The sequence below is a fragment of the Algibacillus agarilyticus genome (genome assembly GCF_003286125.1).
Lineage (GTDB): Bacteria > Pseudomonadota > Gammaproteobacteria > Enterobacterales > Alteromonadaceae > Algibacillus > Algibacillus agarilyticus.
The window spans coordinates 115,343-230,685 of the sequence record NZ_QMED01000004.1 but is presented as its reverse complement, the minus strand read 5'-3'; the positions used below and the strand labels follow the sequence as shown (position 1 = coordinate 230,685).

The window sequence follows — 115,343 nt, the reverse complement described above, 5'->3', positions numbered from 1 at the left end:
ACTAGACGAACGTTTCTTACCTAACTCACATCTTCAGTCTGCACCTGAACAATGGCAAACCACTTCTTCTACCTTTGTAGCCACTAACAACACCATTCATCATGATGATGATTACTGGGGCATAAAATTAAACCAGACTACCAAAACGATGTTAGAGCAGGGGTTAAACGGTAATCAACAATTAAAAATTGCCATGCACAGAATGACTCAAGCTAAAGCTGAACATCGAGCGACTCATGCTAATGCTTTACCCAGCTTAAGATTAAAAGCCAGTCAGCGTGTTAATCAAACAATCGATAGTGCGACCAATAAGCATACTCAGAACTTATCAACGGTTGGTTTGTTAGCATCGTGGGAACCCGATATTTGGTCAAAATTAGCGGATGAAACGCGAGCAGATTGGTTTTCTTATCAAGCACAACACTATAATTTGGCCGCGGCTGAATTATCGGTTGAGGCGCAAATATTGACGGCTTGGTTAAATTGGCTTGAGCAGTCGTTATTACTCACGCTTAATAATCAACATGAGACAAATTTAAAACATCGTTTAGAGATGTCTTTAATCCGATTAGATAATGGATTGGCGAGTAGTTTAGATATTCGAAATGCGCAAACCAGTTTGTATCGCTTGCATGCATCATCAGAAGCGTTAAGGCTAAAGCGTGATATGGCAGAACGAGACTTAAAAGTATTAATGGGTGAATACCCTAAAATTAACGACTTATTGTCTACCGAATTGCCGATACTCGATACATTACCGGCTATTAACACACCCCATTCAATCTTGTTACATCGACCTGATATATTAGCCGCTGAAGCAAATTTGATTGCGAGTGGTTACAGTTGGCAAGCAACTGAAAAACGTAAACTGCCAAGTTTGAGTATCGATTATACTTTTGATGTAAAAAGCAGTTATGCACCCAAATTATTTGATTTAGATTATTGGTTACATGCGATCACAGCGTCTTTAGTTCAGCCTCTATTCTATCAAGGGCAACTCACGGCGGTTGCAGATAAAGCTCAGGCGCAGCATCATATTGCACTACAGCAATATAAAACGGCTTTGCTTAAAGCGTGGCAAGAGGTTGAAAATAATTTGCAGAAAGAATTGAGTTATCAATTGCAATATAACTCACTTGATCAAGCGTTAGTTCAAGCTAAATCGGCTGAAACCCAAACTGAATTACATTATTCACAAGGCCTTGTTAGTAGTTTTGAATTATTAGCCGCGCAGCGCACTCGCTATAATATTGAAGCGGATCAGATAAAAATGCAGGTATCGCGGATTAAAAACAGGATCCAGTTGTCGATGTCTTTAGGCTTGCCCAAGAATGACTTACCACAGGTTAAATAAACATGTTTAAAACTAAATTGATTAATGCGCTCCCGTTCTTAAGTGCTGTTGTCTGTATTGTTATCGCATTGCAATTACTTGACTTTTTTAAGCCAGAAGCTGAAAAAAAACAATATAAAGCCAAAAAAGTAAAAGTGTTTGTTGAGCAATCGAAGCAAAAAACAACTCAGTTGTTTGCTTTTAGCCAAGGTGAAGTTGTTCCAAAAGCTGAAATCGATTTGAAAAGCCGAGTTGAGGGGCGTTTAATTTATATTGCACCTAATTTTGTCGCGGGTGGCTCATTTAAAACCGGCGATGTTTTAATGCGTATTGATCCTGATGATTATTTACTGGTGGTGACTCAACGTGAGGCAAAAGTGGCACAAGCTAATCAGGCTTTTGCCAAAGTAAAAGCTCAAGCCGAGATTGCTCAACATGAGTTATTGGTATTAGGGCGAGAAAATGCGAATGATTTGGCCAGATGGTTACCCCAATTGGAGCATGCAAAAGCAGAGGTTAAAGCAGCTCAAGCTTTATTAGCGCAAGCAAAATTAGATTTATCGCGTACTGAAATTAAAGCGCCTTTTAATGGTGCTGTTCGCAATGAAAAAGTTAGCGTGGGTCATTATGTGGCGCGAAACAATACATTGGCGACTCTCTATGCAAATGAAGTGATGGAAGTCAGTTTAGGGTTGAATGGGGAGCAGTTGAATATTATTGATTTGCCACTTAATTTTTATAGTCCTGATTATACCTCGGGCATACCTGTTGAATTGTCGGCCGATATTGGTTCGGTTCATTATAATTGGCAAGCCCGTATTGTGCGAACAGAAGGAGCAATAGACCGGCGGACTCGAACGCTTAATGTTGTGGCAGAGGTTCGTCAGTCTGAACAGGCATCGAATCAACCAATTATTCCGGGGTTATATGTTAATGCCAAAATTTCGGGGCGTGTGATTAAAAATGCGACTACGCTCACTCGAACCGCATTACGTAAAAATAATCAAATTTGGTGGGTTGATGATAATGATCGGTTGCAAATTCAAACGGTTAATGTGATTGCTCGCGATAGCGAAAAAGTGATAGTTAAAGATTTAGCCAATAAAACACTCATTGTTACCTCTTCTTTAACAACGCCGACACCTGGTATCCAGGTTAAAAAATTAAAACAAACGAGCAAAAGTATAATCAGTGCAACGCCGGCAGATGAGCAGCATAAAGCGGAATTTAAAAAACGCAACATAAAACCGGAAGTTAAAAATTCAGGTGAGGGTGCATAACGATGGGTAACCTTTTTGCATGGTGGGTTAAAAACCCGATAGCGGCAAATTTGTCTATGATCACCTTGGTTGTCGCTGGTATTTTAAGTTATTTTTTTGCAATAGAAAAAGAACCCTTTCCTACCGTTAAGTTACCCATTATGGAAGTTTCAATGCGTTGGCCTGGCGCCGGCCCACGTGATATTGAAGACCAAATTATTTTACGTTTTGAAGACGCAATCAAAAATGTAGAGGGTATTAAAAAAGTATTATCACGGGCGACAGAAGGGCGCGCTCGCATTACGATCACAGGCAAAGAACGTGTTGATCGACGGAAGTTCGCTGATGATATTCGCGAAAAAATAAACTCGGTTAATGGCTTACCCACTGATGCCGACAGGCCTGTCGTAACAGAAAAAATCAGACGAGATGAAATGATCCGTATTGCATTATATGGAGATGTTTCTCGTGAGCAATTAGCTGAGCTCGCGCAAAAAATACGCAAAGAAGTTTCAGCTTTACCTTTAATTTCTACGGTTTGGTTACGAGGTGAAGGTCGACAAGAAGTTGCGATTGAGATCACTGAGCAAGCGATGGGGCTATATGGCATTTCGATTGATGAAGTCAGCCAAGCTATTCGGAATAGTTCGGTTAACGGCTCAACGGGTACGGTACGAGATGAAGCCGGTACATTAATGTTAAGTGTGCGTAATCGCGCCGAATATCAACAAGAATTTGAAGATATATTAATACGACAAAGTGCGAATGGTGCTCGATTATATTTGGGTGATGTCGCTGTTGTTAAGGATGGATTAGCCGACAGCCACTATTTGTCAACGTTTGATGGTGAAACAGCGATTTTAATCGATATTATGAATACCGATTATATGGATATACCTAAAATGTCGGACTACGTAAAAGAATATGTTGAACAAAAACAAAAGCAATTACCCGATAATATTAAACTCACTGTCTGGTCTGATTGGAATGATGCCTATCAAGGCCGTTTAAATACCATATTTGACAGTGCGATCAGTGGTTTGATTTTAGTCTTCATCATGTTGTTATTATTTTTACAGCCGAAAATAGCCATCTGGGTGACGGCGGGTATTGCAACCTCATTTGCCGCGAGTTTTGCTTTACTGCCCACAATGGATGTTTCGCTCAATATGTTGTCGTTATTTGCCTTTATGATGGTAATTGGCATTGTCGTAGACGATGCCATTGTCATTGGTGAAAGTGTGCATTTGGCTAATGAGAGTGGTTTACACGGTGAAAGTGCTGCGATAGCTGGGGTTAACCAAGTCGGAAAACCGGTTATTTTTGGGGTGTTAACCACGATGGTTGTATTTGCCCCGATGGCTTTTTTGCCCGGGAGTACTGCTGAGTTTACTCGGGCTATTGCCGTTGTTGTGGTACTCGCATTAGCTTTTTCATTATTTGAAGCTTTGCTTATTTTACCTTCACATTTGAGTCATTTGTCGATTGACGATGAGAAAAATACCAAACCGAATCGGCTTAAACGAATTCAAACTAAAATAGCCCATAGCTTAGAGCATTGTAATGAACGATATTATGTACCTTTAATACGTACTTGCTATAAACATAAGCTCACCGTGATTGCCTTGTTTTTTGGTGCACTATGGGTCGGTGTTAATTTATTAAGTAATAACTATATAAAACAATCTTTTGTACCCCAGATCGCAGATGACAAAATAAAACTAGAAGTTAATTTACCGACCGCGGCCACACAAGAACGCATGATGCAGGTTTTAACGCAAATAAGGCAAGGTCAGCAAAAATTAATAGATTATGTGGCGTCGCTTGATGGCAGTGTTTTAATTGAACATGATTATACACGTATGTGGCAACCCACCATTGTCAGTGAAATGAAGTTAGTTCAGTTTGATAAACGGGTTATTGATATTCAAACCGCGGCTGATAAATTGCAAATGTTTATTGGTGAGATCCCAGATGCAGAAGAAATAGAATTAAAAGCCACGTTAAATACAACGGAACCTAAAATCGGCTTTCATATTAATTCATCAAATATTGAAGCCCTTAAAGCCGCTTTAATTGATTTTAAAGCGCACCTTTCGACATACGAGGGTATTCATTTATTAAGGGATAACCTTGACAAAGGCAGCCAAGAAATGGTGATAAGCCTAAAGCCAGGTGCTGAAATATTAGGTATCAACCTACGTGATATTACAAAACAAGTTAAACAAGCTTATTTTGGTCAAGAAGTTCAACGTTTACCGCGTACTGGGGGGGATGTAAGAGTTAAAGTCATGTATTCCAGGGCAGAGCGTGAATCGATCGATACATTACAAAACTTAAAAATACGGACAAAAGACGGACGTGAAATTCCGTTAATGTCGATTGTTGATGTCACTATAACGCCGGGGATTCAGCGCATTGTGCGTAGAAACGGTGCATTAGTTGGTTATATATATGGTGAATATCAAGGAACAGATAAACAGACGATTGTTAAAGATATTCGTGAAAATTTTGTACCCGATTGGAAAAAACGTCACCCAGAAGTTCTATATGGCCGCGGTGATAGTGGTAAAGATGAAGATGATTTTAAACAGACGGTCATTTTATTAGAAGGGTTAGCGCTAATGGTTGCTTATATGCTGATGGCTATTGCGTTTCGATCATACAGCCAGCCCTTATTAATTATGATCGCGATCCCTTTTGGATTTTTAGGGGCGTTAATTGGGCATCTAATTCACGATATTAGTTATGGTATGTTTTCAATGTTAGGCATATTGGCTGCATCAGGTGTGGTGATAAACGATAATCTTGTGCTGGTGGATGCCATAAACCGTTTTAGGCAACAAGGCGCAACTTATAAAGATGCGGTGATGAAAGCGTGTAAACTTCGATTTAGACCGATTGTTTTAACGTCTGCCACGACCTTTATTGGTTTAATGCCGATGCTTTCGGCGCAAAGTGTGCAAGCTAAATTTCTTATTCCGATGGTGGTTTCTCTTGCTTATGGGGTGATTGCGGCGACGATTGTTACGTTAATTTTTGTGCCTTGTGTATATTGGACAATCACCGAATGGAATCAAAAATGGCAAGACAAAAAATTAAAAATGTTGCAAGCATCTTCATAATACCGCATCACATTTTTATTTAATGGCTAAAGAGATCGGTTTTTTGAGGTGAATTGCGTTAATAGTTGAAGTTATCCGGTATTGCATATATTAAATTGTTAACAATTTGATTAATTTGCGTTATAGTTTAAAGTAAGAAGAGCAAAGCACGCTTTTAGTGTTTTGTGAGTGCTTTAAGGTGAGGTAAATTAGCATGCAGGGTAACTTTTCAAACAAAGCTGTTGTTTTCTATTCGATAGTCGTGGCGTTTGGTGGCTTCATATTTGGTTTAGATGCCGCTTTAATATCGGGAACCGTTCGATATATAACGGCTGAGTTTAACTTATCCGATTTAGAGATCGGCACTGTCGTTAGTGCACCAGGTTTTGGTGTTATATTTGCGTTATTAGCAACAGGTTATATTAGTAATGCAATTGGTCGTCAAAAAACCTTATTGATTATTGCAGCTCTTTATCTCGTCAGTGCAATCTGTTCCGTCATTGCACCTAATTATACGTCTTTGGTTGTTGCGCGCTTTGTTGGCGGTTTGGCTTTTACTTCACTTTCTTTAGCTTCAATGTATATCGGTGAAATAGCAAAACCGACTATTCGAGGCAAATTAGCTTCTCTTATTCAAATAAACATCGTGATCGGTTTATTAGCCGCCTATAGTGCAAATTATTTTATTTTTAATGCTGCCGAATCAGGTGCTAATTGGGTTGTCGCAGTGGGTATTCAAGAATACACATGGCGTTGGATGTTAGGCGTTGAAATTATACCGGCGTTAATTTGGTTTGGTTTGTTATTTAAAGTGCCTGAAAGCCCACGTTGGTTAGTGCTTAAAGGGCGCGATGCTGAAGCTAAAAATGTATTGGATCGTTTGGTTTCAGTAAATGAATCGACACAAATGTTGCAAAGTATTAAACAAAGTACCAGTGCGGCGGCTTCGGCTAATAAGCCATTAAAAGAACAAGTTTCTGAATTGTTTGATATGCGTGTGCGCATGGCGTTAGTTATTGGTTTTACTGTAGCAGTCGTACAGCAAGTTTCTGGTATTAACGCGATCATGTTTTATTCTACAACCGTTTTTGAGCAAATAGGCTTAGGTACGGATTCTGCTTATACGCAATCGGTTATTATCGGTTTAGTGAGTGTTGTGGCTACCTTTTTAGCCTTGATGTTAATCGATAAACTGGGTCGTCGTCCGTTAATGTTGTTTGGATTGTTTGCCGCGATTGTGAGTTTATTAAGCGCTGCTTGGGGGTTTGCAGATGCAACGTATGTATTAACCGAAACAAACCTAGCGCAGTTACCCGCTGCTATTGATACCCAATTATTACAGTCTCTTATTGGTCAAACCTTTAATAGCGATATCGATTATCGTGAAGCACTTAAAGTTGTATTAGGTGATGTTATTGTTCGTGATAATGAAGGCGCTTTATTACAAGCCGCTATTCAAATTAACGGTATGTTAGTGTTATTTGGCATTATGGGCTTTATCGCCGCCTTTCAATTCTCAATTGGTCCTGTTATGTGGGTTTTATTTTCAGAAATATTTCCGACTCATGTTCGTGGTATTGCGATCCCGGCTGTTGCGCTTATCACGAGTATTGTTAGTTATTTAGTACAGCAATTTTTCCCATGGCAGCTTAAAAATATGGGCGCAGCCGAAATCTTTAGTTTTTACGCATTCTGCTTAGTCATTGGTTTAGTGTTTTTAATTAAGTTGATGCCAGAAACAAAAAACAAAACGATTGAAGAAATTGAACTAGCTTTAAATAAGGCAAACGCTTAAGGCTTGTATTCCGATGAGTTGGGAATACAACTTAAGACAACTAATAATGACTAATGCTTAGTTTGATTAACTAAGCTTTATATTTGGAGTTTTTATTGTGGTAGAAAAAAAATTAAGTTCAGCGAGTAAACGGGCCATCGAACGCGGTTATGACCAAAAAGATTCGCAATGGTTAATCGAATTTGAAGAACAAGAGCTTAAAGGCGATTTCGTTTATGAAGAAGGCGTGATCCGCCGTGATCCAACTGCGGTTATTGAAGTTGATGGTGTTTATCATTGTTGGTATACCAAAGGTGAAGGCGAAACGGTTGGTTTTGGTTCTGATAATTTAAAAGATAAAGTTTTTCCATGGGATTTAACCGAAGTTTGGCATGCATCATCTACCGATGGTATCACTTGGAAAGAAGAAGGCTGTGCAATTGCCGCGGGCGAAGCTGGTTCATATGATGACCGAGCCGTATTTACACCCGAAGTATTAGCGCATGAAGGTCAATATTATTTAGTTTATCAAACGGTTAAAACGCCTTATACCAATAGGCAATACGAAGAAATAGCGATGGCTAAAGCTGATTCACCTTATGGTCCTTGGACTAAATCGCCAGAACCTATTTTAAGCCCCGCTAAAGATGGTGAGTGGTTAGGTGATGTTGATAGCCGCTTTGAAGTTAAAAGCAAAGGTAGCTTTGACAGCCACAAAGTGCACGATCCTTGCTTGATGTTTTTCAATAATAAATTTTACCTTTACTATAAAGGTGAAACCATGGGGGAGGGGATGAACTTTGGTGGTCGTGAAATTAAACACGGGGTTGCGATCGCCGATAACATTGAAGGTCCGTATGTTAAATCTGAATATAACCCGATCACCAACAGTGGCCATGAAGTGGCTGTTTGGCATTGTAATGGTGGCATTGCCTCGTTGATTACAACAGATGGCCCTGAAAAAAATACAATTCAATTTGCCCAAGATGGTGTAAATTTTGAAATTATGGCTCACATAAAAGGTGCGCCAGAGGCTTTAGGCATTTATCGTGATCCAAATGATAAGCAAGTTCAGTTACCTGGCTTAGAGTGGGGCTTGTGCCATCGCTATGATGAAAGCTGGAACTGGAATTATATTTGTCGATACCGCGTTACACGTCAAATACTCGATACGGGTACATTCCAAAATTCAAACTAATTGTATACTGAGGTATAAATTAGTATAGTCAAAGCGATCGGGTTTTAGGGGCAGGTTTCTAGTTCCAGACGAAACCGAAGTACTTACATCCATGTAAGCAAAGCAGTCAAGCTTCGAGACGCCATGAGCATATGCTCTACTATGTGATTGGGGCGAGTAAGCGCTGACAATGAACCATAAAACCTGAGCGAGAATACTATATATACAAAAAAGCCAATGTATTAACATTGGCTTTTTTATTGGATCAAATAAACTAACACTGTCAATGTGTGTTTAAATTGCAGGTGCTATTTGATGTTTTTTCTGATCGCATTGATAGCGGCTTTAGTGTCGTTGTTGCGCAAAGCTAAAACGATATCTTTATGCTCATCAACTAATGCTTGAGACGTTTTGATACGTTGGTAATTCATTCGCATACGCAGAACAATTGGATACCACATATTTAACAAATCTTCGCCACCGGCCTTCTCAACGTAGTATTTATGAAAATCGATATCAGTTTTAGTTAATTCGGTAAACTCTTCACGATCAAAGTGCTCTTGCATTTTGGCTATAATTTCGTCAAGTGCGTCATAATCAGCTTCAGTAAACAATGATGCTAAATGTTTAACTGCGTATTCTTCAATTTTACGACGTATTTCGATATTTAGCTTTTGCATGTCGGCACTAAGCGGACTGCTTACTGAAGAACCGATATTGTTTTTGCTAACGAGTAAACCTTCTTTTGTTAACTTAAGTAGCACATCTCGAATTGGGCCTCGCGAAACGCCAAATCGCTCTGCTAGCTGTTGCTCATTTAATTTAGTTGTCGGTTCTAACTCACCTGAAATAATATCAGATCGTAGAACATCAGCGATTTGTTCCCTAACAGGGATAATTTTATTTGCTTTCATTTATCCATCCAAGACTGTGTTCAATATATATTTCCAATTGTAAACGATTTACACCCAAGAGTGTATATGGTCATACCCATTAAATTGCACAAAATACTGTTTAAATACAAGACTTAAGCTAACAGCGCTCTAATTTTACGTAATTAATTAATTTAAATACAAAATATAACAATTATAAATAAACTAGCAAAGATACCTTGGTTAACATTATTATAAGAATTGTTAACTAAATATAGCGTTATAAATGGATAAAGCGACTAAAGTATATTAAAATTTTAATATTAATGTTTGAAATAAATTGTTAACAATGTACAATGATTTCAAATGATTCATAACTAGTAGGTAAATTGCTGTGAGTATTGTGACCAATATAAAACCCAGTATGTTAGACGTAAATCAAATTAGCTCAGTAAAAGTAGAGTATTACCAGATCCCACTCGAAGAAGTATTAACTGATGCTAAACACGGCGACCATACTCATTTTGAAGTGTTAGTTTGTAAAATCCGTTGTAAAGATGGTATGGAAGGTATGGGTTATACCTATACGGGCGGTAAAGGTGGTCGTGCAATTTACTCTTTATTAGAAGACGAATTAAAACCTTTTTTAATGGGTAAAGATGCATCACGTATCACTCAAATTTGGGAAGAAATGGGCTGGCACTTGCATTATGTTGGCCGAGGCGGTTTATTAAGTTTTGCTATTTCAGCTGTTGATATTGCGTTATGGGATATTCATTGCAAACGCTTGAACTTACCTTTATGGAAAGTAGCAGGTGGTGCCAATAATACAACTAAGTGTTATGCCGGCGGTATTGACTTAAATTTCTCAGAAGAAAAATTATTAAACAATATTCAAGGTTACCTAGACCGTGGCTTTAATGCCGTTAAAATTAAAGTCGGTAAAGAAGATTATAGTGAAGATGTTGCGCGTGTAGCCGCCGTGCGTGAATTAATCGGTAAAGAAACAACCTTTATGGTTGATGCCAATTACTCACTTACGGTTGAACAAGCCATCCGTTTTGGCCAAGCCATTGATCAATACGATATTACCTGGTTTGAAGAGCCGACTATTCCGGACGATTACCAGGGCTTTGCTCGAATCGCTGACAAGATCAATATTCCTTTAGCGATGGGCGAAAACTTACATACGGTTTTTGAATTTAACTATGCCATTCAGCAAGCTAAATTAGGCTTTATTCAACCTGATGCCTCTAACATTGGTGGTATCACGGGTTGGTTACGTGTAGCTAACTTAGCTTACGTTAATAATTTGCCTGTTTGTACTCATGGTATGCATGAATTACACGTTTCACTTATGGCTTCTCAACCACACGCTGGTTATTTAGAAGTTCATTCATTTCCAATTGATGAATACACCACATCCCCCTTGAAATTAGATGAAAATGGCCGTGCCATTGCCCCTGATATTGCAGGTACAGGTGTTGTATTCGATGACGCATTAGTTCGTCCGCACTTAATTAAACATTCTTAGAGGATAATCACATGATTGCAGCTCAATATATTGGTAACAAAGGTTTTGAAATCATCGCGGGTACAGAAAACGCACCTGCTGCGGACGAAGTTAAGTTAGCGGTTGGCTATGTTGGTATTTGTGGTACCGATATGCATATCTATCACGGTGTGATGGATCAACGTGTTAAGCCACCACAAACGATTGGTCATGAAATGTCAGGTACGGTAACAGAGCTTGGTAGTGATGTTTCAGGTTTCGCCATTGGCGACCGTGTTGTTGTGCGTCCTCTTGATTGGTGTGGTGAGTGTCCTACTTGTAAAGCGGGTTTAACACATATTTGTCAAAATCTTAAATTTATGGGTATTGATACGCCTGGTGCATTTCAATCTAACTGGACGGTTAAAGCACGTACTTTACACAAGTTACCCGCTTCAGTTGATCTTAAGCAAGGCGCATTAATTGAGCCATTATCAGTTGCTTGTCATGATATTCGTCGTTCACGCTTAAAAGCCGGTGAAAAAGCAGTTGTTTTAGGTGGTGGTCCAATTGGTCAATTAGTCGCTGCTGTTGCTAAAAGTGTTGGCGCTGAAGTCTTAGTTTCAGAACCTAATGAATCACGCCGTGCATTCGCTGATGAGCTAGGTGTTAAATCAGTTAACCCACTTGAAACGGACTTAGCTGCATATGTAGATGATTGGACTGAAACGAAAGGCGCGGATGTTGTATTTGAAGTTTCAGGTGTTAAACCGGCAATTGATGCAATGACACAAGTAGCAGGTCGTCGCGGTCGTATCGTTATGGTTGCGATTCATTCACAAAAACCTGAAATTGATTTATTCCAATTTTTCTGGAAAGAACTAGAGTTGTTAGGTGCACGTGTTTACGAAGGTGAAGATTTTGATTGGGCTATTGATTTAATTGCTTCAGGCGAAGTTGATATTAAGCCATTCATCAGTTCAGTTAACACACTTAAAGATATCGGTTCTGCATTCGCCAGTATGGATAATAATCCACAAGGTATGAAAGCACTTGTTGAATGTAACGCAGAATAATTAGCCAATTTTAGGAATCAAAAACATGTTAGAAAAATTTAGTTTAGAAGGTAAAGTTGCACTTGTTACTGGTTGCAAACGTGGTATCGGTAAAGGTATTGCTTTAGGTTTAGCTGCTGCAGGTGCTGATATTATTGGTGTTTCAGCAAGTTTAGAGCTTGAAGGTTCTGAAGTTGAAAAAGAAGTTAAAGCGTTAGGCCGTAACTTTAAAGGTTACCAATGTGATTTTGCTAATCGTGAAAACTTGTACGAATTTATTAAAGATGTAAAAGGTGATTTTCCTAAAATTGATATTTTAGTTAATAATGCAGGTACTATTTTACGTGCACCTGCTGCAGAGCATGGCGATGATCTATGGGATAACGTGATTGACGTTAACTTAAATTCACAATTCATTTTAAGCCGTGAAATTGGTAAAGAAATGGTTGCACGTGGCGAAGGTAAAATCATTTTTACAGCTTCATTATTAACATTCCAAGGCGGTATTACTGTTCCAGGTTATGCAGCAAGTAAAGGCGCAATTGGTCAACTTGTTATGGCATTATCAAACGAATGGGCAGGTAAAGGCGTTAATGTAAACGCAATTGCGCCGGGTTATATTGATACTGATAATACAGAAGCATTACGTAACGACCCTGAGCGTTCAGCTTCTATTTTAGGTCGTATTCCACAAGGTCGTTGGGGTAACCCAGAAGACTTCAAAGGTCCTGCTGTTTTCTTAGCTTCTGAAGCAGCAAGTTATGTTAATGGCGCTATCTTATTGGTAGACGGCGGCTGGATGGGAAGATAATCTTATGAATTTTCAAAACAATGTTAACTTTATTGGTGGCGAATATATTAGTTCAGCTGCTGAAGGCACTATTGATATTTTAAGCCCATCGACGGGTAAGTCGATAGGTGTTATCCCTAAAGGTTGTGCACAAGATGCACAGACTGCGTTAGAAAACTCGCAAGCGGCACAAAAGTCTTGGGCTAAGTTAACAGCTCGTACTCGTCAAAACATTTTACGGGTATTTGCGGACAAAATTCGTGAAAACAAGCATATTCTTGCGCCAATGTTGGTTGCCGAGCAAGGGAAGTTACTTTCTGTTGCTGAAATGGAAGTCGATGTTACTGCGACGTTTATTGATTATGCATGCGATAACGCGTTAACAATTGAAGGTGATATTTTACCTTCAGATAACGCAGACGAAAAAATTTATATTCACAAAGTACCACGTGGTGTTGTTGTGGGTATTACGGCTTGGAATTTTCCACTTGCTTTAGCGGGTCGTAAAATTGGTCCTGCATTAATTACCGGTAATACCATTGTATTAAAGCCAACTCAAGAAACGCCATTAGCGACTACCGAACTAGGTCGTATCGCTAACGAAGCGGGCATTCCACCGGGTGTTTTAAATGTGATAAATGGATCAGGTTCTGTTGTTGGTCAAGCTTTATGCGAAAGCCCAATAACTAAGATGATCACGATGACAGGTTCAACGGTTGCCGGTAAGAAAATTTATCAAACTAGTGCAGAATACATGACACCGGTCATGCTTGAGTTAGGTGGTAAAGCACCTATGGTTGTTATGGCTGATGCTGATATTGATGAAGCGGTTGATGCGGCTCTTTGGGGACGCTTTGCCAACTGTGGTCAAGTATGTACTTGTGTTGAACGTTTATACGTTCATGAAGGTATTTACGACGAATTTATGGCTAAATTTGTACCACAAGTACAAGGCCTTAAAGTGGGTGACCCAATGAATGCTGAGACGCAAATGGGACCTAAATGTAATCAACGTGAAATTGATAACATAGACCACATCGTTCAAGAAAGTATTAAGCAAGGTGCAACGCTGGCAACGGGCGGAAAGTTAGCTTCAGTTGAAGGTTTTGAAGGCGGTTGTTGGTATGAGCCAACACTACTTGTTGATGTAAAACAAGATAACATTGCGGTACATGAAGAAACTTTTGGCCCTGTACTACCTATCGTTAAAGTAAAAGATATGGACCAAGCAATAGAATTCTGTAATGACAGTATCTATGGTTTAAGTGCTTACATTTTTACTAAAAACTTTAATGATATTAATAAAGCTATTAGCGAATTAGAAGTGGGTGAAGTTTATCTTAACCGTGGTATGGGCGAGCAACATCAGGGCTTCCATAACGGCTGGAAACAAAGCGGTTTTGGTGGTGAAGATGGTAAATTTGGTCTTGAGCAATACCTAGAAAAGAAAACTGTTTACTTCAACGAGAAGTAAGTAATAGCAATCACTGTTAATTGGTGATTGGCTTAAAATGTAACGGCTCGATAAAAGCGGTGTTGTATAAAGGCAACACCGCTTTTTTATTGCTTTAAATTTAAATTAGACTGACACAGATTTTTGGACACCCTCGAGTAAAAGTTAATTAATTGAGTATGTTTTTCAAGTTTATCTGCTTTGTTTGTTCCATTATTTGCAGTTGTTCAGTGATCGCAGGCACTAAGCTGGCATGTTTGTTATGAAGATAATGGTATAGGTAAACATCTCTATTTAATGAAGCGATTATTTTGTATTTTCCTGCATTATCATTAACTATTTTTTGAGCTTCTTTTATGGTTAAAAATATAGCATCGACTCTGTTCTTGAATAAAGCTTTGACTAAAATTTCATTTTGATGAACCTTAGTCACATTTAAACTGTATTGTTTAGCGAGTCTTTCTTGGTCGACAAAACCAGACGTGATGCCAATTTGATAATGAAATAATTGATCAAATGTTGTGGCTTTTACGTTCGCTTTTGCAAGCACCACAGACTCAACTGCGCACAATGCGACAGGCACTCTAATCAAGTCAGGAAACTGAAAGTCTAACCCTTCAACTCGGAGCATTTCACCGTCAGTATTACCATTGCTTGCTTCTTTTAACGCTCGTTTATTCGGCAGTGTTTGAAATTTTACATTGTAATTTAATTGGCGATAGGCTTTTGTTAATGCTTCATGCGCACACCTAAATTTATGCCCCAGCGTTGTTTGCGTAAAAACTAAGGATGGACGTTTGATGTTCAGCGCTTCTGCTGTAAAAGCAGAGTCATGCCAAAGTATGAGTATCAGCGTTAAAGTTGATAATGCAGCGCGATGCATAATGTTCCTATTTTAGCTTTATACTCAAGTGACTTCAATATGCTCGTTCAGAGTCCTTGAGCGATTTTAATTCTAGGCGTATTAATGCAGGAATGTAGTCCCCTTTCAAGTTAATACAACAACGAAGTAACATCGCTCAAGGGCTCCTTTCCGGTGGGTTTTAAATTGATTTATGCTGTGTTAAACAGGTTTAATTTAACCCGTTAAACTTGCACCTGTTTGCCGTGCCTAAATCAATTTAAATTCCCACTGAATCCTGCATCTTGAAGTCATTTGAGTATATATGTCAGCTTTTTAGCTTACGTATTTTAAATTTAGTTGCTGTTGATCGGTATATCAACTAATCAATTACATTGGTAATAAAAGGCGGACGGATTAACGCTGTCATGCTAGGGCGTGTTTATCTTTTGTGTATGCTTTTGCAGCCGTATTTGCACGATTTATACAAGGCAGAGCGATTGCGGTGTCGTTATTCTACATAAAAGAGCGATAAAGACTTTATGCTCCTGCAAAGTCACCTTACCCCACATCCATGTGGGGCAACATAGTAGAAAAAGTGCAAATGCGCTGCCCTTTGGGTTCAATCCAAAACGTTTTGCTCTTTGTTATTGGCTTTTGACGTAGAACCACTATGCCATCAAGCCAATGCCGCGATCAAAACGCTTTGGAATTGAACAAAACCGATACGACAAAGGTAAACACGCCCTAGTCGTTTATTAGTCAGAGAATTTATTTCATAAACTATATAATCCAACTGTGTATAATTAACCGATTATCTGTAAATCGTTAGAGAGCTATCTATGAGTGAAATCATAAGCGAAGAAAATCCATACTTAAATAACCCACTACACGGGTTAAAATTAGAAACGCTATTAGAAGAACTCGTTAAGCATTATGGTTTTGAAATCTTAGCGGAATATACGCGTATTAAGTGTTTCGAAAAAAAACCAACGATGGAATCGAGTATTAAGTTTTTAAAAAAAACAGAATGGGCACGTGAAAAACTAGAAGCTTTTTATTTATATAAATTTAAAAGTTTACCAAAGCCAGATGATAAAAATTATGAGTTACCCCCGAGAGCTCGTATTATTCCAGCCCATATCGAACCGCGTGAACCGACTGTTTTAGTGTTAGGGCAAGCTCCCGATCCAAAAGAAAGAGCCTCATTTAATCAGCCCGAACATCGACATAATAATAGACGCGACGCTACTCGTCGACCGAGCAGAAGAGAGAATAATCGCAGTGGTTATACAAATCGCGTTAATAACCGCAACAATACGAATGATAATAAATCATCAGCGGATTCGAATAACAACGAACCTTGGGATCCTTGGGGTTTAAATAAAAAATAGACAGGCTAAAAGAGTTGAAGTTAAACGATTACAACTCCTTTTATTCGTCTTATATAGTCTTCTCGCTCAGGTTTTATGGTTCATTGTCAGCGCTTACTCTCGACTTTGGCTCCTGCGTCGTTCTAACACCTAAATCCATTTAGGCGGCCCCAATCACATAGTAGAGCATATGCTCATGGCGTCTCGAAGCTTGACTGCTTTGCTTACATGGATGTAAGTACTTCGGTTTCGTCTGGAACTAGAAACCTGCCCCTAAAACCCGATCGCTTTGACTATAGTCTCAATTTAAACGTCACCAAAAATAATAACGTCTTGAGTATCTAGCCAAAATGGATATTTTGTCATGACTTTACTAAACATTCTGCTTTGTAAGTAATGGTTGAGCCACCTTTTTAAATTGGGGTAAGGTGATTGCAAATACCACTGACGTTCAACTTTGGCAAATTGCCTGATAAAAGGCAATAACGCTAAATCGGCAAGACTTTCATGTTCTGACATGAGATAGGCATGCTGATCCAGTTTTACTTCTAATTTATCTAAATAATGCGTACAAGCGGCACGTTGTTGTTCTAAGTTACTCTCGTGATAGCGTTTTGCACATTTATATTGTTCTAAACAGGTTTTGAATTCATTATCAAAAATATTAATCAGATCAAGCATTTCGTTAAGTGCATTGGGTGTTTCACGATGTGATAAATTATTTGGATCACTTTGCTTAATGGCCCACATCATAATATCGAGACTCTCTTCCAGCACAAAAGGTGAAGGTGCTTTTGCTGTATTATCTGTTTGTATTTGAGGACTTACTTCGGGTGAGGTGACTAAAATGGGAACGGTGCCTTTCGGTGAAGCGATCAACATATCAGCGGGTTTATTTCTTAAATCTACATCACGTAATATGATTTTTTGCTTGGTTTTAAATATCACTATTCGGGCTCTCATTGCATAAGGGCAATGACGCAGTGAGTATAAAATAGGAAGATTAACGCTGTTATTCATGCATAGTTACAATAGTTTACTGTGGTTGTTCTACTTTAACGGTATTCAACGGCAAATTATACGGGTAAAATACCGCGTTTTACGTGAACTAACTAAAAGTTGAGCAAATGAATAAAGATATTGAGTTATTAGCCCCCGGTGGTGATGTTGATGCAATTAAGGCCTCTATTATTTCTGGTGCTAATGCGGTTTATTGCGGATTAGACTTTTTTAATGCCCGTAACCGAGCTTCGAACCTTTCATTTGACGAATTAGTTGGCGTGATCAACCTGGCTCATGAATACGATTGTGAAATATTTTTAACGCTTAATATCGTTATTTTGCAAAGAGAGTTTAAATCACTGGCAAAACTACTCAGCAAGTTGGTTAATACCACGCTTGATGGCGTTATTGTGCAAGATATGGGCTTGTTCTATTTTATTAAAAAGCATTTTCCGACATTAGATATACATGCTTCAACCCAATTGACGACACATAATATTGGGCAAGTGCCATTTCTTAAAAAATTAGGGGCTTCACGGGTTAATTTATCGCGCGAGTTAAATTTACGTGAAATTACTAAAATGACAGCCGTCGGGCACGACAATAATATTTTAACTGAAGTTTTTGTTCACGGTTCATTATGTGTTGCTTTTTCGGGTTTATGTTATTCAACATCTGCCAGTGTGGGTAATTCAGGTAACCGAGGTCGTTGCAGCCAAGCGTGCCGAGAAGAATATAAACCGACAGAATCGGGTAATAAATTTCCATTAAATTTAAAAGACAATACCGCCTTTTTTGATTTACCGGCGTTAATTGATGCGGGCGTGCATTCATTTAAAGTTGAAGGGCGAATTAAAGGCGCAAGTTATGTTCATACCGTTATTGACAGTTTTAGAAAACAAATTGATGGTTATGTAAAAACGGGCGAGTTACTTGAAGACGGCGAGCGCTTATATAAAGTGTTTAATCGTGATTTTTCTAATGCTTTTTTACGTGGTGATTTAAACCAGTCTATGTTTACTGAGAATCCACGGGATAACTCTAAAAATTACGCGATAGATAAAAGCAATGCCATTTCAGTGGTGCAAATTCAAGAAGTTGAAACACATTTACAACAAGAAAAGCATGAAATGCATAATACCGTGCATGACAAAATTAAGCATTTAAGTGTTGAAAAAGTCCCGGTAGAATTGTACTTCTCAGGCGAAGTCGGTCAGCCATTAACGCTCAAGTTAGTATTAACGATTCAGTCGGCTGCACACTCGCTAAATCAAGAAAGTGAAACAACTAGACAAGAAATTATCGTGCAATCTGATTGTCTGCTCGGTAGCACAAATAAAAATAGCTTTGATCAAGCGGTACTTGAACGTCGTTTTAAAAATTTGAATAATTTAGGTTATACCATTGAATCAGTCAATCTAGATGCGTTAGCTGAAGGGTTATATATTCCGTTTAAATCGTTAACAAAAATGAAGTCGGCAGCCGAAGAGATAATCAACAATGGCAAGCCTTTATTACCGGCTGTTGAAGCGCCTGAACTTATTAATCACCCTAAAATCATTAATGAAGGCGAACCCAAAGCTAAGATGTCTATTTTAATTAGCAGTGTAGATGATTTTGCATTGGCTGATTTAACCGATGCCGATATCTATTTTAAATTACCAGATGCTTATAAACGGGGTTGTACACGTTATATTGATTTATTAAAAGCTAATCCGCGTTTGATCCCTTGGTTTCCAGCTGTTCTAATTGGCAAAGATTATGATGTGGCTTTGGCCATTTTAGAGCAAGTTAATCCACCTATGATTGTCACTAATAATACGGGGATCGCCCACCGTGCCTATGAGTTAGGTATTAAATGGATTGCTGGCCCGTTTTTAAACACGACCAATTCTTATGTCTTGTCGGCCTTGCAAGAAGGCTTTAATTGTAGTGGCGCATTTATTTCAAATGAAATTAACAAACAACAAATAAAAAGCATACCGCGTCCGGCTAATTTTGAAATGCATTACAGTATTTATCACCCGATCTTATTGATGACAAGCCGACAATGTTTTTTCCAGCAAAGTGTGGGTTGTGAAAAACCTCGTATTGATAATGGCTGTATGTTGTCTTGTGATAAATCGACCAGTATTACGAATTTAAAAGGGGACTCTTTTGCTATTGATAAGCAAAAAGCAGGTTACCCGAGCATTTATAATCAAGACCAATTCTTAAACACTGAAATTATCGATGACCTTGCTTTTATGTTTGATAACTTCATGATTGACTTAACCAATATAGGTATGGGTGATAAAGAAACGCCGGATAAACCAAGCTTGATTCGTTATTTTGAGCAATTGCTTAAAGGCGAGCAGAGCGCACAAACTGAATTATATCAGTTAGTGCCTGATAGAACAGATAGCCAATATCATACAGGTTTGTAACTCGCGTTAGTGCCTAACATACTATTAAGCCAGAAACTGATTCTGGCTTTTTTATGTGTCATTCATCATTTAATAAGAGGGTTTAAGTGTTTACGTTAAAAAAAATAATCGCTTTATGGTTTGCTCCTTTACCCATTAGTATATTGCTGCTGATTATCGCATTTTGTCTATTTACGTTTACGGCTAAGAAGCGTTTAGCATTTACGTTTAATTTATTGGGTTTAAGCATACTTATGTTAAGTGCAACACCTTGGGTTGCAAATTCGGTTATTGAATCAATAGAAGTTAAACATGTGTATCGCACTCATCAAGAGGTTTTTGCTCAACAGCCCAACATCGCTGCTATTGTTGTACTCGGTTGTGGTCACAAAAATACTGAACCCATGCCAATTACGTCACAGTTGGCACATTGTTCACTTGCCAGAGCGGTTGAAGGAATACGGATCGCTCAATACGCCGCCCAAACAAAATTGATATTTACCGGTTGGGGCGGCAATAACTTAGTTAGCAATGCCGAGATGAATACTCAATTAGCGCTTGATTTAGGTATTAAAAAAGATCGCATCTTAACTTTTTCGCAGCCTAAAGATACCGCTGAAGAAGCTATAGCCGTAAAAAATGCGATAAAAAATAAACCCATTATGTTGGTAACCGAAGCTTCACATATGCCTAGAGCGATCAAATATTTTGAGCGAGTTGGATTAGAGGTTTACGCAATGCCTACTCGGCATTTGACTGCTGATTTATCGACGCTTGATAGTTATCAATATGCGCCAAACTCAAAATGGATAGAAAAATCAGAGCGGGCGATATATGAGCGATTAGCCTTAGTAAAACAATTATTTGATGAATAATTGGGTTATCAATTTAAATTAGTTAAAATGCACTTATAAATAATAAGGTACTGTATTGATGTCAGATTTTGAAAACGCAGAAAGTTGTTTGCAAGGTAAAGTTATTTTAGTTACAGGGGCGGGTGCCGGTATCGGTAAAGCCGTTGCTATTGATTATGCAAAACACGGTGCTGAAGTGATTTTATTAGGTAAAACGACTAATAAATTAGAAAGCACTTATGATGAAATTGTCAATTTAGGCTATCCAACGCCTGCCATTATACCTTTAGATATGAAAGGCGCCACTGAACAACACTATATTGATATGACTGATACCATTATAAGCCAATTTGGCCGATTAGATGGTTTGTTACACAATGCGAGTTACCTAGGGGGCATTATGCAGCTTGACCAATATCCGGCGGATATGTGGAATGAAGTGATGCAAGTTAATGTAACAGCACAGTTTTTAATGACTAAGGCCTTGGTGCCTGCTTTGAAAAAGTCAGAAGCGGGGTCTGTTATTTTTACATCCTCAAGTGTGGGTCGAAAAGCAAGAGCTTATTGGGGCGCCTATGCTATCTCTAAATTTGCAACAGAAGGTATGATGCAGGTTTTAGCTGACGAATTTGAATACAGCGCAATTCGATTTAATTGTATTAATCCTGGTGCGACTGCGACTCGAATGCGTTCTAAAGCTTATCCGGCCGAAAACCCAGAAACGTTAAAACAGCCACGCGATATTACGCCTATTTATGTTCATTTAATGTCGGATAATGCGGCTAAAATAAACGGCCAATCATTGGATGCTCAGCCTAAATAGTCATAAATTGTTAAAACATCCATATAAAAATTAAAGATGTTAAACGCATATTAATCATATTAAGTGCGTTTAATATTTGAATTCGATCAATTGTAAATCAAGCTTCTTCAATATTTAGCCCCCTAATATTTCCTCCTTAATATTTATCCCTCATTCATTTTAAACCATACGTTTAGCTTAATTAGCCCCCGTTATCTATATATGTTCGTTTTTCATCATTAAATTAATTAATAATTTTGAAGTAGTGACGAAAAAAATAAGAAAAAAGACCCAAGCGGAAAGGGAAGGGATAAAACTTTGTGCTTGGGCCCGTTGTAAACTGATAAATATAGCGAATTAAATTAAAGATTTAAGTGAAAACCTTAACCAACTGTATAAATTTTAGACAGATTGGGTTTTGAGAAGTTCAATAAATTTTTAATTACACAAAAATTGACAAGTATAAGATTTAAACATACATTTAAAACAGTTGTTTGAAATTGGTAGTTATATGAGTCAAGTTAGTACAAAACAAAAAATACTTAATGCGGCTGAAATCTTGTTTGCAAAACACGGTTTTGATAATACGTCTTTAAGAATGATCACAACTGACGCTGATGTAAATGTGGCTGCGGTTAATTATCATTTTGGTTCTAAAAAAGAATTAATCCAAGCCGTATTAGATCGCTACTTTACGCTTTTTGTACCTAAATTGATGTTGAGTCTAAAGGCTTCATTAGCGGATAAAGAGGATGCTTTTACGCTGACCGATTTTTATTCTGCATTTATACAACCTTTATTAAGTTTAAGCGGCATTCATTCAAAAGCAACTGCAACCTTTATGATTTTGGTTGGCCGTGGCTATAGCGAAACTCAGGGGCATTTAAGACGCTACTTTACAACTCATTATGGTGAGCTTCTTTCTTTATTGTTGGACTCGGTACTCAAAGCAAAACCCGAACTGACACGTGCTACGGTGTTTTGGCGGTTACATTTTGCCTTAGGCTCAGTCGTTTTTACGATGACATCTAATACCGCATTAAGAGAAATTGCGTTGGCAGATTTTGATAAATCAACGTCTATCGAAGATTTAATTTATGAACTGGTTCCTTATTTAGCGGCGGGCATGAACGCAGAATAAAATTAAACAGGGTATATACCCAAATCACGTTAAGAGACTTGAACGAGTCTGTTGACGAGATTTGGTGATATTAATAACGATATTTATGCTTGTCTGTGATAAACATGATGAGTGACTTTCAAAGGTGAAAACATGATTATTTTAGCGCTAACACTGTGTGTCATTATAACGATATTTGCAGTGCCGAATATTCGGCAACAATTCATAACTCGACCGGTATTTAGTATTTTCAAACGAATTTTGCCGCCTCTTTCTACCACTGAAAAAGAAGCCATGGAAGCCGGAGATATTTGGTGGGATGGTGAATTATTTCGTGGTAAACCAGATTGGAAAAAACTGCATGAATATCAAGATGCGACATTAAGTGCTGAAGAACAACAATTTATGGATAATCAACTCGAAACGCTTTTGGCGATGCTTGATGATTATAAGATTTGTCATGAAACTAAAAACTTACCAGAAAATGTTTGGGATTATCTAAAATCTAATGGTTTTTTTGCCATGATTATTCCGAAACAATATGGCGGCTTAGAATTTTCTGCTGCCGCAAACTCACATGTTGTCACGCGAATAGCGACTCGAAGTATAAGCACAGCGGTAACCGTTATGGTTCCCAATTCATTAGGCCCTGGTGAGTTATTAATGCACTATGGCACCGAAGAGCAGAAAAATTTCTGGTTACCGAGTTTATCAAATGGCAAAGATATACCTTGTTTTGCCCTGACAGGACCTGAAGCGGGTTCAGATGCGGGCGCTATTCCTGATAAAGGCATTATTTGTAAAGGTACTTATCAAGGGGAAGAAGTTTTAGGCATAAACTTAACATGGAATAAACGTTACATCACTTTAGCGCCGGTGGCGACTGTTTTAGGCCTTGCCTTTAAACTGTACGATCCAGATGGCTTAATGGGTGACACTAAAGATATTGGTATTACTTGTGCCTTAATTCCGACTGATCATGATGGCGTTAATATTGGTGATAGACATAATCCGATGGGGATGGCTTTCATGAATGGGACGACGAGTGGCGACAATGTGTTTATTCCACTTGATTGGATTATTGGTGGACCAGATTATGCCGGTAAAGGCTGGCGAATGCTGGTGGAGTGTTTATCAGCAGGGCGAGGCATTTCATTGCCAGCACTGGCAACGGCTATTGCCCATGTGAGTACCCGAATGACAAGCGCTTATTCATATGTAAGAAAACAATTTGGTTTATCGATTGGTCGCTTTGAAGGCGTGCAAGAATCATTAGCCCGCATTGGTGGTTTAAGTTACACATTAGAAGCATCACGTAAGTTTACGTTAAGTGCTTTAGATATGGGGTATAGCCCATCTGTTGTAACCGCTATTTCAAAATACCATATGACCGAGATGGGACGCCAAGTTTTAAGCGATGCGATGGATATACATTCGGGCAAAGCGATACAAATGGGCCCTAATAATTACCTTGGTAACTTATATTTAGGTGTGCCTATTGCTATTACGGTTGAAGGCGCCAATATTTTAACGCGTAATTTAATGATTTTTGGCCAAGGGGCAACTCGCTGTCATCCTTATGTTTTTGCTGAAATGGAAGCGGCAGCTAACCCTGATCATAATGAAGGCTTAAAACAATTTGATTCGTTGCTGATTAAACATATCACGTTTGCAGCCAGTAATTTTGTTATGAGTTGTGGTTATGGTTTAACAGGTGGGCGTTTCATTGCTTCACCTGTTGCTGGCGAAACCGCGAAATATTATAAACAAATGACACGTTTGAGTCGTGCGCTCGCATTATGTACTGATATTTCATTGCTCATTTTAGGGGGTACACTTAAGCGTAAAGAAATGATTTCGGCTCGTTTAGGTGATGTATTAAGCCAGCTATATTTAGCATCGGCTATATTAAAACGTTATGAGACCGATGGGCGTCAAGTTTCTGATTTACCCTATGTGCATTACGCAATGCAGCTTGCATTACATAAAGCCGGTGTTGCTTTAGAAGGGTATTTTCAAAACTTTAGACCACGTTGGTTGACTAAAATCATCCAAAAAGTAGTTTTTCCGTTTGGTAATCCGTATAAAATGCCAAATGACCGCTTAGCGCGTAGTTTATGTAAAAATATGCTCAAGCCTGGCCCAAGCCGAGACCGCATATCTAACCTATGTTATTTAGGGACCTCTGAAGATGATGCAACCGGGGTGGTTGAAGCCGCATTTACCTCTATGGTCGACTGCCGTGAAATCGAAATTAAATTAACGGCCGCTCAAAAATCGGGGGCATTACCGCGTCGAATTCCACTTGAAGAAGCCATTGATTTAGCACAAGAGCAGGGCATAATTACAGATAAAGAAGCTGAACAAATTAGGCATGCTGATAAGTTACGTCAAAAAGCCATTGCGGTTGATAGCTTTAAATTTGATGAATTAGGGCAATAGCTGATCGCAATATAAAATTAATAAGCATGAACTGATGCTTAAACCGCCTTTTTATTGGAGATATATAAATCTAGATAAATGGCGGTTTTTTTAATTAAAACACACACACAGACATACACATGAGCATTAAAAACTTACAAAGTAATCGCTTAATTTATCGTGACGTTAAGCGGTCTGACCTTGAACTCTATATACGGCTGCATACCGATCATAACGTGATGCAATATGTAGGGCCCGTGTGGAACAAAGAACGCGCTATCGAAGAGTTCGAAAAATATTTTGAGCCTTGGCTTGATTTAGAAGATCAATGGCTCTCTTATATTATTTGTGACCAGCAAAATATGGCGGTCGGATTAATTGGTTTAAAATTGCAAAGCAGTGATGATAATCGTCGTGAACTCGGTTTTATGATTTTACCTGAAGGCCAAGGATTCGGTTATGCAACAGAGGCGGCAAGTGTCATGCTAGATGTTGCTTTTAATATTTTGGGATCGCACAAAGTCGTCGCGGTTTGTGATAATCAAAATCAAGCATCTAAGAACGTTTTGCTTAAGAATATGTTTGTACAGGAAGGGCTTTTACGTGAGCAGTTTAACTATAACGGTCGTTGGGTTGACGATGCAATTTTTTCGATTTTGCAGCATGAGTATGAAGCGTAAACACTGAGCGCTTAGTGAGTTTATGCGTTAAGTTTTAGTATGGGATTTAGCGCGTTTGACTGAGTCGTTTAATGGTTATTTATGAAGGTCAGATTTAAAAATGAAAAGGCGTCTAATCAATGATTAGACGCCTTTTTCTTAAATAATTTTGATGTTAAGCGTTAATCTGGTCAATAACAAATTGCGCAACATCTTCAATTGAGATTTTTTGTTTATCACCCGTAATACGTGATTTATATTCAACCACACCTTCATCAAGGTTACGCTCACCAATAACAATAGTGTGCGGCACGCCAACTAATTCCCAATCAGCAAACATAACGCCTGGACGCTCTTTACGATCATCAAATATCACTTCAATACCGGCTTGCGATAATGTGTTATATAAATTTTCAGCAATTTCAGGTATACGATGTGACTTGTGCATATTCATCGGCAATACGACAACTTGGAATGGAGCGATAGACGCAGGCCATTTTATACCATATTTATCATTATTCTGCTCTATAGCCGCCGCGACAATACGTGATACACCAATACCATAACAACCCATGGTTAAATTTTCGTGTTTACCTGATTCAGTTAAAACACCCACACTCATTGCTTCAGAATATTTTTTACCTAATTGGAAAATGTGACCGACTTCGATACCACGCTTAATGAGTACGTTGCCGTTGCCACATGGGCTCGGATCACCTTCAACAATGTTACGAATATCAGCAACGTGGTAGTCACTGCAATCACGGTCCCAGTTAGCACCTTGATAATGGAAGCCATCTTCGTTTGCACCACAAACAAAATCAGCCAATACACTGGCACTTCTATCAACAATAACAGGGATGGAGATGTTAATAGGTCCAATAGAGCCAGGTTTACAATTAACAGCTTGCTGAATTTCTTCATCATTCGCTAAAGTCAGCGGTGAGAATACATTGGCAATTTTTTCTGCTTTAACATCATTTAATTCATGGTCGCCACGTAAAACAAGAGCCACAACCCCTTGTACGTTGCCTTCATCGTCACAACCTTGAACAATTAATGTTTTAATGGTTTGAGTTGGTTGAACAGATAAAAGAGCTGACACTTCAGCTATGCTATGGGCATTCGGTGTTGCTATTTTGGTTAAATCAGCGGTGGGTTCTGCTTTAGTTTCAGTCGGTAATAAACATTCTGCTTTTTCTATATTGGCAGCATAGTCACTGCCATCACTGAATACAATCGCATCTTCACCTGATTCCGCTAAAACATGAAATTCATGTGAAACGCTGCCACCAATTGAGCCGGTATCGGCTAGTACCGGTCGGTATTCTAAACCTAAACGGTCGAATACATTGCAGTAGGCTTTAAACATTAAATCATACGTTTTTTGCAAACATTCATCCGATAAATGAAATGAATAAGCATCCTTCATTGTGAATTCACGAGCACGCATAACACCAAAACGGGGTCGAACTTCATCTCTAAATTTAGTTTGAATTTGATACAAGTTTAACGGGAGTTGTTTGTAACTATTGACTTCTTTGCGCACTAATTCAGAGATAACTTCTTCGTGAGTCGGGCCAAGTGCGAAAGGGCGATCATGGCGATCTTTAATACGTAATAACTCAGGACCAAATTGCTCCCAACGTCCCGACTCTTCCCAAAGATCAGCGGGCTGTACAACCGGCATTAACACTTCTAACGCACCTGATTTGTCCATTTCTTCACGAACGATACGCTCTACTTTTCTTAAAACTCGTAAACCACTTGGTAACCAAGTATATAAACCAGAAGCCAGTTTTCTGATCATGCCGGCTCTTAACATAAGTTGGTGGCTGATGACTTCTGCGTCTGATGGTGTTTCTTTGAGGGTTGATAAAATATACTGGCTGGTGCGCATTGTTAGTTTCCGTATCGTTACATAAATAATAAATATGGCGCCGATTGTAACAGCGCTTCTGTTTTTTGGCTAAATTATTGTTGGCAAATTTGTTTAATTTTCTGTGTGATGGCCAGTAAGCCGGCTCCACGTGAAGGACTTAAATGCTTAATGAGATTGAGTTGCTCAAAGTAGGTATCAAAATCAAATTGAGCTATTTCAGCGTTATCCATGTGATTAATGGGGGTTAAGATGATCCACAAAAGGCCTTTTACAATACGCGAGTCACTGGTCGCAAAAAACGTCAATTGATTATCGTGTTTGGTATGGGTTAACCATACTTTACTCTCGCAGCCTGAAACCTCATTTGATTCGTTTTGTGTATTAACAGGCATTGCTTGCAAATTTTTGCCTATTTTCATGATAAATCGATATCGGTCTTCCCATTGTCTAAATTGGTTAAAGTGTTCAATGATATTGTCTGTCGATTGTATTTCGCTAATTAAGTGATTATCTGTCATTAAATAAAGTCTTCCAATGAATCGATCGCACGTAAAAATAATTGCGCATCTTCATATGTGTTATAAGCACAGAGTGATAAACGGATGGTTCCATTCGTTAATTGTAATTGTTGCATCACCGGTTGCGCACAATGAGTACCCACGCGAACGGCTATATTCATATTATTAAGTAACTCTGATACATCATGTGGGTGCCAATCAGCGAGCGTAAATGAAATAATATTTTGGCTATCAATAGGGCTATAGAGTGAAATAAAAGAACGTTGCTTTAAAGCTTGATACAAATAACGCGTGAGTTCGGATTCGTATTGCTGCAATAGGGTTAAATTTTGCTGTTGTAAAAACTGAATGACAGCGCCAAAAGCAATCACAGCCTCAATGTTTGGCGTTCCGGCTTCATATTTGTGTGGTAAATCATTAAATACCGTATTGTTGTAATTTACCGTTTTTACCATTTCACCTCCAAATTGATAAGGAGGAAAACGTGATTGTTGTTCTGGTTTAATATAAAGACAACCTAAGCCGGTTGGTCCATACATTTTATGAGCCGAAAAAACATAAAAATCACAGTCTAGCGCATTTACATCCACGTTAAGGTGACATACGGCTTGAGCGCCATCAATCAAACTTAAAGCGTTATACTTTTTGGCTAGTTTAATCACATCTTTGATTGGCTGCGTAATGCCGAGTGCATTTGATACGTGCGAGCAGGCCACTATATACGTATCTTGATCAACGGCTTCTATAAATGCATCAATTTTATGTTGAAATTGCTGCGTGTTGGCGACTCTTAATTCAATATTTAATTTTTGACAAAGTTGTTGCCAAGGAACGAGATTAGCATGATGTTCCAAATCACTGATCACTATATTACTGGATGAACTAATTGTTGAGTCTTGTAAGATCGTTGCCACTAAATTGATACTTTCAGTTGTCCCTTTTGTCCATATAAGTGAACTAGGCTGGTCACAACCAATATACTGAGCTACGTTTTTTCGGCTTTCTTCATATTGGTGAGTAACGTCACTAGAAAGCGTATGAGTTGATCGATGGACTGTTGCATAGTCATATTGATAAAAATGTTGGATAGCATCCAACATAACCTGAGGTTTTTGGGTGGTGGCTGCATTGTCAAAATAAACTAAATCAGGTTTATTTATGAGTAACGGAAAATGCGCTTTAAAATCGAGAATGTGAGCAGGTGTTTTCATAGCGACGATTATATACTGAAGCTAATAAATAGTTAACTAGGGCGTGTTTATCTTTTGTGTATGCTTTTGCAGCCGTATTTGCACGATTTATACAAGGCAGAGCGATTGCGGTGCAGTTATAGTCTTCTCGCTTAGGTTTTATGGTTCATTGTCAGCGCTTTCTCGATCCAATCATATAATAGAGCAGGACGCGGTAGCTTTGACGGCTTTGCTTACATGGATGTAAGTACTTATGTTTTGTCTGGAACTAGAAACCTGCCTCTAAACCCCGAGCGATTTGACTATACTATTTGTAAAACGCATTCAGTTTTAACTAAAAATTTAAAGCGGTGAGTATTTATAACGTTTATATTTTGTTCGTTTTGACCGTAAGGTATTTCGAAATAAAAAAATTGTAGAACAATTGGATAAATATTAATCGTATATACTTTAAATAACTTAAAAATCATCATATTTACGTATATACTCGCGGCTCTAAAAAACCGAGGCTATTAGAATTATGAAAAAAGTAGGGCGCCCTTCTAAAAGTGAGCTAGAAAAGAAAAAGGGGATTTTTGTAAAATTGCCGCCTTGGTTAATAAATTGGATGGATGCACAGCCTGATACCAATAGGGCTGTGTTAATTGAAGAAGCAATTAAAACGCATTTTAAAGTGGACGAAAATACGCGTTACGAACATCAATTAGATTTATGCATCGAAGTTGCAAAAACTTATGATAAACGATACAAAAAAAACAGAGATTAATGTATAACCTACATTTAAACCACTTAATTTAAAATATGTCATTTGTTAGGTGTATGTTGGGATTGTAAATTTTCTTGTTTAACGTTAAGTGTCTGATACAATCTAAAGGTTAGACCAGTTAATTATAACTATTATTAAGGTGGCTTAATTGAGCATGTTTATCAAAGCACAAAGCCCAGCAGGATTTGCTGAAGAGTATCTTGTTGAATCAATCTGGAATGGGAAATTTCCGCCTGGTTCTATATTACCAGCCGAAAGAGAGCTTTCAGAGCTGATTGGAGTCACACGCACGACATTACGTGAGGTATTACAACGCTTAGCTCGTGATGGCTGGCTGAAAATACAGCATGGTAAACCGACTCAAGTTAATAATTTTTGGGAAACATCTGGGTTAAATATTCTTGAAACCTTAGTGCGTTTAGACCGAGATGGCGCCGCGACCATGATTGATAATTTGCTAGCGGCGAGAACGGATGTCTGTAGTATTTTTATTCGTGCGGCAATAAAAAATGCGCCTGAAGCCGCCCATTCTGCTTTTGAAACACTTAACGAATTAGAAGAAACCGGCACCGCGTATGCCGATTATGATTATCGTTTATTACATGATTTGGCTTCTGCGGGCGGGAATAAAATCTACTTACTCATTTTAAATGGCTTTAAAGGTTTATATTCTCGCATCGGAAGCTTTTACTTTTCACACCCTGAAGCGCGAAAGTTGGCGAAGCAGTATTATGTTGATTTAAAAAAATTAGCTGAAACCGGTGATTTTGAAAATGTTAATGCACTTGTGCGCAAACATGGCCGGCAGAGTGGTGAAGTTTTTAATCTATTTCGTGAAAATATGCCTGAAATAGATTAACCCGTTTATGTTATATACTCAAATCACGTCAAGGGGCTCTGAACAAGCATATTGAAGTGACTTGGGTATATAAGCGCTGCTTAGCGCTTATATAATAATTGACTCATGTTTAGGCGGACAAGTATCTAAAATTTTCACTTCGCCTTTATCATTAACTTCTTCTAATTGAACCGTAAACCCCCACAGACGGTATAAATGTTTCATTACTTCATTTTTAGAATTATCTAACGGTACATTTTTTTGTGGTGTATATCTAAGCGTCAATGAGCGATCGCCAGATACATCGACACTGTGAACTTGGATGTTCGGTTCTAACATACTTAAATTATACTGATTAGATAATTGTTGTCGTATCGCGCGATAACCTTGCTCATTATGTATCGACCCAATCTCTAAGAAATTATTTTGCTCATTATCATTTATATGAAAAAGCTTAAAATCACGGATTATTTTAGGTGATAAGTATTGGCTAATAAAACTCTCATCTTTAAAGTTTGCCATGGCAAAATGCAGTGTTTCTACCCAATCTGAACCGGCTATTTCAGGAAACCAATGTTTGTCTTCGGCTGTTGGATTTTGGCATATGCGCTTGATGTCGCACATCATATTAAAACCAAGGGCATATGGGTTAATGCCAGAATAAAATTGACTATTGTATTCTGGTTGCATGACCACATTAGTATGGCTATGCAAGAATTCAAGCATAAAGCGATCGGTGACTAAACCTTCATCATATAAATGATTTAAGATAGTGTAATGCCAAAATGTTGCCCAACCTTCATTCATCACTTGAGTCTGTTTTTGTGGATAAAAATACTGAGATATTTTTCGTACAATTCTGACCAACTCACGCTGCCAAGGTTCTAATAAGGGGGCGTTTTTTTCAATAAAATATAAAATATTTTCTTGTGGTTCGTTAGGAAATTTAGGTTTTTCTTTTGATTTTTGACTCTTCGCTTGCGGTACTGTTGAATGCCATAAATCATTAACTTGTGATTGAAGATAAGCTTCACGTTCTTGCTGACGTTTAGTTTCTTCGTGAAGTGAAATTTTTTGCGGGCGTTTATAACGATCAACACCAAAATTCATTAAGGCATGACAAGAATCTAAGATAGATTCAACCTCATCGATGCCATATTTTTCTTCACACTTTGCCACATAATTTTTGGCAAAAACGAGATAATCGATAATCGAACTCGCATCTGTCCACGTTTTAAATAAGTAGTTACCTTTAAAAAATGAATTATGGCCGTAACAAGCATGTGCCATTACGAGTGCTTGCATGGTAATGGTGTTTTCTTCCATTAAATACGATATGCATGGGTCCGAATTAATCACGATTTCATATGCTAGGCCCATAAAACCACGTTTATAATTTTGTTCAGTTTGAATAAATTTTTTACCATAAGTCCAATGACTATAACCTATAGGCATACCGACACTTGAATATGCATCCATCATTTGTTCAGCGGTGATAACTTCGATTTGATTTGGATACGTATCAAGCTTGTAATGTGCGGCGACTCTTTTTATCTCAACATGATATTCATCCAGCAAATCAAATGTCCAGTCAGGACCATCACTCAGTGTTTTTTTGCTCATGCAGCCCCCTTGCTTAATTGTTTAAGAAAGAACTCTCTAAAAACAGGGAAAATATCGTCAGCTGTTTTTATATTTTGCATTGCCATATTGTCGAATTTATCAGTCAGCGTTTCGTATTCTTTCCAAAGTGTTTGATGTGCTCGAGTCGTTATTTCTATATAAGTAAAGTAGCGTAAAAAAGGTAAAATATTTTTGCTCATTAATTCAGTGCAGAGCGGTGAATCATCGGCCCAATTGTCACCATCAGATGCTTGAGCTGCATAGATATTCCATTGCGAGGGTGGAAAACGTTCTTTGATAATTTCGTCCATTAATTTAATAGCGCTTGAGACGATGGTGCCGCCGGTTTCTTTTGAATAAAAGAATTCTTGCTCATCGACTTCTTTTGCTTGTGTATGATGGCGAATATAAACAACTTCCACATCTTTATAGGTTTGTGTTAAAAAAAGATAGAGCAAGATATAGAAGCGTTTAGCGATATCTTTTGTGGCTTGATCCATTGAACCCGATACATCCATAATACAAAACATAACGGCGTTTGTTGTTGGAACGGGTTTGCGTTCAAAGTTTCTAAACCGTAAATCAAACTCGTCGATAAAGGGGATTTTCTTTATCTTCGCTTTTAATTTTTCTATCTCATCTAACAAAATAAGTATTTGCGCTTGATTTGCTGTTGGGTCTTCATTGAGTTCGGTTAGTGTCGCTTCAGCTAAAGCCAGTTTCTTTTTGTGTTTACCGCCCATAGCCGTTCGACGTGCAATTGAATTTTTTAATGATCGCACAATGTCAATTGTGGCAGGATTACCTTGCGACTTAAATCCCGCCCGATTCGTTTTATATTCAACAAGCTTATCAAGTTGATTTTTTTGTAAATTGGGTAATTCTAAATCTTCAAATAAGGTATCTAAATATTCAGATTGTGAAATTTGAAATACAAAATCATCTTCACCTTCACCCGAATCACTCGCATCGCCCGAACCTGAACCACCAGCACCACCGCCTTCGGGTCTTTTTATTCGGTCACCGGTACTAAATTGATCATTACCGGGATGTACTTGATCTCGGATCCCCCCTTTACCTTGATGAAAAAAGGGTTCCGAAATGTCGCGTTGCGGTATGGTGATGTTTTCACCCGAAACTAAATCAGTCACACTGCGGTTATTGATTGAGTCCGACACCGCTTTTTTAATTTGCTTTTTATAGCGTCTTAAAAAGCGTTGTCGATTTACCGTGCTTTTCTTTTTAGAGTTAAGTCTACGATCAATGAAATGCGCCATGGCAACTCCTTAGTTAGGACTATGACGATTTTCTTACACGTAAATACCATTCTGACAATAATCTGACTTGTTTTTGCGTATAACCTTTTTCCATCATTCGCGCTACAAAGTCATCATGTTTCTTTTGATCATCGCCTGAGGTTTTTGCGTTAAAAGAAATAACCGGTAATAAGTCTTCGGTGTTTGAAAACATTTTTTGTTCAATTACCGTTTTTAATTTTTCGTAACAGGTCCAGTTAGGGTTTTTGCCTTCGTTTGTCGCTTTGGCTCTGAGCACAAAATTGACTATTTCATTTCTGAAATCTTTTGGATTACTAATGCCTGCGGGTTTTTCAATTTTTTCTAACTCACCATTGAGTGATGCTCGGTCAAAGAGTTGCCCGGTTTCTGGGTCGCGATATTCTTGATCTTGGATCCAAAAATCAGCATAAACAACGTAGCGATCAAAAATATTTTGACCGTATTCAGAGTAAGATTCTAAATAGGCAGTTTGAATTTCTTTACCGATAAATTCTACATACTTAGGAATTAAATAACCTTTAAGAAACTCCATATAACGATCTGCAGTTTCTTGCGGAAATTGCTCGCGTTCTATTTGTTGCTCAAGTACATAAAAAAGGTGAACTGGGTTAGCTGCTATTTCAGTATGGTCAAAGTTGAACACTCTAGAAATAATTTTAAAGGCAAATCGAGTTGATAAACCATCCATTCCCTCATCGACACCGGCAAAATCTCGGTACTCTTGATATGATTTGGCCTTTGGATCCGTATCTTTTAAACTTTCGCCATCATATACCCGCATTTTTGAGTATATACTTGAATTTTCTGGCTCGGCTAAACGTGATAAAACACTAAATTGAGCCATCAGTTCAAGGGTACTGGGTGCGCATGCCGCTTGGCTTAATTGACTGGTTTCAAGTAATTTATCATATATCTTTTGTTCCTCTGAAACACGCAAACAGTAAGGCACTTTAACGATATAAACACGGTCTAAAAATGCTTCATTATTTTTGTTATTTCTAAAGGTTTGCCATTCAGATTCATTAGAATGCGCTAATATGATGCCATCATAGGGTAGAGCAGACATACCTTCTGTTGGATTATAATTACCTTCTTGTGTTGCAGTTAATAATGGGTGTAGTACTTTAATAGGGGCTTTAAACATCTCAACAAATTCCATTACACCTTGGTTTGCTCGGCATAATGCACCGGAGTAACTATAAGCATCTGGATCATGTTGTGCATATTCGTCTAAGTATCTGATATCGACTTTACCAACTAATGCCGAAATGTCTTGGTTGTTGTCATCTCCCGGTTCTGTCTTCGCAACAGCGAGCTGATCTAAAATAGAGGGGTAAACTTTTTGCACTCTAAATTGTGATATATCACCACCAAATTCGTGTAAACGTTTACGCGCCCAAGGCGACATGATTGTTTTAGTATAACGTTTAGGGATCCCAAACTCTTCTTGTAAAAGGTCGCCATCTTCTTTTGTATCAAATAACGATAATGGATGGTCATTAACCGGCGAGCCTTTAATCACATAAATAGGACATTTTTCGATTAAGCTTTTTATTTTTTCAGCGAGAGATGACTTTCCGCCGCCGACAGGGCCTAATAGATATAAAATTTGCTTCTTTTCTTCTAAACCTTGTGCGGCATGACGTAAATAACTTACGATTTGTTCAATCGCTTCTTCCATGCCATAAAATTCAGAAAAAGCAGGATACCTTGCTATTATTCGATTCGAAAAGATCCGACTTAAGTGTGAATCTTGCGATGTGTCAATCATCTCTGCATCACCAATCGCATGCAATAATCGTTCTGCGCTACTGGCATAAGCCATTTTATCTTCTTTGCAAAGTGCTAAAAATTCTTCTATAGAATATTCTTCATTTTTAGTAGAGTCGTAACGTGACTGAAAATGTTCAAATATACCCATAAGCTCCCCCGAGAACTATTTATCAAATAGTAAAAAAGTAGATTAGAATTAACCGCTTACTTTAAATCTAGTTGCAAAATTAAAGATAACCAATAAATATTTAAACTTTAATTATTAGTATTTTCTGCAGATCTGGTTTATGGGTTTTTTACAGGGGCGGAAAGACGGTACAAATAGGCATAAAAAAAGCCTGAAACAATCATGTTTCAGGCTTTAATGATTCTTTATTTAATAAATAAATAGGTTATTGGTTAAAATAATTAAACTTATTTTGCCAATAAAAATGTAATTACTTAGCTAAGTTAGCCGCAACAAAATCCCAGTTTACTAATTTCCAGAATGCAGTTAAGTAAGCTGGACGTGCGTTACGGAAATCGATGTAATATGCGTGTTCCCATAAATCAACCGTTAATAATGGCGTTACGCCTTCTTCAGTGATCGGCGTGCCGGCATTTGAAGTGTTTACGATTGCTAATGAACCATCTGCGTTTTTAACTAACCAAGTCCAGCTTGAACCGAAGTTATTAACTGCTTTGTCGTTTAGTTGAGCTTGAAACTCAGAAAAAGAACCGAATGCTGCGTTAATTGCATCAGCAACGGCGCCAGTAGGTTCGCCACCGCCGTTAGGGCTTAAACAGTTCCAGTAGAATGTGTGGTTCCAAATTTGTGCAGCATTGTTAAATAAACCACCTTCAGACGATTTAATGATCTCTTCTAAAGATTTGCTTGCATTTTCAGTACCTTCAACTAAACCGTTTAGTTTAGTTACGTAAGTTTGGTGATGCTTACCATAGTGAAACTCTAAAGTCTCTTTTGAAATAGTAGGCTCTAATGCGTCTAATGCGTATGGTAATGCTGGTAATTCAAAGGCCATTATGATTCTCCGTTGGCTAGTAGTGTTCAGCGTATTTTAGCTGAAAATAAAATCATGAATACACAATAAAAGTATGGGATTGTATTTCAAAACTTCTAAAACCTATTTTGGGCATAAAGTCATGAAATTCAATAGTTAGAGACACTAATTAGTTAAGTTGTTTTTGTATGTATCAGATGATGCAGTTATAAGCAGCTATAGCCGCCTTGCTTAGAATCGCTTACAATAGTGTTAATTGTAACGACTATTAGTTAATAGAGGCATTTATGGATACTTTAGAAAATATCAAGCAGCAAATTGCTGAAAACAACATTCTTCTTTATATGAAAGGCAGCCCTAAATTACCAAGCTGTGGTTTTTCATCTCAAGCTTCTCAAGCACTTATGAACTGTGGCGAACCTTTTGCCTATGTTGATATTTTGCTTAACCCTGAAATCCGTGCTGAATTACCAAAATATGCTAACTGGCCTACTTTTCCACAATTGTGGGTTGATGGTGAGTTAATCGGTGGTTGTGACATTATTTTAGAAATGTTCCAACAAGGTGAATTACAAACGGTTATAAAAGAAAGTGCTGCAAAGAATAAGCCAGCAGGAGAAGAACAAGCTTAATTGCTTATTGTTTTTTTGTTTGAAATATAAAATCCGATGTCATAATCGGATTTTTTTTATCTAAATTTTAGATTGTTTTGCGGATAACTGTGCAATTGCTTGCATTGCATCTGAAGGTGCCGTTTGAGACCACTCATGATAAATTTGGCGGGTCGATAAATACCGCATTTCTAATTCAGCTATTTCTTGGGCTAACGCAACTGAAATGACGAACAGGCGTGATCTTTTGGGTTCGTGCTAAACACATTCAACTCTTTGTTGCCAGCTTAGATACAGCAGCCAGGATCATGCAAAAGCTATTACCTAGCGTGATTAAGTTAAAAAGAGATGGATTTTAGATGAAAATGAATGGGGTAAAAAGCGTATTGAATAAAACTTAAGCATAAGTGAAATCAATGCGTTTTATAAAATAGGGATAGAGATGGTTTATTTGAATGTTGCGATTACGCTTGTGTCTTGCTCAATGGCTTGTTGAAATATTTTTTTTGCCGTTTTATTACATTTACCGCATTGATTACCCACAGATGTTTTGCAGCGTAAATCGCACATGCTGCCGCAACCGCCTTGAACCGCTTTACGGATTTGCTTATCAGTAATGCCATGACATAAACAAACGTACATAATAAATAACCTAAATAATAATGATTCTCGATAACTGTGGTTATTATAAATGAGACTAATTCGTATTAGCAAGTGATTTAGTTTATAAATTGAACATTCACTGTATTTATACATAAAATGCGGCCATTAATTTTTAATTTATCAGAAAAATAAATAATTTTACGAAGTTATGGGGTTATTAATTTAAGATAACGTTGTTAATGAAAAACAGCAGACTTTATAATCCACACCTAAATATTGCAGTGCTGTTTGTTTTAACCGCATTATTCACCAAATTTAACCTGTGTCTGTTATTAAAATTTTAAAGGCTTATGTTTATATGAAACAAGTTTTAAGAAAGTTATGTTCACCTATTTTAAATATTTTTGAAAAAGGGCCAGAGCCTGAAATCTATAAATCACTTAACCGGAAAATACTTATTATTATTGGCATTATGTTCAGTGGTTTAGCGACTGCGGTATTGTTAAGTTCATCTAAAAGTGATGATTATGGCTATTTGATCCCTTGTGTTGTTTTTTATTGTTTAGCCTTCGTTTGTTTAATTATTGGTTTGCTTGGTGATAAAAGAGCGGTAATGAATATTTGGGGCAATAAATAGTAATAGGGGGCATCCCATTTAAGGTTTAATCGCGTTATGCTCAATAAAATCTGGCTTGCATTTATCTTATCAGCTTTTGGATTCGCCTGTTTTAATGCGGTCTATCTTGGTGATGGGCTTATTTTTGAGCAAATGATGCAATCGGTTTTTTCAATGGCTAAAGTAACCGTTGAGTTATCGATAGGCTTGATTGGTCTAATGGCTTTTTGGCTCGGTGTCAGCCGTATAGCAGAAAAGAATGGGCTTGTTTCACAGTTATCTCGCTTGCTCACGCCTGTTTTTACTAAAATCATGCCCGAAGTCCCCCGTAATCATCCGGCATTGGGTCATATAACAATGAATATGGCGGCTAATGTTATGGGGTTGGATAATGCAGCCACGCCATTAGGTTTAAAAGCCATGCGCTCATTGCAATCGTTAAATCCAATACCCGATACGGCAAGCAATGCACAAATTATGTTTTTAGTGCTAAATACGTCTTCGATTACATTGTTCCCAATTACCGTATTCATGTATCGTGCGCAACAGGGCGCTTTGCAACCAACTGATGTTTTTTTGCCCATTTTATTGGCGACGATGGCTTCTACTTTAGCTGGATTTATGGCGGTCTGTTTTGTACAAAAAATCAATTTACTGAGAATTAAATCGTTAATCATCTTGAGTTTAATCATTGGTTTTTGTGTCGCAATGGTGACTTTGTTAATTACACTGAGTGTTGAACAGTTAAATTATTTTTCGAGTGTGAGCGCGAATTTTCTCATTTTGTTATTTATTGTCATTGTGCTTTTTGTTGGACATATCAAAAAATTGAATGTGTATGATGAGTTTGTAGAAGGCGCAAAAGAAGGTTGTACTATCGCGTTGAGTATTATTCCTTATTTATTAGCCATGTTAGTTGCGATTGGCTTATTGCGATCATCTGGATTACTCGATGGCTTGTTACATTTAATTACGATGGTAGTAGCGAGTCTAAATGGTGATACGCGTTTTGTTGATGCTTTACCGGTGGCTTTTTTAAAGCCGTTATCGGGTTCTGGCGCAAGAGCCATGATGGTAGAGACAATGCAAAATTATGGTGCTGATTCTTTTGCTGGTCGTTTAGCCGCTATTTTGCAAGGGTCAACAGAAACCACATTTTATGTACTTGCCGTTTATTTTGGTAGTGTTGGGATTAAATACGTACGTCATGCGCTAACTTGTGGTTTAATCGCCGATTTAGCCGGTATATTAGCTGCGATAGGTGTAACGTATCTATTTTATGCATGAATTTATGCGTGGTATATGGGACAGTAGGTAGTTTATTAAAATAAGAATAGGTAGGGGTTAATACGTTTATTAAATTATTTGCTAATTTAAGCCAAAAGGCATATCCGATAGCAAAGCTATCGGATCCACTATTATCCGTTAAATTATGATTAACGTTGGCGGAAAATAATGCGGCCTTTTGATAAATCATACGGTGTCATTTCAACCGTAACTTTATCACCCGTTAAAATTCTGATGTAGTTTTTACGCATTTTTCCAGAGATATGAGCTGTCACAACATGCCCATTTTCTAATTCAACACGAAACATGGTATTTGGTAATGTATCTAAAACAGTACCTTGCATCTCAATGCAGTCTTCTTTTGCCATTCAGCAATAAACCTCGAATAAATAATAAGTAAAGCGTGGAAAATCGCGCGAAATAATGCCTGATATCGTTGCTTAAGTAAAGAGGGCGGGTACAAAAAAGGTGTTTTTACCGACATATAAACCTTAATGACAGATAACATGACAGAGAACAAAAGATGTTGAGTCGGACTTTTCGCTATAATTTAAGGTAAACAAATGAATTGGTTAACCATTTTACCTTTAAATATTAACTAATGTGTTGCCATTCACCTTGGATCCAACGCTCATGTGGCTTAAAGTTTGTTTTGTAATTCATTTTTTGACAGGCATCTATTTGATAACCCAAATAGACATAATCAAGTTTAAGTGCCAAGGCAAATTCAACAGCTTTTAAAATAGCTAATGTGCCAATAGAGTTCGATTGATAATCGGGTTCAAAAAAAGTGTAAACAGCCGATAAAGAGTGAGGCAATACATCCAGCACACTAACTGCAATTAGTTGGTCTTCATCGTAAATTTCTAAATAGGCCGTAGTAAGCCAATGTGCTTGCACAAAATTTAAATACTGTTCTTTATCTGCCGGGTACATCGTGCCATCAGAATGGCGGGTATTGATATATTGTTCATATAAGGGAAAATAAGATTCAACATTGTCATTGTTGGGTTGGAGTTTACACGCTAAGTTTTTATTCTTTTTTAAGACTCTTTTTTGGCTTTTAGATAAATTGAACTGTGTAACCGGCAGCCTAATTGATTCACAGGCACTACATTGGCTGCAATAAGGGCGATACACTTGTGAACCGCTGCGACGAAACCCGGCTGTCATTAACTGTTCATAGTTTACGTCAGAGTAAACGATGTCATCCATTGCAATCAACAGCTTTTCTTTTTGGTCACTTAAATAACTACAATCAAATTCATGACTGACTGCAAACTTGATAGGGATCATATTCGTCATTAGTTTAACCTTATCTTAAGGAGTTAGTTATTTTGGATGTGAAAGTTTATAGGGTCGGGGATCCCAACAATTTTTAGGTATTGTGGTTTTTCTGTTGATATACAACTCGGCTAAAAATGTTTCTCGATCGATTTCTGAAATACCCAATGAAGAGAGATGACTATTTTGTAATTGGCAATCAATAAAAGCGTAATTAAATTGGCTTAACAAATCAACAAGCACCACCATCGCGGCTTTAGATGCATCTGTAACCGTATGAAACATTGATTCACCACAAAACACAGCGCCAACACTAACGCCGTATAATCCACCTACAAGCTCATCATTTTGCCATACCTCAATTGAATGTGCTTGGCGGTTGTGATGCAGCTGGTTGTAACCTTTCAATATATCAGATGTGATCCAGGTGCCTTCACTGTATGAGCGGGTTGCTGCACATTTTGTGATCACTTGATTAAACGCTTGATTAATCGTGTAAGTAAATTGGCTTCGGCGCAGCGATTTTTTTAAGCTTCGGCTGATATGAAAATCATTAAAATTTAAGATAGCACGTGGGTTTGGACTCCACCATAAAATGGGTTCGCCAGGGTTATACCAAGGAAATATGCCTTCAAAGTAAGCGTTCTTTAAACGTTGGGGTGATAAATCGCCGCCAATCGCTAATAAGCCATTTGGGTGCATTAAAGCGTGTTCTGGTGGTGGGAAATCGAAATGCTCGTTATCGAGTTGATAGACTGCGGTCGTCATAAAAACTGCTATATGTTTAATGAATACACATATAGCAGTATAGTCTGGTTAAATTCGGTTATGCAAATGGTATTTCTATAACGAATCTAGGTATTTTTCTGCATCAAGTGCCGCCATGCAGCCTGTACCCGCAGAGGTAATTGCTTGACGGTAAGTATGATCCATTACATCACCTGCAGCGAATACACCTTCAACGCTAGTCGCGGTTGCATTACCTTCTAAACCTGATTTTACAACAATATAACCGTCTTTCATGGTTAATTGATCGGTAAATAAATCCGTGTTTGGTTTATGACCAATCGCAATAAACACACCCATCGCTTCTAATTCTGATGTTTCATCAGTTGAAGTATGACGCATTCTTATACCTGTAACACCCATGTCATCACCTAACACTTCATCAAGCGTTTGGTCTAAGTGCAAAGTAATGTTACCGTTTTCAGCTTTATCCATTAAACGCTTAATCAAGATTTTTTCAGCGCGGAAAGTATCACGACGATGAACAACATGAACTTCAGAACAAATGTTAGATAAATATAACGCTTCTTCAACGGCCGTGTTACCACCGCCAACAACAACAACTTTTTTATTGCGGTAAAAGAAACCATCACAAGTTGCACAGGCCGAAACCCCTTTACCCGCAAAGGCTTCTTCAGATGGTAAACCTAAATATTTAGCTGAAGCACCCGTGCAAATAATTAAAGAATCACAGGTGTATTCTTTATCACCTTTTAAGCGGTATGGCTTTTGCGAAAAATCGACTGATTCAATATGATCGAAAAGAATTTCAGTTTCAAATTTTTCAGCATGCTCTTTCATTCTTTCCATTAAAGCAGGGCCGGTCATGTCATGTGCATCACCTGGCCAGTTTTCAACTTCAGTGGTTGTTGTTAATTGGCCACCTTGTTGTAACCCTGTGACTAAAACGGGGTTTAAATTTGCTCTAGCGGCATAAATAGCGGCTGTATATCCGGCAGGGCCAGAACCTAAAATGAGTAATCGAGCATGTTTAACTTCGCTCATAGTCTTCTCCGATAAAAATGTATAAATACAAAGATGAGGCTTGAGTATGAAGAATCAAGCTGTGTATAGAAAATTATTTAGGTTGAAGCTGCAAACAGTTTAAATTTAACCACTTACTGAAAATTAACCTAGCGTATTTAAAGGCGATTATAACTAAATAATTTAACTTAATGTTGGAATTTTTGGAATTTTATGTACAACATTAAACTAATTTAGAATCTAAAAATCTGAAAGAAATGACAAAAAAAATCACAATTTTATTGCATGGCTTAGCAAGAAGTGCCATTTCGCTGCTACCCATGGAATTAGCATTAAAACAAGCGGGCCTCCAAGTTAAAAATATTGGTTATCCGTCGACTGATTTTTGCATAGATGATTTAACGCATAACCATTTGTATCCTGCCTTATTACCTTATATTAAAGAAGGTTATGCTTTTGATTTTGTTTGTCATTCAATGGGCGGAATATTAGTCCGTAATTTAATGTATATCTACCCTGAAATTGATGTGGGTCGGGCAGTGATGTTGTCTCCACCTAACCATGGTAGTGAAATTGTCGACACGTTGTCGAGTTGGTCTTTATTTGAATTTTTTAATGGCCCAGCAGGCCAAGAGTTGAGCACCAATCCCAATAGTAAACCTAATTGTTTAGGGCCGGTTAATTTCGAGGTTGGCGTGATCACGGGGGAATTGTCATTGAATCCCATTTTTGTGCATTTTTTTAATGGTCCAAATGATGGCAAGGTATCGGTTGAAAGTGCCAAATTGGAAGGAATGAAAGATTTCTTGGTGGTTAAAGCAAGTCATACTTTCATTATGAACAATCTTAAGGTTATTGATAACACTCTACATTTTTTAAAAAAAGGCCATTTTAATAAACGAAGGTGAACATTTATTAGCGCCTAAGTTACCAGTCGAGATCCCAAGGTGAAGTGAATTCTGGATTATTAAATTGAGTTTTTACCGCGTCATGATTAAAGAATTCGCCTGTTGTTGGCGGACAAATAAACGCATAGTCTTGTTCATTGATGGCAAAACGAACAGCATAGGCATGAAGATAGGTGCGGTCGCTTTTAACGCCTTTATATAGTTCATCACCTAATATTGCCGCCATATTCGATTTCATCGCAACTCTGAGTTGGTGTGTTTTACCGGTTAAGGGTTTTAATAAATAAAGCCTATTGGCTGAACCTAACGCGAATGATTTAAATAACGTGGTGGCGGGCGAAACGAAGGTGCGATTCAGCATCCACGTTTTATTACGCGATTTACTCATATCACCTGTTATTTTTCCTTGCTTCTTTTTAGGTTTGTTAGTGGCTAATGCGACATAAAATTTGTCTATTTTTTTATTGGTAAAAGCGTGATTAAATTGAAGCTCTGTCGTTAAATTTTTGGCCATGATGATTAAGCCTGATGTCACTTTATCGAGTCGATGCACGGGATATAATTCATCAACGGCTAAATGTTCTTTCACCTGATTAAAAAAACCGATAGTTTGGGTTTGTGAGTCATCATGAAAGTCACAATTTTCGGGTTTATTGACAACAATGAAGTCTGAATTTTGATATATGACGTGCATAAAACTATGATTAAAAGAATGGTTAAGTTAATTCTAACATAAAGATATGATTAAAAAGGCTTAGGTAAGCAATGTTTGTCTTCAAGGTAGAAAAAGGTACAGCAGCGTATAAAGTTGAGTTAAGCATGATCATGTTGTTGATTATGTTGTCGTTGATAGGGTGCACAGACTCAGTTGATGAATATGCCCCGCGTACGACCCTTATAAAAGTAGATAAATTATTAGCGCCGTATTTTGTTTCTGGTGAATGGCGATACCGAGGTGCTCGACCGACTGATCAAGGTATAGCCGCCTATATTCAAGTGCCAGATAGAATTGAATTGTCTGAAAAACAGCATAAAAACTATATTTTGTTGACGGTTTGTCCAGATAAAACGGTGGCTTATTTTTGGCACGATATCTTTCCTTACGAACTTTATATACGCACCTATAATTATGTTGATCGTAATTATATAGAAACACACTGTCCTTCACCTTTAATGCAAGATAATTAAAGGCCACAGCCCTTTGGGAAAAGGCCCAAAAGCCCTCACTCTGCGTTTCTCGTCATTTATTTAGCGCAACTAAACCACTATCATCGCGCCTTGATTGTTAACTTTTGGAGTATTCTTGAGCTTTTACCGCAAAGATATACAGGCCCTGGCTTTCGGGTTTGAATTAAGGCGTTTTTATGTTTTACTGTGCAGCATAATTTATTAATGGATTAATTCACCTTATGAAACATTTGAGCAAACTTATTCTATGGTCTTTTATCGTTGTCGGGCTTGTGAGTTGTTCGTCTACCTCTGATCAAAACGCATCAAATCTAACGAGTCCCACCCCTGCTATCTATAAAGTGTTACCTCATGTTGTTGAAAACTTAATTAAACGTAATTATCGTGTCTATGATCAACCTGAACTCGGTTATTCAATTCATTATGAAGTGCCTTACAAAGTATTGGCGGATGTATACATTTACCCATTACCTGAAAATCAAATGCCGTTTTCAAATAAAGATATTGTGGTGGGTAATTCAGCTCATGCTATTCAAGAAATTTTGCACTTTGAAAAAAAGGGTGTTTACAAAAATGTAAAGGTGTTAGATCAAGCAGGCTGGGGAAGTCGTGATGATATGCTGTTAAAAACAGAGCTTACTTTTTTGGCTAAAGGTCAAGATCGTTACTCTTTAATCTATTTTGCTCAGCATATGAATTCATTGGTTAAAATTAGAATGACAATGGATAATCATTCCGTTAACCGACAAAGTGGTGCTTGGGACAATTTTGCTAAAAAATTGATGAAACAAATTGGTACCGAGCTACGTAATAAACAAGCTAAAAGACAAGAAACGCGTGGCTATTAAAAAAGCGATTAAAGATTTGGCGGTGTTGCTAAGGTCAATGCAACCTGTGCTGGATCCGCAAGCCTATGTTTTTTGTTGTATCGCAAGCGATCTAAACGATGTGCTTTCATTAAAGCCCATTGCGACTTTTCATGAAAAAGAAGGCTTAACACTTGTTATTACGCAAGAGACCGCTAACCTTGAAAATTTGGTGTATGACGGTGTTTTTTGTAAAATAACCTTGTCTGTTTATTCCAGTTTAGCGGCGGTTGGTTTAACCGCCGCTGTCGCCGGAGCGCTGGCTGCTCACGGCATAAGTGCAAATGTGATGGCGGCATTTCATCATGATCATGTCTTTGTACCCCAGGCGGATGCTCAACAAGCTTTAGCTATTTTGAATACGTTAAGTGCTTAATGTGAGTTTTCATGAAATAATTGGCTTAAATTTATACGATTAAAGGCTTTAAATACGAATGATTTTGACTCTCGACACTGCTTTTAAGTAGAATGGGTAGATTAATTTGTAGGTCTCCTTTGCTACAATCAAATAGATAGCGGATCGCGCTTTGTCGTATATTTCAAAAGTTTCAAATCTAATCTCTTTTTCTTCGTTTCGAATCTCACCTGTGATGTTGCTAAGTGGGCTAGTTGCCTTCGTTTTAATTCTGCCTGTTGTTTTTTTAACCATCGCTTCTTTTCAACCTGACGATGATATATTTAGTCATTTAATCGATACCGTTTTAAGTGATTATGTAATTAATACGCTGCTATTAGTGTTTGGGGTTTGTAGTTTATCGTTACTCATTGGCTTACCCTTAGCTTGGGTGATGGCGATGTGCAGTTTCCCGGGCAAGCGTTTTTTTAGTTGGGCGCTTATTTTACCTTTAGCGATGCCTGCTTATGTTGTGGCTTATGTTTTTACTGATTTATTTGACTATGCAGGCAGTGTGCAGATAACGCTTCGTGCATGGTTTAATTGGCAATCAGTCGCGGACTATTGGTTTTTTGATATTCGCACTTTAGGGGGGGCAACCATTATATTAAGCTTGGTTTTGTATCCTTATGTCTATTTATTACTTCGCTCAGCTTTTATTAATCAATGTGCGGTACAAGTACAAGCAAGCCGAATTATGGGCGATAGTGCTTGGCGTAGTTTTTTTCGTATCAGTTTACCTCAAACTCGTGGTGTTATTGTGGCCGCTTTGTCATTGGTCGCCATGGAAACGATGGCCGATTTTGCGACGGTGCATTATTTTGCTGTTAATACATTAACGACTGCAATTTATGATACTTGGTTAGGTTATTACAGCTTGTCAGCGGCGGCTAAATTGTCGGTGATGATGCTCGCGTTTGTTTTTATATTTCTAGCCCTAGAAAAATATCAACGTAAACGTATTAAAAATTATTCCCGCAGTGATTCATTCACTCAAGGAGAGCCATACCCGTTGACAGGGTTAACCGCTTTGCTGGTGGTCGCCGGTATGTCATTTATCTTTTTTATGGGGTTTGTCTTACCTTTTGGTATATTAATTCAGTATGGTATTGATTACTTCGATGTTGCATGGAATGACGATTTTATAAAATTTGCTTGGCAAAGTTTATTGATGGCCTCAAGTGTAGCCGTAGGGTGTTTGTTGGTCGCTTTGCTTTGTAATATCGCAAACCGTCAACAACACGAAACCCCTTTTAGTGCATTACCGGGGCATGCGATGAGTTTAGGTTACGCCTTACCCGGCACTGTATTGGCTATTGCCGTGTTGATACCTTTAACGCAAATCGAACTCGTCGCTAATGAATATTTAGATAATTGGTTTGCTTGGCAACCCGGTTTATTTTTAAGTGGTACACTCACCGCGATTATTTTCGCTTATATTGTTCGATTTAGTGCAATAACCGTTGGTGCAATCAGAGAAGGCTATGCATCAATATCACCTAATTTAGATAATGCGAGCTTAACGATGGGCCGTTCATTTTTATTTACGGTTAAACGTATTCATTTACCGTTATTATTTAAAGTGATGTTAACCAGTTCGTTATTGGTTTTTATTGAAGCAATGAAAGAGCTGCCCGCGGCTTTGTTACTGCGCCCATTTGGTTTTGAAACATTGGCCACGTACGTTTATCAATATGTAAGTGATGAGCAATTAGAACATGCCTCCATCGCCGCTATTGCCATTGTGCTTGTCGGGCTTATCCCGCTTATTTTTGTTAATCGCTTTGCATCGCAATCACAACGCTAAGGATTTATTTTGACTAGTATTGTTTCGGTAAAAAACATTCATCTTCACTATGGTCAACAAAAGGTACTTTCCGGAGTCGATTTCACTTTAAATAAAGGTGAAATATTGTGTTTATTAGGGCCGAGTGGTTGCGGTAAAACGACCATTTTAAAGAGCGTAGCGGGGTTATTACCTATTTCGGCAGGCACCATTGAAATCAACAATAAAGTGGTGAGTCGAGATAACGAAATGATACCCGCCGAAAAAAGAAATTTAGGCATGTTGTTTCAAGATTATGCACTGTTTCCGCATTTAACGGTTACAGATAATATTACCTATGGCTTGCGTGGCTTGAATAAAAACGAAAAACAGCAACGCTTAACAGAACTGTTAACATTGGTTCACTTAGATGGTAACCAACACAAATACCCACATCAATTATCAGGTGGTCAGCAGCAACGCGTTGCGTTGGCAAGGGCACTTGCTTATAAACCCGATTTGTTATTGTTAGATGAACCGTTTTCAAATATTGATACAAAAGTTAAATTTGAATTAATCGATCAGGTTCGCGATATTATCAAACAAGAAAATGTTGCCGCGATATTTGTTTCACATAGCAAAGAAGAAGCTTATGCATTTGCCGATAAAGTGGCATTGCTCAATCAAGGTAAAGTCGAACAACTTGATGCGCCTGATGTTTTATATAAACAACCCAAAAGTTTATTTGTTGCCAATTTTATGGGGGCTTTAAACAGTTTTAAATTAGCGACCTTACCTGATTACTTGCATGCTAAGTTTAATTGTGAAGCGCATGATATGGTTTCTTTTCGACCTGAACATATTAAATTAAGCCCCATGACAGAGTCTGCAGTGATTAAAGCACAAATATTAAAGAAACGTTTTGTTGGCTCTCATTATCAAATCACGGTAAAACATAATGACACGGCTTTATTAGTGTTAACTGATAAAGGAGAGCATTACGAACCTCTGCAATGGGTCAATATTAACTTACAAAGTGAAAAAGCCATTTTATTTAATTAAATGGTAAATGATTTAACCCCTTTTATCTTTGTCAGACGTTTTATTACTGACAAACAATAAAAGGGGACTGTCGATGACAACAATTCAATTAGATTCAAAACCAACTTTACACACACACGTTAATATTCAACCCGCATTTATTAAATTTAGTGCATCTGTTATTTTGGGCGTAATCTCGGCATTTAGTTTGTTCGTACTGATGCAAACATTAATAACACAAGATGAAGTTAACATTGTCGCTGACCCGACGGTAAAAATAGGTGATTTTGTGTTTGTTAAACCGATCGAAAAAACGATTGTAAAACCTGACCCACGTCCCAAATTAAAACCACCCGTTAAAGCCCCTGTTAAGCAAACTGCCACCGCTGATCCGATTGATATTGATGGGGTGAGTACAATTGAAAACATTGCAATTGACGTGGTGACGACTACGAGTGGCACAGACTGGACTGGCCCTGAAAAAACAGATGATGATGCGTCTCCTATTGTTAGAGTTGCACCTCGTTATCCAATGAAAGCCGCCCAGCAAGGTATTGAAGGCTGGGTTAAATTACGGTTTTCGATAAATAAGTTAGGGGGCGTAGAAGATATTGACATTATTGACTCTCAGCCTAAAAGAACATTTGATCGTGAAGCTCAACGCGCTTTAGCTAGATGGAAGTACCAGCCAAAAATTTTAAACGGCGAAGCTATTAAACAAACCGGCTTATCGGTACAGCTTGATTTTTCAATGCAATAATGAGCGTTTTAATCAAATAGGGTAGAAAGATTGAATCAAGACTTGGGTATAAATACGCTGCCCAAGCACATTGTTTAAGCCAAAATGGCTATAGAGTGAATAGGCTAGGGTGCCTATTTTAATCATCGACACTTTGCCTAATGCCCATCACAGTTAACTTGCAAAAGTAATCAGCTATTAACGACGATGGGTATAATACCGTTAGACATGCGCATTTTATAAATAAGGACGACTTTTTGATTTTAACTGAAAAACTAAAAAGCTGGTTTGATTGGCGACATGATCAGTTTGATTGTGAACGAGCTATGTTGGCTTATGCACAAAATGGCAATCACAAAATATTAGACAGCTTAGTTAATCGATTAGGCGATGATTTATATTTTTATTTATTGAGCCAGTCTGATAACGCTTTGGCTGCTGATATCAGTCAGCAAGTGTGGTTAAAAGTCATCGAAAAAAGGCAGCTCTATCGAGTTAATAAAAGTGTAAAAGCGTGGCTGTTTTCTATCGGGCGAAATTTATTGATTGATCAGCTACGCATGCAAAACCGCTGGCAATTTGATGAACTTGAAATACAAACCGAGACTGAAAAATTACCCTTTGTCGCATCGCCTGAAATCGAGTTAAGCCAAGCCCAATTATTAACACAATTTGAATGTTTGCTTGCCGCTTTGCCGTTTGCGCAAAAAGAAGCCTGGATTTTGCAACAAGAAGGGTTTTCGATAAGCCAGATCAGTGAAATAACCCAGCAAGAACCTGAAACAGTGAAAAGCCGATTACGTTATGCGCGAGCTCATTTAACCATGCCCACTGAGAGTTAAGATGAAAAAATCAATATCAGCGTCTGAACAGCCGCAACCTCATACCCAATATGAACAGTTAAAAAAGCGTGCGCCACTGCCTGATCATGTTAAATACCGAATACAAGTTAAAGCAAAACGCCAAGATCCCAAATTGAAGTCATCATTCATGTCATTTAAATCATGGACGGCACTCGCGAGTGCTGTTTTGGTTTTGATCACTGGGATTAATATTTTTGAGTTTGGTTTAGCACAAAATCAAATGCCAATTGTACAAAGTAAACCACAAGTAAGCTTAGATGAAGCGGTGACAATTCAAGTTATTGAACCCAATTTAGCCACTCGTTTATCTGCCGAAATAATAACGGATCGCCAAGCTTATTTGGCTTTTAAAGCGTCGTTACAATCGCAAATGGCAAAACTCAATAATGATTATAATCAAGCGCAGGGTGAGTACGAACATTACGCAAAAATGGCTCACCTTCATCAAGAAAACAAAGACGTAAAATTAACACTTTGTGACGATACGATAAAACCAGTGTATCTAAAAGACGATCAAATAAATAAATCGTTTGATGCTTTGAGTGATTCTGAATCTAGGCTCGTACAGTTAGTTTTTAACCGCCAAGGTAAAATTGTATTGATTAAAAATACGAGCAACACAAGTTGTTAATAGAGGCTAGGGCGTGTTTATCTTTTGTGTATGCTTTTGCAGCCGTATTTGCACGATTTATACAAGGCAGAGCGATTGCGGTGTCGTTATTCTACATAAAAGAGCGATAAAGACTTTATGCTCCTGCAAAGTCACCTTACCCCACATCCATGTGGGGCAACATAGTAGAAATAGGGCAAATGCGCTGCCCTTTGGGTTCAATCCAAAAGGTTTTGCTCTTTGTTATTGGCTTTTGACGTAGAACCACTATGCCATCAAGCCAATGCCGCGATCAAAACGCTTTGGAATTGAACAAAATCTATACGACAAAGATAAACACGCCCTAGTTATTGGTTAAAAACAATTAATGTAAATTAAACCACAGTTTATTTAATGTCATAAAAACGCTTATATAATCCTGCGTGCGCAACTTAAAGGTGTCTTGTTCTGTTGTCGATAACGCTGTCTTTTGTAAGTACTGGTCAATTAATAAGGCTTGTTGGCTTTTGTTAAGCTGGTTAATCGTAATACAGGCGGCTAAGTCATATTCAGGTGGGGCACGGCGAGCGTATTCCCAATCAATGATAGTCGGCGGTGTACTTGCTAATACGTTATGTATTGATAAGTCACCATGGCAAAGGCAGTTTAGCGCGTCATCATGTGCGGCCGCTTTATCTAATTTATCAGCTAAATTAAGTATATACCTAATGGTATCCTCATTTGTTTTATCATTTCTTTTTACTCTGCCTTTATCTATTTCAGTGCAGTTGGTATTTTGATTGCGGATATTAAGTAATTTTTGAACATCGTAGACTAATCGTTGTTGAATTAACGGTAAGCACTGAGTTTCTTGTTTAAATTGATGTAAATAAAATAAACAGTCAGATAATAATGTAATGGTCGTATGTTGTTGCTCAGGTGATAAAGATAAGGGTTCTGCCTCAATATAATTTGAGAGTTCACACCCTAATTTATCATGATAAGCAATGGGTCTGAGTGTGAGTTTATGGTTAGCTAAAAAATCAGTGACTTGTTGCTCTGTTTTTCGCTCACTGAGTGTGACTTTGTTTGAGTTATACAGTTTAAAAAAATAAAAGGCACCAGATTGTGCCTCTATTTTATAACACTGATTGGTTAACGCATGCGGTATAGTGACAATACGCTTAATGCTTTGATTAAGTATGGTCTCTATCCAGTTTATCGTTTCATGCGTGAGCGTTGGCATTACGTTGCTATTTTAGTCGGCTTTTTTGATGCTAACAGCACTCGCCATTGAAAGTATCCCCAACAAGCAATCACCGTATACAACATAAACAATACGGCTATTATCATGAGTGATTTATTCATATATAAATACACTGAAACGATATCGATTATGATCCAGTAAAGCCAGTTTTCAACCACGCGTTGTGTGATCAAATAAGTCGCATAAATAGCAAAAACAGTGGTGAAAGTATCTAAATAAGGGTAAGACGCGGCTGTTTGATTCGCCATATAGTATCCCAGAATTATGGAAACGATAATCAGTGGGATGATCCATTTAACATGTTGTTTTATTGACCAGCTAACAACATCTAATTGCTCTTCAAACGCATTATCCGGAAACGTATCCAATTTATGTTTACGCCATTGCCAAAAGCCAAAAACAGCCATTGCCATATAATAAACATTCAAGATGCTGTCCATTAACAAATTGACCTGAAAAAAGATTAACGTAAAGATCAACGTTGATAAAAAGGCGGCTGGCCAGCATGCAATATGCCCTTTGGCAGCTAAAATGACATAAGCCAAAGAAAGCAAAGTCGCGATTAATTCCCAACTCGACATCCCGAGTGTTTGATTCATAAATTCAATCATGTTTTAACCGTATTTTGATACAAAGTTGCTACGATCACTTGGCACAAATTTACAAACAAATATACTCATGCCTAATTGTTGATGTACTTTTTTGATTTCAGCCATGACCTTGCTCATAACAGCATCATATTCACCGCTAACCAGTGTGCTCATGCCATTGGTCGTAATTGTTAAATCGGCATGTTGATGTAATTGCTTTATGAACTGCCAAATGACGTCTTCATAATCTTGCTGTGCTAAAGGGTATAAACTGATCTCTATGGATAATTCCATTATTTAGTCTCTATAAATAGAAAATAGGCTACCTTGCGGTAGCCTACTATTAAAATGTATATTCTGCTTTCAAGCCCCAAGTATGACGTTCTCCATATTGGAAATAAGGTTCAGTCATATATTCTTTACGAGGGTCGTTACCAAAGCTACCAAAGCCACGAACATAATAATCCGTATCATTTAAATTGCGGGCCCATAACTTAATAAGCCAATCATCAAGTTGGTAGTTGAGGCTAAGATGAATCAAGTTATAAGACACAGATCGAGTGTCATGATCACTATCTGAAAAGCGGTAATCATCTTTACCTTCGACTTCAATATTAATATCAAACTTGTCAGTTAAGTTAATTTTTGTGCCTAGGCTATAGGTATAACTCGGAGAGTGAGATAACTCTTCAGTTTGTATTTGCTGGCCGCTGACGGTGGTATAACCTTCAAATTTAGCTTTTAATAACCCTAAGCTACCAAAAAGTGTAATATCTTGATGAGGTTGCCAGCCCATTTCTAGCTCTACACCACGGCTGAAACCGACGTCGGCATTACCCGTAACTGAGATAAACTCAGTACTACTGTTTTCTCTTATTATTTCTTTATCATCTTGTACTTGCACGTTATAACGTTCCATCGTAAATAAGGCGGTATTTAACCAAGCATTATGTTGTGGAAAATCAAATTTATAACCGACTTCAAAATTCCATAAATATTCTGGGCTAAATTGTCTTTCAGCTTGATCAGTGATTGAACTTGATACATTAAAGCCACCCACTTTATAACCTCGATTAATCGAGGCATAAGCATGCTCGTCTTCGCTTATTTTAAAGTTAGCGACAAACTTACCCCCCCACATGTTGTATGTCGGACTGACAAAATAAGCATCACTATTACGGTAATTATCGTTGTGTTTTTCAAATCGCAAACCAAATTCAGTTGAGAAAACATCATTAACCTGAGTATCTAACTGACCAAATAGGGCATACTTTTCAGATTCTAAACCATGGTAATAATCACTCGCTAAATCAGTCTGTTGGCGCTGTAGGTCTTCAACCGACTTTTTGTAATAGATACCCGCGATCCAATCGGTGGTATCAGCAAATAATCGACCTTGGTCTTCAGATAACGCTCTGATTTCACCCACAACATTTTCACGGCCTCTAGTATAGTTATCAATAGCACTGTATTCCCAATCTGGGTCAATACCTACAAAACTCCAGTCTTCATCATAACCATACTGGATATTACTATCGGCATAACTCGAAATCGCTTGTATGCGAACCGCATCATTCAATACATGATCGATGAAGACACTGGCCGCATTGGTTTTTTGAGTATCTTTTCCTGGCTGATCCGATAATGTTTCACGTGTGTTATCTAAACTAAATGCGTCGTAACCGTTTTTAATATTAATATGAAATAAACTCACATCCACTTGGGTATCAGCATCAGCTTGCCAACGAAATTTACTGCGAAGAGTGACTTCATCTCGATCATTGGTATCAGTGCGGCCAAGGTGTGTATTTTTGATAAAACCATTACTGTGATATTTATGGGCTGCAAATCGTGCTGTTATCGTATCGGTAATAGCTGTTGAAACACTACCCGCGACTTCACGGTTGCTGTAATTACCCATCCCTAATGTGATATTAGCTTCTGTTTTTTCTGTCGGTGGTTTGCTTTCTAGGTAAATCATGCCGGCTAATGCATTGGCGCCAAAACGTGTGCCTTGCGGACCTCGATAAATTTCAGCTTGTGCCATATCATATAACGTTGCGCCGCTACCAATACCCGTAAAATCAACATTATCTATGATTAACCCAACAGACGGTAAAACAGGATCAGCAAACTCACCACTAATGCCTATTCCTCTTATTTGAAAATAACGAGCACGAGAGCTTCCACTTGAATACGTTAAATTGGGAGCTGCAGAGAATATTTCTTCAAGGTGATTTGCCGTTCGGCGTTCAATCACTTGATTGTTTAATACACTTATAGATGAAGACGCTCTTAATACATCATTATCTCGAAAATCGCCTAATATCTGAATCCGTTCAATATCTGAAGTTGATTTATTGTCTTGTTCGTTTGCGTTTACTAATAGGACAGATGATGTCGCTAATAAGCTTGATGTGATTAAAACAGATTTGGTTTTCATTTATTTCTCTAATTATCGGTATGAGACAGGTCAGAATATTTAATGATTAACTAATAAATCATAGGGATAAATATTCAATATATTATTATATTTTATCAATTTTAACAGAGGATCAAGATATAGCCTAACGACATACGCTGATTGCTATCATCACTAAAAGATGAATTGTGATAGTATAAAATAAAGTTTATTGTTAACAATGTGTTTTGCCTGTATATTCATGAATTCGATAAATCATATATAAAAAATATTAGTGTTTATTGCAGAAAGTGTTAATATGTAAAACATAAGTGTTAAATATAAACGTTAGGTAAACAGATAACATGAAATCAATTGTTTGTGTCGAACCCGGTTTTTTAGAATCAAAGCAGGTTGACAAGCCTTTTCCTAAGCAGGGAGAAGTGTTAGTTAAAATTAAAGCGATCGGTATATGTGGCACTGATATTCATGCCTTTGGGGGTAATCAACCCTATTTTCAATACCCACGAGTATTAGGGCATGAGTTATCAGGCGTTATTGAGACGTTAGGTGAAGGGAGTAACCTAAAAGCGGGAGCATCAGTTTATATCATTCCTTATTTAAGCTGTGGTCAATGTGCTGCATGCCGTAATGAAAAACCTAATTGTTGTAGTAATATTGAAGTTATTGGCGTGCATCGTGATGGTGGAATGGCTGAATATATTGTTGTACCTGAATCGGCAGTAGTCCCGACAGATGGACTTGATTTTAAAGACATGGCATTAATTGAATGTTTAGCTATAGGTGCTCATGCGGTGAGACGTGCTGCTATAACTTCAAACGATACGGTATTAATATTAGGTGCAGGCCCTATTGGTATTGGTGCATTACAGTTTGCTCAAGTGGCGGGTGCACGTGTGATTGTTTCGGATGTTAAAGAAGACAAGCTTGCTTTTTGTCGTGAAGAATATGATGTATCTGGCACCGTTAATGCGTTAGGTGATATGAAAGCAGAATTAGAACAATTAACCGATGGTGAATTTCCATCTGTAATTATTGATTGCTCAGGTAACCCTAAAGCCATGGAATCTGCATTCTACAACTTAGGTCATGGTGGGCGTATTGTTTTTGTCAGTGTGGTAAAAGCGAGTATTTCATTTGATGATCCCGAGTTTCATAAACGTGAAACCACACTATTAGGGAGTCGCAATGCGACAAAACAAGACTTCGAACATGTGGTTGCGTGTATTCGTGATGGTCGAGTAAAAGGGCGCTCTTTTGTTACCCATACGGGTAAATTTAGTAATTTAATAGAAGATTTTACCCAGTGGGTAAAGCCTGAATCAGGCGTTATTAAAGCAGTAGTAGAGATGGATTAATATGAAAATAGATGCTCATCAACATTTTTGGCACTACACCGAAGCAGATTATGGTTGGATAAGTGCCGAACAAGGTGTTTTACAACGTGATTTTTTACCTGAAGATTTAGCTCACGTTTTAAATCAGTCTAAATTGGAAGGTTGCATTGCGGTGCAAGCTCGACAAACGTTAATTGAAACCAATTGGCTACTGGATTTAGCACAAGAATACGCCTTTATTAAAGGTGTTGTTGGGTGGATAGATTTAAAAAGCAAAAATTTAACAGAGCAATTAACCGATTATAAAGCGAATGCAAAATTGGTTGGGTTTAGACACGTGTTGCAAGATGAAATTGATCCTAATTTTATGCTAGAAGAGGCGTTTATTGCAGGATTGAAAACCATTGAAGCAGAAAATTATACATACGACCTGCTCATTTTTTCGCATCAGTTACCCCAAGCCTGTGAACTTGCAAAACAGTTTACGAAATTACCTATTGTTATTGATCATATCGCTAAACCTAAAATCGGTAATCAACAAGAATTTGCGGCGTGGCAATTAGGTATAAACACACTAGCTAAGCATGACAATGTATATTGTAAAGTATCGGGCATGGTAACCGAAGCGGATGTCAATAATTGGACCCAAGAGGATTTCACTCCCTATTTAACCGCCGTTTTTGATGCGTTTGGTCCATCTCGAATTATGTTTGGTTCTGATTGGCCCGTGTGTTTATTGGGCGGCGAATACCCACAAATTAAAGATATTGTGAGTGATTTTGTTAATCAATATTATCCCACTCATTTTGATGCAGTATTTGGTGAAAATGCCGCTCGATTTTATAAAATTCAGTAGGTAGATAATGCAATACAATAAATTAGGTAAAACCGAACTATCGCTGTCACAGCTTAGTTATGGCGCTTCTCCATTGGGTAGTGTTTTTAGAAATATAAGCGAAGCTGAAGGCATAAAAACCGTTCATACCGCGGTTGATTTAGGCATTAATCATATTGATGTATCGCCTTATTATGGTGCGACTGTTGCAGAAACGGTATTAGGTAAAGCACTTAAAACGATCCCGCGTGATAAATATATTTTATCCACTAAAGTGGGCCGTTATGGGTCTGAATTTGTTGATTTTGACTTTTCACCGCAAAGAATACGCAGAAGCTTAGATGAAAGCCTTAAGCGCTTGCAGGTTGATGGCGTCGATATTTTGTATTTACATGATATTGAATTTGGTCATTTGCAACAAGTTTTTGAAGAGGCAATACCGTGTTTACAAGCGTTAAAACAAGAAGGAAAAATTCGTTATTTAGGGGTAACCGGTTATCCAATTCATGTGTTTTCAGAAACCCTAAAGCATTTTGATATTGATTGCATATTATCTTATTGCCGCTATGCCTTACACGATACGTCGCTTGAAGCCTTACTACCTGAATTACAAAATAAAGGGGTAGGGGTTGTTAATGCATCCGCGACAGGCATGGGGTTATTAACCGAGCGTGGTGCACCAGAATGGCACCCTGGTTCTGCGGAATTACTTAAGGTTAGCCAGCAAGCGGTTAAATTGTGTTTACAGCACGGTGTCGACCCAACAGCGTTAGCTTTACAGTTTGCAATTAATCATCCCGCTATTTGTTCAACATTAGTCGGTACGGCAAATCCTTTAAACATTGAAAAAAATGTGAAATGGGCTGAACAAAAACCTGACGCTGAATTAGTTAATAAAATACGTAATTTATATAAAAATATAAATTGCACTTGGCCATCAGGTTACGAAGTTAATCAAGATTAATCGAATTTAACAAAGCGTATTTAAATTCAAATATTTAGGCTGATAAAATGAATAAATTAAACTTAGCCACGCTAAATGATATTGACGCGTGCAGCATTCCCAATTACCGCTTAACCGATCAAAATAAAAAAGTAGGACTTGTTCATATTGGGCCAGGCGCTTTTTTTCGTGGGCATCAAGCTTGGTATACTCATCAAGCGATCACTCAATATGGCGGTGATTGGTTAATTTCAGCTGTCTCTATGCGTTCTGCAGGCGTATCTGAAGCATTAACAGAACAAGATGGTTTGTATTCAGTTGCGGTGCTCGATAGCAAGACCGAGTTTGAAATCATTGGTTCGATTAAAGAGGTACTCATTGCAACTACTGAATTTGATAAAGTATTTGCTAGACTCACTCATCAAGACACGCAATTTGTCACACTAACGATCACTGAAAAAGGCTATTGTCTTGATAGTAAAGGAACGTTAGATTTAGATAACAAAGAGATCAAACAAGATTTAACCGGTACGCTACAACCCATTACGGCTGTGGGCATGCTAGCCAATGCGTTGCTCGACCGCTATAACAATAATTTACCGGCTTTTTGTGTTATCAGTTGTGACAATTTAACTGACAATGGCCATAAATTAAGAGCGGCTTTAATAAGCTATGCCAAGCAGCTTGACGAAAAATTTACCCTTTGGCTAGAAGAAAATTTAATCGCACCTTGCACCATGGTCGACAGTATTACACCGGCAACGGATGATGCACTTCGAACGTTAATATCAACAGAGCTCAATGTATCGGACAATTGGCCAATCAAGCGAGAGTCTTTTGTTCAATGGGTGATTGAAGATACATTACCTAAAAATAGACCGGCTTGGGATAAGGTTGGCGCAACATTAACTTCAGATGTGCGTGGCTTTGAAAATGCAAAATTAAGATTATTAAATTGCCCACATTCAACACTGGCTTATATCGGTGTTTTATTAGGTCATGAAACAGTTTATGACGCAATGCAAGATCAAGGCTTAGTCAGCTTTATTACCAACTTAATAAACAGCGAAGTCATTCCTTCGTTTACGCCGCCAAAAGAGCTTGATGTACAGGCTTACAGCCAAGATATACTAGCGCGTTTTAAAAACCCAGCTATTAGGCATTTATTGGCCCAGATCGCTTGGGATGGCTCGCAAAAACTACCCATGCGGATCCTCCCAATTATTGAACAAAATATAGCGGATGATAATGCAATTAACGGCTTAGGTGTTGCCGTGGCCGCGTGGTGTTTGTTTATTCGTAAGCGTTATATTAATAATGAAGAATTAGTCGATCCGTTACAGTCTGATTTACTTAAATTGGCTGCAGAATGTAATAACGATGCAGCACATGATATTGCGCTATTTGTTGGTTTTACCAAGGTATTCTCAACAAACTTACTTGAAAATAAACAATTTAAAGTGGCGATAGAGCAAGGGTATACAAAATTATTGCCTTTACTCAGTAACGATGGCGTCGATTTTACAACAATATAGCAAGTTAGAGTTTTAAATAAAAAGAGAGCGCTTGCTCTCTTTCATGTTTTTGCCACGTCTAAAAATGGCACTAGTAAAAAGACTATTGATTTTATATGTGAAAATAGAGTCTAATAGTGTTACTTTTGTTAAATAAATACAATAAATTGTTAACTTGTTTGGTTGGCGGTTTAACTTTACTGGTTGGATAAGGAACGATTAATGAAACTTGAAATGTTAGATACGAGCATATTCATTGCTTATGTAGTGGGCTTGCTCATTATAGCACTGTGGATATCTCGCAACGAAAAAGCTGAAGGGCGCAACACCGAAGATTATTTTTTAGCGAGTAAATCGTTACCATGGTGGGCGATTGGCGCTTCACTTATTGCCTCTAATATTTCGGCTGAACAAATTATTGGTATGTCAGGTTCTGGGTATGCACTTGGGCTTGCTATTGCCTCTTATGAATGGATGGCCGCCATAACCCTTATTATAGTAGGTAAATATTTATTACCGATATTTTTAAAAAATGGCATTTTTACCATGCCACAATATTTAGAACAGCGATTTGATAGCCGCGTAAAAACAACATTGGCGCTCTTTTGGATCGCGGTTTACATCTTTGTTAATTTAACGGCAGTTTTATGGTTAGGTGGCTTAGCTATTCAAACCGTTGCGGGTGTTGATTGGATGTTCGGCATGATTTTCTTAGCGGTATTTTCAATTGCCTATTCACTTTATGGTGGTTTAAAAGCGGTTGCTTATACCGACATCTTACAAGTTGTTTTATTGGTATTTGGTGGTTTGTTACTCAGCTATTTGGCCTTAGTTGAAGTATCTGATGGACAAGGTTTTATTGCTGGTTTTAGTGTATTAACTCATGAATTACCGGGCCACTTTGATATGATATTAAGCCCAGATAACGAAAACTACATGAACTTACCGGGTATTTCAGTATTAGTTGGTGGTTTATGGGTAATGAATATAAGTTACTGGGGTTTTAACCAATATATTATTCAACGTGCATTAGCAGCAAAAGATTTAAAAGAAGCGCAAAAAGGGATTGCATTTGCAGCTTATCTAAAATTATTAATGCCTGTTATTGTGGTATTACCCGGTATTGCTGCGGTTATATTGTATCCACAATTAACGTCTCCTGATCAAGCTTATCCTTCAATGATGGAGTTAATGCCTGTTGGTATAAAAGGCTTAGTGTTTGCGGCGTTAGTGGCGGCAATTGTCTCATCTTTAGCGTCAATGACGAACAGTATTTCAACTATTTTTACCATGGATATATATAGACCTTTACAACCTAATAAGAGCCAAAACCATTATGTACACATTGGCCGTATTGCAACACTTGTTGCATTGGGTTTAGCCTTAATTACAGCACAACCTTTATTAGGTCAGTTTGATCAAGCCTTTCAATATATTCAAGAATTTACCGGTGTATTTACACCGGGTATCACGGTTATCTTTTTAATGGGTATGTTCTGGAAGCGTACAACATCCCAAGGGGCTTTATCTGCAGCCATTGGCTCTGCTATTTTCTCTTTTGCATTAAAATTCACGTTCCCTGATTTACCATTTATGGATCGAATCGGTTTAGTCTTCTTATTATGTTTAGCATTAACCGTTGTTGTATCGATATTAACAGCAAGTAAAGAAGGCGATGAGAGCTCAAATCAAAGTGTAAGCTTAGATGAGGTCAGCTTTGCAACTGACCGTGGTTTTAATTTAGCCGCCATTGGTTGTGTGATCATCTTAACGTTCTTCTACGTTACTTGGTGGTAAACATCTGAGTGGTTAGTACAACTTAAACACTTAAGTTTAAAATGGGAAAGGGAGCTAGTTGCTCCCTTTTTTGTATTTATTGTTTAGATTTAGAAAAAGACGAAAATAAAATAATAAGTCGAATAACACGCTATTAATTACGAGCTTAATACTGAAGCCAGCTTCCTTTAAAAAGCAATTTCCTATAGCATTAACCATACCAATTTATAGTTGAGCGAAGGCATCAGCTTCGTTCAACAAGGCATTTTTCGATCACACACTACGTGACGCATGAATGCTAAATGTTATGTTTTCTAAGGATGGATTATGTCTAAAAAGCTAGATTATGAAATCAAAGGTACTCCAAAAAATCTTGTTGAAACGGAAGTATCTGAACCAGTAAAGCCTTCTAGTGGCGGTTTTATTAATTCAGTCCAGGGTTGGGGCAACACTAATGTAGATCATGAACATGATGCTGACAGCGCGCGCTAGAACTACTTGGAATATCATTTATGCATTAGTTGGTTTTGGGTTGTTTTTTTATTTTGTCTTTTAACTTAAAAACATAATAAGCCATTACAGCAGAACTTTTAACAGTTGTTTTTATGGTCTTAATTTAAGGTTGAATGTAAAGTTAAATTGATGCTAGCGTACTGACATTATTAAATAAATTTTAAGCAATACGGATATTTTAAAACGCTATTTGTGAATGGCTTATAAGAATTATTGGTATTAAGCTTTAGGCATATACAGGAAGTATTGTGTTAGATTCAAGACCAAATAAACCTCTCATACTAGGCGCACTATTCACTGCCGTTGCCGCTTTAGCTCATTTGGGCTGTATTATATTTGGTGGTGACTGGTATCGCTTCTTCGGTGCGGGAGAGCACATGGCTAAGATGGCTGAAGCCGGTGACTCTCACCCTACAATTGTTACATCTGTTTTAGTTTTACTTCTTGGTATTTGGTCTGTTTACGGATTGTCTGGTGCAAGGTTAATAACTAAACTTCCACTTCTACGTGTAGCTTTAGTTCTCATATCATTAATTTATGTATTACGTGGTGTGTTATTTGTTGCATTAATGCCTATGTTTCCTGAAAATAGCATTACATTTTGGCTTGTAAGTTCAGCAATATGTTTAAGTATCGGTATGTTATATTCAATTGGTACTTATCAAAGTTGGTCAAAGCTAAGTGCAAAATAGGCCTAAGTTGCCTAAACGGATAAAAAACAGTTGGCTTTTTGCTCGTTCCTCGGTTTATCGATGACTGTCCTGCATGAGAACTTTTGGTTAAGTTTGTTTATTTGATAGTACATCAACGGCGCACTGGCTGTCCCAGATAGTTATCTTTTCTTAGAGTGGCTGTCCCACACTAAATTGGCTTGAAAAGGCAAGCGAAGCACGGCTGTGTGAAATAAAAAAATAGAGTTGAATCAAACGCGTAGTTAGCTTAAATTAGGTTGTATAAAGCGAGCAAGTCATCGTAAATGGATAGAAAATGCAAATAACAGGGCTGCCAAGTTGATAACATCAATCAAGCTTAAAAAAGCAAATTCCTATAGCATAAATCAAACCAACCTCGTTGTTCATCTGCCCGTTCAACAAATGATTCATTCACACCACTACGTGTGAATGAATACTAAATGTTAGAGAATTGTTGGTTTTGAAAATTCCGGGAAATAAAGCTCTACTGTCAATTACAGTAGCAACGTTCTATTTTTGCTTTCAAGTGTTTATCATTTTATCGGCCTTGCAACTTAATGGTGCTTGTTTATCGGCAATGTGGCTTGATTCTTCCACAATTATTTCTCCTTATTTTTCATTTTTAACTAGCGTTCTACTTATACTTTTCTTTGGAGTTGTGTTGGGAGGGGTTGAGGTAGTTAGAGGTTCATTTAACAAATATGATTTAGTTTTCTATTCAATTTTCGTAATTGTTTTACTATTTTGGTTAAATGGCCTTCATGATCTTTGGCGTACATTTGAGTATGAAAAGGGTAACTTATCCAAAGCGGAATACTTTACAGAGCGTTATGCAATGTGGCCACAAAACTACGAGCACTCAAAGTGTTTGCAAAGCGACAAATAACAAATAAGAGGCACAAAAACACCCTTCAAGGACAGTCATCGATGGGTAGTCGATTCGCTTATGTAATATATAATTAAATCAGAGGTTTATATGTGCCTGTCCCGCATTGTCTCATTCGCCGTTATTTGCAACATAAAATCATCGAGGACAGGCTATCTAAGAAAAGATAAATTTAACCAATTTTCGCTATATTGTGTTTGATAAATGAGTGAGCTGATCGTTTTATTTATTCATTTTGATGGTGTTCAATACGCGTAAATTACGTTGGATAGGTGAGTTTATCTTTACAGGCATGACTATTTGCATCATTGCTGATGTTCTACGTGTTTTCTTGTTTAGGTGGTTAAATTGCAGATTCGCTAAGTGAGTGAGGCGGGGGTTGCATAGTAGCGTTGTGCAGCTTTGAGTTTGGCTATGCGTTTTACGTTTACGTGTTGGCTGTAGGTGCGCATTCTTTGCTCTGCGCCTAGGCTAAAACCAAACTGGTCTTCAATATGGCTTGAATATTCAAGCCAGTTATCAACGGTGATGTTCAGTCGCTTTAAAATCTCTGGTGTGTTGTCATTCATTTTACCGCGTTTGTTAGGTTTTAGTTGTCGGGCAGTCCAATCCACTAACTGTAAGTAGTTAATTAATTCATACAGCGAAACTATCGGGGACAGTCGCTCTAAGAAAAGAAAGATTTAACCGACTTTGGCTAGCACTATCTTGGACAGGCTATCTAAGAAAAGATAAATTTAACCGATTTTAGCTACATTATGTTTGATTAATGAGTTGGTTGATCGTGTTATTTATTCATTTTGATGGCTTTAAATACGCGTAAATTACGTTGGATGGATGAAGTTAGCTTTTTTAGGCGTGACTATTTGCATCGTTGCTGATGTTTTGAGTTATTGCTTATTTTGATCGGTAAGTATTTAGATTTGCTAACCGAATGCGGCGGGGGTTGCGTAGTAGCGTTGTGCAGCTTTGAGTTTGGCTATGCGTTTTACGTTTACGTGTTGGCTGTATATGCGCATTCTTTGCTCAGCGCCTAGGCTAAAACCAAATTGGTCTTCAATATGGCTTGAATACTCAAGCCAGTTATCAACGGTGATGTTCAGTCGTTTTAAAATTTCCGGTGTGTTGTCATTCATTTTACCGCGTTTATTAGGTTTTAATTGTCGGGCTGTCCAATCCACTAATTGTAAGTAGTTAATTAATTCATACGGAATATGAGTTGGGTTATTGCTGATAAATCATCGAGGACAGGCTATCTAAGAAAAGATAAATTTAACCAATTTTCGCTATATTGTGTTTGATAAATGAGTGAGCTGATCGTTTTATTTATTCATTTTGATGGTGTTCAATACGCGTAAATTACGTTGGATGGATGAAGTTAGCTTTTTTAGGCGTGACGGTTTGCATCGTTGCTGATGTTTTGAGTTATTGCTTATTTTGATCGGTAAGTATTTAGATTTGCTAAGTGAGTGCGGCGGGGGTTGCGTAGTAACGTTTTGCTGATTTGAGTTTGGCTATGCGTTTTACGTTTACGTGTTGGCTGTATGTGCGCATTTTTTGCTCTGCGCCTAGGCTAAAACCAAACTGGTCTTCAATATGGCTTGAATATTCAAGCCAGTTATCAACGGTGATGTTCAGTCGCTTTAAAATCTCTGGTGTGTTGTCATTCATTTTACCGCGTTTGTTAGGTTTTAGTTGTCGGGCAGTCCAATCCACTAACTGTAAGTAGTTAATTAATTCATACGGTATATGGGTTGGGTTATTGCTGATATGTGCATTACCGGCAAAGGGTAATAAATTAGCGGGTTTGATGCTATCAAGTGATGAAGCAATGGCTTGTTTATTTACCGTTTTGTCATTATCTGTTCTGTGATTATCCGTACTGTTATTCTCTATTTTGTCACTATCAGTTCTAACGTTGTTAACGTGAGGCTCGATTAAATGATTAGCCACGCCAATGCGCTCTTGAATTGAGGTGAAGTCTGATGTTTCGGGTGTATTGGCCATGTTGGCGCGTATTGGGTTTAAATCAACATAGGCCATGCAAGCCAGTATGGCGGTTTCGTCTAATAAAGCTTGGCTTTTAAAACGACCTTCCCAAAAGTGGCCTGTGCAATTATCTTCGCGGTTAGCTTGGCGAGAGATGAATTCGTTGAGGTAACGCATAAACCAACTAATATTATATAACCGTTCTCTAAACTTAGCTGCTTCTTGTTTTACAATGATTAAATCATTGTCGCTGATAATGTTGTTATCTAAATAACGTTGCACAACGGGCATGGGTTTACACAATAAATGCCATTGTTTTAACACCTCATCATCAGACCAGGCTAAAGCTATGTTACGGTCGACTCTTAACACTAAATGATAATGATTACTCATGATGGCATAAGCCGCGATATCAATCGCAAAAATAGTAGCGAGTTGTTTAATACGCGTCACTAGCCACTCGCGGCGATGCTCAAAGCATTGACCGGTTATGTTGTCTTGCCCACATAAAAAAGCGCGTCGCACACAGCGCGAAACACAATGATAATAAGCGGTGTCATCGAGCGATATTTGGCTTTTGCGGGCTTTTGTCATGATGATTAACACAGGTGTTTTTATATACAGCTAAGTTTGGTTGATATGGCCAATAAGTCAAGGTGGCGAGTGTTTTATTAATGCGTGTCCCGTATCACACCGTCCCGTATCAGTCATGATGATTAATACAGGTGTTTTTATATACAGCTAAGTTTGGTTGTTTTGGTTTATTTGTCAAGGTAATGGGGGATTTATTAATGCGTGTCCCGTATCACACCGTACGTCTCACACTATGTCCCACAAGATTGTTCATAAGCGCTTAGCATCATTGTAATGAAAATTATTCCTCAATAGCTAATGGAATAGATCCAACAATCTCACCGTTTTCGATTACAAATATTATATTGGCTATTGGCGCGTTACCGTAACTATCGTCATTCCAAGCATAATTATGTAGATAAACAAATTTACTTAATCAATTTTTGGGAGCATCTTGAGCTATAACCATTAACCCTGTTCTTCTAGCGATTGAAACAAATAGCTGTTTTGCATTTAATATTTTATGAGCTTTTTGCATTTGTTTTTTAGATAATATTGCTTCACTACTAAAAGGTTTTCCACTCGCGGTTAACACCTTATTGTCTAGTGATTTAGATAGCGTAAAAGTAACATCTATAGCTTCAATATTCGCAAAGGCTTTTTGTACCGTAGCATTTAAATCAACTTTATCGCTATCCTGGTGAGTTAAAAAGATAAAATTGTCTGGAGTATCGTATCCAAAACCGATGACAACCTCCGGTGATTCTTTAGAGCCAATTAACGTAGAGTAAACTGCACCATGTTTTATTCCGATCCAGTCGCCTGATTTAATGATTGGGTAAAATGTTCTTTCATTTAAATCGATTGAAACTTCTTTTTCCAAATGCTTTGGCAAAGGGGCTGTTTTTTGTTCTGCCATACTGGCTGCTGAAAATGTAGTTATTATCAGTAATAATAAAATTTTCATTGTGAATTCGAAACCTTATTTAGATACATAACGAGCTTGTCGAATTACTCGTTTATTGCGTTAAACACCACCAACCATCAACTATTAACGCTACAATCTTTTGTTAATATATTAAGTTTGGTTGTGGGCTTGGTGATAGGAAATTTTATATTGTATTCTAAACCTTGGTTGCCTAGGCTTGTGGCTTTAATTGAACCATGCAGGGCTTGAGTTACTAGGTTATAAATAATGTGTGAGCCTAACCCTGTTCCGCCGGCTAAACGCTTTGTGGTATAAAAGGGTTCGAAGTGTTTCTTTAATGCATCGGTTTCGATACCCGCGCCATCGTCTTTGTAATTTAACAAAACGTGATTGTCGATGACTTGCAAATTGATATAAATATTACCTTGTTTAATATTCTCAAAACCGTGCAATATTGAGTTAATCACCATATTGGTAATGATTTGATATAACGCACCCGCATTGGTAACGACGGTTTCGTCAGTTACTTTTACATGAATTCTATGTTCTGTTTGTTTTAACTTGGGTCTTAACGTGGTTAAAATATCATTTATATGTTGTTTTAAATGCGTTGGACGCTCGTCGTCAGAAGACTGATCAACCGCAACTTGTTTAAAACTTCTGACCAGTTCTGCTGCTTTATTTAAGCTTTTAGTGATGACATCGATAGATTCACTGCAGTTATTGATAAAATGTTCTAGTTCACCAGCCGTGAGTTTTTTGTTTTCAAATGTTTGTTTTAATTTAGCGGTAATTTCTTCGAGGTGACTCACTGCCGTCACACCAATGCCAACGGGCGTATTGACTTCATGTGCAACGCCGGCCACTAGTTTACCCAATGATGCCATCGTTTCTTGCTCAACTAACTGGTCTTGTGAGTTTTGCAAATTTTCAAGTGCGGTTTGCAGGCTGGTGTTTGATGTGGCCAGCGCTTGTGTGCGTTCTTTAACAATATCTTCTAAATGTAAGTTGAGCTGACGTATTTCGGTTTCAACTGCTTTTTGCTTTAAATCTTGATTTTGGATTTCGGTGAGCATGTGATTAAAATTTTCAGCTAATGCTGAAAATTCATCGTTCGAATCTTGATTGGCTCTAATGGCATAATCTTTATTGGCTCTTATTTGCTGTGTGGTATTAATTAGGCAATTAAGCGGTTTTAATAATATACGTTGGTATTTGAGGGCTAATACCATGGCTGCGATCAAACTAATCACGATCACAGCAAACGTTATGCCAATGCTCTTTTTTATGTAACTTTCAAGTTGAGTTAAGTTTGCATGCAAATATAGGTAGCCAACCACTTCATCATCTATTGATATGGGTTTGGCAAAATGCAGTTCATTGCCTTTAAATATAGGGGTGTCTATATAGGCTGAAAAGTTGAGTTGGGTATTACGATAATCTTTGTGTTGATAATCATAAGCCGCTAATAAAACGGGCTTGCTGTTTAAGGGGTGGGTGAATAAAGCGGCATGCATAATGTTTGCATTTGTTTTAAACGCACTCAGTATATTACGCGCGCCTATTTCATCTTCAAATGTTAAAACAGATGCAGTGTTGTATGCCACTAAGTTAGATTTTTCGATCAGTGAAGTCGTCAAACCTTGTTTGTAGTTATTAATGGCTAAATAGGTAAGGGAAGATGCGACTAAGGCAATTGATAATAATGCAGTAAATAAGATTAATGCAAAAATTTTATCAGCAAAGCGCATTTTTAAATTCCAACGTTTCATCGACCTAAATTAGGCCTCGAAATGCCAAATGCAAATGGGTTGTCAGTAACAAGATAAATCCATTTATTGTAAAAAAAATGTTAATAACAAGATAACTCAAACAACCTTAGAGTCAAGTGTAATTTTATCGGGATGTTGTTTGAATTATCATTTTTGTTAGCCGTTGAGCTATTGAGCATAACGTTTATTAATAAAAGGCTATTTCTTCTGCCGTTAAATATCGCCATTCACCTTCTGGTAAATCAGCATCTAGCTTGAGTGCGCCTATTTGAGTACGGTGTAAATAGGTAACCTTGTTACCCGTTGCGGCAAACATTCTTTTAACTTGATGGTATTTGCCTTCACTAATTGTTAAGTTTACTTGCTTTTCATCAATAATTTCAACTGTAGCCGGCTTAGTCAGCTCTTTTTCGTTATTAAGTTGCACACCCGATTCAATTTGCGCTATTGCTTCTGCAGATATTGGTTCTGCTAGCCAAACTTGATACGTTTTATTGCAATCAGATTTTGGTGACATGATCCGGTGTGTCCATTTACCATCATCCGAAATTAAGATGAGGCCGGTGGTATCGGCATCAAGTCGTCCGGCGATACGCAAGTCACCGTGTTTTTGCACATCAATTAAGTTGAGTATAGAAGGATAAGCTTCATCAACTGTTGAGCAAATCATGTCCATCGGTTTATGTAACATGATGTATCGCAAGCCAATTAAAGTCAGTTCATTATTGTCGTGAACAATTTTATCAGTGTCGGCGACATGGTAAGCCGCATTTTTACACACTTTATCGTTAACGGTTACTTCGCCACGACGAATAATGGTTTTTGCATCTTTGCGTGATATTTCGGTTGAATCACAAATATATTTATCTAATCTCATATAGATTTAACGACCTGGTTTGTTAGTTTTAATACGCGATTTTTGGTTTTTACGCGGATCAAATTTAAATTGCGATTTAGTATGTTTGCTGGCTGCCGCTTGACCGGGCTTAGTAGCGGCCGGTTTACGTTTTAGTTCATCGCGGCTTGGTGGGGGCACAAGGTGCTCTGGCCCCCTACCGATATATTTACTTAATCCTAGGGCTTTTAAGCCATCACGAATGGTTTGAAAATTTTCTGGCGCATGATAGCGTAATAAAGCGCGTTGTAAGCGTCGCGCTTTGTCACCTTTAGCAATGGATATTTTGGCTGATTTATACGTAACTTTGCTAAGCGGGTTATGCTCAGTGTGATACATCGTAGTGGCTGTTGCCATTGGGCTAGGATAAAAATTTTGTACTTGATCCAGTTTAAATTTATTACGCTTTAACCACATGGCTAAGTTAACCATATCGAGCGGTGTTGTACCTGGATGTGAGCTGATAAAATAGGGGATCAGGTATTGTTCTTTACCTGCTTCTTTTGAATATTTATCAAAGAGCTCTTTAAATTTATAGTAGGTGCCCATACCTGGCTTCATCATTTTACTTAATGGGCCTTCTTCAGTATGTTCAGGTGCAATTTTTAAATAGCCGCCGACATGATGTTTAGCCAGTTCTTTAACATAACGTGGATCTTCAACTGCGATATCGTAACGAACACCTGATGCGATCAATACTTTTTTGATCCCTTTTAAATCGCGAGCTCGACGGTATAAGTTTATTGTGGGTTCGTGGTTGGTTTCCATGTGGCCACATATATCAGGCCATACACAAGATAAACGTCGACAAGTTGCTTCTGCTTTTGGGCTTTTGCATTTTAATTTATACATGTTGGCGGTTGGGCCGCCTAAATCTGAGATCACGCCGGTAAACCCAGGCACTTTATCACGTATTTCTTCAATTTCTTTAATTATTGAATCTTCACTACGGCTTTGTATTATTCGACCCTCATGTTCAGTAATTGAACAAAAAGTGCAGCCACCAAAACAACCGCGCATAATATTAACGGATGTTTTAATCATGTCGTATGCGGGTATTTTAGCTTTACCATAACTTGGGTGTGGTATACGGGCATAGGTTAAATCAAATACACCATCCATTTCATTGGTTTCTAATGGGATAGCAGGTGGATTGATCCAAACAAAACGGTCGGCATGGCGTTGCATTAATGCACGAGCGCAACCTGGGTTGGTTTCTTGGTGTAAAATACGCGATGTATGTGCATATAAGGTTCTGTCGGCTCTAACTTGTTCATAAGCCGGTAATTGCACATAAACATTTTCCCACGGTTTTTTCTTTTTGGTATTCGGGTTATGCATTTGCACAACAACCGGTTTAGCTTCATCGTTGTCGGTATTAATTTCTTCTTTACTACCGCAGGTCGTAACTTCTGTTGATAAATAGGGGTTGGGCTTGGCTTCTATTTTTCCCGGTTTATCTAACGTTGTTGAATCAACTCCTTGCCATTCAGGCAGGGCATCTTTAACCATGACTGCAGTACCGCGAACGTCTCTAATAGATGCAATATCTTCACCTTGTGCAATGCGATAACTAACTTCAATTAATGGGCGTTCAGCGTTACCAAAAATAAGTAAATCGGCTTTTGAGTCGGGCAATACCGATCGTCTCACTTTATCTGACCAATAATCGTAATGCGCTATTCGACGCAAGCTTGCCTCTATGCCACCAATAATAACGGGCACATCTTTAAAAGCTTGTTTACATCTTTGGGTATAAACTAAAGTGGCGCGATCGGGGCGTTTACCACCCACGTTATTGGGTGTGTAAGCATCGTCTTTTCTGATGCGTCGATCAGCGGTATAGGCATTGATCATTGAATCCATATTACCGGCGGTAACACCAAAATATAAATTGGGCTTGCCCAAGCGTTGAAAATCGTCAACTGAGTTCCAATCTGGTTGCGCTATAATGCCAACTCGATAACCTTGTGCTTCTAAAGTGCGACCGATTACAGCCATACCAAAACTGGGGTGATCAACATAAGCATCACCTGATACAATAATAATGTCGCAGCTATCCCAGCCTAGTTGATCCATCTCTTTACGTGACATGGGTAAAAATGGCGCTTTTTCATAACACTCTGCCCAATATTTTGGGTAGGTGAATATATCTTGGGCTTTTGGCATCATAATGGCGGGGTCTCTAGAAGAAAAATACGCGCGGATTATACCTGTATTACGTTAGAAAATCTTATCTTTTAAGGTTAGGGCGTGTTTATCTTTGGTCTTGGTCTTGGTCTTGGTTTTGGCTGGCGTATTTTTACACTTGAATGTATTAACCCGGTATTAATGGGCAAGTTATAACTAACGTGTTAATAAATTGTAACAATTAAATTGGGCATAGCTAAAACCTCAACTATGATTAATTAGGTAACTCATTGACTTAATACCAATCCGTAATAATAAGTGCCCACTCAGCGAGAGTTTAAAACTCGCCTGAAAGGAATGCCTCAGCGGCTTTTGACCTGCATTATCGGTATTTGAAAGGGAACAACCATTCCTGTGTACCGACGCCTTGTTCAAAAAACGCTGGATGCATTCTGAGAGAGCACTTATTAATATGAATTGGTATAAGACCTGACAATTAAAATAATGAATCATTTAACGTTAAAGGAAGAATAAATGGCTTTTAAAGCAATACCCAAAGTATGTTTAATCGGGTTAGGCTGCATTTTTACGGTGCTCGGTATTATTGGTTTTATTTTACCCTTGATGCCTGGTTTTGTCTTTATTTTAGCCGCGTCATTTTGTTTTTCTCGATCGTCTGAACGTTTTCATCATTGGTTATTAACTAACAACCTGTTTGGCGCTTTGTTAACTGACTATTTAGCGGGGGCGGGTATTCCGCGTAATGCCAAAATTAAAGCCATCAGTTTTTTGTGGATGAGTTTAATTATATCTTGTTTTATTGCGGCAAAGTGGCCTGTTACTTTACTATTAATGATTATTGGAATAGGTGTGAGTTGGTATTTGGTTCAACTACCTGAAAAAGAAATGTCAGCTGACAAGTAGCAACAGTGCCGGTTTCAAAATGCAGAATGCCTTGGAAAACAGGTTAGGTCACTAGGGCGTTTTTATCTTTTGTGTATGCTTTTGCAGCCGTATTTGCACGATTTATACAAGGCAGAGCGATTGCGGTGTAGTGATTCTACATAAAAGAGCGATAAAGACTTTATGCTCCTGCAAAGGCTCCTTACCCCACATCCATGTGGGGCAACGTAGTAGAAATAGTGCAAATGCGCTGCCCTTTGGGTTCAATCCAAAACGTTTTGCTCTTTGTTATTGGCTTTTGACGTAGAACCACTATCCCATCAAGCCAATGCCGCGATCAAAACGCTTTGGAATTGAACAAAATCTATACGACAAAGATAAACACGCCCTAGATATATTCATATGAACATATCTAGATTAATTTTAAAAATGCGAAAGGACGTTTAAGGTAAAACTTTTTTAAACGGTTTTACAATGACGTTTTGGTATACACCCGCGGCAATATAAGGATCATTATCTGCCCATTCTTGTGCGTCGGTTAAAGAATTAAATTCTGCTATAACCGTTGAACCGGTAAAACCTGATTCGCCAGGGTCTTCAGCATCGATTGCTGGGTTTGGCCCCGCGACTAACAAACGGCCTTGATCGGCTAAAGCCTTTAAGCGTGCGATATGCGCTTCGCGAGCCGTTTTACGTAACGGTAAACTGTTTTCTACATCTTGACTAAAAATAACATACCACATAATTTTCTCTTTACATTATTTATGATGATTTTTAAGGATCGGGTGGAGTGGAATCGATTATTGAGCATTAAAGTGACGAAGAAACACGGTTTCTTCGTCAGGGTTTTTAATATACCCAAGTCACTTGTCTAGAGTTGTGTTGCCGCTTTCATTGAACTCACAAATTGACGTAAAGCGCGACAAGTTGCGTCAATATCAGTTAAGTTATTTTCAATGATCTTAACAACGGCTGAACCTGAAATAGCGCCTGCTGCGCCGGCTGTAATCGCTTCGGCAACTTGCTCAGGTTGTGAAATGCCAAACCCTAATAGTGGCGGCGCTGCATTATATTTATTTAATCCATCGAGCAATTCGGTTATTGGTTTACCGGCTGCTGTTTCAGCGCCTGTGACCCCTGCACGACTTAACAAATAAGTATAACCTTCACCTTTTGCTGCTATTTTTTGTAAGGTGGCATCACTGGCATTAGGCGGTGCGATAAAAATACTTAATAGCCCATGTGGTTTAGCTTTTGTTATAAATTGTTCGGATTCTTTTAAAGGCACATCAGCAACAAGAACCGAATCTACACCCGCTTGGGCTAATTTATTATAAAAGCTATCAATGCCGGTTGAGTAAACGAGGTTTGCATAAAGTAATAAACCAATTGGAATATCAGGATATTTTTCTCGAATAATCGTTAACATTTCAATGCAACGAGGCGGGGTTACATGACTATTTAAAGCCCGTATATTGGCGGCTTGAATGGTTGGGCCATCAGCAACTGGATCTGAAAACGGGATACCTAATTCAAGTGCATCCGCTCCACCTTCGACTAATGCATCAATAATTTTTAATGAATCATCAAAATTTGGATCACCTAACGTAACAAAAGGAACAAAGGCACCCTGATTTTTAGATTTTAGGTTTTCGAATAACGTTTCGTATCTATTCATTATAAAATCCCTTTTTCCTCAAAAATTTCGGCAACGGCAAAAATATCTTTATCGCCTCGACCTGAAAGGTTAACCACTAAAACTTGTTCTTTTTCTGGCTCTTGTTCAGCAAGTTTTATTGCATAGGCTAGGGCATGAGAACTTTCGAGTGCAGGAATAATGCCTTCTTCTTTTGCTAATGCATGAAAGGCACTAAGGGCTTCGTCATCGGTTGCCGATACATAATCGGCACGACCAATGGCATTTAAATGCGCATGTTGAGGACCAACCGATGGAAAATCTAACCCTGCAGAAATTGAATATGATTCTTCTATTTGGCCATTGGTATCTTGCATCAATAATGAATGCATGCCAAAAAACATACCTTTACGGCCATGTTTAAGTGGCGCACCGTGTTGATCCGTATCAATACCTTTACCTGCAGGCTCAACACCAATTAATTTAACGTTTTCTTCAGCGATGAAATCTGCAAACAGACCAATGGCATTAGAACCACCGCCTACACAAGCGATAACCGCATCGGGTAATTTACCTTCGGCTTTAAGTATTTGCTGTTTGGCTTCTTCACCAATCATTTTTTGAAATTCACGAACAATCGTCGGAAAAGGATGAGGACCGGCTGCTGTGCCTAATAAATAGTGTGTGGTTTCGTAACTTGCAGCCCAATCACGTAATGCTTCATTGCAAGCATCTTTTAAGGTTGAAGAACCACTGTGTACTGGGATCACTTCAGCACCCATTAAGCGCATTCTAAAAAGATTGGGTTTTTGACGTTCACAATCGACTGCTCCCATATACACTTTGCATTTTAAGCCAAGTAATGCACATGCTAAAGCGGTGGCAACACCGTGTTGGCCCGCACCGGTTTCGGCAATAATTTCTTTTTTACCCATGCGTTTTGCGAGCAAGGCTTGACCTAAAACCTGGTTCGTTTTGTGAGCGCCACCGTGTAATAAATCTTCACGTTTTAAATATATTTTGGTTTTTGTGTTACGACATAAATTTCGAACAAGGGTTAAAGGCGTTGGTCTACCCGCATATTCATTTAATAATGTATTAAACTCTTCGATAAAAGCGGGGTCATCTTGTGCTGCAATGAATTCTTGTTCTAGCTGATCTAAAGCTGGAATTAGTATTTCAGGAACGTATTGTCCACCAAATTCACCAAAATACGGGTCTAACGTTTTAGTCATATTCTTCTCTTTAAATTCGATTAACGCTGTCTTAAGGCTAAAAATGCAGCTCGGATTTTATCTTTATCTTTAATGCCAGGTGCGCTTTCTAAGCCTGAATTAAAGTCTAATCCTATTGCGCCCAATTTATCGGCAAGCTGAGCATTTTCGGCGGTTAAGCCACCGGCTAACATATAAGGTTGTTGTATATTTAGCGCGTCTAAAAGTTGCCAATCAAACGTTACACCAGTGCCACCAGGTTGTTCTCTGCTACCCGAATCGAAAAGCCAACGATCAATATGGTTTAACTCCGGTAAACTGTCGAGACTTAAATTATGTGCTTTCCAAATTTGCACTGTATCAGCGAGTTCATTTTTAATTTTTTGTACATAGGCTTGGTCTTCTTTGCCGTGTAACTGTACAACTTTTAAATTTAATGCACGTGCCGTTCTGATCACAAATTCGGTTGGCGCATCAACAAATACACCCACATAATCTAAAGGCGCGCCTGACTTAACTTGAGCTGCTTGCTCTAAATTTAAACAACGTGGCGATTTTTCGGCAAAAATTAATCCACCGTAAATGGCGCCTGCTTTGTATGCTTCCTTAGCATCTTCTGGGCGAGTTAAGCCACAGACTTTATGTTCACCTAATATGAGTTTTTTAACGGCTTTAGTTAAATTCGCTTTTGCCATTAATGAACTACCCACTAAATACGCGTTGGCATATTGATTTAGCTCTTTCACTTGGTCGTGAGTATAGATCCCTGACTCAGAAATAATGATTCTGTCTTTAGGAACTAATGGGGCTAAATCTCGCGTGGTTTGCAGGTCGGTCGATAAATCACGTAAGTTACGATTGTTTATACCGATAATTTTGGCATTTAGATCAATTGCGCGCTGTAATTCTTCTTCATTTGATACTTCTGTTAAAATATCAAGCTTGTATTCATTGGCAATACTGGCAAGGTTGCGATATTCCTCATCATTTAACACCGAGAGCATTAATAAAATAGCATCGGCTTTATGGTATCGTGCGAGATAGACTTGATAAGGATCAACAAAAAAATCTTTATTTAAAACAGGTTGCGAAACACGCTCTCTTACATACTTAACATAGCTGTAATCACCTTGAAAATATTTTTTCTCTGTGAGTACTGAGATTGCACTAGCATAGGGGCCATAAGCTGCAATGATTTCGTCGAGGTCAAATTTTTCGCGGATCAAACCCTTTGAAGGACTGGCTTTTTTACATTCCAGTATAAAGCCCGCATGAGGTTTATTAAGCGCATCATACATACTGCGACTTGAAGGTCTTAGCTCATTAATAAAAGATTCTAAAGGGAAATCTTTTTTAAGTTGCGCGAGTTCAATTTTTTTGTCATCACAAATCTGTGTTAAGACGTTAGCCATTCGAGTGCTCCACAAATAAGGCTAAAGTTTCTAATGCTTTGCCGTTGGTTAAAACCGCTTTTGCTTTTTGTACGCCGTCTTTAAAGTCAATGGCTAAATTAGCCATAACCAATAAAGCAGATACATTTATCGCGACAGCATTAATATGCGCGGTATTACCTTCACCCGCTAAAATTTGTTTAGTAAATTCAGCATTTTCGGCAGGGGTTCCACCTTTGATATCATCAAGAGTTACACTGGGTACTCCAAAATCATCAGACGTTAATGCATATTCTTTGATCTCGCCGTTAACTAACTCAGCCACTTGGGTTGGTCCGTGCAAAGCAATTTCATCTAAGCCAGAACCGTGCACGACCATCGCTCGTTCGAGGCCTAATAATTTCAATGTTTCAGCAATGGGTTTTATTAGGCTTGGGCAATACACTCCCATAAGTTGTATTTGTGGTGCGGCTGGGTTAGTGAGAGGCCCTAAAATATTAAAAATAGTGCGTGTTTTTAAGGTTTTTCTCACCGGCATTGCATGTTTAATACCCGCATGATATTGCGGAGCAAAAAAGAAACAGATGTTAGATTTATCAAGACAGATACGCGCTTGATCTGGGCTTGGCGTTAAATTAACACCAAATGATTCAAGTAAATCTGCTGAACCTGATTTACTTGAAACACTTCTATTACCATGTTTAGTCATTTTTAAACCACAAGCGGCTGCTACTATCGCTGCTGTGGTCGAAATATTAATGGTGTTTGCGCCATCACCACCTGTACCGCAGCTATCGGCAATAAGCCCATCTTGCGGTTTATCAAATATCAGCGCATTCTTTCGCATTGCTGCCGCAGCACCGGCTATTTCATCGGGTTGCTCGTGTTTAACTTTAAGCGCACCTAACACAGCCGCTAACAAGATTGGGTCAATATCACCTAAAATAACCTGACTAAAAAACTCAGTGCTCTGTGCTTTAGTCGAATCTTGGCCGTCTAATGCATTTTGAATAAATGGTAGCATTATGTTCCTTATTATAATTATGCGATAGCGTTTTTAGCAGTTAAGAAATCTAAGCTTTGCTTGAGTAAAACAGAGCCGTATGTTGTTAAAATACTTTCAGGGTGAAACTGATAACCTAACATCTTATCTTTGGCATTAAAAACCGCCATGGGGATCGTTTGCTCGTCAGTTTCGAGTTTTGCAATTATATCTAAACTATCGGGTACTTCAGTTGCCATTAATGAATGATACCTTGCTACATACATTGGGTTGTCTAAACCGGTAAATACGGCGTGGTTATTATGATCTATTTTTGATGTTTTGCCGTGCACAATTTGGCCCGCCGTTCCAATCACGCCGCCACTTTGTTCAACAATGGCTTGGTGACCTAAACAAATACCTAGAATAGGGTAGTGGCCTCTTGTCAATGATATCAAATCTAACATACAACCCGCTTCAGCTGGGTTACCCGGCCCAGGAGATAATAATAAAACGACTTCATTAGTACAAGCTTGCATTTTTGCAAATAGAACATCTGCTTGTATATTATTGCGATAAACGATTAATTCATAACCTAATGATTCTAACTCATCAACTAAGTTGTAAGTGAATGAGTCAAAATTATCTAACAAAAAAATTGTAGTCTTAGCCATTTTACTTCTCCTGAGACGCAATAATTGCGTTAATAACGGCCTGCGCTTTACTGCGAGTTTCGTCGGCTTCTGATTGCGGATCTGAATCGTACACAACGCCAGCACCTGCTTGTACATGAGCTTGGTTATTGGCAACAAATGCTGAGCGGATCACAATACACGTGTCCATGTCGCCATTAGCTGCTAAGTACCCGACTGCGCCACCATAACTACCTCGTGTTTTTCGTTCGGTTTTTCTGACTAACTCTGCCGCTCTGACTTTAGGCGCACCCACTAAGGTTCCCATGTTTAAACAAGCTTGATAGGCATGTAGTGGGTCTAAATCATCTTTTAATTCACCTTTTACACGTGATACAAGGTGCATAACAAAAGAATAACGATCGACTTTTTGTAGGTCACTTACATAGCGTGTGCCCGGTTTTGCCACGCGGGCTATATCATTGCGAGCTAAATCGACGAGCATCATATGCTCAGATAATTCTTTGGTGTCGCTGCGTAATTCCTGCTCAATACGGCTATCTAAATCTAAATTGAACGTACCATCCGAGTTAAATCCTCGGCGACGAGTCCCCGCAATCGGATAAACTTCAACTTCATTGATATGGTGTGTGTATTTAACTGATGATTCAGGAGAGGCACCAAATAAAACAAAATCTTGATCCTTTAAATAAAACATATAAGGACTTGGATTTTGCTGTTTTAATTTACGATAAGCCGCTAGTGAATCGGTACAAGGCAAAGAAAAAGTACGAGACGGTACAACTTGAAAAATGTTACCAACACGTATGTGTTCTTTTAGATTAATGACATCTTGGATGAATTCAGCATCTGATTTGTCAACTTTAACATCACTTTGTGATAAATAAGGTGTGACAGCGTTGTTAGCTAAACTCGTTTGCTGTATTTCTTCAGCTAAACTTTCTAGATAACCGTCGGCTTTCGTGTCTGCTTGGCCAAATTGATTATAAATAATCTCAGATGTTTTGTTTTGATGATCGGTTATTAATAAACTTTGAGCCAAATAAAAAACATAATCTGGGCATGCATTTTCACCCGTCGGAACTTGAGGTAATTCTTCAACCATGCCGATTAAATCGTAACCAAAAACGCCCGCAAGAAAGGTTGCAAAATCATGTCCTTTATTTTGTAACCCTAACTGATGGATAAGCCTTAATACCGTAAAAGGATTTGTTTTTTTAAGGCGCTCAGCTTCGGATATAAAATCATCGGCACGCTTGAATACACAAATTAATTCATCGTTTGAGCTTTCAATAATGAACTCACTGAGTTCTGTTTTTAAATAATCAAATACAACTTGGCCTGATTGGGTGAGTAAATTGATATTAACTTGTTGGCCATTACATTCCACTCTCAAGTTTGCATCAATGAGCAATAAGCTTTTTAAATTATCTTTACTATCAACTTCAGCTGATTCTAATAAAACGGCTTGCGGCCGAGTTTGGGCTAAATTTTCAAAAACCGATAATGGATCGGTTGTATAATCAATAGATAGTTCTGATGTATAAATGTTAGGTTGCATTTAAACGCTCTGATTTTTTAGTCTGTAGTCGCAACTCGAGGGATGCATTGTACTCGAATTGTAAGCAATTGTTATTATTCTAATTAGCAGTATTTATAAAAAAGCCCGCTAATTAGCGGGCTCATGTATAAATGGTTACAACAATACACTCCCGCAATTACGCTGAGTGCCACCAACAAACATTAACTGTGTTAGAATAATAAATAGTAGACATTGACATTAATTACCTATAATTATTAAAGCTGATAAAACGTGGCTGTATTGCAATAAATCTATTTGTTAATAAAACCGTTTTACAGGCCTAAAGTCAACCTAAAAATTAAGGTTTACAATAGCTTTTATTGATAAGACCACAAAATTCTGAATAAGCGACATGAAAATAGATTTACACAGTCACACCACATGCTCTGATGGGTCTCTTACACCTGCTGAGTTAGTTTTACGCGCCAGTACCTTCGAAGTTGATGTATTAGCTATAACGGATCATGATTCGATACAAGCACTTGATTTAGCTTACGAAGCTAAAGCCAAATACAAACTTAAGCTGCAAATTATTAATGGTGTCGAAATTTCAACCAGTTGGGAAGGCCAAGAAATTCATATTGTTGGCCTTAACGTTGACCGAAATTGCAGCCTTTTTAAAAGCCGTTTAGATCAGCAACTTCAAACTCGAGTTAATCGCGCCGAAAGATATGCTCACAAACTAGAAAACTGTGGCATTAAAGGCGCTTTAGCAGGGGCGAATCATTACGCTCGTGGCAAAAGCATCAGTCGCGTACACTTCGCTAAATTTTTAGTTAATGAAGGTCATGTGAGTTCTTTTGATCAAGCGTTTAAAAAATATTTAGCAAAAAATGCTAAAGCTTATGTATCACCGGGTTGGATTGATATACCCGAAGCGATAAAATGGATTAAAGAGGCAGGAGGACAAGCTGTACTTGCGCATCCGACTCGTTATGATTTAACGAATAAATGGGTGCGTAAATTGGTTGCCTATTTTGCACAAGAAGGCGGTGAAGCTATTGAAGTGAGCCTGCCTAGACAATCGCCTAATGAAAAACAGCAACTTGCCCAATACGCGATTGATGCAAATTTAAAAGCATCTGCTGGATCGGACTTTCATCATATTGGTCGATTTGGTGAATTAGGAAGAGATATTAATTTGCCTGATATAGTAACGCCTATCTGGCATGACTGGTCTATTACCAAGGACCATTAAGGATAATTATGAGTCAATATTTTTATATACACCCCGAAAACCCACAAGCTCGCCTTATTCGCCAAGCGGTTGAAATAATCAAACAAGGCGGCGTTGTTGTTTACCCGACAGATTCGGGTTATGCACTCGGTTGTGCATTAGGAAAAAAACAAGCTTTAGAACAAATTTGTCGCATTCGGAACATCGATCTCGACCATAACTTTACATTAGTCTGTAGCGATGTCTCTGAGTTATCGACTTATGCCAAGGTAGGAAACCAAGCGTTTAGAGCATTAAAAAATAATACCCCAGGTGCTTATACGTTTATTTTTAAAGCGACTAAAGATGCACCCAAAAAACTACAAAATCCAAAGAAAAAAACCATTGGCTTGCGTATTCCTAATAACAAAATTGCTTTAGATTTGTTGGCTGAGTTAGGTGAGCCTATTATGTCGTCAACGCTCATTTTACCAAATCAAGAACATGCTGAAAGCGATCCTGAATCTATTAGAGATAGCTTAGAAAAAGTGGTTGATTTAATCATTGATGGCGGTTATTTAACTGAAATGCCAACGACGGTTATTGATATGAGTGAAGATACTATTGAAATAATTCGAGTGGGTAATGGCGATGTTTCTCCGTTTGAATAATTAAGGTTTGACAACATTGAAAGCTGCATCTGAACCCGTTCAACATGAAATGGTTTTTGCCTATGTTAAAGGTGAAGCGATAAATAAACCTGAAGATTTATTTATACCGCCAGAGGCGCTTGAAGTGATATTGGAGTCTTTTGAAGGTCCGCTTGATTTACTTCTGTATTTAATTAAAAAACAAAAATTTGATATTGTTGATTTACCGATTAATCAAATAACTACTCAGTATATGGAGTATGTTGAGATCATGAAAAATCTCAACTTAGAACTGGCCGCAGAGTATTTGGTTATGGCTGCAATTCTTGCCGAAATTAAATCTCGATTATTATTGCCTAAAAAAATAACCATAGAAGATGAAGAAGAAGATCCAAGAGCGCAATTAATTAAACGCTTGCAAGAGTATGAAGTTTTTAAATTAGCCGCAGAAAGTATTGACGAGTTACCACGGGTCGATCGTGATATTTTTTATGATGTTGTGCCTTTGAGTGAAACCATTGAACCAGATATTATTTTTCCAGATGTTGATTTACATGAACTAATTACCGCATTTGGTCATGTTTTAAAACGCATTGATAATTTTAAACATCATCAAATAACGGCTGAGGCGCTTTCGACTCGTGAACGGATGACTAAAATTTTAGAAACGCTACAGCAAAATACGTTTATGCCTTTTCGTGATTTTTTTGAATTAACAGAAGGTCGAGCAGGGGTTGTTGTTACGTTTTTAGCGATTTTAGAATTGGTAAAAGAAAAGCTTATTCAAGTTGTACAAAGTGCCACCGATGACGATATTCATATCAGAGCCGCTTGATCTCAATGCCTTAAAATTAACCATTAAAAATGTAAATTAATTGAACCCTTATCGCTAAAACCTGTCTTAACATAAAAACGAATGGAATAAATTATGTCACTATTAAGGATCAATTTAGGCTTGATTTTATGTTTAATACATTTAAACGTGTTAGCCAAACTTACCTATCATGAACATGAAATCACACTGCCTTTTAACATTTCTCAGCCAAGTTTAATCGCTAATCTAGATGGGCTAAACGAAAGTGAAATTATTTCAATCGGTATTGATAAAAACAACGTGAGATGGCTGGCGATATCTCAATTTTCTACACAAGATAAGCGTTTTAAAATAGTCGATGTCGTTCAAATACCGGATGCTTTTTTCTTTTTAGATGTATCACAAAACAAACAACAGCAATATATTTATGCGTTAGCTAAAAATGAGGTATACCAGCTCGTATATAAACCTGAACAGCCATTAAGTTTTAAGCCGATACTGCAACTTGAAACAATGTATCGTGCTAACAAGTCAGCGTTTACGGGCTTACTCAATTTTTCGGTTGATGTTAACCATGATGATTGTCAAGACTTCTCGATTCCTTATTTTGATACTTATCATGTGTGGTTAGGTCAATGTGAACAAGGACACACACCGCAGAGTTGGCAAAAAATAACGATCCAAACGACAAATCAATTAAATATTAACAACGGCTATTTGTCCTATATAACGGCCGCTATTTTTAATCTTGATTTTAATCAAGACGAATTGAAAGATTTGATCGCTATTAATGAAAATACGCTCGATATACATCTACAAACCCCCGCTGGTTCATACAACACGACACCAATAAAAGTTAATATTAATAAACGTTTTAATGCCCTTAACTGGTGGGATAAACGAGAAGCGGATGGTCGAAGCTTAGATCAAAGTAATTTGACGTATCGAGTTATCGACGCAATCGATGATATTAACGGTGATGGCATTATTGATATTGTTGTACGTTACACAAAAAGCTCAGGTGTACTTGATAAAACGAATGATTATGAATTTTACTTTGGTCAGGCAAACGGTCAAGCGGTTAAATTTGCAGAAAAACCGAATACCGTTATTAGCGCTACTGATACATTGTCTGACTTAAAAATTATTGATTTAAATAATGACAATAAAAAAGAAATTATTGTATCTGCATTTGATATTGGTGTTTCTGAGATCGTGAGTGCCCTTATTTCAGGCAGTATAGCGCAAGATGTATTAATTTTTGCCTTGAGCGATGGGCGATTTGAATCAGAGCCGCTAGACACTTTTGAAGTTGAGATTAATTTTAGTTTAACAAAAGGCACAACTGGTCAGCCCGTCGTTAAACTCATCGATCTTAATGGAGATAAAACTCAAGATTTAATATTGTCTAATGATGAAAACGAGTTAGAAATTACCATGGGACAAGTTAAAAGCCATTCGTTAAAGCGTATCTATGAAAATGATAATCAAGCGTTGTCGGTTACGTTGCCACAAAATGCCGATAACATTGTTTACACTGATCTTAATCACGATAAAAAAATAGACCTTTTTATTAATTATGGCCGACTTGATAAAGTGAGTAACTTGAACAAGTTAAAAATATTAATGTTTAATTAAACTAAATATTTAGCACAAATATTGGCCGTTTATATTTTTATTATCTAGGATAAATACATACGTATTTAATCGATATTAATGCATGCCAGATATTAATAAAAAATTAGTGGTCTTATTTAGGGTTGAGCCAGGCTCTTTGGGGCCAGATGGGATCGACAAAGTAGAGCGTTTTTGTTTGTTTGCGCAACAAGAAGTCTCAAGGTTAAACTCCGCTATTTTACATATTAAAATTACACCTAGATATGATAAAACGTTAGCTGAAATGGAATACAGTTACTGTGGTAAAAGGTTGACCCATGAACAAGCTGAAAAATACATGGATACTTTTAAAGGTAATTTAGAGGAACTCGAGCTCGCTTTAGCGGATAAAATATCGTTATTAATTGATACCTTTCTTGCAAGTTAGGCGAACTTTATGCGTACTACTAGGTCTTAATATTATCTATTTAAAGGGAGGTTAGTCTTGTTAAAAAATAAAAGGTGCGTGGTATTTAGTTTTTGTTTATTTGCTGTGGCCTGTTCAAATAAACAACTATACCAACATGTGCAAAAACATAATGAACGTGAATGCCTAAAGCATATTACTGTGAACTATGAAAGCTGCCGGCAGGCGGCTAATAAGCAAAGTTATGAAGAGTATGAAAAGCAGCGAAAACAACAAATAAATGATAAATAATTTGGCAAAGTAACATTAAGTCATCCTATTTATTTGGCTTAGTGTTACTGCCTCTCTCTCTCTATTATATATATAAACTAAATATAAAAAGGCTTCATTTAGTCGATTATTTACTTAAGTGCGCTAACTCTCTATTAAGCATTTCACCGTCACCCAAATTTAATTCGATCATTCTTTTCAAGTGAGTCACACTGTCTATATCAATATGATGACATAACAAACCTAAGTATCCGTCTTCTTGATGGGCAATATTGACCGACATTAAAATAGTAAAATCTGTGTCGGGTAACTTAAATTCCATATGATAAATATGATGTGGATCAAAATCAGATGGCGTTATTGTTTTAACTAATGCTCCTTTTAATGATAAGTCGACTAATTCAACATCCCACACTTCATCCGCCAAATGTAATTTAGCCGTTGTAGAAAAAACAATTCGATTAAAACGTCGTCTTTCATCCATTTTGTACTCTTTCATATTGTGAAACACTTATTATAAGATAGTGTAAAAGAGTTAAGAATACCAACACAAAATTGCTAAGGGGCTTTAACAATAAGCATTATGCTCGTCAATTAACGGCTAAAGGTTTTGAATTTTTGTGGTGTTAAAAATAAGCTAAACACGCATAAATCAGCGTGCATAATTAACGTAATCTACCCAAGCTAGATACTCATAAAACATGTCGCTTTATAAACGACATGTTTCATCGTTAAAAATTAACTCATTTTTTTGTACTTGATACGCTGTGGGTTTAGAACCGCGGCTTCACCGAGTGTTTCTTTTAACCACGCTTCGTATTCAGTGTAGTTACCTTCATAGAAGTTAATATTACCTTCGTCACGATAATCCATGATATGAGTTGCGATGCGGTCTAAAAACCATCTGTCATGCGAGATAACCATTGCACAACCAGGGAAATCGAGTAGGGCATTTTCAAGTGCGCGTAACGTTTCTACATCTAAATCATTTGTTGGTTCATCGAGCAATAACATATTACCACCTGTTTTTAACAGCTTAGCTAAATGCACTCGGTTACGTTCACCCCCGGATAATTCACCAATAATTTTTTGTTGATCGGTCCCTTTGAAGTTAAAACGACTGCAATATGCACGCGCATTAATTTCAAAATTATTGATTTTTATTAGGTCGGCACCCTCTGAAATTTCTTGATAAACCGTAGCTGTGTCATCCATGTGATCTCTGAACTGATCAACGCTGGCTAATTTTACACTATCGCCTAATTCAATTGAGCCAGAATCCGCTGATTCAGCGCCTGAAAGTAATCTGAATAAGGTCGATTTACCGGTACCATTTGGACCAATAATGCCAACAATTGCCCCTTTAGGGACACTAAAGCTCAAGTTGTCGATCAGTACGCGGCCATCGTATGATTTAGATAAACCACTAACTTCAAGCACTTTGTCACCTAAACGTTCACCTGGCGGAATGTAAAGTTCGTTTGTTTCATTACGTTTTTGGAAATCAGATTGATTTAACTCTTCAAAACGCGCTAAACGCGCTTTACTTTTGGCTTGGCGTGCTTTCGGGTTTGATTTTACCCATTCTAGCTCTTGCGAAATCGATTTTTGACGAGCTTGTTCTGATTTCTGTTCTTGTTGTAAGCGGACATCTTTTTGTTCTAACCACGATGAATAATTACCTTCCCATGGAATACCTTCACCTCTATCAAGTTCAAGGATCCAACCGGCCACATTATCTAAGAAATAGCGGTCATGCGTGATTGCCACAACGGTGCCAGGGTATTCATGTAAGAAACGTTCTAACCAAGCGACAGACTCTGCATCTAAATGGTTAGTGGGTTCATCAAGCAGTAACATGTCTGGTTTTTCAAGTAATAAACGACATAAAGCAACCCGACGACGCTCACCCCCTGATAATTTAGAAACATCGGCATCCCACGGTGGTAAACGCAAAGCATCGGCTGCACGTTCTAAAACGTTATCAATATTATGGCCATCTTGCGCTTGAATAATATCTTCCAATTGACCTTGCTCTTTAGCCAGTGCATCAAAGTCAGCATCTGGTTCTGCATAAGCAGTATAAACGGCATCTAAACGGGCAATCGCATTTTTGACTTCGGCTACGGCTTCTTCAATATTACCGCGTACGTCTTTACTGTGATCAAGTTGAGGTTCTTGAGGCAAATAACCTATTTTAAGCCCCGGCATTGGGCGCGCTTCACCCTCTATTTCTTGATCTATACCAGCCATTATGCGTAATAGCGTCGATTTACCTGAACCATTAAGACCTAATACACCAATTTTGGCACCGGGGAAAAAACTTAATGAGATATTTTTTAAGATTTCACGTTTAGGGGGAACAATTTTCCCAACTCTAGACATGCTATAGACAAATTGAGCCATTAAAGCTGTACCTTTATATGAAGTGACTTGAGTATTTATTTAAGTGTCATTCTATTTCTATCGTTATGTGACTTCAACATACTTAATGTGAAAATGCAGATAAAAGCATCAAACACTTACAAATAGGGTTGATCGTTGAGCAAGCCATAATAATAGTGGTTATTTATTGACTCTGTTTGCTTTAAGTTCATAAAAATATAGGAATTTTATAAAGTTACTCTACACACAGTGCATTTTTGACATTTTGATTGTATATTTTAATCATAACCGAAAAATTCAATCTATTAATGAGTCGCAATTAATTACTGATGGATAAAATACCTGGTTGGACCCTGACGAAGTGGTTAAATACACTCTCTTCTAAAATTACTATTTTAATTATACTGTCGTGCTTTATATCGGGTTTAATCGGTGCGTTTGTATTTTCTACTGTCGAGCGCAACTCGTCACATAATAGAATGCAATCAAAGTTAAATAAAATTGCCTTATCGTCTAGTGATTATTTGTCCGATCACTTTGATTCTATGCGTGAATTAGGGATCGTTGCTAATCAATTGTTGACGGCTGATTTAGCTAAACCGATCGTAAAAGCGCATTCTATTGCTAAACAGTCGGATGGGAGTTATCGGTCTGATAATCAAAAAAGTGCGGCATTTCTCTCTAATACACAACCTTATACGCTGGCTAATCAACAACTTTTTAGCGCGACCAATAACGCTTTTGATGAAATCGCAACGTTGATGCAAACCAACTTCTTAAATTTTTATTTTATCAGCAAAAATGATTTTATTCGGATATCGCCGGGGCAATGGGCTTTAGAAATTGAGGCTAATCATCAGTTCTCGCAAGACTTGTTTTTTTCTGTTGCGACGCCTTCAAATAACCCTGAACGCAAACCTATCTGGACGCCTATTTATTACGACGATATTTGGCAAAGTTGGATGACAAGCTTAATTATTCCCGTTTATGTTAACGATGAATTTGTGGGGGTCACCGGTAGTGATTATGTTTTATCTAAATTGCCTAAAGTACTTAATCAATGGGTTGATAATCAAAGTCAACAATTTGCTTTTTTATTTGATGGTGTTGGTAACATTATTACCCACCCAGATTACGATGAGCAGTTAGCTAACACTCAGGCTTCAATGAACAAACAATTAAATAGTCAGGAGTTGCTGTCGGTCGATCTGAAAAAAATGTTAAAAAACCAATCGAGTTCGCAAGATCATACCTTGATGCGTTATGTTGATGAGAATGGCGAAGCTTATTGGGTGGCGATTAAACAAATACCACAATTAAATTGGTTTGTTGCGGTGGCTGAATCAAGTGATGTCACAGAGCTGTATGTACGAAAATTTCAGTTGGTTATGCTCTCGGGGGTTATTATATTTGGCCTGATATTATCATCGTTACTTTATTTTATGCTTAAACACGTTTTTTTGAGCCGATTGGAGCATCTAGCCCAATTGACATCAGAATACCAAGGTGGTGAGCTCGATATCGGTATCGAAAAAGAGAAAAAAGATGAAGTGTCGACAGTGGCGATTGCGATGCAAAAAGTGACTCAGCAAAACCAGAAATTGATTCTAGGCTTAGAAGAAGAAATTATTGAAAAAAGTAAAGCACAGCACTCTGCTATCTTATTAACCAATGCGGTTGAATATAGTGAAACCGCAATTGCCATTATTGATGAACACTTTTCTATTGTGTATGCCAACCCTAAGTTTTTACAATTGACAGGTCATGAAAGTGATGTTGTTGGCAACAAAATACACAAAATATTTGATGAGCAAATGGTGTGGGTACTTGATACAGCCTATGAGCAGCTTGTTGCCGGATTACCTTGGAAAGGTGATTTACTATTAAATTCCCAAAATGATCAACCCGTTTGGGTTTCTCAAACATTTTCGCCAATGGATGAGCAAATTAAAGATAAAAAGTATTATGTTTCAGCATCTCACGATATTTCTTTCATCAAAAAAAGCCAACAACAAATGGAAAAACTGGCTTATCATGACTCATTAACAGGATTGTATAATAGAGCTTATTTTAAAAATCAATTAAGCAAATCATTAGAAATGACAAAGCGAGGTCATTACTCCTTTGCCTTGTTTTATTTTGACTTAGACCAGTTTAAACGTATAAATGATACTCTGGGTCATGATGCTGGCGATGAATTATTAATCAACATTTCAAATAAAATCACCAATCGACTCCGAACAGAAGATACCATTGCCCGATTAGGTGGAGATGAGTTTGCCGTTATTTTGAGCGGTATTGCATCGCCCGATAAAGCTGCATTATTAGCTAATCAGTTGCAAAGCGAGATCAAACAACCGGTTAAATTATCAGGTGCGGAAGTCATTGTTTCGGCCAGTATCGGTATTACCATGGTGCCTCAAGATACAAACGATATGGAATCACTATTGAGAAATGCTGATTTAGCCATGTATAAAGCGAAAGATGCCGGTCGTAGCACTTATTACTTCTTCGATCCTGCCTTAGGTCAAGCAGCGCAAAAATCGATAGTTATTGAAAGCCAATTAAGAGATGCTATTAAATATAAACAGTTTGAATTGCATTATCAGCCGCAAATTGATTTAGCAACTAAAACTATTTTTGGTTTTGAAGCATTAGTACGCTGGCGTCATCCACAAGATGGATTAGTCGCACCCAATTTATTTATACCCATAGCAGAGCAATCAGGGTTAATTGTTGAAATTGGCGCTTGGGTATTAGAAGAATCGTGTCGCTTTATTAAACGAATAAACACGAAATTTGATACCAATTATACGATTGCGGTTAATTTATCTGCCCGACAATTTAAAGATGATAATATTACACACGTGATTAAAAAGGCAATGGTCAATGCGCGCATTAAGCCTGAAATATTAGATATTGAAGTAACCGAAACTATGTTAATGGGCAGTATAGACGATGCAATAAATCATATGAAGGATATCAAAGCCTTAGGCGTGCAAATGTCTATCGATGATTTTGGCACAGGTTATTCTTCACTTAGTTATTTAAAACGTTTTCCGGTAAATACCCTAAAAGTTGATCGCGCTTTTGTTAAAGATATCCCCCATGACACCGATGATATGGCGATATCTGCAGCTATTATAGCAATGGCGCATAAATTAAAACTGCACGTGATCGCTGAAGGCGTTGAGACCCAAGAACATATTGATTTTTTAGTCGAGAATGAATGTGAAATTGGACAAGGTTTTTTATTTAGTAAACCGCTGACCGAAGCGGCGTTAATCGACTATATTACCCATTTTAAATTAACTTAAGTGGGGGCTGTAATACCTCATCGCCAGAATTTCAGTGCCAAAGTTACACACTCTTGTGTTATTCAAATGCATCATTTACGCTCAGGAATTTTACAATTCATTTACTTTTAGTATTTTAAAAATTATTCGGCTATAATTTTTCGAGTCGATAAATTTATAATAGGGAAGAATAAATGACAGAAACCATGAGTAGTGAAGTTGCTGAAAATTTAAGAGCCGTCTATCTAACTGCAGAAGATATGAATGTAGCAAATTCTATTTTATATCAAGCTTATCACGATGACCCCTTCTTTTTAGATTGCTTTGATGTGCATTCTAGTGGTTATGAACAACGATTAAGAGCAGCAATAAGGGAAGAACTCGCTATTTTTTGGGAAAAAAAACAACCGATGATTGGTGTATTTGATGACGCAAATCTACTCGTCGGCGTGGCTTGTCTAATCGATCCTCAATCTGATTTTGGTGCAGAGCGATTTTGGCATTGGCGTTTAAAAATGATGCTGACCACAGGTTATGTATCAACTAAAAATATGATAGAAAAAGAAGAGGCTGTAAGAACGGCCATACCTCACCAAAATTATCACTTAATGGCCTTTATTGCCGTTCAACCCAATCACCAACATTTAGGTATTGGTCATTATTTATTAAATGCCATTGATACTCTAATTGATGAGCAGGGCTCAACTAAAGGCGTTGGTGTGCTCGTAACGGTTGACAAATACCAGCACTTTTTTGAATCAGCCGATTATGAAAAAATAAGTGACGTTAGAATCGGTCGTGTTCGGGCGAAATTGATGTTTAAAAATAAGTTGTAAATGGCGTATATATAGTCACAGCGATCGGGTTTTAGGGGCAGGTTTCTAGTTCCAGACGAAACCTAAGTACTTACATCCATGTAAGCAAAGCAGTCAAGCTTCGAGACCCCATGAGCATATGCTCTACTATGTGATTGGGGCGAGTAAGCGCTGACAATGAACCATAAAACCTGAGCGAGAAGACTATATCAAAGCCAGTGACTGGGCTTGTTAATATTTTAATGTAGCGCTAAGCCAAAAATGTATAAGATTAGCGCTGATGTATTTAACCACTTAACACGGTTATATAGCCATTTTAACAAACTAAATATTAATAATATTCACTTGCTGAGCGTTTTTTTCAGCCTGATCATCTTCATCTATAAATGCTGGGCTTTTAGGTACATCTGGGGCATCAAATGCAGTGTCACCCTCTTCAAAAGGGGTCCCCGTTGCGACCAAACCTTTAAAGTCGAATAAATGTGTATCCGCCATATGTGATGGCACAATGTTTTGCATTGATTTATACATGGTTTCAATACGCCCAGGAAATTGCTTATCCCAACCTTGTAGCATTTGTTTGATATTTTGGCGTTGCAAATTCTCTTGAGAACCACAAAGGTTACAAGGAATAATAGGGTAACCTTTTGCTTGTGCATATTTTTCAATATCTTTTTCGCGGCAATAGGCTAAAGGGCGGATCACAATATGCTCACCACTATCGGTTACCAACTTAGGCGGCATGCTTTTTAACTTGCCACCATAAAACATGTTTAAAAATAAGGTTTCTAAAATGTCATCACGATGATGGCCTAAAGCAATTTTAGTTGCCCCTAATTCAGTCGCTGTTCGATATAAAATGCCACGGCGTAACCTTGAACATAATGAACAGGTTGTTTTGCCTTCGGGTATTTTATCTTTAACAATGCTGTAGGTATCTTCATTGACAATTAAATATTCCACACCGAGTTCTGATAGATATTCAGGTAATACATGCTCAGGAAACCCCGGTTGCTTTTGATCTAAGTTAACGGCAATTATTTTAAAGCTAATAGGCGCTCTTTTTTGCATAAACATAAGCACTTCGAGCAAGGTGTAACTGTCTTTCCCACCAGACAAACAAACCATAACCGTATCGCCGTCTTCTATCATACTGAAATCAGCAAGCGCTTTGCCTGTATCACGGCGAATACGTTTTTCGAGTTTATTAAAATTATAGTGTTCTTTTGATTTGATGGCTGTGGTTTGCATTTATAACCTCACTGCTAGTTAAGGCGCGGATTATAGCTAAAGAGTAGGGGTGTTAAAAGTATTAGATCACGATTGTGAGTATGATTAGAGATCTAATAGCATTAATAAATTAATGTTTTGATAAAACAAATAAAAAAGCCAGCTGGTATGTCTACCCGCTGGCTTTTTTTTATATAGTCTTCTCGCTCAGGTTTTATGGTTCATTGTCAGCGCTTACTCTCGACTTTGGCTCCTGCGTCGTTCTAACACCTAAATCCATTTAGGCGGCCCCAATCACATAATAGAGCATATGCTCATGGGGTCTCGAAGCTTGACGGCTTTGCTTACATGGATGTAAGTACTTCGGTTTCGTCTGGAACTAGAAACCTGCCACTAAAACCTGATCGCTTTGACTATAAGTTGACTTTAATTCGTGTCAAATTTACTGGCTTTGTATTTTTAACACTTGTGCATGTTTAGAAGGCGAACTAGCTGGTAGCGTTACTTCTAAACCTTGAGCTGTTTGTTTAAAGGCTAATGGTTCGTTGTGGCCAATCATGGTTACACTTGTTATTTTTTCTTTATATAATTCAGCGTTGATAGACCTAATCGTCATTTTTTTATTACTACCAGGCCAAGCTAAAATTGTTGCATATAATGTGTCACCATTTTTAGTAAAACGGACATCTGAGCTGTTGAAATCTTTACGATTTTTTTCAGCGTCATTACCGTGTTTACCGTCTGGTACAAACGTTTCACCTTCACCATAAACTGCCCAAGGGCGAGTATTATAAATCGCTTCACCATTTAGTTTTAACCAGTCACCAATCTCAGCGAGTAATGTGATCTCTTCTTGAGGAATTGTACCGTCTGGCTTAGGACCAATATTTAATAATAATGAACCGTTTTTAGAGATGATATCGATCATATCATCAACTAACGAATTAGCATCACGATATTTGTGATTTGTTACGTAACCCCATGATGATTTAGATACGGAAGTATCTGTTTGCCAGAAGTGCGGGTGAATATCGGTCATACCCCCACGTTCAATATCCAGTACAGCTGAACCGGGTAAGAAAGAACGCATATCATGATGTTCTTTATAGTTTAACGCCGGCATGTTTTTCCAGTTTACCCCTTTGTTGTAATAATAAGCGGTAAATTGTTCTACGTGAGCATGGAAAGGTTCTGATGCCATCCACCAGTCAAACCAAATTAATTCAGGTTCGTATTTATCTACGATCTCAACCGTCCGTAATAACCAGTCATCCATAAATTCTTTACTTGGCGGTGTTAGGCCTTGTTCAGACGTTTCACGACTAACGGCTGGACCGTATAAATCGCGATACTCATCGTTTTGAACATCTGAAGGCGTCGTGCGACCTGCGTCGAAGAACCACCAGTTTTCAGCACGATGGCTTGATAAACCAAAGTGAATATCCGTTTTTTCAGTCGCGTCTTTTAATTCTTGAATAATGTCACGCTTGGGGCCCATTTCAACAGAATCCCAACGTGTGTATGAGTTGTCATACATAGAAAAACCATCGTGATGTTCAGCCACTGGCACAATATATTTTGCACCTGAATCCGCTATGATTTTTAACCATTCGTCGGCATCAAATTTTTCGGCTTTAAATTGTGGAATAAAATCTTTGTAGCCAAATTCAGTTTGATCACCAAAATTCTCTTTATGGTGATTGTATTCAGCATTTTCAGGGTTGTACATTTTACGTGGGTACCATTCACCATTAAAGGCAGGGACGGAATACACACCCCAGTGAATAAAAATACCGAATTTAGCATCTTGATACCAAGCTGGAATTTCATATTGTTCAAACGATTTGAAGCTTGCTTTATATGGACCTTGATTCGCAACCGATTTGATTTCGGCTAGCTTGGCAGCGGGTGATAAGGCGGTTGCTTCTTTTTTAGCTGTATTTAGCGTTGTACTTTCATCTTTATCATTACAAGCAACCAAGTTGGCGCTAAGCGCAACTAAGATCGAACTTGTTAACAGGGTATTTTTAAATCTAGTCATCATTATTAGCTTTTTGTTAACGGGTTAATGATTCCAGTATAGAGCTAAACCTAATCTGATTTCAATAAAAATGTACATGTAAAAGTGAAAAATTGTATATAAAATAATTATACAAGGTACTTATATATAAATCGTTATAAGGCTTTGCTGAGTATAAAAATACAGCTCTCTTGTTACTAACTGTTAACTTATTTAATTTTTATATAACAAATTGAAATAATAAAACCTGTTTTTATCTTATTTTTACATTGCGATATATGTCGTATTTAAATGTGTCAAATTACATATACTCTGATTTATTGTTTTTTTATTTATTTTTATTATTTATCTTGTTGTATTTTAAGGTTTTAATTTAATCTATCATCTCATTTAAATTTTATGTGTCAAATATGAACTTTACGATATTTGTTTTTGGTGTTACTTTTAATGACTAATCTCTTAAAGGTTTATTGTTAACAATGTACAGTTATCTTGCTTTTAAAGGTTTAATAAATGTTAAAAAATAAAAAGCGTTTATCTAAAAATATTTGGGGATATAGATGCATGTCTTATACAAGAAATAATTATTATAAATTAAGTGCGTTAACACTGGCTATTTTATCGTCAGGTTTAAATGCATATGCGGCTGAAGAAGCGGCACAAAATCAATCTGCAACTGATGAAACTGAAACCATTGAAGTTATTGGTTTTAAAGGCAGTGTTTTAAAATCAATGTTTGAAAAAAGAAATTCAGGCAACGTAACGGATTCAATTTTTGCTGAAGATATCGGTAAATCGACTGATCAAAACATCGCTGATGCATTATCACGTGTAACGGGTGTTTCAGTTCAATCGAGTGACGGTGAAGGAACTAAAATAACGGTTCGAGGTGCTAATCCAGATCAAAACATGATTAGTTTAAATGGTGTGCAATTAACCAGTACTGATTTTAATCAATCGGTTGATTTAAGTGCTTTTTCTTCTGATGTTTTATCACACATCAACGTTGTCAAAACGCCGAGTGCCGACCATGATGAAGGTTCTTTAGGTGCAACCATTTTACTTAACACAACTAAACCTTTAGATGTTAAAAATGATATTACCAGTTTAACTTTGCAAGGGCGTTATAGCGATTTCTCTGAAAATGCTAATTATAAAATCGCCGGTACGATCTCACGTAAATTCTGGGATGACCGTTTCGGTGTGTTATTTACGGGTTATAACGAAACCAATTCGGTACGTCGAGACCAAATGTTTGTTGACAAATTTGAAGCACGCGATGTTACCGTAGCACGTGACTTAGATGGCAATATCATCAACAACACTCGTGCTATTACCCCCTCTGCACTTGAATATTCTTTGTTTGAAAATGATCGTGACCGTCACGGTGGCACACTTTCATTTCAAGTATTACCAACCGATAGCACCAATATAACGTTAGATTTAACCTATAGCCGTCAAGAAGTGACGGATACAAAACATGGTATTAAAACTCGCTTCCGTCCTAGTTTATTTAATTATGAAGAAGGGGTGTTAAACTCAGAAAGAGCGGATTCAAATGAAGATAATTACCCAACTTACTCTGATCCACAAGTTGATTGGTGGGTAGTTGATACCGATACTAATACCATCATAAAATCACTGCACCGCTTTGGTGATGGCGGCATGTCACGCACGAATGGTGGCAACATTACAACGAATAAAGTGGCTAATTTAGGCATTACCCAATACATCACTGATGATTTTAAAGTTGATGTTGGCCTTAATATCTCTGATACCGTGCTTGAGCCTTTGAATGGCGGTACGGTTAATATGAGTTTGCTTAATGGTAATGGCGTGCATAACCAAGTAAAAGCAAGAGCCGATGCATATGGCACACCGCATACCGGCATTCAACCTGTGGGATTTGATTGTTCAGCAGGGCCGTGTGAAATGATTTTTGGTGATGGCTTTGTTAGTTTAAATAATCCTGATAATCCTTACGATAATATTGGTCGTTCTGCTTTTAACCCAGATGATATGAATTCTCAAACCATCAACTGGATGAACTTAGTTGAGCGCCAAGTTGAAGATACCCAAAAAACAGCCTTTATTGATTTTGATTGGGATGTTGATTTTGTCGGCATTACTAAAATTGAGTTTGGTGTTAAATACTCTGAACGTGAAAAGTATGTTGATGATCAAAACAAACAATTCCGTAATACCAAGCAACCTATCCAAATTACTAAATACGATTCTGAAGGTTCACCCATTGGTTTAAAAGCCATTATTGCGGGTGAAAATATCAACAGTGTACCGGCTGATAACTTTTTGTCAGATGAAGCATTCCCATATGATGACTTCATGTCTGATATCGGCATTTCGCGCAATAATGCGACTGACGGTTGGGATTTATTATCAGAACAAAAATTATTAGCGTTGGCCTATGGTAACGAAGATGCCGAATTATTTGTTGACGACTCTGCGACACGAAGAGCTGAACTTGAAAATTCTGCGGCTTATATCAAATTTAGTTTTAATCCAATCGAAAGATTAACCGGTGATGTTGGCGTACGCTATGTTAAAACCGATTTAACCACGTATGGTAATTCGGGCGCTGAATTTACGGCTGATCCACTTGATCGTATTTTTGACCCGTTTATGTGGCGCCAGTTGCGTAATTTAAATTTAGCTGAATGTACTAATAAAGATACATTCGCACCGAATGATAATCGTGCTGAAAATCGAATTGATGGTACAGCATGGGATCGTAATGGTACGCCTGACGACTACACAGATGACACGCGTATTGAAATGGATCCGGCTGGTTATCCTTGTTATGACGAAAGAACCACTAAAAACTCCGGCGAGAATGGGGCATGGTGGAATGCACGTCATCAAGATATCAGTACATTAAACCGTAATGTATTTACCGATGACCCAGCGGCGGTACGAGATGATCATTTACGTACATTTTCAACGGTAGGTACAAATACCTACGATATGTATTTACCGAGCTTGAATTTAAACTATCAAGTATCTGATGATTTAATCACACGTTTTGCGGTTTCAAAAACCATGTCACGTCCGAATATCGATTCACTTAAGCCGGGCTTTAAGTTAAAAGAAGGTTATTGGGGCGATCCGACTACACCTCGTGGTTCTTCACTCAGATTGAATAACCCTAAATTATTACCACAAGAATCTCAAAACTTAGATTTATCGGTTGAATGGTACTTTAACGACAGCAGTATGATGTCTGCGGCATTGTTCAGAAAATCAATGACTAACTTTGAAGAAAGTGAAGAGCAAATTGTTTTCACTGATGATTTAAGAACCATCAATTTAGAAGATGGATACGATTTAGCTAATTTGATTAAAACTGAAGAACAAATTCGCGATTTTATTGCTAATGATGAAACGGGAACCGGCTTTGGTGCGTGTATGCCAAAACGCGGTAATATAAGTGATGTGACAAAAGACTGGTGGTATTCAGACGATATGCTTGACCATTGTGCGCTTTTTAAAGCATCAAAAGTGCGAAATGGTAAAGGCGCAACCATCACGGGTATTGAATTACAATATGCACAAAGTTATGACTTTTTACCTGGATTTTTAAGCGGTTTAGGTTCAACCATTAATTATACCTACCAAGAAAGTAAAACCGATAAAGAATACTCGTCAATTATTCCTACATTAGAATTACCTGAATTTCCAAGTGCTTGGACTCCTAAACATAGCTATAACGCAACCGTTTATTGGGAACAAAATGGCCATCAAGTGCGTTTAGCTTACCGTGGAAAATCAGATGAATTAATGAATCGCTCATGGAGCGAAGGTGCCAAATGGCGCGAAGGTAGTGGCACATTTGATTTATCGGCTAACTACAAAATTAATGACAACATTTCGGCTTCATTACAAGTGATTAACTTGACTGATGAGGTTACACGTAACTATTACACCAGCCGCACATTAGATTTAGGCGAAACGCAATTAAATGATGCAGGTGAAGTTATAGGTAAAGACTTTGATGAAGGTAATGCGCTTGACGGTGATGTCACAACAAGCCGAACTCAAGAGCTTTATAAAACGGGCCGTATTTTCCGTCTTGGTTTACGCGTTAACTTTTAAGGTAAGGAATGAAAAAAATGAAATTTAAATACAAAAATATTTTAGTGCCGGTTATCGCAGGTCTTCTAAGTGCTTGTGGCAGTGATGATAACACGGCTACAAGTAATAATAGTGCACCTGTATTAGATACAAGTGCATTAGAAACCGCCTATAGCACGGCCTTTATAAATGCAAGCGTTGAAGGCCAACTCGAATGGGAATATAACTTTTCTGAAACGGATAAGTTATTTGATAACCCTAAAGGTGGCGAAAAAATAAACTATATGGATATCGATCTGCTAACGGGGATCAGTGATGCTGATTTTAATGATCGATTGATTGTTAAAAACATGAAATTTATGTGGTCTGGCCCTGATTGTGGTGAAACAGTGAAAACGGCCATTGAATATGCCGATATCTGTACGCCGTTTTTAGAAGAGCTGGGTTTAGTGGGTGTTAATACGGTTTGGGAACAAGAGCAAGAGATCCGAAAATTGCAAAACCTACCGGTTGTTGATACACCCATTTATGGTTTTGATTTAGGGCAAAGTGTGGTTCGTGTAACCCCAAGTGAATTTTCGCCTATCTTAATAACCGGTCAAACAGCTGAGTTAGGTTTAATTTATACCGTGACTGATGGTGAAACTGAACTTAATCGTCGCCTTAAAATTACCGTCAATGGTAGCGATAACGCCCCTGAGTTTATCAATTTGAATGAATATGGTGAACCCATTTACAAAGACAATGATGGTGTAACAAAAATTAACATTGATGCGCCTATTGCTTCAGCTTCAGAAAAATCACCTAAGATTAAAGTCAACTTGATTCAAGGGTTATTTGATGCCGATAAATATGCTGTTGGTGAGATGGAGCAGCAAGAAGGTGATTTAAGAAATAAGTATGATAATGACCATTATACCATCGAAGCATTAAACGTTATTGGTTTTACTGAGCCTGCAGGTATTTTACCGGGTACCTATACGATTGATGAAGCGTCTCGAGAAGGTGTGGGTAAAGTTAAATATGACATTATTATTGACCCTAGCACATACGCAGATGTGCTGAGTAAAGGTGAAACAAAAGTACTGACGTTTAACTACATCGTAACTGATGGTGAAAACGAAGTACCTCGTACGTTTGAATTTACCATTCATGGCGCTAACTTGAAAAATGAACCGTTTTTCACCGATGCTAAAATAAGTAAAGATGTTAGCACAACTGATTATCCACAAGTGTTTAGTCTTTTAGAAGGAGTGACCGATCCTGAAGGTGATGCCATGAAAGTGGTAAATTTAGTGCGATCGGATGATGATTTTTATGGGTTAGATACCAGTGCTGTTTTTACTAATGGCGTTATTAAGTTAGACCCTTACTTTGTTGCTAATTTAAAAGCCGGTGATACTAAAGTGATCAGTTTCACTTATAACGTATCGGATGGTGAGCTTGAATCACTTGAGCGCGAGTTTGCGATAACGGTTACCGGCGGACAAGCTAATTTATTAGCGGCTGCCGATAATAGTGATCCAAGTGTTGAGCTTAAATCGTTAGCGGATGGTCCATTTAGTTGGCAATGGAGTACAGCAAACAACGCTAATGCAACGAATGTTTTATCGATTGATGCAAGTGCTGCCCATACCGGCAGTCAAGGTTTATTAAGCACCGATACCAACATGTATACCCGATTAAATTTAGACGGTATAAAACAAGGTTTATTAGATAATAAGAGCACTTGGTATTTTAACTTTTTTGCTAAGCAAGCCGGTGCATGGAGTACCATTCGTACTATCTTTAATAAAGAAGGTGTGTGGGATCAAAACGATATTGCTTTGCAGTTCACCACAAAAAGTACAGGTTCAACCGATTGGGTAGAGCATACGAGTACAGTGATTGAAACTCCTGACTTTTTTACGAAAGATTCTAAGTTTGATATCACCTTTTTATCTAATAAAGGCGTAATGGATGATTTTTCATTGGTTAAATACACCTATCTAAAAGCGCGTGATTTAATTTCGGAAGGTGCATTTTCGAATGGTCAAGCGAGTGGTTGGCAAGTAGAAGGTGATGCCACACTCACTGTTGAAGAAGAAGCTAATCGTGTGCAAGGTACTGATGACGTTCAATATGGCCTAAAAGTGGTGGGTGGCGCGACGGCATCAAAACTGTATTTAGACTCTAGTCATTTTACACAAGGGGCATTTAAAAAAGGCTTACGTTACATAGCTCAGTTTGATCTTAAAACGCCAACTTGGGTTAAACCAGCCATACCTTTAAACGTTGCCGTTGAAGAAGAAGGCGGTAATCACTTTACGCGTAAGTTAACCTATGCAGAGCTAAGTGCCACTGCATGGAATACCTACGCACTACATTTAAACACGGGATCAGATGGAACCGATGTACAGGGTGCATTAAATACTGATCCAATGTTTAAATGGGATGACGTTGCGACTCGTTTCGTAATCAACGTCCCAGCCGGGCACACATTCTTAATAGATAATATTAAGGTGTTCCCAGTACCTCAATAGATTTATTTATTGATGTATTTAACTTAGTAGGTTTTGCCTACCTTTTGCCGCCCACATTTGTGGGCGGTTTTTTTGTTTACCCGCTAACAACATGTTAAATTTAAGTGTATATACCTAAATTATTTATAAGTATTATCGATGATTTAGCTATATATAACTTCAAGATGCAGGATTCAATGGGAATTTAAAACCCACAGGCACGGAGCCCTTGAGCAATGTTACTTCGCTTGCTTACTTCGCTTGCTTACAACGCGCGATTGGTTAACTTACGTAGGTGTATAAATGCAACAAAAAAAAGTCGTTATAGTGGGTGGTGGTACGGCAGCTTGGATGACTGCTAATTTATTTGCACATAAATGGCAAAAATTAAATGTAGAAATTACCGTGATTGAAGCACCCGATATTGCAACCATTGGTGTTGGAGAAGGGTCTACACCCTATTTGCGCTCTTTTTTTAAACAGTTAGGTATTAAAGAATCTGATTGGATGCCAGCTTGCAATGCGACTTATAAGTGTGGCATTAAATTTGTTAATTGGTCTTCTCGGCCCGGTTTTTCGTCTTATTTCCATCCATTTAATAGTGACGCTGACTCTGCTTATAATCGTAAATTTGAACATAATACGTGGCTTAAACGACAAGGGTATGATGTTGACGTGCAGCCGGACGATTTTTATATGATGGCCGCTTTGGCTAAACAGCAAAAACTGCCAATCAAGTTTAATAAAAGTGCTTCTGATTCAGAGGGTATCAATGCATACGATAACCCGCATCATAACATTTATGCTTATCATTTTGATTCTGCTTTATTAGGGCAATATTTAAAACAGCATGCACAAACACAATTGCAGGTTAATTACTGTTCCGCCAAAATTATTGATATAAAGCAACAGACAAATGGCGATATTAAATCGGTGTTCACAGATACTCAACAAGAACTATCGGCTGATTTGTTTGTCGATTGCACCGGGTTTTCAAGCTTATTGATCCAAAAAAGTTTAAATGTGCCCTTTATCAGTTTTGCCAACAATTTATTTAATGATTCAGCCGTTGCGGTATCGACGCCTCATTCACACAATGCAGCGTCTTATACGCCGCAAACGGTGTCTACGGCGATGAGCTGTGGTTGGCGGTGGCAAATTCCGCTGCAGTCAAGAAATGGAAATGGTTATGTTTATAGTTCAACCTATCAAAGTTCAGAGAGTGCCGAACAAGAATTAAGGCAATCTTTAAAGTTAACGGACGACACCGAGGTTAAACACCTAAAAATGCGGGTAGGGCGATTAGACAAACACTGGCAGAATAATTGTTTGGCTATTGGTTTGTCGCAAGGGTTTATTGAGCCGCTAGAAGCCACCGCATTACATTTAGTGCAAGATTCGATTGAGCGGTTTTTAGATGTGTATGATTTTAACCCTAACCTTGAACAAGAAGAACAACGCGACCATTTTAATGAATTAACGAATTATGGTTTTGAGCGCGTGCGTGATTATATTGTTTTACATTATATTATGAACTCCAAAGATCAATCGGCATATTGGCAAAACGGGGCTCAGTTAAAAGATATTTCCACTGAGTTAGCGCATTTATTAGGTGTTTGGTTTAATGGTCAAGATTTACGTGAAGAGCTCGCCATATTAAACCTTGATCAATACTATGGTTCGACATCTTGGCATGCTTTATTAGCCGGTTATGGTGTGTTTCCTGATTCGTATAAAGGTGAGCCAGATAAAAGAACGATTAATTTTACACTCGCTGATGAAGCAAGGCAGTATTACGCTCGGTTAACAGAACAATACCCGCCAGCAAAAATAAACCCGTAATTTAGTCTTTTAATTCAAAAGCATAAAAAAGCGCTTAATGTAAATTAAGCGCTTTTTCATTGTGGTTTTAAATATTTATAATCCAGTCACTTCAAGACGAACGAGCATATTGAAGTGACTTGAGTCTATTTACGGTGTTACATCTTCTATTTTGAAATTATCAACCGAGAATACATGTCCGGCTGCATTAAAGTTAAATTGAAGGTGAGTACCACCGGCAGTGAAATCTTCGCCATCTATTTCAAATTCAATGCGTGTCCAATCCGATTTTATTTCAAACCATTGTTGTGCTGAACCAACCCAAGCACCTGAATTGTTCCAGAATTGAGCAAAACCACCAACCCATGCACCCGTTGTGTCGCGCTTAGCATCAAATGATATTTTGATCCGTTTACCCAGTTGGTACAGGTCTTGTGGTAAGGTATTTTGGTCTAACACAATACCCACTTTACCTGATGTTGTATCAATACTGAGACCATAATCACCTTCAAATGCGGCATCGTTAGTTACGGTTGCTGTGCCTGCGATATCCCATGCCGTTGCCCAAGGTGTGAGTGTGCCTGTTTCGAAACTTGGATCCAAGTTAGAAATTAAGTTTGAGTCTGGCTCTTGTTCAGGCGCTTGCGCTAAAATTTCAATATTATCAATAATGGCATTTGCGTAATCAGTTTGCCAATTGCCACCCACTTCTCGTATCGAAACTAAAAAGCGATAACCCACATCAGGTGTCAACGCTTCTGTCGGCCAAACCGTTAAGTCGACTTCACCGGTACCGGGTTGAACCGTTGTGCGTGTACCGCCTTTCCAACCAGTGGTATGCGATAAATCAAATGTGATATCACTTTCGACAACGGCTGTATATTGCACTGTAATTTTATAAGACGGTTGAACTAATAAAGCATGGGTATCTGCAATGATATTGACGATTGAATCATCAGTGTACTGCCAATCTTCAGGGTGAATGACAATGCCACTAAGTGTATGAGAATCAACATTAGTGCGCCAATCACCCTCTACTGTTCTAAGGCCTGTGATCCATTTATAACCCGTGCCCGCTGCAAGAGGCTCTGCAAATGTTAAAACTAAATCGACTTCGCCTTCACCCGCCGGCACTGTGGTTTTAGTCGCGCCTAGCCATTGGTTGGTGGGTGATCGCATTTCAATTCCAATGTCACGTTCAACATCCGATGAATAAGCGACTCTAATGGTGTAAGTATCACTTGCTATTTCATCACTGGTATCTTCAATAATGGTGACGGTATTATTGATTGATAATTGATCTAATACTTCAACGTGTGTCGTTGCGGTAAAACCACCATCAAGTGTTGTTGCTGTAATAGTGAAAAAACCCGGTTGAATTGGGGTTACCATTCCATCGTTATCAATAGTGGCAATATTGGTATCACTTGACTGCCAGGTAACAAATTTTTGAGTAGCGTTTAATGGCGCCACGTTAGCGACAATACGTCTTGGTTTATCTTTGTTAATTTGCCAATCTGACTGGTTTAGTGAGATACCCGAAACGGCGACAGATTGCATGGATTCAGGTGTTTCGACTTCTAATATCATTGAACTAACACGACCGTCTGAATCAGGGAAGGTCACCGATACAACATTGTTAGTTTGTAAATATTCTGCGGGAACCGGAATTTCAATAGAACCAAAGAAGTCGCTGCGTGCGGCTTGGTCATAACCTGCCCAATCGTTTGGTACTGTTACAGGGTTACCATTCACTAATAAGGCAGGTGCTTTTGATTTTTCATGTTTACGACCAATCCCCATTCTTAACATGGCTGTGTTGTTATCACTGCTTTTGCCGTTTAAATGGTAGTGTAAATTAAGCGCACGTGCTGCTTGTGTATTTAACTGTGTGCGAGCAACCAGTTTGCTTAAGCGTTTACTGGTTTGCCAATCATCTGGGTGCTTGGCTTTAATGTTAGCAAAACGCGCATCTAATTTGATTAACTTTTCTTGTAATTTTGCGTAGTGTTTTGGTTTAACCGCTAATGCCGCCGCTTCGTTAACGATAAACTGCTTTTCCATAAAGTCGGCAAATGAGGCTTCATTAATGTTCAAATCGACATCATTAATATTAAAAACAATCTCGGTATCGGCGGTGATGGGTTGTAAATGTTCATCTGCGTAATAGCTTTGTGTACGCACAATACTATTTTGTTTAAAGGCTTGTGCAAATTTGTATTCAACTATCACGGTTTCGTGAGCGGCTAAAATCAGTTCATTAGGTGCGTTGTTGGCTGTTTCATCGGTGTAAATGGCGGCTTCGCCATAAGGGATGTTTAAGCGCTTAATTCTAACCTGTTCAACCTGGGTTAAATCGTTAATAAAGTTAAGTGCAATTGATTTTGTATCGTCTTCTAAGTTGTTTAATGCGACATAAACTTTAGGTCCGTAAGCAAATGCTTGAGCCGCTAGGTCGGGATCTTGCTCATTGATAGCAATACGATTGCCTTTAACTTCAGACCACAGTTGGAAGAATTTCGCTTTTTCAGTGAGTAAAAATCCATTGACTTTATTACCGATAATTTTATCCGGATCTGGTCTAAACATGGCGGCTGAATAAGGTTGGAAGTTATTGGCCTCGTAAAACCACGTTGCTTTACCGGTTATAAAAGGTATTGAGGTTAATAATCTATCTTCACGTGCTAGCGCACTAAAGAGCAGGTGGTTGAGTGCACGAAGTTCTTGTGAGCTTCGCTCTGGGCTGTAATCAACACCTTCGTAGCCATCAATAATGCCGCCATATTCAGAAAGCGCATGTGGCTTAACGGTGTCCCATTTATAATGACTGTAAGTTTCTATTAAATCCATAATGGCTTCGGCGTTGCTGCCTGAACGAATATTATCTTGACCTGTCACATTGACGCCATCGTATAAATGAAACGAAAACGCATCCATATATTCACCGGCTACATCCATAAAACGCTTTTGGCGTGTATTCCAATGGTCAAAATCATCGAGTTCCATTGAAGGCCAAGCAGATGAGTAACCAATAATTTTGGTGTTGATGTTTCGACGATCAAATTCACTGCCAATTTCTTTAAACCATTCCGTCATTTGATCTTGTACGATTAAATTTTGAGCCGGATCCCAAGGCCCATCTACAAAATCTTGCGCATGCACAAAGGGTTCATTCATTGGCTCATAAAACAGTGGGCGTGTTGCATCGTCATAATAATGTTCAAAATAGTCAGCGGCCCAACGTGCACCCTCGATTGGGTTATTACCTTCACGCATAACGTTATAGGGGTGATCAGTAACAATTAATCGATTATCAATATACGGGAAGAGTGGGTTGGCTTTTAAGTTTTCAATGTTCACTGCGCCATTGGTTTGTGCGTATTCGGTTGTTGGATATAGGGTATTGCCACTTGCAGAGATTGGGCTCCAAAATGAACGGCCAAAACCGGCATTAAGCTCTTCTGTTATGAGTTGCAGATCGGCCGGCGTGTATTCAGAGCTCGTTGGTGTAGAGTGTAAATTAAAAAATTTGGCACGGTTTAGTTCAGAGTTATCACCGATATATTTTTGTGTATTTGGGTCTATCGTGATGGTTGTTTCTGCTGCGATACTATTAAAGCTAAGTGTGGCTAATGCCGTCGCAATAATGTGTGTGCATTTGCTTCTTTTGAAAAATGTAGACATATGACCTCTGTTTAAGATGTTGTATTTATATTTAGATTTTATTATTCACATACAATGTTAATTTCATGTTAACAGTAAGTGTTTTGTATACCAATTTATTGTTTTATATCTAACTTGTTGTGTTTGGCATAAAGTGAAGTGCATGACAAACGTGAATTTAAGCATTAGCTTTTATCTGTTTACAGGCATAGGTCTGCTTAAAATGCGGGTTGGGCTCTGAATGTAGACTGATGATTAGTCGTAATCAGTCTTAATTAGTACGCTTAATCAGGGCTTTCCAGTAAAGGCCTTCAATAAAGGTTCTTTATAAAGGTAAGTAGCGTTAATGCATGATCATTTTAAGCTGAGGCGTTTTAACCACGACGTTCGAGCGTATTTATCTATGCCCCACAGGGGGCAGGGAGGTTGGGTAAGGTGACTTTGCAGGAGCATAAAGTCTTTGCCCCACAGGGAGGTGGGGTAAGGTGACTTTGCAGGAGCATAAAGTCTTAATCGTTGTTGGTTGGCTGAGTGCATGGATGCACGAATCTTTAATGGATTATTAATATAAATTAAAAGAACAATTACTTTACAACTTAAGTGCTTTTAATTTAATCTGTTTGCATTTAAAATTATATTGTTAAATTTAAACTTGGTTGTGTATTTAAATGATTAAACATAGGTTAATTAAAGTCGGGTTATTGCTCGCTGCTGCGAGTTTAACGGCTTGCAGTTTGGTTACAAAGCAAAATGAGAGTACGACTGACATAACAGCAAAAACAAATAAAAAAATGAACGTGCTTTATATTATGACGGATGATCATGCTGCCCACGCTTTTGGCGCATATGGCGGTCGGTTAGCCAAGCTTAACCCAACGCCAAACCTAGATGCATTAGCGAATGAGGGCACTCGATTTGAAAATGTATTTGTTACCAATTCTATTTGCACACCAAGTCGGGCGAGTATTTTAACGGGTCAATACAGTCAAACTAATGGCGTACTCGATTTGAAAGGTTCGTTAAGTACTGAGCAACAAACATTACCATTATTGTTAAATGACGAAGGTTATGAGACCGCCGTGATTGGTAAATGGCACCTAAAAAAAGAACCCGGTGCTTTTGATTATTATGAAGTTTTAGAGTTACAAGGTAAGTATTTTGATCCCGTGTTTAGAACACAAGGAACTAAACCTTGGCCACAAAATGAAGCGACCTATAAAGGACATTCTTCGGATGTGATCACGGATTTAAGCATTGAATGGTTAAAAAACCGCAAAAAAGATAAACCTTTTTTCCTGATGCACCAATTCAAAGCGCCGCACGATTATTTTGAATATGCACCTCGATATGAATCTTATTTAGCGGATGTTGAAATTCCTGAACCGGCCGATTTATATCAAGTTGCTAATACACATGGCTCTATTGCGACTCGTGGTAAAAATGATGAACTCATGAAAGATATTGGTACATCTATATCGCAGCGCCATAATCGCCGCAGTTTAGGCCTAGATTTAGGCGTAGATGAAAACTTATCACATACTGAATTTACAAAAAAATCATATCAAAAATTTCTTAAAGCGTATTTACGCTGTGTAAAAGGTGTAGATGATAATGTCGCCCGTTTAATTCAAACATTAAAAGATATGGGGGAATATGAGAACACCATAATTGTATATACCTCTGATCAAGGCATGATGTTAGGAGAGCATGATTATCAAGATAAACGCTGGATGTATGAAGAATCTATTCACATGCCATTCGTCGTGCATGATCCGAGAGTAAAAAATGCAGCCAATACCAGTGACTTATTAATTAACAACACTGATTTTGCCCCGTTTATTTTAGATTTAGTTGATGCTGAAATACCTGACGATATGCATGGAAGAAGTTTTCGTTCAGCATTAAAAGGTGAACAGCCAGACGATTGGCGTACCGCAACGTATTATCGATATTGGACTCACCGAATGTACCATGATGTTCCTGCTCATTTTGGCTTACGAACAAAAGAATATAAACTAATTATGTTTTACGGCGCAGGTTTTGTAGAGCCACAAGAAAAATTTTATGATAGGAAATGGGTCAATAAAACAGGTTTGCATAACAATAATATCAATACGCCGGTTGCCTGGGAATTATATGATTTGCGCCATGACCCGCAAGAGCTCGTAAATGTTTATAACGATCCCCAATATGCGAGTACGATTGTTGAGCTTAAAAAAGAGTTAAAACGACAACGACAAGTTTATAATGAAACGGATGAAAACTATCCTAAGTTAAAAGCGATAATAGAGAAACACTGGAACGATTAATAGACTGACAGAACAGGTGATTATTTAAGTTTTAAACCGTATTGTTTTCCATGACAATACGGTTTTTTTACAATAAATGTCTTTTTTGTGTTTGGCTTAATCTGAATATAATTGCTCATAAAATAGTCAGTTGTTATTTTAAATCAATATTTTTATCAAAAAAGCTTAAAAATTAAGCTTTTAAATCAGTTTATTAGCATTTTTAGTTGCCAAATATTTAACCCGAGCTAAAGTAAAATATATCAATAAAAAAGTTCTTCCAGCAACACTACTCATAGGTAAAGGAATTTATGTCTACAGAAAACGCTTTGCTAACCATATTGGCAGAAAAAATTAAAAACGATTCGTTAGTATTACCTACGCTTCCTGAAATTGCTGTTCGCGTTCGCGAAGCTGCGGATAATCCAGACGTAAATTTATCGCAAATGGCCGATGTCATTGCACATGATCCGGCCTTGTCGGCTCGTATGCTCAAAATTGCAAACAGCGCCTATATTGGTCGTTCTATAAAAGTTGAAACCTTAAATCAGGCGGTCACTCGTATCGGTTTAAGACAAATCAAAAATATAGCAACCGCATTGGCAATGGAACAACTATTCGTTTCTAAAAACGATTTAGTTAAAGCCATGCTAGATAAAGTGTGGAAACTATCGATAGAAGTCGCTTCTGTCGCCATGGCCACCATCAAAGTTTATTTGCAAACGAATAAACATACATCATTGAACTTAGATACAATCACACTTGCAACGTTAGTGCATAATATTGGTGTTTTACCGATATTAACTGAAGCCGAGCGTCATGAAGAAGTGTTTGCTAAGCCTGAATTTTTAGAAGGCGCAATAGCCCGTTTAGCGGGGCGCATTGGTGGTAACATTATGCGCGCATGGGATTTCAGTGAAGATTTCATTGTGATTGCAGAGCGTTGGAATGATCTACGCGTACAACCAGACGCAGTCGCTTACTTAGATTTTGTTAGGATCGCCGCCGTCTATTGTGATGTATTACCCATTGATGAAGATAAAGAAGACTTTTATGATCGATACGTTGATAAAGGTGTGATCCCTTCAGTTGAATTTTTAGAAAGCGAAGAGTTTTTAGAAGCATATAATGCCGCTAAATCTATTTTTTCTTAAATAATCGATTTACCGCTAAACTAAAAAAGGCGCTAACAAGCGCCTTTTTTAGTTTGTGCGACAGAATAGATGTTATACCAATCCGTAATAATAAGTGCCCACTCAGCGAGCGTTTAAATGCGCTTAAATGAAAGAATAGTGGTGCTCTTTTGAGGTCGATCAACACAGAGTAAGCGCATTTGAAGCTCGCCTGAAAGGAATGCCCCAGCGGCTTTTGATCTGCGTTATCGGTATTTGAAAGGGAACAACCATTCCTGTACACCGACGCCTTGTTCAAAAACCGATGGATGCATTCTGAGAGATCACTTATTTATATGAATTGGTATTACTCTGGTTTTTTGCCAAATAAATCAGCGATATACTCAACAAATCGCGTTAACTCCGCAGACATTAAAATAAAGTCAGCATCGAGTTTTGCTAAATGATCTTCATTTTGAATATCATCATTTTGCGATTTAAGTTCGTCACTGAATTTAATTCGTTTTATGGCGAGATCTTCTTGCAAGATACAGCTTAATGTTTCATCCCAATCAATGGCCAATTTAGTCACAAATTTCCCTGATTCAAGGTGGTTTTGAATATCATCAGAGTCTAAAGCAATATTCTTCGTTCTTACCGTGCCTTCATCTTCAGCAAAGTCTTTGAATTCAGCTTCAGTCCCTAAAGTCACATGCTGTGGTTCCTTACCTTTAACCCAATCATTGAGTTCAACCATAACTGGTGACTCAATTTCAAGTGGTATAACCGGTAATGAACCTAATGTTTTGCGCAAGTAGGCTAATAGTTCTTCTGCTTTGCTTGAACTTGAGCTTTCGACAATGATATATCCCGCTTTTTTAGCAATTAATGCACGGGTAAAAGACGATTTTACAAAAGCTTGTGGCAATAAACTGTGAATAAGTTCTTCTTTAATATTCTGCTTTTCTTTACCTTTTACTTTACGACTTTCAGCTTGTTCGATTGCTTTACATTTTTCATCGAGCAATTCACGTATAACGGCAGCAGGTAATACTTTCTCTTGTTTTTTTAGGTTGATTAAGAAATAGTCGCCTGCTTGATGCACTAAACCTGCGGTGTTAGGTGCTAATGACGGTGTCCAACCATAAGATTGGATCTCAGTTGTACCACAAGGTTTAAATAAAAAGTTTTGTAATTGATCTTCTAATTCGATTTGGTCTAAATCGAAAGGTTTACTGAATTGATAAAAAAGGGCGTTTTTAAACCACATAGTGAAAATCCATATTAATTAATTTACGCGATAAACTTCGGTTGTTATATCCAAAAGTCGGCAGTCTTCTAAGGTTATTTCACCTTGATTTTTATCTTCCCCATTGCCACTAAATTCAAACAAATAAACTGAATGCCAATTAGCAAACTGGCGCTTAAAGAAAATGAGTTTAGTTTTAATGCGTGCACATGCAATATATTGCAGATCATTTTTTTCGCAGTACTGTTGGGCAATCTTATTTGCGATCTCAGCTTGTTTACGTAATTGCCAAAATTGTAATACAACCGCAATGATGAGTGTGAGAACCAGTACATCCATTATGATCATAGACTTATTTACCTTGTTGTTTTTTGATCATCAAATCTAAGGCTTTACGCGTATGGGGTAAAACGTCGCTACTTGAGAGTAATTTAAAAATATTATTGCGTAAGCTGGGTAGTGCTACCAAATCCGCAAATATTGAACTAAACAAGGTTAAGCTTTCTAATTGCGCAATATGTTCTAAATAAGCAACTAACGTTGCATCTTGTTCAAATGCTGGCCAGCAACGAGCGGTTAGTACCACTAAAACATCCGCAGATTGCCCCGCTGGTGTTGGCAATAAATCAATAACTAACTCTCGCACCATTTGGGTATTGCTGTGGCTTGAAAGTAAACGTAACCACATCGCAACAATATGAATATCAGAAAAGTGCTGTTGTCGTAACGATTTACATAAACGGTTAGCTAATGCTTTTGAAATAACATTATGTTCCAAGAGTGAAGCAAGTTCTTTATGTAAAGGTGCGGGTAAATCAAAAAATACCTGATCAAAGTTTCGTTGATTAACGGGGTTCGATAAATCCGTTATAAAATCAGCCATCCCTTGGACACTAATGGCTTGCCAACTGGTCGCATCTGGTTGCACAAAGTAACTTGAACATTTCAAATAGTCGTTTGATACAGGCTGTTTAAATTTATGCTTTAATTTTGCATTTATAACGGCTATTTTTTTTTCATCAGGCGTTTTTATATAAGGATTATCAGGTATTTCTTGTTGTGAATCCCCCGATGAGAAACTCGCGCCTAATGCTTCCTTAATGATGGAAACAAAATGATTTCGTGCCCCCGTATTCAATCGACTTTCTTCATCTAATGGTAAGTTTAAAAACCAGATATAAGGATTTTTTTGGTTTTCTTTAGTCCAATAAATTAAAGCGAATTTAGCGTATTGTTGAATAGGATAAGGGTAAGGTGATTTTAAATCTTCGAACGAGATAAATGATTTTTTATCTATTTCTTGTATGATGCGCCCGGTATCTAAAACCATGAAGTCGCAATTAGCGATTTTTAATAGCTGATATAATGTTTCAATGTTTTCTTGCAAAATACGGTTCTTAAATCTAGTAACATAAATGCATTATACGCATAACTCACGTGGGAGTTAAATAAATGACGGATGAATTAAGTCATAAGTTGCAAACACTTTTATTACAGTTAGAAAAGTCGATGCTTCAAGCCGGTGCTTGGCAAATAGAACGCCCAAATCAACAGGCAATGCAGAGCCAATTGCCTTTTTGTATCGATACCTTAACGTTTAGCCAATGGTTGCAATTTGTATTTATCGAAAAAATGCAAAATATGATTAATGCTAATCAGCCATTACCTTCAACACTGCAGTTGTTACCGATGGCAGATGAAGCTTATAAAGTTGAGGGCGATTGTGATTATGCTATTAGGCAAACCATTGCCAAAATCGATCAGTTGTTTAGTCATTTAAATTCAAGCGATAAATAGGTCAGGTAAAAGCGGTATGTTAGATATATTGTATCAAGATGAACACTTAGTGATCGTTAATAAGCCATCGGGTTTATTAGTTCATCGTTCGTTAATTGATAAACATGAAACGGAATTTGCACTACAAACGGTGCGTGATCAGATTGGCCAATATGTTTATCCTGTGCATCGGCTTGATAGGCCTACATCGGGTATTTTGGTGATGGGGCTTTCGTCAGACACCGCTCGAATTATTTGTCAATCAATTGAAGCGCGATTAATGAAAAAGCAGTATTTAGCGCTTTGTAGAGGTTTTACACCGGAAAACGGCGAAATCGATTATCCCTTAGTTGAAAAGCTCGATAAAATTGCAGATAAACAAGCTTCGATAGAACCAACTGCAAAATCGGCTTTCACTCGATTTGAAAGACTGGCGACTTCTTCAATCCCCGTTGAAATAAATAGATATCCAGAATCTCGATTTAGTTTAGTCCGGCTATTTCCAACTGAAGGCCGAAAACATCAAATCAGAAGACACTTAGCACACATTAGGCATCCTATAATATATGATGTGAATTATGGCGATAATAAGTATAACCACTACTTTAAGCTGCAATTCTCGGAAGCTAGATTAGGCTTACATGCAGAACGAATACAATTACCTCATCCTTTTACTGGGGAAATTTTAGATATACATTGTCCATTGGACAGTACTTATAAACAAATGTTGAACATAGCAGCAATTGAAAATAGTGGAATTTAGAATGAATAAAGTAGCAATATTAGTGGGCTCTGTTTTTGGAGCGGCAATTGAATTAGCAGAACACACTGAAGAGCAATTAAAAAAAGCGGGTATTAAAGTGCAACTATTTGACGAAACACCGTTGCAAGCAGTGTTAGATTTTACCCCCACTCATTGGGTTATTATTACGTCTACAACAGGCATGGGTGATATTCCTGATAATTTGATAAGCCTTTTTGACGAAATGCGTGATAGTTTTCCTAATCTATCTGAATCTAAATATGCAGTCGTAGGTATGGGAGACTCAAGTTACGTTGATAGCTTTTGTGGTGCCGGTAAGCAATTTGATAAATTAATGGGCGAATTAATGGCAACGCCGTTTATCCCTTTTTTCGAAATTGATGCTTGCGAAACGATGGACCCAGTGACTTTTGCTGAAGGCTGGTTTGAGGAATTAAAAGAAAATATCCTTCCTTGTTAATAAGTGATCTTTCACGATAGTTTAAAAGGGCTTAAACAAGGAGTATGGCTGAATGAATAGTTCTACTCTTTCGAAGCTATGCAATGCAAGCCCTTTTTAAAACTCGCCTAAAAGGAATTCCCAGCGATGGTTGCTCTTCGTTTTCGCTGTTTATAAGCATTAATTTATAGCAACGCCTTAATCCAAAACCCTGACCGCATGACCGACGATGAGTAGGCATTGATTAATGCGAATAAGGTCTAAATGGTAATCTAAATTATAGGCGGCTAATTTACCATCATATGAATATAAAACCGCTTACTCTTATAGTGGTTTGGGTTGGCATATCTAAAAACGTCTC

Annotated in this window: 96 protein-coding genes (1 of these 96 cut by a window edge); 54 read left to right on the top strand and 42 right to left on the bottom strand. The window is 37.9% G+C overall.

Annotation, left to right across the window (positions count from 1 at the left end; all coding sequences use genetic code 11):
- The 5 genes from DPX34_RS05575 to DPX34_RS05555 form a co-directional block, all read left to right on the top strand.
- On the top strand, positions 1–1,354 hold the 3' portion of the coding sequence (locus DPX34_RS05575) for a TolC family protein (RefSeq protein WP_111977418.1). Its footprint begins 71 nt before the window's first position; 1,354 of the gene's 1,425 nt are visible here — the last part of the coding sequence; the start codon falls outside the window, past its left edge; its stop codon occupies positions 1,352–1,354.
- Positions 1,355–1,356: 2 nt separating this feature from the next.
- Positions 1,357–2,613: an efflux RND transporter periplasmic adaptor subunit gene (locus tag DPX34_RS05570; protein WP_111977417.1), complete on the top strand. Its 1,257-nt coding sequence runs from the start codon at positions 1,357–1,359 to the stop codon at positions 2,611–2,613.
- 2 nt (positions 2,614–2,615) lie between these two features.
- The gene (locus DPX34_RS05565) at positions 2,616–5,717 is read left to right on the top strand and encodes an efflux RND transporter permease subunit (RefSeq protein WP_111977416.1); all 3,102 of its coding nucleotides are present in this window, start codon (positions 2,616–2,618) and stop codon (positions 5,715–5,717) included.
- A 193-nt stretch (positions 5,718–5,910) separates the two neighbouring features.
- Positions 5,911–7,491 (top strand): sugar porter family MFS transporter, encoded by a 1,581-nt coding sequence (locus DPX34_RS05560; RefSeq protein ID WP_111977415.1) that lies wholly within the window; start codon positions 5,911–5,913, stop codon positions 7,489–7,491.
- 97 nt (positions 7,492–7,588) lie between these two features.
- A complete protein-coding gene (locus DPX34_RS05555) occupies positions 7,589–8,668 on the top strand; it encodes a glycoside hydrolase family 117 protein (RefSeq protein WP_111977414.1) in 1,080 nt (359 codons plus the stop codon).
- Positions 8,669–8,955: 287 nt separating this feature from the next.
- Here the strand turns inward: DPX34_RS05555 and DPX34_RS05550 are convergent, their stop codons facing one another.
- Positions 8,956–9,561, bottom strand: a complete 606-nt coding sequence (locus tag DPX34_RS05550; protein WP_111977413.1) for a GntR family transcriptional regulator — start codon at positions 9,559–9,561, stop codon at positions 8,956–8,958.
- Between the two features lie 352 nt (positions 9,562–9,913).
- Between DPX34_RS05550 and DPX34_RS05545 the strand changes: the two genes are divergently transcribed.
- The 4 genes from DPX34_RS05545 to aldA are packed head-to-tail and all read left to right on the top strand — an operon-like array spanning position 9,914 to position 14,330.
- The gene (locus DPX34_RS05545; protein WP_111977412.1) at positions 9,914–11,053 is read left to right on the top strand and encodes a mandelate racemase/muconate lactonizing enzyme family protein; all 1,140 of its coding nucleotides are present in this window, start codon (positions 9,914–9,916) and stop codon (positions 11,051–11,053) included.
- Positions 11,054–11,064: 11 nt separating this feature from the next.
- Positions 11,065–12,087 carry a zinc-dependent alcohol dehydrogenase gene (locus DPX34_RS05540; protein WP_111977411.1) on the top strand — a complete coding sequence of 341 codons (1,023 nt, stop codon included), beginning with the start codon at positions 11,065–11,067 and terminating at the stop codon, positions 12,085–12,087.
- 25 nt (positions 12,088–12,112) lie between these two features.
- A complete protein-coding gene (locus tag DPX34_RS05535) occupies positions 12,113–12,877 on the top strand; it encodes a 2,5-didehydro-3-deoxy-L-galactonate 5-reductase (protein WP_111977410.1) in 765 nt (254 codons plus the stop codon).
- Between the two features lie 4 nt (positions 12,878–12,881).
- Positions 12,882–14,330 (top strand): aldehyde dehydrogenase, encoded by a 1,449-nt coding sequence (gene aldA, locus DPX34_RS05530; RefSeq protein WP_111977409.1) that lies wholly within the window; start codon positions 12,882–12,884, stop codon positions 14,328–14,330.
- A gap of 148 nt (positions 14,331–14,478) precedes the next feature.
- Here aldA and DPX34_RS05525 read toward each other — a convergent pair whose 3' ends face one another.
- Positions 14,479–15,192 (bottom strand): transporter substrate-binding domain-containing protein, encoded by a 714-nt coding sequence (locus DPX34_RS05525; protein ID WP_111977408.1) that lies wholly within the window; start codon positions 15,190–15,192, stop codon positions 14,479–14,481.
- A gap of 800 nt (positions 15,193–15,992) precedes the next feature.
- Here DPX34_RS05525 and DPX34_RS05520 point away from each other — a divergent pair.
- Positions 15,993–16,544 carry a VF530 family DNA-binding protein gene (locus DPX34_RS05520; protein ID WP_198673634.1) on the top strand — a complete coding sequence of 184 codons (552 nt, stop codon included), beginning with the start codon at positions 15,993–15,995 and terminating at the stop codon, positions 16,542–16,544.
- 285 nt (positions 16,545–16,829) lie between these two features.
- On the opposite strand, the gene DPX34_RS05515 is transcribed toward DPX34_RS05520, so the two are convergent.
- Entirely contained in the window at positions 16,830–17,543 is a 714-nt protein-coding gene (locus tag DPX34_RS05515; RefSeq protein ID WP_111977407.1) for a glutathione S-transferase, read from the bottom strand.
- Positions 17,544–17,650: 107 nt separating this feature from the next.
- Here DPX34_RS05515 and DPX34_RS05510 point away from each other — a divergent pair, with 107 nt between their 5' ends.
- From DPX34_RS05510 to DPX34_RS05485, 6 genes are all read left to right on the top strand, one after another.
- Positions 17,651–19,951 carry a peptidase U32 family protein gene (locus tag DPX34_RS05510; protein ID WP_111977406.1) on the top strand — a complete coding sequence of 767 codons (2,301 nt, stop codon included), beginning with the start codon at positions 17,651–17,653 and terminating at the stop codon, positions 19,949–19,951.
- Between the two features lie 86 nt (positions 19,952–20,037).
- Positions 20,038–20,805 (top strand): ElyC/SanA/YdcF family protein, encoded by a 768-nt coding sequence (locus DPX34_RS05505; RefSeq protein WP_111977405.1) that lies wholly within the window; start codon positions 20,038–20,040, stop codon positions 20,803–20,805.
- Positions 20,806–20,863: 58 nt separating this feature from the next.
- Entirely contained in the window at positions 20,864–21,607 is a 744-nt protein-coding gene (locus DPX34_RS05500; RefSeq protein WP_111977404.1) for a YciK family oxidoreductase, read from the top strand.
- Between the two features lie 490 nt (positions 21,608–22,097).
- On the top strand, positions 22,098–22,727 hold the full coding sequence (locus DPX34_RS05495) for a TetR/AcrR family transcriptional regulator (RefSeq protein ID WP_111977403.1): 630 nt from the start codon (positions 22,098–22,100) through the stop codon (positions 22,725–22,727).
- A 132-nt stretch (positions 22,728–22,859) separates the two neighbouring features.
- Entirely contained in the window at positions 22,860–25,148 is a 2,289-nt protein-coding gene (locus DPX34_RS05490) for an acyl-CoA dehydrogenase (RefSeq protein ID WP_111977402.1), read from the top strand.
- 119 nt (positions 25,149–25,267) lie between these two features.
- Complete coding sequence (locus DPX34_RS05485) at positions 25,268–25,807, top strand: GNAT family N-acetyltransferase (protein WP_111977401.1); 540 nt, start codon at positions 25,268–25,270, stop codon at positions 25,805–25,807.
- Positions 25,808–25,961: 154 nt separating this feature from the next.
- On the opposite strand, the gene DPX34_RS05480 is transcribed toward DPX34_RS05485, so the two are convergent.
- The 3 genes from DPX34_RS05480 to DPX34_RS05470 all read right to left on the bottom strand — a co-directional run bounded on the left by DPX34_RS05480 (position 25,962) and on the right by DPX34_RS05470 (position 29,397).
- Complete coding sequence (locus DPX34_RS05480; RefSeq protein ID WP_111977400.1) at positions 25,962–27,686, bottom strand: proline--tRNA ligase; 1,725 nt, start codon at positions 27,684–27,686, stop codon at positions 25,962–25,964.
- 74 nt (positions 27,687–27,760) lie between these two features.
- Entirely contained in the window at positions 27,761–28,186 is a 426-nt protein-coding gene (locus DPX34_RS05475; protein WP_111977399.1) for a SufE family protein, read from the bottom strand.
- Entirely contained in the window at positions 28,186–29,397 is a 1,212-nt protein-coding gene (locus DPX34_RS05470; protein WP_111977398.1) for an aminotransferase class V-fold PLP-dependent enzyme, read from the bottom strand. The genes DPX34_RS05475 and DPX34_RS05470 overlap by 1 nt, the downstream gene beginning before the upstream one ends.
- 499 nt (positions 29,398–29,896) lie before the next feature.
- Here DPX34_RS05470 and DPX34_RS05465 point away from each other — a divergent pair, with 499 nt between their 5' ends.
- A complete protein-coding gene (locus DPX34_RS05465) occupies positions 29,897–30,142 on the top strand; it encodes a hypothetical protein (RefSeq protein WP_111977397.1) in 246 nt (81 codons plus the stop codon).
- 154 nt (positions 30,143–30,296) lie between these two features.
- Positions 30,297–31,001, top strand: a complete 705-nt coding sequence (gene fadR, locus DPX34_RS05460) for a fatty acid metabolism transcriptional regulator FadR (protein ID WP_111977396.1) — start codon at positions 30,297–30,299, stop codon at positions 30,999–31,001.
- Between the two features lie 87 nt (positions 31,002–31,088).
- Here fadR and DPX34_RS05455 read toward each other — a convergent pair whose 3' ends face one another.
- The 4 genes from DPX34_RS05455 to sodB form a co-directional block, all read right to left on the bottom strand.
- Complete coding sequence (locus DPX34_RS05455) at positions 31,089–32,603, bottom strand: SpoVR family protein (protein ID WP_111977395.1); 1,515 nt, start codon at positions 32,601–32,603, stop codon at positions 31,089–31,091.
- Positions 32,600–33,880, bottom strand: coding sequence for a YeaH/YhbH family protein (locus DPX34_RS05450; RefSeq protein ID WP_111977394.1), 1,281 nt, complete (start codon positions 33,878–33,880; stop codon positions 32,600–32,602). Before DPX34_RS05450 ends, DPX34_RS05455 begins: the two co-directional genes overlap by 4 nt.
- Before the next feature lie 19 nt (positions 33,881–33,899).
- Complete coding sequence (locus tag DPX34_RS05445) at positions 33,900–35,822, bottom strand: PrkA family serine protein kinase (RefSeq protein ID WP_111977393.1); 1,923 nt, start codon at positions 35,820–35,822, stop codon at positions 33,900–33,902.
- Between the two features lie 289 nt (positions 35,823–36,111).
- Entirely contained in the window at positions 36,112–36,696 is a 585-nt protein-coding gene (gene sodB, locus DPX34_RS05440) for a superoxide dismutase [Fe] (protein WP_111977392.1), read from the bottom strand.
- A 266-nt stretch (positions 36,697–36,962) separates the two neighbouring features.
- Here sodB and DPX34_RS05435 point away from each other — a divergent pair, with 266 nt between their 5' ends.
- Positions 36,963–37,307: a Grx4 family monothiol glutaredoxin gene (locus tag DPX34_RS05435; protein WP_111977391.1), complete on the top strand. Its 345-nt coding sequence runs from the start codon at positions 36,963–36,965 to the stop codon at positions 37,305–37,307.
- Positions 37,308–37,733: 426 nt separating this feature from the next.
- On the opposite strand, the gene DPX34_RS05430 is transcribed toward DPX34_RS05435, so the two are convergent.
- Entirely contained in the window at positions 37,734–37,928 is a 195-nt protein-coding gene (locus DPX34_RS05430; RefSeq protein ID WP_111977390.1) for a (2Fe-2S)-binding protein, read from the bottom strand.
- A 319-nt stretch (positions 37,929–38,247) separates the two neighbouring features.
- Between DPX34_RS05430 and DPX34_RS05425 the strand changes: the two genes are divergently transcribed.
- Both DPX34_RS05425 and DPX34_RS05420 read left to right on the top strand, forming a co-directional pair.
- On the top strand, positions 38,248–38,526 hold the full coding sequence (locus DPX34_RS05425) for a hypothetical protein (RefSeq protein WP_111977389.1): 279 nt from the start codon (positions 38,248–38,250) through the stop codon (positions 38,524–38,526).
- 36 nt (positions 38,527–38,562) lie between these two features.
- Complete coding sequence (locus DPX34_RS05420; RefSeq protein ID WP_111977388.1) at positions 38,563–39,792, top strand: nucleoside recognition domain-containing protein; 1,230 nt, start codon at positions 38,563–38,565, stop codon at positions 39,790–39,792.
- A 149-nt stretch (positions 39,793–39,941) separates the two neighbouring features.
- Here the strand turns inward: DPX34_RS05420 and infA are convergent, their stop codons facing one another.
- From infA to trxB, 4 genes are all read right to left on the bottom strand, one after another.
- The gene (infA, locus tag DPX34_RS05415) at positions 39,942–40,160 is read right to left on the bottom strand and encodes a translation initiation factor IF-1 (RefSeq protein WP_111977387.1); all 219 of its coding nucleotides are present in this window, start codon (positions 40,158–40,160) and stop codon (positions 39,942–39,944) included.
- A 226-nt stretch (positions 40,161–40,386) separates the two neighbouring features.
- Positions 40,387–41,097 (bottom strand): arginyltransferase, encoded by a 711-nt coding sequence (locus DPX34_RS05410; protein ID WP_111977386.1) that lies wholly within the window; start codon positions 41,095–41,097, stop codon positions 40,387–40,389.
- A 27-nt stretch (positions 41,098–41,124) separates the two neighbouring features.
- Entirely contained in the window at positions 41,125–41,844 is a 720-nt protein-coding gene (gene aat, locus DPX34_RS05405) for a leucyl/phenylalanyl-tRNA--protein transferase (RefSeq protein WP_111977385.1), read from the bottom strand.
- Between the two features lie 75 nt (positions 41,845–41,919).
- A complete protein-coding gene (gene trxB / locus DPX34_RS05400) occupies positions 41,920–42,867 on the bottom strand; it encodes a thioredoxin-disulfide reductase (protein WP_111977384.1) in 948 nt (315 codons plus the stop codon).
- A 236-nt stretch (positions 42,868–43,103) separates the two neighbouring features.
- On the opposite strand from trxB, the gene DPX34_RS05395 reads away from it, so the two are divergent.
- Complete coding sequence (locus DPX34_RS05395) at positions 43,104–43,754, top strand: esterase/lipase family protein (RefSeq protein ID WP_111977383.1); 651 nt, start codon at positions 43,104–43,106, stop codon at positions 43,752–43,754.
- A 19-nt stretch (positions 43,755–43,773) separates the two neighbouring features.
- Here the strand turns inward: DPX34_RS05395 and DPX34_RS05390 are convergent, their stop codons facing one another.
- Positions 43,774–44,448, bottom strand: coding sequence for a TIGR01621 family pseudouridine synthase (locus DPX34_RS05390; protein ID WP_111977382.1), 675 nt, complete (start codon positions 44,446–44,448; stop codon positions 43,774–43,776).
- Between the two features lie 71 nt (positions 44,449–44,519).
- Here DPX34_RS05390 and DPX34_RS05385 point away from each other — a divergent pair, with 71 nt between their 5' ends.
- The 8 genes from DPX34_RS05385 (at position 44,520) to DPX34_RS05350 (ending at position 51,241) form a co-directional block, all read left to right on the top strand.
- On the top strand, positions 44,520–44,942 hold the full coding sequence (locus DPX34_RS05385; protein ID WP_111977381.1) for a hypothetical protein: 423 nt from the start codon (positions 44,520–44,522) through the stop codon (positions 44,940–44,942).
- A 221-nt stretch (positions 44,943–45,163) separates the two neighbouring features.
- Positions 45,164–45,790, top strand: a complete 627-nt coding sequence (locus DPX34_RS05380) for a hypothetical protein (RefSeq protein WP_111977380.1) — start codon at positions 45,164–45,166, stop codon at positions 45,788–45,790.
- Positions 45,780–46,184: an ACT domain-containing protein gene (locus DPX34_RS05375; RefSeq protein ID WP_269815511.1), complete on the top strand. Its 405-nt coding sequence runs from the start codon at positions 45,780–45,782 to the stop codon at positions 46,182–46,184. The genes DPX34_RS05380 and DPX34_RS05375 overlap by 11 nt, the downstream gene beginning before the upstream one ends.
- A gap of 214 nt (positions 46,185–46,398) precedes the next feature.
- On the top strand, positions 46,399–48,009 hold the full coding sequence (locus DPX34_RS05370) for an ABC transporter permease (RefSeq protein ID WP_111977379.1): 1,611 nt from the start codon (positions 46,399–46,401) through the stop codon (positions 48,007–48,009).
- 9 nt (positions 48,010–48,018) lie between these two features.
- Complete coding sequence (locus DPX34_RS05365; protein WP_111977378.1) at positions 48,019–49,029, top strand: ABC transporter ATP-binding protein; 1,011 nt, start codon at positions 48,019–48,021, stop codon at positions 49,027–49,029.
- A gap of 73 nt (positions 49,030–49,102) precedes the next feature.
- Positions 49,103–49,768 carry an energy transducer TonB gene (locus DPX34_RS05360; RefSeq protein ID WP_111977377.1) on the top strand — a complete coding sequence of 222 codons (666 nt, stop codon included), beginning with the start codon at positions 49,103–49,105 and terminating at the stop codon, positions 49,766–49,768.
- Between the two features lie 236 nt (positions 49,769–50,004).
- Entirely contained in the window at positions 50,005–50,589 is a 585-nt protein-coding gene (locus tag DPX34_RS05355; RefSeq protein ID WP_232824666.1) for a sigma-70 family RNA polymerase sigma factor, read from the top strand.
- A 1-nt stretch (position 50,590) separates the two neighbouring features.
- Positions 50,591–51,241 carry a hypothetical protein gene (locus tag DPX34_RS05350; RefSeq protein WP_111977376.1) on the top strand — a complete coding sequence of 217 codons (651 nt, stop codon included), beginning with the start codon at positions 50,591–50,593 and terminating at the stop codon, positions 51,239–51,241.
- A 343-nt stretch (positions 51,242–51,584) separates the two neighbouring features.
- Here DPX34_RS05350 and DPX34_RS05345 read toward each other — a convergent pair whose 3' ends face one another.
- The 4 genes from DPX34_RS05345 to DPX34_RS05330 are packed head-to-tail and all read right to left on the bottom strand — an operon-like array spanning position 51,585 to position 55,499.
- Positions 51,585–52,445, bottom strand: coding sequence for a phosphotransferase (locus DPX34_RS05345; RefSeq protein WP_111977375.1), 861 nt, complete (start codon positions 52,443–52,445; stop codon positions 51,585–51,587).
- The gene (gene pnuC, locus DPX34_RS05340) at positions 52,445–53,077 is read right to left on the bottom strand and encodes a nicotinamide riboside transporter PnuC (protein ID WP_111977374.1); all 633 of its coding nucleotides are present in this window, start codon (positions 53,075–53,077) and stop codon (positions 52,445–52,447) included. The genes DPX34_RS05345 and pnuC overlap by 1 nt, the downstream gene beginning before the upstream one ends.
- 3 nt (positions 53,078–53,080) lie before the next feature.
- Complete coding sequence (locus DPX34_RS05335) at positions 53,081–53,350, bottom strand: YkoF family thiamine/hydroxymethylpyrimidine-binding protein (protein ID WP_111977373.1); 270 nt, start codon at positions 53,348–53,350, stop codon at positions 53,081–53,083.
- A gap of 49 nt (positions 53,351–53,399) precedes the next feature.
- A complete protein-coding gene (locus DPX34_RS05330) occupies positions 53,400–55,499 on the bottom strand; it encodes a TonB-dependent receptor (RefSeq protein WP_111977372.1) in 2,100 nt (699 codons plus the stop codon).
- Between the two features lie 323 nt (positions 55,500–55,822).
- Here DPX34_RS05330 and DPX34_RS05325 point away from each other — a divergent pair, with 323 nt between their 5' ends.
- The 8 genes from DPX34_RS05325 to DPX34_RS05295 all read left to right on the top strand — a co-directional run bounded on the left by DPX34_RS05325 (position 55,823) and on the right by DPX34_RS05295 (position 63,974).
- Positions 55,823–56,836: a zinc-binding alcohol dehydrogenase family protein gene (locus tag DPX34_RS05325; protein WP_111977371.1), complete on the top strand. Its 1,014-nt coding sequence runs from the start codon at positions 55,823–55,825 to the stop codon at positions 56,834–56,836.
- Between the two features lies 1 nt (position 56,837).
- Complete coding sequence (locus tag DPX34_RS05320; RefSeq protein WP_111977370.1) at positions 56,838–57,671, top strand: amidohydrolase family protein; 834 nt, start codon at positions 56,838–56,840, stop codon at positions 57,669–57,671.
- A gap of 7 nt (positions 57,672–57,678) precedes the next feature.
- Positions 57,679–58,614, top strand: a complete 936-nt coding sequence (locus DPX34_RS05315; protein WP_111977369.1) for an aldo/keto reductase — start codon at positions 57,679–57,681, stop codon at positions 58,612–58,614.
- Between the two features lie 47 nt (positions 58,615–58,661).
- Positions 58,662–60,128 (top strand): mannitol dehydrogenase family protein, encoded by a 1,467-nt coding sequence (locus tag DPX34_RS05310; RefSeq protein WP_111977368.1) that lies wholly within the window; start codon positions 58,662–58,664, stop codon positions 60,126–60,128.
- Between the two features lie 201 nt (positions 60,129–60,329).
- Positions 60,330–61,904, top strand: coding sequence for a sodium/sugar symporter (locus DPX34_RS05305; RefSeq protein ID WP_111977367.1), 1,575 nt, complete (start codon positions 60,330–60,332; stop codon positions 61,902–61,904).
- 306 nt (positions 61,905–62,210) lie between these two features.
- A complete protein-coding gene (locus DPX34_RS21695; RefSeq protein WP_157964626.1) occupies positions 62,211–62,375 on the top strand; it encodes a hypothetical protein in 165 nt (54 codons plus the stop codon).
- Positions 62,376–62,644: 269 nt separating this feature from the next.
- Entirely contained in the window at positions 62,645–63,088 is a 444-nt protein-coding gene (locus DPX34_RS05300) for a hypothetical protein (RefSeq protein ID WP_111977366.1), read from the top strand.
- A 460-nt stretch (positions 63,089–63,548) separates the two neighbouring features.
- On the top strand, positions 63,549–63,974 hold the full coding sequence (locus DPX34_RS05295; protein WP_157964625.1) for a hypothetical protein: 426 nt from the start codon (positions 63,549–63,551) through the stop codon (positions 63,972–63,974).
- A 359-nt stretch (positions 63,975–64,333) separates the two neighbouring features.
- On the opposite strand, the gene DPX34_RS05290 is transcribed toward DPX34_RS05295, so the two are convergent.
- The 7 genes from DPX34_RS05290 to DPX34_RS05260 all read right to left on the bottom strand — a co-directional run bounded on the left by DPX34_RS05290 (position 64,334) and on the right by DPX34_RS05260 (position 72,303).
- On the bottom strand, positions 64,334–64,543 hold the full coding sequence (locus tag DPX34_RS05290) for a hypothetical protein (protein ID WP_111977364.1): 210 nt from the start codon (positions 64,541–64,543) through the stop codon (positions 64,334–64,336).
- 357 nt (positions 64,544–64,900) lie between these two features.
- The gene (locus DPX34_RS05285) at positions 64,901–65,155 is read right to left on the bottom strand and encodes a hypothetical protein (RefSeq protein ID WP_232824665.1); all 255 of its coding nucleotides are present in this window, start codon (positions 65,153–65,155) and stop codon (positions 64,901–64,903) included.
- A gap of 280 nt (positions 65,156–65,435) precedes the next feature.
- Positions 65,436–66,557, bottom strand: coding sequence for a transposase (locus tag DPX34_RS05280; RefSeq protein WP_111977362.1), 1,122 nt, complete (start codon positions 66,555–66,557; stop codon positions 65,436–65,438).
- 415 nt (positions 66,558–66,972) lie between these two features.
- Positions 66,973–67,503 carry a hypothetical protein gene (locus DPX34_RS05275; protein ID WP_232824664.1) on the bottom strand — a complete coding sequence of 177 codons (531 nt, stop codon included), beginning with the start codon at positions 67,501–67,503 and terminating at the stop codon, positions 66,973–66,975.
- 77 nt (positions 67,504–67,580) lie between these two features.
- Positions 67,581–69,236, bottom strand: a complete 1,656-nt coding sequence (locus tag DPX34_RS05270) for a sensor histidine kinase (protein WP_111977361.1) — start codon at positions 69,234–69,236, stop codon at positions 67,581–67,583.
- Between the two features lie 187 nt (positions 69,237–69,423).
- Entirely contained in the window at positions 69,424–70,113 is a 690-nt protein-coding gene (gene rsuA, locus DPX34_RS05265) for a 16S rRNA pseudouridine(516) synthase RsuA (protein ID WP_111977360.1), read from the bottom strand.
- 6 nt (positions 70,114–70,119) lie between these two features.
- Positions 70,120–72,303, bottom strand: a complete 2,184-nt coding sequence (locus DPX34_RS05260) for a YgiQ family radical SAM protein (RefSeq protein WP_198673633.1) — start codon at positions 72,301–72,303, stop codon at positions 70,120–70,122.
- A gap of 492 nt (positions 72,304–72,795) precedes the next feature.
- Between DPX34_RS05260 and DPX34_RS05255 the strand changes: the two genes are divergently transcribed.
- Positions 72,796–73,185 (top strand): YbaN family protein, encoded by a 390-nt coding sequence (locus DPX34_RS05255; RefSeq protein WP_111977359.1) that lies wholly within the window; start codon positions 72,796–72,798, stop codon positions 73,183–73,185.
- 422 nt (positions 73,186–73,607) lie between these two features.
- Here DPX34_RS05255 and DPX34_RS05250 read toward each other — a convergent pair whose 3' ends face one another.
- From DPX34_RS05250 to DPX34_RS05220, 7 genes are all read right to left on the bottom strand, one after another.
- Positions 73,608–73,907 (bottom strand): YciI family protein, encoded by a 300-nt coding sequence (locus DPX34_RS05250; RefSeq protein WP_111977358.1) that lies wholly within the window; start codon positions 73,905–73,907, stop codon positions 73,608–73,610.
- A gap of 128 nt (positions 73,908–74,035) precedes the next feature.
- Positions 74,036–74,842 (bottom strand): tryptophan synthase subunit alpha, encoded by an 807-nt coding sequence (gene trpA / locus DPX34_RS05245; protein WP_111977357.1) that lies wholly within the window; start codon positions 74,840–74,842, stop codon positions 74,036–74,038.
- Positions 74,842–76,035 carry a tryptophan synthase subunit beta gene (gene trpB, locus DPX34_RS05240; RefSeq protein WP_111977356.1) on the bottom strand — a complete coding sequence of 398 codons (1,194 nt, stop codon included), beginning with the start codon at positions 76,033–76,035 and terminating at the stop codon, positions 74,842–74,844. The genes trpA and trpB overlap by 1 nt, the downstream gene beginning before the upstream one ends.
- 20 nt (positions 76,036–76,055) lie before the next feature.
- Positions 76,056–77,426, bottom strand: a complete 1,371-nt coding sequence (trpCF, locus tag DPX34_RS05235; protein WP_111977355.1) for a bifunctional indole-3-glycerol-phosphate synthase TrpC/phosphoribosylanthranilate isomerase TrpF — start codon at positions 77,424–77,426, stop codon at positions 76,056–76,058.
- A complete protein-coding gene (gene trpD / locus DPX34_RS05230) occupies positions 77,419–78,429 on the bottom strand; it encodes an anthranilate phosphoribosyltransferase (RefSeq protein WP_111977354.1) in 1,011 nt (336 codons plus the stop codon). The genes trpCF and trpD overlap by 8 nt, the downstream gene beginning before the upstream one ends.
- A gap of 17 nt (positions 78,430–78,446) precedes the next feature.
- A complete protein-coding gene (locus DPX34_RS05225; protein ID WP_111977353.1) occupies positions 78,447–79,061 on the bottom strand; it encodes an aminodeoxychorismate/anthranilate synthase component II in 615 nt (204 codons plus the stop codon).
- Between the two features lies 1 nt (position 79,062).
- A complete protein-coding gene (locus DPX34_RS05220) occupies positions 79,063–80,601 on the bottom strand; it encodes an anthranilate synthase component 1 (protein WP_111977352.1) in 1,539 nt (512 codons plus the stop codon).
- Between the two features lie 373 nt (positions 80,602–80,974).
- On the opposite strand from DPX34_RS05220, the gene DPX34_RS05215 reads away from it, so the two are divergent.
- The 5 genes from DPX34_RS05215 (at position 80,975) to DPX34_RS05195 (ending at position 85,286) form a co-directional block, all read left to right on the top strand.
- A complete protein-coding gene (locus DPX34_RS05215; protein WP_111977351.1) occupies positions 80,975–81,820 on the top strand; it encodes a PHP domain-containing protein in 846 nt (281 codons plus the stop codon).
- A gap of 8 nt (positions 81,821–81,828) precedes the next feature.
- Complete coding sequence (locus DPX34_RS05210; RefSeq protein ID WP_111977350.1) at positions 81,829–82,449, top strand: L-threonylcarbamoyladenylate synthase; 621 nt, start codon at positions 81,829–81,831, stop codon at positions 82,447–82,449.
- Between the two features lie 49 nt (positions 82,450–82,498).
- Entirely contained in the window at positions 82,499–83,263 is a 765-nt protein-coding gene (locus DPX34_RS05205) for a segregation and condensation protein A (RefSeq protein ID WP_111977487.1), read from the top strand.
- 93 nt (positions 83,264–83,356) lie between these two features.
- Positions 83,357–84,880 carry an FG-GAP repeat domain-containing protein gene (locus DPX34_RS05200; protein ID WP_111977349.1) on the top strand — a complete coding sequence of 508 codons (1,524 nt, stop codon included), beginning with the start codon at positions 83,357–83,359 and terminating at the stop codon, positions 84,878–84,880.
- 82 nt (positions 84,881–84,962) lie between these two features.
- Positions 84,963–85,286 carry a hypothetical protein gene (locus DPX34_RS05195; RefSeq protein WP_111977348.1) on the top strand — a complete coding sequence of 108 codons (324 nt, stop codon included), beginning with the start codon at positions 84,963–84,965 and terminating at the stop codon, positions 85,284–85,286.
- Positions 85,287–85,662: 376 nt separating this feature from the next.
- Here the strand turns inward: DPX34_RS05195 and DPX34_RS05185 are convergent, their stop codons facing one another.
- The gene (locus DPX34_RS05185) at positions 85,663–86,034 is read right to left on the bottom strand and encodes a PilZ domain-containing protein (RefSeq protein WP_332872816.1); all 372 of its coding nucleotides are present in this window, start codon (positions 86,032–86,034) and stop codon (positions 85,663–85,665) included.
- 239 nt (positions 86,035–86,273) lie between these two features.
- Entirely contained in the window at positions 86,274–87,941 is a 1,668-nt protein-coding gene (ettA, locus tag DPX34_RS05180) for an energy-dependent translational throttle protein EttA (protein ID WP_111977345.1), read from the bottom strand.
- 308 nt (positions 87,942–88,249) lie between these two features.
- Here ettA and DPX34_RS05175 point away from each other — a divergent pair, with 308 nt between their 5' ends.
- Positions 88,250–91,237: a bifunctional diguanylate cyclase/phosphodiesterase gene (locus DPX34_RS05175; RefSeq protein ID WP_111977344.1), complete on the top strand. Its 2,988-nt coding sequence runs from the start codon at positions 88,250–88,252 to the stop codon at positions 91,235–91,237.
- 173 nt (positions 91,238–91,410) lie between these two features.
- The gene (locus DPX34_RS05170) at positions 91,411–92,052 is read left to right on the top strand and encodes a GNAT family N-acetyltransferase (RefSeq protein ID WP_111977343.1); all 642 of its coding nucleotides are present in this window, start codon (positions 91,411–91,413) and stop codon (positions 92,050–92,052) included.
- A 303-nt stretch (positions 92,053–92,355) separates the two neighbouring features.
- On the opposite strand, the gene ttcA is transcribed toward DPX34_RS05170, so the two are convergent.
- Both ttcA and DPX34_RS05160 read right to left on the bottom strand, forming a co-directional pair.
- Positions 92,356–93,282: a tRNA 2-thiocytidine(32) synthetase TtcA gene (gene ttcA, locus DPX34_RS05165; RefSeq protein ID WP_111977342.1), complete on the bottom strand. Its 927-nt coding sequence runs from the start codon at positions 93,280–93,282 to the stop codon at positions 92,356–92,358.
- A 421-nt stretch (positions 93,283–93,703) separates the two neighbouring features.
- On the bottom strand, positions 93,704–95,305 hold the full coding sequence (locus DPX34_RS05160) for an alpha-L-fucosidase (RefSeq protein ID WP_232824663.1): 1,602 nt from the start codon (positions 95,303–95,305) through the stop codon (positions 93,704–93,706).
- A gap of 540 nt (positions 95,306–95,845) precedes the next feature.
- Here DPX34_RS05160 and DPX34_RS05155 point away from each other — a divergent pair.
- The 3 genes from DPX34_RS05155 to DPX34_RS05145 all read left to right on the top strand — a co-directional run bounded on the left by DPX34_RS05155 (position 95,846) and on the right by DPX34_RS05145 (position 103,713).
- Positions 95,846–99,391, top strand: a complete 3,546-nt coding sequence (locus DPX34_RS05155; protein WP_111977486.1) for a TonB-dependent receptor — start codon at positions 95,846–95,848, stop codon at positions 99,389–99,391.
- Positions 99,392–99,399: 8 nt separating this feature from the next.
- Complete coding sequence (locus DPX34_RS05150) at positions 99,400–101,892, top strand: hypothetical protein (protein WP_111977340.1); 2,493 nt, start codon at positions 99,400–99,402, stop codon at positions 101,890–101,892.
- A 282-nt stretch (positions 101,893–102,174) separates the two neighbouring features.
- Positions 102,175–103,713: a tryptophan halogenase family protein gene (locus DPX34_RS05145; protein WP_111977339.1), complete on the top strand. Its 1,539-nt coding sequence runs from the start codon at positions 102,175–102,177 to the stop codon at positions 103,711–103,713.
- 129 nt (positions 103,714–103,842) lie between these two features.
- Here DPX34_RS05145 and DPX34_RS05140 read toward each other — a convergent pair whose 3' ends face one another.
- Entirely contained in the window at positions 103,843–107,376 is a 3,534-nt protein-coding gene (locus DPX34_RS05140; RefSeq protein WP_111977338.1) for an Ig-like domain-containing protein, read from the bottom strand.
- A gap of 647 nt (positions 107,377–108,023) precedes the next feature.
- Between DPX34_RS05140 and DPX34_RS05135 the strand changes: the two genes are divergently transcribed.
- On the top strand, positions 108,024–109,664 hold the full coding sequence (locus DPX34_RS05135) for a sulfatase family protein (protein WP_232824662.1): 1,641 nt from the start codon (positions 108,024–108,026) through the stop codon (positions 109,662–109,664).
- Between the two features lie 290 nt (positions 109,665–109,954).
- Complete coding sequence (locus tag DPX34_RS05130; RefSeq protein ID WP_111977337.1) at positions 109,955–110,797, top strand: HDOD domain-containing protein; 843 nt, start codon at positions 109,955–109,957, stop codon at positions 110,795–110,797.
- Positions 110,798–111,122: 325 nt separating this feature from the next.
- Here the strand turns inward: DPX34_RS05130 and rdgC are convergent, their stop codons facing one another.
- Genes rdgC through DPX34_RS05110 form a run of 3 tightly spaced genes read right to left on the bottom strand, consistent with a single transcriptional unit; the run spans position 111,123 to position 113,391 of the window.
- Positions 111,123–112,025 carry a recombination-associated protein RdgC gene (rdgC, locus tag DPX34_RS05120; protein ID WP_111977336.1) on the bottom strand — a complete coding sequence of 301 codons (903 nt, stop codon included), beginning with the start codon at positions 112,023–112,025 and terminating at the stop codon, positions 111,123–111,125.
- An 18-nt stretch (positions 112,026–112,043) separates the two neighbouring features.
- Positions 112,044–112,352, bottom strand: coding sequence for a DUF3301 domain-containing protein (locus DPX34_RS05115; RefSeq protein ID WP_111977335.1), 309 nt, complete (start codon positions 112,350–112,352; stop codon positions 112,044–112,046).
- A 4-nt stretch (positions 112,353–112,356) separates the two neighbouring features.
- Entirely contained in the window at positions 112,357–113,391 is a 1,035-nt protein-coding gene (locus tag DPX34_RS05110; RefSeq protein ID WP_157964624.1) for a DUF3549 family protein, read from the bottom strand.
- A 65-nt stretch (positions 113,392–113,456) separates the two neighbouring features.
- On the opposite strand from DPX34_RS05110, the gene DPX34_RS05105 reads away from it, so the two are divergent.
- From DPX34_RS05105 to DPX34_RS05095, 3 genes are read left to right on the top strand one after another with little or no spacing between them, the layout of a single operon-like run.
- Positions 113,457–113,801 carry a YqcC family protein gene (locus tag DPX34_RS05105; RefSeq protein WP_111977333.1) on the top strand — a complete coding sequence of 115 codons (345 nt, stop codon included), beginning with the start codon at positions 113,457–113,459 and terminating at the stop codon, positions 113,799–113,801.
- 16 nt (positions 113,802–113,817) lie between these two features.
- Positions 113,818–114,543, top strand: coding sequence for a tRNA pseudouridine(65) synthase TruC (gene truC / locus DPX34_RS05100; RefSeq protein WP_111977332.1), 726 nt, complete (start codon positions 113,818–113,820; stop codon positions 114,541–114,543).
- 1 nt (position 114,544) lies between these two features.
- Positions 114,545–115,003: a flavodoxin domain-containing protein gene (locus DPX34_RS05095; protein WP_111977331.1), complete on the top strand. Its 459-nt coding sequence runs from the start codon at positions 114,545–114,547 to the stop codon at positions 115,001–115,003.
- Positions 115,004–115,343: the final 340 nt, after the last annotated feature.

What these genes read in the sequence shown, in the direction of transcription:
- DPX34_RS05570 (WP_111977417.1), top strand. Translation starts at nt 1,357, where the DNA reads ATGTTTAAAACTAAATTGATTAATGCGCTCCCGTTCTTAAGTGCTGTT.
- DPX34_RS05565 (WP_111977416.1), top strand. Translation starts at nt 2,616, where the DNA reads ATGGGTAACCTTTTTGCATGGTGGGTTAAAAACCCGATAGCGGCAAAT.
- DPX34_RS05560 (WP_111977415.1), top strand. Translation starts at nt 5,911, where the DNA reads ATGCAGGGTAACTTTTCAAACAAAGCTGTTGTTTTCTATTCGATAGTC.
- DPX34_RS05550 (WP_111977413.1), bottom strand. Translation starts at nt 9,561, where the DNA reads ATGAAAGCAAATAAAATTATCCCTGTTAGGGAACAAATCGCTGATGTT.
- DPX34_RS05540 (WP_111977411.1), top strand. Translation starts at nt 11,065, where the DNA reads ATGATTGCAGCTCAATATATTGGTAACAAAGGTTTTGAAATCATCGCG.
- DPX34_RS05535 (WP_111977410.1), top strand. Translation starts at nt 12,113, where the DNA reads ATGTTAGAAAAATTTAGTTTAGAAGGTAAAGTTGCACTTGTTACTGGT.
- aldA (WP_111977409.1), top strand. Translation starts at nt 12,882, where the DNA reads ATGAATTTTCAAAACAATGTTAACTTTATTGGTGGCGAATATATTAGT.
- DPX34_RS05525 (WP_111977408.1), bottom strand. Translation starts at nt 15,192, where the DNA reads ATGCATCGCGCTGCATTATCAACTTTAACGCTGATACTCATACTTTGG.
- DPX34_RS05520 (WP_198673634.1), top strand. Translation starts at nt 15,993, where the DNA reads ATGAGTGAAATCATAAGCGAAGAAAATCCATACTTAAATAACCCACTA.
- DPX34_RS05515 (WP_111977407.1), bottom strand. Translation starts at nt 17,543, where the DNA reads ATGAATAACAGCGTTAATCTTCCTATTTTATACTCACTGCGTCATTGC.
- DPX34_RS05510 (WP_111977406.1), top strand. Translation starts at nt 17,651, where the DNA reads ATGAATAAAGATATTGAGTTATTAGCCCCCGGTGGTGATGTTGATGCA.
- DPX34_RS05500 (WP_111977404.1), top strand. Translation starts at nt 20,864, where the DNA reads ATGTCAGATTTTGAAAACGCAGAAAGTTGTTTGCAAGGTAAAGTTATT.
- DPX34_RS05495 (WP_111977403.1), top strand. Translation starts at nt 22,098, where the DNA reads ATGAGTCAAGTTAGTACAAAACAAAAAATACTTAATGCGGCTGAAATC.
- DPX34_RS05490 (WP_111977402.1), top strand. Translation starts at nt 22,860, where the DNA reads ATGATTATTTTAGCGCTAACACTGTGTGTCATTATAACGATATTTGCA.
- DPX34_RS05485 (WP_111977401.1), top strand. Translation starts at nt 25,268, where the DNA reads ATGAGCATTAAAAACTTACAAAGTAATCGCTTAATTTATCGTGACGTT.
- DPX34_RS05480 (WP_111977400.1), bottom strand. Translation starts at nt 27,686, where the DNA reads ATGCGCACCAGCCAGTATATTTTATCAACCCTCAAAGAAACACCATCA.
- DPX34_RS05475 (WP_111977399.1), bottom strand. Translation starts at nt 28,186, where the DNA reads ATGACAGATAATCACTTAATTAGCGAAATACAATCGACAGACAATATC.
- DPX34_RS05470 (WP_111977398.1), bottom strand. Translation starts at nt 29,397, where the DNA reads ATGAAAACACCTGCTCACATTCTCGATTTTAAAGCGCATTTTCCGTTA.
- DPX34_RS05465 (WP_111977397.1), top strand. Translation starts at nt 29,897, where the DNA reads ATGAAAAAAGTAGGGCGCCCTTCTAAAAGTGAGCTAGAAAAGAAAAAG.
- fadR (WP_111977396.1), top strand. Translation starts at nt 30,297, where the DNA reads ATGTTTATCAAAGCACAAAGCCCAGCAGGATTTGCTGAAGAGTATCTT.
- DPX34_RS05455 (WP_111977395.1), bottom strand. Translation starts at nt 32,603, where the DNA reads ATGAGCAAAAAAACACTGAGTGATGGTCCTGACTGGACATTTGATTTG.
- DPX34_RS05450 (WP_111977394.1), bottom strand. Translation starts at nt 33,880, where the DNA reads ATGGCGCATTTCATTGATCGTAGACTTAACTCTAAAAAGAAAAGCACG.
- DPX34_RS05445 (WP_111977393.1), bottom strand. Translation starts at nt 35,822, where the DNA reads ATGGGTATATTTGAACATTTTCAGTCACGTTACGACTCTACTAAAAAT.
- sodB (WP_111977392.1), bottom strand. Translation starts at nt 36,696, where the DNA reads ATGGCCTTTGAATTACCAGCATTACCATACGCATTAGACGCATTAGAG.
- DPX34_RS05435 (WP_111977391.1), top strand. Translation starts at nt 36,963, where the DNA reads ATGGATACTTTAGAAAATATCAAGCAGCAAATTGCTGAAAACAACATT.
- DPX34_RS05430 (WP_111977390.1), bottom strand. Translation starts at nt 37,928, where the DNA reads ATGTACGTTTGTTTATGTCATGGCATTACTGATAAGCAAATCCGTAAA.
- DPX34_RS05425 (WP_111977389.1), top strand. Translation starts at nt 38,248, where the DNA reads ATGAAACAAGTTTTAAGAAAGTTATGTTCACCTATTTTAAATATTTTT.
- DPX34_RS05420 (WP_111977388.1), top strand. Translation starts at nt 38,563, where the DNA reads ATGCTCAATAAAATCTGGCTTGCATTTATCTTATCAGCTTTTGGATTC.
- infA (WP_111977387.1), bottom strand. Translation starts at nt 40,160, where the DNA reads ATGGCAAAAGAAGACTGCATTGAGATGCAAGGTACTGTTTTAGATACA.
- DPX34_RS05410 (WP_111977386.1), bottom strand. Translation starts at nt 41,097, where the DNA reads ATGACGAATATGATCCCTATCAAGTTTGCAGTCAGTCATGAATTTGAT.
- aat (WP_111977385.1), bottom strand. Translation starts at nt 41,844, where the DNA reads ATGACGACCGCAGTCTATCAACTCGATAACGAGCATTTCGATTTCCCA.
- trxB (WP_111977384.1), bottom strand. Translation starts at nt 42,867, where the DNA reads ATGAGCGAAGTTAAACATGCTCGATTACTCATTTTAGGTTCTGGCCCT.
- DPX34_RS05395 (WP_111977383.1), top strand. Translation starts at nt 43,104, where the DNA reads ATGACAAAAAAAATCACAATTTTATTGCATGGCTTAGCAAGAAGTGCC.
- DPX34_RS05390 (WP_111977382.1), bottom strand. Translation starts at nt 44,448, where the DNA reads ATGCACGTCATATATCAAAATTCAGACTTCATTGTTGTCAATAAACCC.
- DPX34_RS05385 (WP_111977381.1), top strand. Translation starts at nt 44,520, where the DNA reads ATGTTTGTCTTCAAGGTAGAAAAAGGTACAGCAGCGTATAAAGTTGAG.
- DPX34_RS05380 (WP_111977380.1), top strand. Translation starts at nt 45,164, where the DNA reads ATGAAACATTTGAGCAAACTTATTCTATGGTCTTTTATCGTTGTCGGG.
- DPX34_RS05370 (WP_111977379.1), top strand. Translation starts at nt 46,399, where the DNA reads ATGTTGCTAAGTGGGCTAGTTGCCTTCGTTTTAATTCTGCCTGTTGTT.
- DPX34_RS05360 (WP_111977377.1), top strand. Translation starts at nt 49,103, where the DNA reads ATGACAACAATTCAATTAGATTCAAAACCAACTTTACACACACACGTT.
- DPX34_RS05350 (WP_111977376.1), top strand. Translation starts at nt 50,591, where the DNA reads ATGAAAAAATCAATATCAGCGTCTGAACAGCCGCAACCTCATACCCAA.
- DPX34_RS05345 (WP_111977375.1), bottom strand. Translation starts at nt 52,445, where the DNA reads ATGCCAACGCTCACGCATGAAACGATAAACTGGATAGAGACCATACTT.
- pnuC (WP_111977374.1), bottom strand. Translation starts at nt 53,077, where the DNA reads ATGATTGAATTTATGAATCAAACACTCGGGATGTCGAGTTGGGAATTA.
- DPX34_RS05335 (WP_111977373.1), bottom strand. Translation starts at nt 53,350, where the DNA reads ATGGAATTATCCATAGAGATCAGTTTATACCCTTTAGCACAGCAAGAT.
- DPX34_RS05330 (WP_111977372.1), bottom strand. Translation starts at nt 55,499, where the DNA reads ATGAAAACCAAATCTGTTTTAATCACATCAAGCTTATTAGCGACATCA.
- DPX34_RS05325 (WP_111977371.1), top strand. Translation starts at nt 55,823, where the DNA reads ATGAAATCAATTGTTTGTGTCGAACCCGGTTTTTTAGAATCAAAGCAG.
- DPX34_RS05320 (WP_111977370.1), top strand. Translation starts at nt 56,838, where the DNA reads ATGAAAATAGATGCTCATCAACATTTTTGGCACTACACCGAAGCAGAT.
- DPX34_RS05315 (WP_111977369.1), top strand. Translation starts at nt 57,679, where the DNA reads ATGCAATACAATAAATTAGGTAAAACCGAACTATCGCTGTCACAGCTT.
- DPX34_RS05310 (WP_111977368.1), top strand. Translation starts at nt 58,662, where the DNA reads ATGAATAAATTAAACTTAGCCACGCTAAATGATATTGACGCGTGCAGC.
- DPX34_RS05305 (WP_111977367.1), top strand. Translation starts at nt 60,330, where the DNA reads ATGAAACTTGAAATGTTAGATACGAGCATATTCATTGCTTATGTAGTG.
- DPX34_RS21695 (WP_157964626.1), top strand. Translation starts at nt 62,211, where the DNA reads ATGTCTAAAAAGCTAGATTATGAAATCAAAGGTACTCCAAAAAATCTT.
- DPX34_RS05290 (WP_111977364.1), bottom strand. Translation starts at nt 64,543, where the DNA reads ATGAATGACAACACACCAGAGATTTTAAAGCGACTGAACATCACCGTT.
- DPX34_RS05280 (WP_111977362.1), bottom strand. Translation starts at nt 66,557, where the DNA reads ATGACAAAAGCCCGCAAAAGCCAAATATCGCTCGATGACACCGCTTAT.
- DPX34_RS05275 (WP_232824664.1), bottom strand. Translation starts at nt 67,503, where the DNA reads ATGAAAATTTTATTATTACTGATAATAACTACATTTTCAGCAGCCAGT.
- DPX34_RS05270 (WP_111977361.1), bottom strand. Translation starts at nt 69,236, where the DNA reads ATGAAACGTTGGAATTTAAAAATGCGCTTTGCTGATAAAATTTTTGCA.
- rsuA (WP_111977360.1), bottom strand. Translation starts at nt 70,113, where the DNA reads ATGAGATTAGATAAATATATTTGTGATTCAACCGAAATATCACGCAAA.
- DPX34_RS05260 (WP_198673633.1), bottom strand. Translation starts at nt 72,303, where the DNA reads ATGATGCCAAAAGCCCAAGATATATTCACCTACCCAAAATATTGGGCA.
- DPX34_RS05255 (WP_111977359.1), top strand. Translation starts at nt 72,796, where the DNA reads ATGGCTTTTAAAGCAATACCCAAAGTATGTTTAATCGGGTTAGGCTGC.
- DPX34_RS05250 (WP_111977358.1), bottom strand. Translation starts at nt 73,907, where the DNA reads ATGTGGTATGTTATTTTTAGTCAAGATGTAGAAAACAGTTTACCGTTA.
- trpA (WP_111977357.1), bottom strand. Translation starts at nt 74,842, where the DNA reads ATGAATAGATACGAAACGTTATTCGAAAACCTAAAATCTAAAAATCAG.
- trpB (WP_111977356.1), bottom strand. Translation starts at nt 76,035, where the DNA reads ATGACTAAAACGTTAGACCCGTATTTTGGTGAATTTGGTGGACAATAC.
- trpCF (WP_111977355.1), bottom strand. Translation starts at nt 77,426, where the DNA reads ATGGCTAACGTCTTAACACAGATTTGTGATGACAAAAAAATTGAACTC.
- trpD (WP_111977354.1), bottom strand. Translation starts at nt 78,429, where the DNA reads ATGCTACCATTTATTCAAAATGCATTAGACGGCCAAGATTCGACTAAA.
- DPX34_RS05225 (WP_111977353.1), bottom strand. Translation starts at nt 79,061, where the DNA reads ATGGCTAAGACTACAATTTTTTTGTTAGATAATTTTGACTCATTCACT.
- DPX34_RS05220 (WP_111977352.1), bottom strand. Translation starts at nt 80,601, where the DNA reads ATGCAACCTAACATTTATACATCAGAACTATCTATTGATTATACAACC.
- DPX34_RS05215 (WP_111977351.1), top strand. Translation starts at nt 80,975, where the DNA reads ATGAAAATAGATTTACACAGTCACACCACATGCTCTGATGGGTCTCTT.
- DPX34_RS05210 (WP_111977350.1), top strand. Translation starts at nt 81,829, where the DNA reads ATGAGTCAATATTTTTATATACACCCCGAAAACCCACAAGCTCGCCTT.
- DPX34_RS05205 (WP_111977487.1), top strand. Translation starts at nt 82,499, where the DNA reads ATGGTTTTTGCCTATGTTAAAGGTGAAGCGATAAATAAACCTGAAGAT.
- DPX34_RS05200 (WP_111977349.1), top strand. Translation starts at nt 83,357, where the DNA reads ATGTCACTATTAAGGATCAATTTAGGCTTGATTTTATGTTTAATACAT.
- DPX34_RS05195 (WP_111977348.1), top strand. Translation starts at nt 84,963, where the DNA reads ATGCCAGATATTAATAAAAAATTAGTGGTCTTATTTAGGGTTGAGCCA.
- DPX34_RS05185 (WP_332872816.1), bottom strand. Translation starts at nt 86,034, where the DNA reads ATGAAAGAGTACAAAATGGATGAAAGACGACGTTTTAATCGAATTGTT.
- ettA (WP_111977345.1), bottom strand. Translation starts at nt 87,941, where the DNA reads ATGGCTCAATTTGTCTATAGCATGTCTAGAGTTGGGAAAATTGTTCCC.
- DPX34_RS05175 (WP_111977344.1), top strand. Translation starts at nt 88,250, where the DNA reads ATGGATAAAATACCTGGTTGGACCCTGACGAAGTGGTTAAATACACTC.
- DPX34_RS05170 (WP_111977343.1), top strand. Translation starts at nt 91,411, where the DNA reads ATGACAGAAACCATGAGTAGTGAAGTTGCTGAAAATTTAAGAGCCGTC.
- ttcA (WP_111977342.1), bottom strand. Translation starts at nt 93,282, where the DNA reads ATGCAAACCACAGCCATCAAATCAAAAGAACACTATAATTTTAATAAA.
- DPX34_RS05160 (WP_232824663.1), bottom strand. Translation starts at nt 95,305, where the DNA reads ATGATGACTAGATTTAAAAATACCCTGTTAACAAGTTCGATCTTAGTT.
- DPX34_RS05155 (WP_111977486.1), top strand. Translation starts at nt 95,846, where the DNA reads ATGTCTTATACAAGAAATAATTATTATAAATTAAGTGCGTTAACACTG.
- DPX34_RS05150 (WP_111977340.1), top strand. Translation starts at nt 99,400, where the DNA reads ATGAAAAAAATGAAATTTAAATACAAAAATATTTTAGTGCCGGTTATC.
- DPX34_RS05145 (WP_111977339.1), top strand. Translation starts at nt 102,175, where the DNA reads ATGCAACAAAAAAAAGTCGTTATAGTGGGTGGTGGTACGGCAGCTTGG.
- DPX34_RS05140 (WP_111977338.1), bottom strand. Translation starts at nt 107,376, where the DNA reads ATGTCTACATTTTTCAAAAGAAGCAAATGCACACACATTATTGCGACG.
- DPX34_RS05135 (WP_232824662.1), top strand. Translation starts at nt 108,024, where the DNA reads ATGATTAAACATAGGTTAATTAAAGTCGGGTTATTGCTCGCTGCTGCG.
- DPX34_RS05130 (WP_111977337.1), top strand. Translation starts at nt 109,955, where the DNA reads ATGTCTACAGAAAACGCTTTGCTAACCATATTGGCAGAAAAAATTAAA.
- rdgC (WP_111977336.1), bottom strand. Translation starts at nt 112,025, where the DNA reads ATGTGGTTTAAAAACGCCCTTTTTTATCAATTCAGTAAACCTTTCGAT.
- DPX34_RS05115 (WP_111977335.1), bottom strand. Translation starts at nt 112,352, where the DNA reads ATGATCATAATGGATGTACTGGTTCTCACACTCATCATTGCGGTTGTA.
- DPX34_RS05105 (WP_111977333.1), top strand. Translation starts at nt 113,457, where the DNA reads ATGACGGATGAATTAAGTCATAAGTTGCAAACACTTTTATTACAGTTA.
- truC (WP_111977332.1), top strand. Translation starts at nt 113,818, where the DNA reads ATGTTAGATATATTGTATCAAGATGAACACTTAGTGATCGTTAATAAG.
- DPX34_RS05095 (WP_111977331.1), top strand. Translation starts at nt 114,545, where the DNA reads ATGAATAAAGTAGCAATATTAGTGGGCTCTGTTTTTGGAGCGGCAATT.